The organism is Rhodovulum sp. ES.010 (assembly GCF_900142935.1).
In the GTDB taxonomy this organism is placed as follows: domain Bacteria; phylum Pseudomonadota; class Alphaproteobacteria; order Rhodobacterales; family Rhodobacteraceae; genus Rhodovulum.
In genome coordinates, this window is sequence record NZ_FSRS01000001.1 from 1,113,466 (window position 1) to 1,225,523 (window position 112,058).

The following is a 112,058-nucleotide window of genomic DNA, read 5'->3' on the forward strand; positions in this document are numbered from 1 at the left end:
ATCCGCGAGGTGACGGACCAGCCGGTGAAACTCGTGATTAACGAGAACGGCCAAGGCCACGCGATGCTCGGCAATAGTTACTGGACCGAACGTGGCGTGGACGTACTGGCCCATGTCGATGCTGCCGAGGAATTCGCGGACTACAACGCGCAGATTCTCGCCGGCATGCAGAATTATGCGAAGGAGAACGGCGAGGGCACCGAGCTGGTGGAACCCACGATCACCTTCGAGGACAAATACGTTATCGACATGGGCGAGATGCATGTCGAGGTTCTGCATCTCGGTCCCGCGCATTCGCCAGGCGACGTCCAGGTCTGGTTGCCCGAACAAAGCCTGATGATCGCCGGCGACCTCGCCTTCAACGGCCGCATGCCGCCGATCTTCGCCAAGACCTGCACGTCGTGCTGGATCGAGACCTGGGAGACTGTCTTTGCGCCGATGAATCCCACCTACATCATCCCCGGCCATGGCTACCCGACGAATCTTGCGCAGGTGGAGCATCACACGATGGATTACCTCAAGGATCTGCGCGAGAAGATCCGCGCGCATCTCGACGATGGCGGATCGCTCGACGACGCCTATTATGTGGACCAGTCCAACTGGGCGTTCCTCGATACCTATGACGAGCTCGCCACCAAGAACGCGGGCGTCGTCTTCACGGAAATGGAGTGGGAATGATGGCTGTCTCGACCCCGATCTGCGACTTCGGCTGGAAAGCCCCCGAGTTCTCGTTGCCCGGCACCGACGGCAAGACCTACGGCCTGTCCGAAATCCGCGGCCCCAAAGGCACGCTGATCATGTTCATCTGTAACCACTGCCCCTACGTGATCGCCGTGCGTGACCGGATCATCCGCGACGCCAAAGACCTGCAGGTCCTCGGGATCGGCGTCGCCGCGATCAGCTCGAACGACGCCGAGACGTATCCCGACGACAGCTTCGAGAACATGCAGAAAGTCGCGCGGGAACTGGACCTTCCCTTCCCCTATCTCTACGACGAGGACCAGTCGGTCGCGCGTGCCTATGACGCCGTCTGCACCCCTGATTTCTTCGGCTTCGACGCCGGGCTTGGGTTGCAGTATCGCGGCCGGCTGGACGCCTCGCGCAAGCAGGCGGGTCCGCCGGACCTGCGCCGCGACCTGTTCGAGGCGATGAAACAGGTGGCCGAGACCGGCCAGGGACCGAAGGAGCAGATCCCCTCGATGGGCTGCTCGATCAAATGGAAGGACGCCGCGTGAAGAAGGCCATCATCTTCGACCTCGACGGCACGCTGATCGACAGCGCGCCGGATATTCAAGCCGCCGTGAACAAGACGCTGGCCGAAACCGGCGACGGGGAGCTGGACTTGGCCACCATCCGCAGTTTCATCGGCAACGGCGTCACGGTGCTGATCGAGCGGGTGATCGAGGCGCGCGGGCTGGATGCGTCGCGCCACGCGGCGATGCTTGAGACCTTCCTGAAGTATTACGAGGCGGAGCCGGCGACGCTGACCACGCTGTATCCCGGGGTGGCGGATGCGCTGGAGCAGTTCCGCGACGAGGACTGGGTGATGGGCGTGTGCACCAACAAGCCCGAGGGGCCGAGCCGCGATATCCTGAAGGCGTTCGGCGTCGACCATTTCTTCGGCTCGATCGTCGGCGGCGACACGCTTGAAGTCAACAAGCCCGACCCGGCGATGGCGCTGGCGGTCAAGGACCGGCTGGGCGCCGATGTGGCGGTCTATGTGGGCGACAGCGAGATCGACGCGGAATGCGCCTGGAAGGCGGGGATGCGGTTCACGCTGTTCACCGAGGGCTATCACAAGGCTGACGACGTGGACGACATCCCGCAGGATGCGCGGTTCTCGGATTTCGACGTTCTGGTAGCGATCGTGGCGCGGCTGGCCGACGAGCTGCGATGACGCTGAAGGCGCTGATCTTCGACGTCGACGGCACGCTCGCGGAAACCGAGGAGGCGCATCGGCAGGCGTTCAACGAGAGTTTCGCAGCGCGGGGCCTCGACTGGCACTGGGACCGCGAGGACTATCGCCGCCTGCTGGCCACCACGGGGGGAAAGGAGCGGATGCGCGCCTTTCAGGCGGACTTGCCCGAGGGGGCGCGGCGGCTGACCGGGGACGAGATCGCCGCGCTGCACGCCGAAAAGACGGCGCGATACGGCGATATCCTAGCCTCGGGCGGGCTGGCGCTGCGCCCCGGGATCGCGGAACTGGTAGAACTGGCGCGCGAGGCGGAGCTTTGCCTTGCGGTGGCGACGACGACGAACCGGCCCAATGTCGAGGCGCTGACGCGGTGCTGCTGGGGCAAGCCGGCCGAGCAGGTGTTCGACGTGATCGCGGCGGGCGACGAGGTGGCGGCGAAGAAGCCCGCCCCCGATGTCTATCGCTTGGCGCTGGCCCGCCTTGCCCTGCCGCCGCGCAACTGCATCGCCTTTGAGGACAGCCACAACGGCCTGATGTCGGCGATGGGCGCGGGCTTGCCGGTGATCGTGACCCCGAGCGCGTATACCGAGGGCGAGGATTTCACCGGCGCCGCGTATCGCCTGGCCTCGCTGGAACGGGAGCACTGGCCGCTGAACTTGCAGGCCAAATTACTGAGCCACTGAGCCACGGGCCCAAAACGGCCGAAGAGTCCGCACTCAACGCCAGGACAACAGGCGTGCGCCCGTCCAGAGCCGGGTCCTCGAACGGCGGCGCCAGATCAGCGGCAGGTGGATCAGCGACGACAGCGGCGTTCGGCGGCAGGTCAGGGCCGCGCGCGGGGCGGTACACGTCAGCGCCGACACCCCGAAGAAATCCGAGAACGGCGTGCAGCCGCGCTCTTTCAGGTTCCATCGGACATCTGTCACGAGGCGGTCGGCCTCGATCAGGCTTTTGAAAAACCGGGGGTCTTTCGGGCCAGTCATGGACCGCTTCCTTTCGCGATTGGCCATTTCGCGCGCCGCGTAAGACTAACGCAAGGCGCATGCCCGCTCCAGTGGCCTGATCGGCGCAGGGCGCGCGTGGCCTCAGGCCGCCGGCATCCGCGTTTCGACGATTTCGGCGAACCAGGAACATCCGAAGGGGATCGCCTCATCCGAGAAATTGTACTCGGGGTGGTGCACCATGGCGGTGTCTCCGTTGCCGAGGAAGATGTAGGCGCCCGGGCGTTCGTTCAGCATGAAGCTGAAATCCTCGCCCCCCATCATGGGCGCCACGTCACGATTTACGCTTCCGGCCACCGCCTCGGCCACGGTCGCGGCGAACTCCGCCTCGGCGGGGCGGTTCTCGGTCACCGGGTAGCCGCGCCGATAGTCGATCTCGGCCCGCGCACCGAAGGCCCGGGCGGTATGCGCGACGATCTCTTTCAGCCGGGCCTCGGCTGTCTGGCGCACCTTCTCCTCCAGAGTCCGCACGGTGCCCCGCAGCAGCACCCGCGGCGGGATCACGTTCGACGCCTCGCTTTCGGTGCGGAAGGTGCAGACCGAGACGACGACCTGCCGCAGGGGATCGATCGTGCGCGAGGCGATGGATTGCAGGGCCACGACGATATGCGAAGCCACCAGCGTCGTGTCGATGCACTCGTGCGGTTTCGCGGCATGGCCGCCCTTGCCGATCACGTCGATGTCGAAATCGTCGGTCGCGGCCATGATCGGCCCGGTGCGGATCGCGAAGCTGCCCACCGGAAGCCCCGGCATGTTGTGCATCCCGTAGACTTCTTCGATGCCGAAGCGATCCATCAGCCCATCATCCACCATGGCCTTGCCCCCGGCCCCACCTTCTTCGGCGGGCTGGAAGATCACCACCGCGGTGCCGTCGAAATTCCGCGTCTCGGCCAGGTAGCGCGCCGCGCCCAAAAGCATCGCTGTATGCCCGTCATGGCCGCAGGCATGCATCTTGCCCTTGTGTTTCGACGCATAGGGCAGCCCGGTCGCCTCGAGGATCGGCAGCGCGTCCATGTCGGCACGCAAGCCAATGACGCGGCCGCGGCTGTCGGACTTGCCATTGATAACGCCCACCACGCCACAGCGGCCGATCCGCTCCACCACCTCGTCGCAGCCAAAGGCGCGCAGCTTGTCGGCCACCAGTGCCGAGGTGCGCGGCAGGTCATACATCAGCTCGGGGTGCTCATGGATGTCGCGGCGCAAGGCGGTGATCTCGTCCTGCATCTCTGCAAGGCGGTTCTTGACGGGCATCGGGCTTTCTCCTCGGAACGGCCGGGGCGGCGCAGAAACAACCGCACCGGGCGCGGCACAGGCGGGTGGACTAGAGGCCACAAGGTGAGCCTGGCGCCGCAGAAGGTCAAGCGGCGGCGCGCCCATGGCGCTGGATCCAAATAAGAACGCCCGTCTCGCGCCGTTGCATCAAAGGGCGCGGCCATCCTGCCGGCGGCTCCATGGCGGGCCGGTGTCTGCCACACCGCGCCCAGTGCGGAACCTTCTTCGGAACCGGACCGCGCGCCCAACACGCCCGCTCCTTGATCTCGCGCTGTGCGCGGCGCAGGTCACGTCAGCGCACGACAGGAGGACCCGCCCATGTTCGAGACTTTCGGTTTCCAGACCGTCACCGCCCCCGACCTTGCCCCGTGGCTTGGCCTGGTCCTCGGCCTCATGTTCGGCCTGCTTGCGGAGGCGACGGGCTTCTGCTTCCGCCGCGCCGTGATCGGCCCGGCCGAAACGCGCCGCCCCGCCCTCGGCATCTGGATGGCTACGCTCGCGGCTGCGGTCCTGGGCACGCAGGCCGTCGTCGCGGCGGAGCTGGTGTCCTTCGACGGGCACCGGCTGCTGTCCTCCGAACTGCCGCTTCTCGCGTTGCTGGTCGGCGGGTTGATGTTCGGGGCAGGCATGGTGCTGACTCGGGGCTGCGTGTCCCGGCTGACGGTGCTGACCGGCTCGGGCAACCTGCGCGCGGCGCTGGTGCTGATCGTCTTCGCCGTCGTCGCGCAGGCCACGCTGAAGGGCGCGCTGGCGCCACTGCGCACGACGCTCGCCGAGCCCACCCTGCCGGTCGGCGTGGCAAGCCTAGGCGCCCTGCCCGGCGGCCCCCTGCTCTGGGCGACGCTTGTCTCGGGCGCCGCCTTGGCGATGGCCGTCCGGTCTGGCGCGCCCCGCCGGCACCTGGTCCTGGCCCTGTTGCTCGGCCTTCTCGTGCCCGCCGCGTGGCTCGGCACGGGCGTCGTCCTCCGCGACGATTTCGACCCGATCCCGTTCGAGGCGCTCGCCTTCACCGCGCCCGCGGCCGATACGGTCTTCTGGGCGATGGCGGCCACAGCCCTGAAGCCGGGATTCGGCGTGGGCCTTATCGGCGGCGTTCTTCTCGGCGCCATGGCCGGCGCGCGCGCGAGCGGCCGGTTCCGGTGGCAGAGCTTCAAGAGCCCGGCCCAGACCGGCCGCTATCTGACCGGCGCGGCGCTGATGGGCGTGGGCGGCGTTCTGGCGGGCGGCTGCACGGTCGGCGCGGGGCTCTCGGGCGTGCCGACCCTGGGGCTCGCGGCCTTCATCGCGCTGGGTGCCATCGCCGCGGGCGCACGCGCCACCGAAGCGCTCCTCACTTCTCCAGTCCGCGCCGGACTTGCCGCACCATGAACCAGACGCCGACCACAACGAAGGGCGTCAGCAGCGCGGTGAGCATTCCCTTGGACATGGTCAACCGCTCGGCCACGGGGAAAGCCATGTAAGAGACGAGGCTGACCGCGTAGTAGCTGATCGCCACGACAGACAGCCCCTCGACCGTGCGTTGCAGCTGCAATTGCAGATCCGCCCGGCGGTTCATGCTTTCCAGCAACTTCTGGTTCTGGGCCGACCGTTCCACGTCTACCTGGGTGCGCAACAGGTTCGCCGCACGCACCGCTCGCCGAGTCATGCTGTCGAGCTGCGCCTCGGTGGACTTGATCGTGCGCATCGAGGGGTCGTAGCGCCGCATCATGAATTCGCGAAAGGTCTGGCGGTGGCCGTAGCGCTCTTCGCGCAGCACCTCGATGCGCTGGTGCACCAGCGCCTCGTAGGCCGCTGTCGCCGAGAAGCGGAAGGCGGTCTGCGCCAGCAGGCTTTCCAGTTCGGCCGAGACCGCGAGCAGGTTCTTCAGGGTATCTTCGGGCTGGCGGTGGCCGACCCTCATCTCGCCGACGAGTTCGGTCAGTTGCGGGTCCAGTTCGCTCAGCCGCTCCGAGAGCTGTCGCGCGCGCGGCAGGCCCAGCATCGACATCGCCTTGTAGGTCTCGATCTCGGTTAGCCGCTGCACGATCCGGCCCACCCGCCGCGCGCCCGTGCCCGGCCGGGCGAAGACGGCAAAGCGCATGTGCCCGCCCGGATCGATGCGGAAATCGGTGGCCATGATGCCCGCGTCATCGAGGATGGAAGCCGCCGTCAGGCTGTCGGGCACAAACCACTCCGACAGCCGCTGGTCGATGTCGTCGCGCCCCTCGCGCAACTGCTCCACCCGGATCAGCGCCGAGGTCAGCCGCGCGCCCGCTGCCTTTTCCAGCCAGTCCTCGGGGAACACCTCCCAGGCCGCCGGATCGAACGGGCGCTCGGCCACGCCGGGGGCGAAGATCGTGTAGGTCACGAATTCCGCGTGGCTTTCCCACTTGATCTTGTAGCGACCCATCGGCCCGAAGAAATGGGTGTCGCCCGGCTTGGGATGCTGGGCGCCGAACCGGTCGAGCAGATCCAGCAGATGGGTGCGGTCGGCATCTCGGTCGCGATTGAGCGCGTCACTGGGTGGCTTGATCGCGAGGAAGGCCGCGTGGCAGGGCACCTGCAACTCGGGGAACGGCCGCGCGTGCAGCTCGTTGGCGAGCATGTAGCGCAGCGGATGGTCTTGGATCGGGGCCATGGGTGCGGCTCTCGCATGACTAGGGGTCCACGCTCAACCTCTAGCGCATGCAGACGGTTTGTAAACGCGGCAGGGCGCGCGCCTTTTTCCACGCGCAAGCTGTGCTACCCTTCGGCAACCCGATCTCCGGAGGCCCAAGAAACATGTCCGCGCCCGCCCGACTGACCTTCACCGCCGTCCTCGCCGTGTCGCTTGCCGGACCGGGATCGGTCACCGGCCAAGGCACGGACGAGGCCGCGACCGTCACCCGCCACGGCATATCCGCCTTCGGCGAGTTGAAATACCCGTCCGATTTCAGGCATTTCGACTATGTGAACCCCGCGGCGCCGAAGGGCGGAACGATGAGCTTCCGCGGGACCGGCGCCTCGCGCACCTTCGACAGCCTCAACCCTTTCGTCCTGGCCGGAGAGCCAGCCCAGGGCCTTGAGCGGCTTTACGACACGCTGCTGGTCCGGGCGTATGACGAGGCGGATGCCGTCTATGGCCTTCTGGCCGAGACGGTGACCTATCCCGAGGACCGCTCCTGGGTGATCTACAGGCTGCACGACGACGCCCGCTTTGCCGATGGCGCACCCGTGACAGCCGAAGACGTCGTCTTTACGCTGGAGACCCTGAAGACCCAGGGCACACCGGCCTATCGGATCCGGCTTAAGGACGTGGCCGGGGCAAGCGCCCTGTCGCTTACCGAGGTGCGGGTCGACTTCGCCGAGGGTGCGGCGATGCGCGACCTGATTGCCGATGTGGGACAGGTGCCGATCCTGCCCGCGCATTATTACGACACCGTGGCTTTCGACCGATCGACGCTCGATCCGCCGCTTGGCTCGGGGCCCTACGTGGTCGACGAGGTCGATGCCGGGCGGTCGATCACCTATTGCCGGAACCCCGAGTACTGGGCGACGGACTTGCCCGCGAATGTCGGCAAGAACAATTTCGACTGCTACATCTACGAGTATTTCGCCGACAACACCTCCGCCTTCGAGGCATTCAAGGCCGGCACCTACCTGTTCCACGAGGAATTCACATCGGCGCTCTGGGCCACGAACTACGACTTCCCCGCCATCGACCGGGGCTGGATCAAGCGCGAGGTGATCGGCGACGACCGTCCCTCGGGGGCGCAGGGATTCTGGATGAACATGCGCCGCGCGCAATTCACCGACCCGCGGGTGCGCCAGGCGATCGCGATGATGTTCAATTTCAAATGGTCGAACCGGATGCTGTTCTACGGGCTCTACGAGCGTACCGACAGCTTCTGGGAGAACTCGGACATGCAGGCCGAGGGGCTGCCGGAGGGTGATGAGCTGGCGCTGCTCGAACAATTCCGCGACCGCTTGCCGGAGGCGGTCTTCACGGAACCCGCGGTCACGCCGCCGGTTCTGAGTGCCGCGCGCAATCTCGACCGCGAGATGCTGCGCGAGGCGGGGGGATTGCTCGACGCGGCGGGATACCGCGTCGATGACGCCGGGCGGCGCCGCGACGCGGATGGCGAGCCCCTGCGAGTGGAATTCGTCTCCGACAGCCCGGCCTTCGAGCGGATCGTGCTGCCCTATATCGAGAACCTCACCCGGCTGGGCATCGAGGCTGTCCATGTGCAGGTGGACCCCGCGCAGATGCAGCAGCGCCAGGAAGAATTCGACTACGACATAACCATTGCGCGCTTCGTGCTGCCGCTGAGTCCCTCGCTGGAACTGCGCACGCTGTTCGCGAGCGAAAGCGCCGATGCGCCGGGGGCCAATAACCTGTCGGGGCTGAAGGACCCGGTGGTCGACGCGCTGATCAAGCAAGTGATCGCCGCCCCCGACCGCGACACGCTGCGGACGCGGGTCAAGGCGCTCGATCGAGTGCTGCGGGCACAGCACATCTGGGTGCCGAATTGGTTCAAGGGATCGCACTGGCTCGCCTACTGGGACGTGTTCGGCAAGCCCGCGGAGAAGCCGCCCTACGACCGGGGCACGGATTACTGGTGGTGGGACCGGGGCAAGTACGAAGCCCTGCGCGCGGCCGGGGCGCTGCGCTAGCGGCGGCCTTGCACGGCCGCCGGACCCGGACATGACGGCCGGGCGGAACACCCCCATGCTCAAACGCGAACGCCCCGCCGCTTGGGCGGGGCGTCGCACTTGTCGAACCGGTCGGATCAGCGCAGGTGGCCGAGGAGCTTGTCGAGGCTTTCCCGTGCATCGCCGTAGAACATCCGCGTGTTGTCACGGAAGAACAACGGGTTCTCGATGCCGGAATAACCCGTGCCCTTGCCGCGTTTCATCACGAAGACCTGCTTGGCTTTCCAAACCTCGAGCACCGGCATCCCCGCGATGGGCGAGTTCGGATCTTCCTGCGCCGCGGGGTTCACGATGTCATTCGAGCCGATGACGATCACCACGTCGGTGTCGGGGAAATCGTCGTTGATCTCGTCCATCTCCAGCACGATGTCATAGGGCACCTTGGCCTCGGCCAGCAGCACGTTCATGTGCCCCGGCAGCCGGCCCGCCACCGGGTGAATGGCGAAGCGCACCGACTTGCCTTCCTTGCGCAGATGCTCAGTCAGCACCGACACCGCGTTCTGCGCCTGTGCCACCGCCATGCCATAGCCGGGCACGATGATAACGCTGTCGGCATCCTCCAGCGCGTTGGCCACGCCCTCGACATCGATGGCGATCATCTCGCCCTCGACATCCGCCGCGGGGCCGCCCGTGCCTCCGAAACCGCCCAGGATCACGCTGACGAAATGCCGGTTCATCGCGCGGCACATGATGTAGCTGAGGATCGCCCCCGAAGAGCCGACCAGCGCGCCGACCACGATCAGCAGGTCATTGCCGAGGCTGAAGCCGATCGCGGCGGCCGCCCAACCCGAATAGGAGTTCAGCATCGACACGACCACCGGCATGTCGGCGCCGCCGATCCCCATGATCAGGTGATAGCCGATGAACAGCGCAAACAGCGTCATCAGGAACAGCGCCAGAAAGCCGCCGCCCTGGAAGTACCACACGGCCAGCACCAGCGAGGCCAGCGCCGCCGCCGCGTTCAGGATGTGCCCGCCTGGCAGTTTCTTGGCAGCCGAATCCACGCGACCGGCCAGCTTGCCATAGGCGATGACCGAGCCGGTGAAGGTCACGGCCCCGATCCAGACGCCCAGCACCAGTTCGACGCGCAGGATGTTGATCTCGACCGGAGTCTTCTTGGCCACGATCGCCGCAAAGCCCTTCAGCGCTTCGCGCGCCGTGTCGTCCATCGCCAGCACCCGGTTCAATTCCAAGTCTGCGTTGAAGCCGACGAACACGGCGGCCAGCCCCACCAGCGAGTGCATGATCGCCACGAGTTCGGGCATCTGCGTCATCTGCACTCGCGTGGCGAGTTGGTAGCCGACCACCGCGCCACCCGCGATCAGGATCAGCGAGAGCGGCCAGAGCCACAGCCCCGGCCCGGTCAACGTCGCGACGACCGCGGTGGCCATGCCGACGATGCCGTACCAGATCGCGCGCTTGGCGCTTTCCTGGTTCGACAGCCCCCCCAGCGCGAGGATGAAGAGAACAGCCGCGACCACATAGGCCGCCGTGGTGAAACCGAAATCCATTGTCGCCACCCCCCTTTACGATTTCTGGAACATGGCGAGCATGCGCCGCGTCACGAGGAAGCCGCCGAAGATGTTGATCGCGGCCATGAACACCGCGAGCGCGGCAAGCACGATAACCAGCACGGACCCCGACCCGATCTGCATCAAGGCACCGAGAATGATGATCGACGAGATCGCATTGGTGATCGCCATCAGCGGCGTATGCAGGCTGTGGCTGACGTTCCAGATCACCTGGAAGCCGACGAAGACCGCCAGTACGAAGACGATGAAGTGCTGCATGAAGCTGGCCGGCGCCACAAGGCCAACCGCCAGAAGGGCCAGACCGCCCACGCCCAACAGCCCGACCTGGGTCAGCGTCTGCTTGCGGAACGCCGCCAGTTCCTGCGCGCGCTTCTCTTCTGGCGTCAGTTCCTTGGGCTTTTCTTTCTTGGGCGCGGATGCGATCGCCTTCACCTTCGGCGGTGGCGGCGGATAGGTGATTGCACCCTCGTGGGTCACCGTCGCACCGCGGATCACGTCGTCCTCCATGTCATGCACGACCTTGCCGTCCTTCTCGGGCGTCAGGTCGGTCATCATGTGACGGACGTTCGAGGCGTAAAGCGTCGAGCTTTGCGTCGCCATGCGGCTGGGGAAGTCGGTGTAGCCCACGACCGTCACGCCATTCTCCGTGACGATCTTCTCGTCGGGCTTGGTCAATTCGCAGTTGCCGCCCTTCTCGGCGGCAAGGTCGACGATGACCGACCCCGGCTTCATCGCCTGGACCATGTCCTCGGTCCAGAGCTTGGGCGCGGGCTGGCCGGGAATTAGCGCGGTGGTGATGACGATGTCGACGTCGGGCGCCAGTTCGCGGAACTTCTCCAACTGCTTTTCGCGGAATTCGGGGCTGGACGGCTTGGCATAGCCGCCCGTTTCCGACCCATCCTGGGTTTCCTCCTCGAAATCGAGATAGACGAACTCCGCGCCCATCGACTCGATCTGCTCGGCCACCTCGGGACGGACGTCGAACGCGTAGGTGATCGCACCGAGCGAGGTCGCGGTGCCGATGGCGGCAAGCCCGGCAACGCCTGCACCGACGACCAGCACCTTGGCGGGCGGGACCTTGCCGGCCGCGGTCACCTGGCCGGTGAAGAAACGGCCGAAATTGTTGCCCGCCTCGATCACCGCGCGGTAGCCGGCGATGTTCGCCATCGAGGACAGCGCGTCCATCTTCTGCGCACGGCTGATCCGCGGCACCATGTCCATCGCGATGACATTGGCGCCAGCAGCCTTGCATTTCTCCAGCATCGCCTCGTTCTGCGCCGGCCAGAAGAAGCTGATGAGCGTCTGGCCCTTGCGCAGATGTCCCACCTCAGCCTCCGAAGGCTCGCGCACCTTCACGACGATGTCCGCCGCCTGCCAGAGCGCAGCGGCGGAATGCACGATCTCGACACCGGCCTTCTCGTAGGCCCCGTCTTTGAAACCGGCTCTTTCGCCCGCGCCGGTCTCGATCAGGCAGTCATAGCCCAGCTTCTGCAACTGGAGCGCGCTGTCCGGGGTCATGGCCACGCGGGCCTCGCCCTCGAATATCTCCTTGGGTGCGCCGATCTTCACGTTGTCTGTCCCCTCTCTCAGGCGACGGGGCCCGATCGGGCCCCGCGTCAGGTCGCAGTCTCATACCACCGCGTAATTAAGTTTCACAAGCGACTCGCCAAGCTTTTGGATTCCAACGGCCTCGCGGCTCATATCCAGCGGCGGACCCGCGCGCAGTAGGCGTCGAACTCGGAGCCGAATCGCGCGCGGATCGCCGCCTCCTCCTTGCGGACGAAGCGCCGTTCGATCAGTTTCATGAAGACCGGCACGAGAACCAGGCTCGGAACGGCGTCCCAGATCAGGACCAGCCCCGTCAGGATCGCCGTATCGGCAAGGTAGATCGGGTTACGCGAAAATCGGTAAAGCCCCGTGGTGACAAGCTTATCCGGCGTCTCGCGCGGGATGAGCGAGGTGCGCTCCAGCAAGAAATGCACCGCCGCCCAGCCCGACACGGCAAGCCCCGCCGCGACCAGCCCGATGCCGACCGCGTCGCCCACCCGCCCGAGCAGCGTGAGCGGAAGAACCTGCGCCTGCCCCCAAGCCGCGACGGCGAAAAGCGCCAGCCAGATCGGCGGCAATTCGACATAGTGCAAAGGGCCCTTCACGCTGGTCTCCGGCGATTGCGACCGTCCTGCAACACGCTGGGCGATTTTGCATCTCCCAGGCCCGCTTGCGGATTTCTCTTTGCCGATTTACGCGCCCACCGCGCGGGCAGGCAAGCCCGAAGGCGGGTCTTGCATCGTCTTGCGTAACGGGCAAACCTCTCCCGACCGAGGAGAGCCGCACCGATGATCGACTTCACCGCCACCCGCGCGCTGTTTCATATCCCCAAGGGCGTGATCTATCTCGACGGGAATTCCCTGGGCCCCCTGCCGAAGGCCGCCGAGGCGCGCATCGCCAAAACGGTGCGCGACGAATGGGGCCAGATGCTGATCGGCGGGTGGAACGACGCGAGCTGGATGGCCCAACCAGCTCGTCTTGGCAACCGGCTCGGCTGCCTGATCGGGGCAGAACCGGGCTGCGTGACGGTGGGGGACACGCTGTCGCTCAAGGTCTACCAGGCGCTCGCCGCCGCGCTGGAGATGCGCCCCGACAGACGGGTCATTCTCAGCGATACCGGCAACTTCCCGACCGATCTTTACATGGCCGAAGGGCTGATCGATACGCTGGGCCGCGGTCATCAGCTGGTCACCGCTCCCCCCGAGGAGGTCGAAACGCATCTTGGCCCCGATGTCGCCGTGCTGATGCTGACCGAGGTGGATTACCGCACCGGGCGGCGCCACGACATGGCGCGCCTGACGCGCGCCGCGCATGAGGCGGGTGCGCTGACGCTTTGGGATCTGGCGCATTCGGCAGGCGCCCTGCCCGTGGACTTGGCCGGTGCGGGGGCCGATTTCGCGGCCGGCTGCACCTACAAGTATCTCAACGCCGGCCCAGGTGCACCCGCTTTCCTCTATGTCGCGCCCCGCCACGCCGCGACCGCCCGCCCCGCCCTCTCGGGGTGGCTCGGCCATGCGGCACCCTTCGCCTTCGAGCAAAGCTATCGTCCGGGCGAGGGCATCGCGCGGATGCGCGTGGGCACGCCGCCGGTGTTGCAGATGGCCGCGCTGGAGGCTGCACTCGACATCTGGGAGGGGGTCGACATGGCGGCCCTGCGCGCACGGTCCGTCGCCCTGTCCGAGCGCTTCATCGCCGAGGTGGAGGCGCGCTGCCCCGACCTGAACCTCGTGTCGCCCCGCGCCCCCAGCCTTCGCGGGAGCCAGGTGTCGTTCCGCTTTGCCGAGGGCTATGCCGCGATGCAGGCGCTGATCGCGCGCGGCGTGATCGGCGATTTCCGCGCGCCCGACATCATGCGCTTCGGCATCGCGCCGCTTTACATCGGCGAGGCCGAAATCGTGCGGGCCGCGGAAATCCTCGGCGAGGTGATGGAGAACCGGCTTTGGGACGCGCCCGCTTACCGCGTCCGCGCGGCGGTCACCTGACCCGGCCGCGTCCGCGCGGCGGTCACCTGACCCGGCCGCGTCTGCGCCGGGCGCGCCGGGGCGACGGCGCAGCCGCCTACCGGGTGCTTTACGATGCGGTGCATCAGGGAACGTCCGGCGCCTACGGCCCCGAAGAGCGCGCGGCGTGGGCGCCCTCGCCCGACCCCGTGCCGGGCTGGGAGCAGCGCCTGCTCGCCGCCACGACGATCTTGGCCGAGGCGCGCGGCCGGCTCTTCGGCTTCATGACGCTGGCCCCCGACGGTCATCTGGAATTTGCCTACGTCGCCCCCAGCCACATGGGCCGGGGTGTCGGGAGCGCCCTTCACGCCGCGGTACTGGATGCCGGCCGCGATGCCGGACTCGACATGCTGACAACCGAGGCGAGCCTCGTCGCCCGCCCGTTCTTAGCGCGGCGCGGCTGGTGTGAAACCGGACGGCAGAGCGTGATCCGGAACGGCGTGGCGCTGACCAATTTCCGAATGGAACGGACGGTCGGGGCAGGTCTCGCCAGTCAAGGACGCCCCGCCTCGGACTAGTCGATTTCCCCGATCTCGAGATTGTCCCTTTGACCGGCATGGGCCGCGAAGGCGCGGATCAGCGGCAAGGGGTCGATATCGGGGCGTGGTTGCAGCCAGGATCGGTCGGCAAGGATACCGTCGCTCGGCAGGTTCTCGTCGGAAATCTGGCCCATTTCCCAATCCGGGAAGAACCGCTCGTCGATCGTGCCCCGAGCCAGAATCATGAACCCCTTGTGCCGCCGGTCCCTTTGAATGCGGGCGACCATGCGCGTCAGGGGACCGCTCGGCCCTTCGAGGTATTGCAGGAAACAGCCCCGATCGACGTGCAGGAAGCCGGTCAATCCCTCCTTGGGATTGTTGCGCACACTCTGCGCGAGGATGTCGACCACCGTCTTCTCGTCGAGTGGCTTGCGGGCGGCACTGCGATACAAAACGAAATGAAGTTCCATGGGACTGCCTACTCTGGGTCCTCCGGGATTCTCCGGGAAGTCACACGTCGGGTGGGCGAGCGCGCCGACCATTTCATGCGATCGCCCGTTGCGGCCTCAACCACCCGCTGTTCAAGGATCGGCGACGGCCGTTCAGCGCCCCCCGTTGCCGGACGGGTGCGGCGACGGTGCTCGACGGAAAGAGGTCTCTTCTTGTGTCTTGCATCATTGACACCATGGCCTGGATCAAGAGGCGCTCCCGCCCGGCGTCGGCATTGTACGACGCGAGGAGAATCATTTCCGGTCGGAGAACCCTATCGTCTGAGGGGTTAACCGGGCCTTGCTGCCAGAGGCGGACCTTTTGTCAGGCCGTGCGCAAGACCGCCGCGCGCTCACCACCCGCCCACGCCGCGACGGCCCGGCCGAACGCCTCGAACAGCGGGCGCGAGACTGGGTCGCAGGCGGCCTTGTATTCGGGGTGCCATTGCACCGACAACGCGAAGCCAGGGGCGTCCTCGATGCGGATCGCCTCGGGCGTGCCGTCGGGAGCCAAGCCCTCGATGACCACCCTGTGGCCCGGCGTCTTGATCCCCTGCCCGTGCAGCGTGTTGGTCATCACCTCGGTCGCCCCGAGGATGCGGTGGAACACACCGCCCTCGGTCAGCGTCACCTTGTGGCGAAGTGCGAATTTCTCTTCAAGCGTGCCGTCGGGCAGCATCCGGTGGTTCAACCGTCCCGGCAGGTCGCGGATTTCGGGGTGCAGAGTGCCACCCATCGCCACGTTGACCTCCTGGAAGCCGCGGCAGATCGCGAAGAAGGGCTGACCGCGATCCACCAGCGCACGGATCAGCGGCAGCGCGATAGCGTCTCGCGCCCGGTCGAAGGCGCCGTGCGCCTCGGTCGCGGCCTCGCCGTATTCCTCGGGGTGGACGTTGGGCCGCCCGCCGGTGAACAGGAAGCCGTCGAAGCTGTCCAGCAGTTCCGGCACCGTCACGAAGCGAGGATCGGCGGGGATCAGCAGCGGCATCGCCCCCGCGACCTCGGCCACCGCCTCGGCATTCATCGTGCCCCCGGCATGGGCCGGGTACTGGTCATTGATCAGGTACTGGTTGCCGATGATGCCAACCCGGGGGCGCGTCATGAAGGTCCTCGTGACTGGAGTTCGCCTCACGATATAGGGCTTTTCGACGCGGGTGAAGGGGCGGTCCCATGCAGACGCCCCCTGCGACAGCGCACGGAGCAGAACCGCACGCTGTCCCAGTCCTTCGCCCATTTGCGGCGCCAGGCAAAGGGCCGGCCGCAGGAGGCGCAGGTCTTGGTCGGCAAATCTGCCTTGCGGCGCATTTTCGGCACAAACAACTCCCGTTCGGGTCAGGCCAACCGGCTGATCACCACCTTGACCTCGGGTCGCTTGCCGATCTCGTTCTCGGCGGTGCGGCGCGCGATGATGCGCAGGTCCTTTTCCAGGAGGTCGTCGTCGGTCAGCACCTTGTCGTCGGCCCGCGACAGGAACCGGTCCAGGGCCTGTTCCAGCAGCTCGGACAGCGCCGCCCCCCCCGGCACGGTCTCGGGCAGGCCCATGAGGTCTACCCAGGGCTCGCCCAGCGGTTCGTCGTCCTCGTCGAGCATCACCGACACCGTCAGGTGGCCGTTCAGCGCCATGCGGATGCGGTCGCGCACCACGCCGTCCAGCGCGCCGATCTGCGCCTTACCGTCGAGATACGTCCGCCCGGCCTCGACATGTTCGGCGACCTTCGGCGTCTTTCCCGTGAGATCCAGCATCGTGCCGTTCGGCGCCAACACCGCCGGCAGCCCGTTTTCCTCGGCCAGCTTGACATGCTCGCGCAAGTGCCGGTGCTCGCCATGCATCGGCACCACGACCTCCGGCTTCATCAACTGGTGGATCTGCGACAGGTCGGGCCGGTTGGCATGACCCGAAACGTGGTAGAGATCGGCGCTGTCATCGACCACGTCGACCCCCATTTCGGAAAACGCGTTGACGATGCGCAGCACGTCACGCTCGTTGCCCGGGATGGTCTTGGACGAGAACAGGAACAGATCGCCCTCCTTCAGGTCCAGCCCCATGTACTTGCCGCGCGATAGCTGCGCGGAGGCCGCGCGGCGTTCGCCCTGGCTGCCGGTGACGATCAGCATCAGGTTCTCGCGCGGGATGTCGGCGGCCTGTTCGGGGCTGATCGTGGTCGGGAAATCGGTCAGAACGCCCGATTCCACCCCGGCCTCGATCATCCGCCGCATCGCGCGGCCCATCAAGCAGACCGAGCGGCCCGCATCGCGGCCCGCCTCGGCCAGCGTCCGGACCCGCGCGATGTTCGAGGCGAAGGTGGTCGCCACGACCATGGCGGGCGCCCGTTCGACGAGTTGCCGGATCGCCGGACCCAGAGTCGCCTCGGACCGGCCCGGATGGGGCGAGAAGACATTGGTGGAATCGCAGGTCAGCACCTTGATGCCGGGCTTCGCCACCTCGGCCCAAAGCGCCCGGTCGAAGGGCTCGCCCACGAGCGGCGTAAGGTCCAACTTGAAGTCGCCGGTATGCACGATGCGGCCCGCCGGGCAATCGATCACCATCGACGAGCTTTCCGGGATCGAGTGCGACACCGGCAGGAAAGCCACCTCGAACGGGCCGGCCTCGACCCGGTAGGGCCAGCGGTCGACCACCGTCACCTGCTCGGGGTCCTGGCCGCGCTCCTCCATCTTGCGCGCGGCGTGATTGGCGGTGAAGGGCCGGGCATAGACCGGCGCTCCGAGCCGCCCCCAGGCGAGCCCAAGCGCGCCGACGTGGTCCTCGTGCGCATGGGTGATGAAGATCGCCTCCAGCCGGTCGCGGCGTTCCTCCAGCCAGGCGATGTCGGCATAGATCAGATCGACGCCGGGCGTGGTGTCCATGTCGGGGAAGGTCACGCCGATATCGACGAGGATCAGCCGCTCCTTCCCCGGCGCGCCATACCCGTAGACATAGGCATTCATCCCGATTTCCCCGGCGCCGCCGAGGGGAAGGTAGATCAGTCGTTCTTTGCCGCTCATGCTGCCCCGTTCGCTTTGTTGTAGGCGTGAATCACGGTCAGACCGTGCATGGTAAGGTCGTCCTCGACGGTGTCGAACAGCACGTCGCCCTGCGCGAAAAGCGGCGCGAGGCCCCCGGTACCGACGATCCGCATCGGCGCGTCGTATTCGCCGCGGATGCGGGTGCAGATCTCGCGCACCAGCCCGACATAGCCCCAGAACACGCCCGACTGCATGCAGGCCACCGTGTTGGTGCCGATCACCGCCTGGGGTTTGGTCACATCCACATGCGGAAGCGCCGCGGCAGACATGTGCAGCGCCTCCAGCGACAGGTTCACCCCCGGCGCGATCACGCCGCCGACATACGCCCCGTCATGGGCCACCACGTCGAAGGTGGTCGCGGTGCCGAAATCCACCACGATGAGGTCACCGCCGTGGCGGTTGTGGGCGCCGGCGGCGTTCACCAGGCGGTCGGGGCCGACATTGGTGCCGGCATCCACCCTGGGCGGCCGGGGCAACAGGCATTCGGGCTTGCCCACGACCAAGGGGCGCGCGCCGAAATAGCGGTCGGCAAAGACCCGCAGGTTGAAGACCACACGCGGCACGGTGGAGGAGATGATGACGTCGGTGATCTCCGCCTCGATCCGGTGATGCGCGATCAGCGTCGAGAACCAGGTGAAATACTGGTCGGCGGTGCGGGTGTGCTCGGTGGCGGTGCGGAGCGTGCAGAGAAACCGCGCACCATCCCAGATCGAGAAGACGGTGTTGGTGTTGCCGCAATCGATGCAAAGAAGCATGGTCGCCCCGTCAGAAGAAGACATCGGCCGCGGCAATGGCGCGCGGCCCATCCGAAGTCTCTAGGACAAGCTGACCGTCCTCGTCCACCGTGACGAAGGTGCCGGCGATCTGTTCATTGCTGGTGCGCGCGGTGATCGTGCGGCCCCGCCGCGCCGCACGCTCCAGCCAGGCGGCACGCAACGGGCCGAAGCCATGTGCGCGGAAGAACGCGCCCTGGTGGGCCAGGTGTTCGGCGAGGAAGGCGAGGAATTCCAACGGGTCGACGGGTTCGCCGGTGACCTCCGCCAGGGTCGCAGGCCGCGGCGCGCCGGGCTCCAGCGCGACATGCGTGGGCGCGGTGTTGAGGTTCACCCCGATCCCGATGGCCAGCCGCGCGACGGGCCCGCCGGCCCCGTCCGCTTCAAGCAGGATGCCGGCGAGCTTGCCCCCTTTCAGCAGCACATCGTTCGGCCATTTCAGCGTGACAGCGTCGCGATTTAGGACGTAGGCCGTAAGCGTCGCATACAGCGCGTAGGACGCCACGAAGGAATAGAGCGCCGCCTGCGCCGGCCCGCAGCCCGGGTCCATCACCAACGTCGCCGACAGGTTTCCCTCGGGCGCAGCCCACGTCCGGCCGCGGCGCCCCACGGCGGCGGTCTGGCGGCGCGCGGCGATCCAGGTCGGGCGCGCCAGCGGCCCGCGGCGGCGCGCCTCGGCCATTGTGCTGTCGGTCTCGTCGAGCAAGATCAGGTCGTGGCCGGCCGGCCAGTGCCAGCCGCCCTGCCCGGCCGCCGCCTCAATTGACAAGGGTTTCCGCCGCGCTCAGCGCCAGCCCCTCGACCCCAAAGAGGTTGACGACCCCCGCCACCATCGCGAAGGCCGAGATCATCAGCACGCCCCAAAGCACCGGCGGCATCCGGCTGTCGAGCCGCGGATCGCCTTCCTCGCCGAAATACATGTAGAAGACGATGCGCAGGTAGTAGAAAGCGCCCACCACCGAGGCGATGACACCCGCGACCGCCAGCCAGATCAGCCCGGCATCGACCGCGGCCCGGACCACGTAGAACTTGCCGAAGAAGCCTACCAGCGGCGGCACGCCGGCAAGGCTGAACAGCAGCACCAGCATCGCCAGCGCCTTCAGCGGTTCGGTGGCCGACAGCATGTTGAGGCTGCGGATATCGGTGACCGGTTGGCCGTCCTTCTGCATGCTGAGGATGAAGGCGAAGGTGCCGACGCTCATGGTCACGTAGATCGCCATGTAGATCAGCATCGCCTGCACGCCGAGCGCCGTTCCGGCTGCCAGCCCCATCAGCGCGTAGCCCATATGCGCGATCGAGGAATAGGCCATCAGCCGCTTGATGTTGCGCTGGCCGATGGCGGCCACCGCCCCCAGTGCCATCGACAGCAGCGACAGCACCGCCACGACCTGCCCCCAGTCGCCTGGCACCGCGCCGAACGCGTCGTGCAGGATTCGCGCGAACAGGCCCATCGCCGCCATTTTGGGCGCGGCCGAGAAGAAAGCCGTGACCGGCGTCGGCGCGCCCTCGTAGACATCGGGCGTCCACATGTGGAACGGCACCGCCGAGACCTTGAACGCCAGACCGGTGATCATGAAGACCAGCCCGATCAGAAGCCCGATCGGCATGTCCCCCTCGTTCAGCGTGGACAGGATTCCCGAGAACAGCGTGGTGCCCGCATAGCCGTAGGTCAGCGAGGCGCCATAGAGCAGGAGGCCCGAGGAGAGCGCGCCGAGTATGAAATACTTCAAGCCCGCTTCCGTCGACCGGAGGCTGTCACGCCGCAGCGACGCGACCACGTAGAGCGCGAGCGATTGCAGCTCGAGCCCCATGTAGAGCGTCATCAGGTCATGGGCCGAGACCATCAGCATCATGCCGATCACCGCCAGCGTGACGAGGATGGGGAATTCGAACAGCAGGGAGCGCGACCGCTGCATGTGCTCGACGCTCATCAGAAGCACGGCCCCGGCAGAGACAAGAATGATCACCTTGGCGAAGCGGGCAAAACCATCGTCCACGATGGCGCCGCCAAAGGCAGCGCGCGCCTCGCCTGCGGTTACCCCTGTCCAAGCGGCCAGCGCGAAGAACAGGCCTGCGGTTACCCAGACCAGCAAAGGGGCGGCGCGGTCCTTCACCGTGTAAACGCCGACGAGCAGCGCAAGCATCGCGTAGACCGCAAGGGCGAGTTCCGGCAGGACGACGGTCAGGTCGGTCGTGATCATCGCGTTCCCCTCAGTTCTGCGCGAGCCGCGTCGCGGCCTCGGCCTCGATCAGCGCGGTCTGGTAGTTCGACAGCAGCGCCTCGACCGAGGGCCCGATGATGTCGGTCACCAGCGCGGGATAGACACCCAGCAGCAGCGTCATCGCCACCAGCGGCGCGAAGATCGCGCGTTCCCGCAGGTTCATGTCCTTGATGGCGCGCAAGCTCTCCTTGATCAGGTCGCCGAACACCACCCGGCGGTAGAGCCACAGCGCATAGCCCGCCGACAGGATCACCCCGGTGCAGGCTACCGCAGCGACCCACGTGTTGACCTGGAACACGCCCGCCAGCGTCAAGAACTCGCCGACGAAGCCCGATGTGCCCGGCAGGCCGACATTCGCCAGCGTGAACAGCATGAACACGAAGGCATAGACCGGCATCCGGTTGACGAGGCCGCCATAGGCGTCGATCTCGCGGGTGTGCATCCGGTCGTAGATCACGCCGACACAGAGAAACAGCGCACCCGAGATAAAGCCATGGGAAATCATCTGGAAGATCGCGCCATCGACGCCCTGCTGGTTCGCGGCGAAGATGCCCATGGTCACGAACCCCATGTGCGCGACCGAGGAATAGGCGATCAGCTTCTTCATGTCGTTCTGGGCGAGCGCCACCAGCGAGGTGTAGACGATGGCAATGGCCGACAGCCAGAACACCAGCGGCGCCCAGATATCCGAGGCTACCGGGAACATCGGCAGGGAAAAGCGCAAAAAGCCGTAGCCGCCCATCTTCAGCAGGATCGCGGCCAGCACCACGGACCCGGCGGTGGGCGCTTGGACGTGCGCATCGGGCAGCCAGGTATGCACCGGCCACATCGGCATCTTGACCGCGAAACTCGCGAAGAAGGCCAGCCACAGGAAGGTCTGCATGCCACCGACGATGGTCTTGCCGCCGATCACGATATCGCCCGCGCTGAACTGATGCTTCAGGAGCGTCGGGATGTCGGTGGTGCCCGCGTCGACATACATCGCCACCATGGCCACCAGCATCAGCACCGAGCCTAGGAAGGTGTAGAGAAAGAACTTGAAAGTGGCGTAGATGCGTTCCTTGCCGCCCCAGATGCCGATGATGAGGAACATCGGGATCAGGCCGCCCTCGAAGAACAGGTAAAACAGCACGAGGTCGAGCGCGGTGAAAACGCCGATCATCAGCGTTTCCAAGAGCAGGAACGCGATCATGTATTCCTTGACGCGATGGGTTACGGTCCAGCACGCGCCGATGGTCAGCGGCATCAGGAAGGTCGTCAGCATCACGAACAGGATCGAGATGCCATCCACGCCCATCTTGTATTTCAGGCCCAGAAGCCAGTCGCGTTCCTCGACGAACTGGAAGCCGGGGTTCGACGGATCGAAGCCGAAGAGCACGAAGAGCGAGATCAGGAAGGTCGCGGTGGTGGCGATCAGCGCCAGCCACTTGGCGTTCTTCTGTGCCGCCTCGTCCTCGCCCCGCAGGAACAGCCCCAAGATCAGGGCCGCGATCAGCGGTGTGAAGGTGATGATGGAAAGGAGGTTGTCCATTTACCGCGCCCCCCCGGCCAGCATCATCCAGGTGATCAGGATCGCGATCCCGATCACCATGGCGAAGGCGTAGTGGTAGAGATACCCCGATTGCAGCCGCTGCGCGGCGCGGGTGAAGAACGGCACGATGCCCATCGAAACCCCGTTCACCGCACCGTCGATCACGCCACCGTCGCCCCCTTTCCAGAGCGCCCGGCCAATATTCTTGGCCGGGTTGACGAAGATCGCGTCATAGAGCTCGTCGAAATACCACTTGTTGAGCAGGAACAGGTACAGCGGCCGGAAGGTCCGCGCCGCCCGACCCGGAAGGTCCGGCGAGTTAATGTAGAACAGCCAGGCAAGCCCCAGTCCGAAGAGCATCGCCATGAAGGGCGAGACCTTGACCCAGGTGGGCGCGTGGTGCGCGTCGTCCATCACGTGGTTGTCGGGCGCCATGTAGAGCGCACCCTCGCCGGGCAGCGCGTAGGCCGCCTCTGCGGTGCCGTGGCCCGCCTCGGCGGCCTCGTGCACGGGGATGCCATAGAATCGGTTCACCTGATCGTGGTCGCCGAAGAAGCTGCCATACCAGACCATGCCCGCCAGCACCGCGCCCACGCTCAACGCGCCCAGCGGGATCAGCATAGTGCGCGGGCTTTCATGGGCATGGTCGTGGATGTGCTTGTCGCCGCGGGGCTCACCCCAGAAGGTCAGGAACACCAGCCGCCAGGAATAGAAGCTGGTCATGGCGGCCGCGGCCACCAGCGCCCAGAAGGCCACGGCGGGCCCGCCCGCCCAGGCGCTTTCGATGATGGCGTCCTTCGACAGGAACCCGGCAAACCCGACATAGGTCAGGGGAATGCCGACGCCCGTGATCGCCAGCGTGCCGATCAGCATGGCGTAGAAGGTGTAGGGAATCTTGTCCTTCAGCCCGCCATAGTTCCGCATGTCCTGCTCGTGATGCATGGCATGGATCACGCTGCCCGCGCCAAGGAACAGAAGCGCCTTGAAGAAGGCATGCGTCAGTAGATGGAACATCGCCGCCGAGTAGACTCCGACGCCGGCGGCCACGAACATGTAGCCGAGCTGCGAACAGGTCGAATAGGCGATGACGCGCTTGATGTCGTTCTGGACGAGCCCCACGGTGGCCGCGAAGAACGCCGTCGCCGCGCCGAGGACCACCACCATGGTCTTGGCGTCCGGCGCGAACTCCATGATCGGCGACATCCGGCAGATCAGGAACACCCCCGCCGTCACCATGGTTGCGGCGTGGATCAGCGCCGAGACCGGCGTCGGGCCCTCCATCGCGTCCGGCAGCCAGGTGTGCAGGAAAAGCTGCGCCGACTTGCCCATCGCCCCGATGAACAGCAGCACGCCGACCACGTTCGCCGCGTTCCAGGTGCCGTTGAGGAAGGTCAGCTCGGTCTCGCCGATCTCGGGCGCGGCGGCGAAGATGTCGTCGAAGCGCACGGAATCGACCAGGAAGAACAGCGCGAAGATGGCCAGCAGGAAGCCGAAATCGCCGACCCGGTTCACGATGAACGCCTTGATCGCGGCGGCATTGGCGGACGGCTTGCGGTAATAGAACCCGATCAGAAGGTAGGAGGCGACGCCGACGCCTTCCCAGCCGAAGAACAGCTGCACGATGTTGTCGGCGGTCACCAGCGCCAGCATCGTGAAGGTGAAGAACGACAGATACGCAAAGAAGCGCGGCTTGTAGACCTCGCCCTCGCGCCAGTTCTCGTCGTGGTCCATGTAGCCGAAGCTGTAGAGGTGGACGAAGGCCGAGACGGTAGTGACCACGATCAGCATGATCGCGGTCAGCCGGTCCACCCGGATCGCCCAGTCGGCCACCATCGTGCCGCTTTCGATCCAGCGGAAGATCTCAACCTGGCGCATCTCGCCGTCGAAGCCAAGGAACACCACCCAGGAGAACAGGCAGGACAGGAACACCAGCCCCGTGGTGGTCCACATCGCGGCCTTTTCCCCCAGCACCTTCCAGCCGAAGCCGCAAAGGATGGCCCCGATAAGGGGGGCGAAGAGGATGATCTTTTCCATGCTCGCTTACCCCTTCATCATGTTGATGTCGTCCACGGCGATGGACCCGCGGTTGCGGTAGAAGCAAACGAGGATGGCCAGCCCGATCGCGGCCTCGGCGGCGGCCACGGTCAGGACGAACATGGTGAAGACTTGCCCCACCAGGTCGCCCAGATGGGCCGAGAAAGCGACCAGATTGATGTTGACCGCCAAGAGCATCAGCTCGATCGACATCAGGATGACGATGACGTTCTTGCGGTTCACGAAGATCCCGAAGATGCCGATGACGAAGAGCGCCGCGGCCACCGTCAGGTAATGTTCCAGTCCGATCATTCCGTCCCTCCGGGCGTGTGTGCCCGCCTGTCGTTGCGCCCCGGGGTCACAGGCCCTGCCCCGGCTTCACGTCCTTCAGTTCCATCGCCTTGGCCGGGTCGCGATACATCTGCGCCAGGACGTTCTGGCGCTTGACGTTCGGCCGGTGGCGGAGCGTCAGCACGATCGCCCCGATCATCGCGACCAGCAGGATCAGCCCCGCGACCTGAAAGAGGTGGATATAGTCGTCGTAGATCAGATCGCCGAGCGCGGCGGTGTTGTGCCGGCCCTGCTCCTCGGGCAGCGGCGCGCGGCGCAATTCCACCACGCCGTCGGCGGTCTGCCAGGCCCCGAAGACCATCACCAGCTGTGCCAGGAACACCGCCCCGATCAGCCCCGCGATGGGCAGGTATTCCACCATGCGCGCCTTCAGTTCCGAGAAATCGACGTCGAGCATCATCACCACGAACAGGAACAGCACCGCGACTGCGCCCACGTAGACAATGACCAGCAGCATCGCCACGAACTCCGCGCCTAGGAGGACGAATAGGCCCGCCGAGGAGAGAAATGCCAGGATCAGCCACAGCACCGAATGCACCGGGTTGCGCGCCAGAACCACGAACAGCCCCGAGGCGACCGTGACCGTGGCGAAGCAGTAGAATGCGAAATCCGCGACGCTCATTCCTTGTCCTCCCCGGTTTCCTGTCGTTCGTCAAACACGGCCTGCGCGAGTTCCAGCGCGCGGCTCATCGCGGGGATGCCCCCCAGCATCGACATCTGGTAGATCACCTCGGCGATCTCGCGTTCCGAGGCGCCAGCTTCCAGCGCGTGGCGCACGGTCAGCTTGAACTGGGTGTCGGCCTGCGCCCCCAGCACCGTCAGCCCGGCGAGGACGACCAGCAGACGCGTCTTGGCATCCAGCCCCTCGGGGTTGAAGGTGTTGCCCCACATCATCTCCATGAAATCCTTGGGCATGGTGGGCATCAGCTTGTCGAACCCGTGCACCTGGAAGCTCTCCAGCGCGGGATTGAAGGCGCGGGCCATCTGGTGGCTCTGCTCCAGCATCTGCTGAAAGAGTTTCTCGTAACCACTCATCGGTAGGGCGCGTCCAGTTCCAGGTTGCGGGCGATCTCGGCCTCCCAGCGGTCGCCGTTCTCAAGCAGTTTCTGCTTGTCGTAGAACAGTTCCTCGCGGGTCTCGGTGGCGAACTCGAAATTCGGGCCCTCGACGATGGCATCCACGGGGCACGCCTCCTGGCAGAAGCCGCAATAGATGCATTTCGTCATGTCGATGTCATAGCGCGTCGTGCGGCGCGAACCGTCGTCGCGCGGCTCGGCGTCGATGGTGATCGCCTGCGCGGGGCAGATCGCCTCGCAGAGCTTGCAGGCAATGCAGCGCTCCTCGCCATTGGGATAACGCCGCAGCGCATGCTCGCCACGGAAGCGGGGGCTGAGCGGCCCCTTCTCGTGGGGGTAGTTCACCGTGGCCTTGGGTCGGAGAAAGTACTTCATCCCAAGCTTCAAGCCTTCGAGGAAGTCCATCAGCAGGAAGTACTTTCCCGCGCGTTTCCAGTCGATTGCGGTCATTACCCTTCCTCCGGGTCAAACGGAGCCGTACGTTCGATCGTCCAATGCCCAAGTGTCGGAACAACTTGTTCGGCATTTGGCGCATCAGGCTCTCGGCTCGAATTGATTACTTCAACCAGCTTACGCCGCGCATCGGACGCCGAACGGAACGATCCCTTCTTTTCTCCAGAGATCAGAAGCTCAAAGCAGTTCGAGCCGATCTGATCGATCACAACCTCCGACCCTAGAATTGTCTCGCGATATCGTGTGCACTGTTCCCGCATAGTTCAGCCTCCCACCGCCCAGCGCGCATAGGCGCCGCCGAACAGTTCAAATTTCGCAAGGAACGCCACGACAACCACCCAGATCAGCGACATCGGCAGGAACACCTTCCAGCCCAGCCGCATCAGCTGGTCATAGCGGTAACGCGGCACGATGGCCTTGACCATGGCGAAGAGGAAGAAGAACCCGGCCATCTTGAGCACCATCCACAGCGCCCCGTCCGGCAGGCCCGGAATGGGCGAGAGCCAGCCGCCGAAGAACAGCAGGGTCATCAGCGCGCACATCAGGAACATCGCGATGTATTCACCCGCCATGAACAGCAGGAAGGGCGTGGACGAGTATTCCACCTGGTAACCGGCCACGAGTTCCGATTCCGCTTCCGGAAGGTCGAAGGGCGGACGATTGGTCTCGGCCAGGGCCGATACGAAGAAGAGCACCACCATGGGCAGATGCGGCAGCCAGTACCACGAGAACAGCCCGAAGCTGCCGTCCTGCGCCGCGACGATGTCGCCGAAATTGAGGCTGCCCGTGGACAGGATCACCCCGATGATGATCAACCCGATCGATACCTCGTAGGAGATCATCTGCGCAGCAGATCGCAGGCTGCCGAGGAACGGGTATTTCGAATTGGACGCCCAACCGCCCATGATGACGCCGTAAACCTCGAGCGAGGAGATCGCGAAGACATAGAGGATCGCAACGTTAAGATCGGCCAGTACGAGCCTGTCGGAAAAGGGAATTGCGGCCCAGGCGAGCATCGCCATCACGAAAGAGATCAGCGGCGCCAGCAGAAACACCGGCCGGTCGGCGCCGGCCGGGATCACCACCTCTTTCACGACGTATTTCAGCGCGTCGGCCACGGTCTGCAGAAGCCCGAAGGCGCCCACCACGTTCGGGCCCTTGCGCATCTGCACCGCCGCCCAAATCTTGCGGTCACCGTAGACAAGGAACAGCAGCGAGATCATCACGAAGGCGATCACCATCAGCCCCTGCGCCATGATCGTCAGCGCGATCCCGAAGCCGCTATCCAGAAAATCCGCCATCTTGCCTCTCGTCCCTCAGACCGTCGGAATGTACTGCCCGGCGCAGTCGGCCAAGACCACCTCGGCATCGATCTGGCGCACGCCCGCGGGCAGCGCCGGTGACAACGTGTAGACCGCGTCGGCGACCCAGACACCGCCGCGCTCCGTCGTGATATTCGTGCGCACGCTGCGCAGGAAACCGAACCCCTGCCCCAGTGCAAAGGCCGCCGCCGCACAGCGGGCATAGGCTTCGACCGCCCCCGGCGCACCCGGATCGCTCATCCGCGCCGTCATGTTCACCAGATCGGTGTCGAGCACCACCGTCTCGACCCCCAGATACGCGGGCGCACGCGCCGTTGTGGGCTCGGCCGGCACACAGCCCGCCGTGCCGAGCCCGAGGCCCAGCGCGGCCAAGGCGATATGCGCGCGCGCCCCGGCCATGCGCCTATTCCGCGGCGAGCGGCGCGGCCGCCCGCGCCTTGGCATTCGCCGAAAGCTCGGCCATCAGTTGCGAGGCCCGCGCGATCGGATTCGTCAGGTAGAAATCCGCGATCGCGTAGCGGAATGCACCCTGCCCCAGGCGGCCCGGTGCAAGCGGCTGCCAGTCATTCGCGGGCACTTCGTCGATCAAGCCCAGATGCGGCACCGCCTTGACCAGCCGCTGGCGCAGTTGCGTTAGCGAGTCGTATGGCAGCGTCGCGTCGAATTGGGCGGACAGCGCGCGCAGGATCGCCCAGTTCTCCTTGGCCTCGCCCGGCGGGAACCCGGCACGCAGGGCCAGTTGCGGCCGACCTTCGGTGTTCACGAAGAGCCCCGGCTCCTCGGGATAGGCGGCACCCGGCAAGATCACGTCGGCGCGGTGCGCGCCGCGGTCGCCATGGCTGCCCTGATAGATCACGAAGGCGCCCGCGGGAATGTCGATCTCGTCGACGCCGAGATTATAGACCACATCCGCGCCGTCGAGCGCCGCCCCGATCCCGCCCTCGGCGACCGCACCGAGATCCATAGCGCCGACGCGGGCCGCGGCCGTGTGCAGCACCAGAAAGCCGCTCTCGGTCTCCTCGGCCAGCTTCATCGCCGCGGCCAGCACCGCCTCGCCATCCTCCCCGGTCAACGCCGCCGGGCCGACGAGCACCAGCGAGGGCACGTCGCGCATCTCCGCGTGCTCGCGCCCCAGCAGCCCCTCGAGCGCCGCGCGGTCGGAGCCGGCATGGACGACGTCATAGGTCAGGTCCAGTTCGGGGCCGATCGCCTCGACCCGTGCGCCCTGCATCCACGCCTTGCGGATCCGCGCGTTCAGCACAGGCGCCTCGGCGCGGGGGTTGCTGCCGATAAGCATGATGTGGCGCGCTTCGTCGATATCCTCGATCGCGGCGGTGCCGACATAGGCCGAGCGGTTGCCGGCGGGCAGCCGCGCACCGTCGGTGCGGCACTCCACCAGACCGCCCTGCCCCTCGACCAGTTCCTTCAGGGCGAAGGCCGGCTCCACGGCCACCAGATCGCCCACCAGCCCGGTCAGCTTCTTCGCCCCCTTGATCGCGCTAGCAGCGGCGGCCAGCGCCTCGGCCCAGCCGGCGGGCCTTAGCTTGCCGTTCTCGCGGATATAGGGCCGGTCGAGCCGCTGCCGGCGCAGACCGTCCCAGACGAAGCGGGTCTTGTCGGAAATCCACTCCTCGTTCACACCGTCATGGTTGCGCGGCAGGATGCGCATCACCTCGCGGCCCTTGGTGTCGATGCGGATGTTCGACCCCAGCGCGTCCATCACGTCGACGGTCTCGGTCTTGGTCAGTTCCCACGGCCGGGCGGTGAAGGCATAGGGTTTCGACGTCAGCGCGCCAACCGGGCAGAGGTCGATGATGTTGCCCTGCAACTCGCTGTCGAGGGTCCGGCCGAGATAGGAAGTGATCTCGGCATCCTCCCCGCGGCCGAGCTGGCCCAGTTCCGGCATCCCCGCCACCTCGGTGATGAAGCGCACGCAGCGGGTGCACGAGATGCAGCGCGTCATGCAGGTGCCCACCAGCGGGCCGAGATCCGGGTCCTCCACGGCGCGCTTGGGCTCGCGGTAGCGACTGAAGTCCACGCCGTAAGCCATTGCCTGGTCTTGCAGATCGCATTCCCCGCCCTGGTCGCAGATCGGGCAGTCGAGGGGATGGTTGATGAGCAGGAACTCCATCACCCCCTCGCGGGCCTTCTTGACCATCGGGCTTTTCGTCTTGACCACGGGGGGCTGGCCCTCGGGGCCGGGGCGCAGGTCCTTGACCTGCATCGCGCAGGAGGCCGCGGGCTTCGGCGGGCCACCGACGATCTCGACCAGGCACATCCGGCAGTTGCCCGCGATGGACAGCCGTTCATGGTAGCAGAAACGCGGAATCTCGACGCCGGCCTCCTCGCACGCCTGCAGCACCGTCATCGCGGGATCGACCTCGACCTCCCGGTCGTCGATGATGATCTTGCGTAGCTCGCTCATGGACATCTTCCCGTGACTGATGGCGCCCCGCGGGGCGCACGCTGGCCGCACCGGGGGCTCGGGCGCCTCCGCCAGTGGTTGAGAACCGCCGCGCCTGGCATCACTTCTCCCTCAGAAGAACGCCGACTTGGCTGTTGCGTTCGATCTCGCCCCTGCCAACGGGGCAGTAGCTGGCTCCCTGCCCGGGTGTCACGCCCTGCGCCGCCAGCCAGCGCCTCGCGGACTCTTCGACGCGCCGCTTCTCGGCCTTGTCGGTGACATAGGCCTCAATCTCGGCGTCGGAATAGCCGGCGGCATTGGCACGGCGCTTGAGCTCGCGCATGAAGCCGTAGGCGCGGAACAGGCGCGGCTCAATCATGCTGCAATTCTTGCGGATCATGTCGGCGATCGCGATCGCCGTCAGGCCGCGGTTGATTTCGGCATTGTCGCGCAGATGCGGCTTGGCCACCGCGGCATCGGCCGCGCCGGCGGTCAGCAGCGCGGCCAGGGCAGCGGTCAGGACGAGACGCATGGCACTGTGTCCCCCATCAGGCACCAAGGACGCAGACGCCCCCTCCGTGTCCGAGTTGGGAACGCCCGGCACCGCCCTGCAAGATGGGCACGGCCCGAAGCCGAGTATGCGGCCCGGCCCGATCACTCCGCCGCCACCGCGCTGGCGCGCCCAGTCTTGCGGGCCTTAATCCGGTCCTCGATCTCGTCGCGGAAATGCCGGATCAGGCCCTGGATCGGCCAGGCGGCCGCGTCGCCCAGCGCGCAGATCGTGTGCCCCTCGACCTGTTTGGTCACGTCGAAGAGCATGTCAATCTCCTCGATCTCGGCCTCGCCGGTGACCATCCGCTCCATCACTCGCATCATCCAGCCGGTGCCCTCGCGGCACGGGGTGCACTGACCGCAGCTTTCATGCTTGTAGAACTTCGCAAGCCGCCAGATCGCCTTGATGACATCGGTGGACTGGTCCATCACGATCACCGCGGCGGTGCCGAGGCCGGATTTCTGGTCACGCAGCCAGTCGAAATCCATGATCGCGTCGTCACAGGCATCCGCAGGGATCAGCGGCACCGAGGAACCACCCGGGATCACGGCCTTGAGATTATCCCAGCCGCCGCGCACGCCGCCGCAATGGGTGTCGAGCAGTTCCCGCAGCCCGATCGACATGCTTTCCTCGACGACGCAGGGGTGGTTCACATGGCCCGAGACCGCGAAGATCTTGGTTCCGGCATTGTTCGGCCGCCCGAAGCTGGCAAACCAGTCGCCGCCGCGGCGCAGGATCGTGGGCACCACGGCAATGGACTCCACGTTGTTCACCGTGGTCGGACAGCCGTAAAGCCCCGCCCCCGCCGGGAAGGGCGGCTTCATCCGCGGCATGCCCTTCTTGCCTTCGAGACTTTCCAGAAGCGCCGTTTCCTCGCCGCAGATGTAGGCCCCTGCGCCGTGGGTGAGGTAGAGGTCGAAATCCCAGCCCGACTTGGCGGCGTTCGCGCCCAGCAGCCCCGCGTCGTAGGCCTCGTCGATGGCGGCCTGCAGCGCCTCCCGCTCGCGGATATACTCGCCGCGGATGTAGATATAGGCCGCGTGCGCCTGCATTGCGAAACTCGCGATCAGGCAGCCCTCGATCAGCGTGTGCGGATCGTGGCGCATGATCTCGCGATCCTTGCAGGTGCCGGGCTCCGACTCGTCGGCATTCACCACAAGGTAGTGCGGCCTCCCGTCGCTTTCCTTCGGCATGAAGGACCATTTAAGACCGGTGGGGAATCCCGCCCCGCCGCGGCCCCTGAGACCGGATTTCTTCATCTCGTCGATGATCCCGTCCCGGCCCTTGGCGAGGATCGCCGCCGTGCCGTCCCAATGTCCCCGGGCGCGCGCGCCGGAGAGGCTACGGTCATGCATCCCGTAGAGATTCGTAAAGATGCGGTCCTGATCGGTCAGCATGGGTTATCCCTGTCGGTTCCGGCGCTCCGGCTGCGCATATCGAAGCGCTTGGCCTGCGCCCCGGCACAGGCTCCGGCGGTTCGCGCCGAAGCGACTGCACCTTGCGTGGCGGCCCTGTGAGCCGCCGCTGCGGGTCGGCGGGGCGAGACGCGCGCGGCCGATCATGCCTAGGGCCTCACAGCCCTTCGCGCCACTCTCGAACTTGCCCCCGCCACCCGTCTTCACGTTCACCTCAACAGACGTTTCCTATTCAACCTCGCCGCCCTTCGCGAGCGTATCGGCCTGGCCGACCCAGCCATCCCGGCTGACACGGCCCTTGAAGCCTTCCAGATGCTCATCCATCCAGGCGACCTCGTCGTCGCCCCACTCGGCGATCTGCGCGAAATGGTAGATTCCGAGTTCGTTCAACTGCCGTTCCAGCTTGGGGCCGACGCCCTTCAGCTTTTTCAGGTCGTCGGCGCCCGCGGCACGCGGCGCGGCCAGGGCCGCCGGGCGCTTGCCGACGTCTGCCGGGGCCGAAGCGGCTGGGGCGGGCTTCGGCGCGGCCGCGGGCTTGGGGGCCGGCGCCGGCTTCGCGCCCGATTTCGGCACCGTCGGCGCCGCTTTCACACCGCCGCCCGGCTTCGGCCGCTTGGGAATCTCGATCGCGTCATTCGCCACCTTGTAGGCCGCGCGCCGTTCCTGGATCGCGCGCATTTCAGCGCCCTTCTCGGCATGCTCCTCATCTGTCTGACAAAAGCTCGCGGTCAGGAACGCACCTGCCACAAGCCCGGTCCCCGCCCCACCGGCGAAGGACACCAGCGCCCAGAGGCCGAGCCAGTCGAGGAAGGCCATGGCGGTCAGGCCGATCACGGCGGCCAGCAGCCACCAGAAGATGGCGCATTTGAACTTTGCTTCACTGCGAGAAATGTTCATCTCTTCTCTCCGCTCCGACGGTTGTTCGTCCGGGCTCCTTTGTAACGCCTCAGTCGCCGTCTGTCTTGGCCTCTTCCGCCGCAGCACCGGCCCGCCGCCACGGGGTGATCAGGGGCACTTCGGTGCCATCGATTCGCTTGACCGTGTCGCCGATCCGGGTGGCGAGGTCCACCGATGCGTTCAGCTTCATGCTGCCCTCTGCCTCCTGCGTCAGACTGGTCAGCCCGCCGGCGGGTTCCGACGCGAACCGGCCCTGCTGCGGCCCCGGCGCAGGCACGCGGCCCGCCGCCAGTTCGTCGAGAATCCAGCCCAGTCGCTCGGCGGTCAGGTCCTCGTAGTAATCCTTGCCGATCTGCACCATCGGCGCGTTCGAGCACGCGCCCAGGCATTCGACCTCCTCCCAGCTGAACCGGCCGTCCGCCGACAGCGTGAACGGGGCGGCGGCAATCTTGTCCTTGCAGACGCCGATCAGGTCCTCGGCCCCGCAGATCAGGCACGACGTGGTCCCGCAGACCTGCACATGGGCCAGCGCGCCGAGCGGGGCCAACTGGAACATGAAGTAGAACGTCGCCACCTCGAGCGCGCGGATATGCGCCAAGCCTAGCATGTCGGCCACATACTCGATCGCGGGCCGCGTCAGCCAGCCCTCCTGCTCCTGGGCGCGCCACAGAAGCGGGATGATCGCGCTGGCCTGGCGCCCTTCGGGATACTTGGCGATCTGGGCCTCGGCCCATACCCGGTTTTCGGGCGTGAAGGCGAAGCTGTCGGGTTGCTCGTGGTGAAGACGGCGCAGCATCTTCGCTCCTACTGTGTCATGACGCAGAGAACGGGAATATTCGGGACGGACTTCTGGCCGGCCTCGCCCATGATTTCGGCGACCAGTACCTTCTGGCGCACATTCTGGTCCGTGGGCCTGTCCGCGATGAAGCAGAGGTAAAGCGCGTCGTCCTTGCGCAAGCCGTAGATCGCCTGGCCGGCACCCGATGTCGCGAAGGGCACGGCCCCCTCCACCACCAGCTCGGACGAATACCGATACGGGTTCGAGCCGACCTCGGCCGCAAATGTCGGAAGCGGCGAGACAGCAGCGGCAATGAGAAGCGCGCGGATCACCGGTCCACCTCCCCGAAAACGATGTCCAGCGTGCCGATGATCGCCGCCACGTCGGCCAGCTGGTGCCCGCGGCTGAGATGGTCGAACGCCTGGAGATGGAGGAAGCCCGGCGCGCGCAGCTTGGCGCGGTACGGGCGATTGGTGCCGTCCGCCACCAGGTAAACGCCGAACTCACCCTTCGGGGCCTCGACGGCGCAGTAGACGTCGCCTTCGGGCACGTGAAACCCCTCGGTGTAGAGCTTGAAATGATGGATCAGCGCTTCCATCGAGGTCTTCATGTGCCCACGCGTCGGCGGCGCGATCTTGCCGCGGTTCAACACCTCGCCCGGTTCCGCGCGCAGCTTCTCGCAGCACTGCCGGATGATGTGGGTCGACTGGCGCATCTCCTCCATGCGTACGAGGTAGCGGTCGTAGCAATCGCCATTCTTGCCAACGGGCACCTGGAAGTCGAACTCGTCGTAGCATTCGTAGGGTTGTGACCGGCGCAGGTCCCAGGCCATGCCCGAGCCGCGCACCATCACCCCGGAAAAGCCCCATTCGAGCGCCTCCTGCTCGCTGACCACGCCGATATCGGCGTTGCGCTGCTTGAAGATGCGGTTCTCCGTCAACAACCCGTCGATATCGTCCATGACCTCGGGGAACGCCTCGGCCCAGGCGTCGATATCGTCGACAAGCTGGGGCGGCAGGTCCTGGTGCACGCCGCCGGGCCGGAAATAGGCCGCGTGCAGCCGCGCCCCGCAAGCCCGCTCGTAGAACACCATCAGCTTCTCGCGTTCCTCGAAGCCCCAGAGCGGCGGGGTGAGCGCGCCCACGTCCATCGCCTGCGTGGTGACGTTCAAGAGGTGATTCAGCACCCGGCCGATTTCCGAATACAGCACGCGGATCAGCTGCGCCCGGCGCGGCACCTCGGTCTTCGTCAGCTTCTCGATAGCCAGGCACCAGGCGTGCTCCTGGTTCATCGGGGCGACGTAATCCAGCCGGTCGAAATAGGGCAGGTTCTGCAGGTAGGTCCGGCTTTCCATCAGCTTCTCGGTGCCGCGATGGAGCAGGCCGATATGCGGATCGGCGCGCTCGACGATCTCGCCGCCCAACTCAAGGACAAGGCGCAAAACGCCATGCGCAGCAGGGTGTTGCGGTCCGAAATTGATGTTGAAGTTGCGGATGCGCTGTTCGTCCGAACGCGCGTCGCTGAACGCGTTGTCCTTCATCTCACACCCCCACCCGTTGCGATTGCCACTCTGCCGGCAGACGCCCCAGCCGCTCGGCCACGAAGTCGTATTGCGGCGCGAGCCACGCCGCCGCCGCGGCCCGTTGCACGGCCGTCATCGACAGGTCCGGACCGGCATGCACCCGCACCTGCAACGCAGCCGCACGGGGACCGACCCCCAGAAAACCGCACAGCCGGTCGACCGCGCTCTGCGAGAACAGTTCTTCGTAGAAGCCAAGGAACAGGCGCGACGGATCGATCGCGTCCCAAAGCCGGGACAGCACGGCGCGGTAATCGCCCCGCGCGGCGATATGCGCTTCTCCCCCCTTGAGAACGCGCGCGAGAATACGCCGGGCACGCGGCCCCAAGGCCTCGCCGGGGGCGGCGCGGCGGTGCGCGATCATGCGCACATGGCTCCAAAGCCGCGCGACCGGGTCGCGCAGCAGGTAGACGAAGCGCACATCGGATGCCATGGCGGCCATCAGCCTCAGACGCGCCGCCGGCAACAGCGCATAGGCGGGCGTGATGTCGGCGACAAGGCGCCGTTCCCCGCGCCCCGCGCCGAGATAGTCCAGATAGGCGGCCTCGTCCCCCCGCGCCAGCGCCGCCGACCAGTCCGCCATGTCCTTGAGCCGCCGGGCACGCGCTTCGGCGCGCACGCGGTCCGCGGGAACTGGGCGGGCGGCCAACGCCGCACGCGCGCGGTCGATCTCGTCGCGGGCACGGTGCAGCCGCCCCGCCTCGAGCGCGTCGAAGTAATGCAACTCCTTGATGGCGCGCAGGTGGCACTCGGGATGCGCCTCTAGATAGCGGTAAAGCCAACTCGTGCCCGCCTTGGTGGCCCCGAGACCAAAGAGAAGGGTGGCTTGGGTCATCCCTGGCCCTTGGCCTCCTCTCCCTTGTCGTCGCCGGGAAGGATGTATTCGGCCCCTTCCCACGGACTCATAAAATCGAAGAGCCGGTATTCCTGCGTCAGCTTGACCGGCTCGTAGACGACCCGCTTCTGGGTCTCGGAATAGCGCACCTCGGTATACCCGGTGGTCGGGAAGTCCTTGCGCATCGGGTGCCCGCGAAAGCCGTAATCGGTGAGCAGGCGCCGCAGGTCCGGGTGGCCCGAGAAGATGATGCCGAACATGTCGAACACCTCGCGCTCGAACCAGTTGGCCGAGGGGTGGATCGACACGATCGACGGGATCATCTCATCCTCGCGGACCGCGCATTTCACCCGGATGCGCTGGTTCTGGTACATCGACAGGAAATGGTAGACCACGTCGAACCGCGCCTCGCGCTGGGGATAGTCGACGGCGGTGATGTCGACCAGCGTCGAGAAGCGGCAGGTGGCGTCGGCGCGCAGGAACTCTGCCAGACCGACGATCCGGCTGGGCGCGACCGTCACGTTCAACTCGTGCTGCGCCACCTCCCACGAGATCACGCAGTCCGGGCGGCGGGCCTGGATATGGGCCCCGAGTTCGTTAAGCGCCTCGTCCATGGCTTACCTCACGATCGTCCCGGTGCGCCGGATCTTCCGCTGAAGCTGCAGGATGCCGTAGAGCAGCGCCTCGGCGGTCGGCGGGCAGCCGGGCACGTAGATGTCCACGGGCACGATCCGGTCGCAGCCGCGCACCACGGAATAGCTGTAGTGGTAGTAGCCCCCGCCATTGGCGCAGGAGCCCATCGAGATCACGTAGCGCGGCTCGGGCATCTGGTCGTAGACCTTGCGCAGCGCCGGCGCCATCTTGTTGGTCAGGGTGCCGGCCACGATCATCAGATCGGACTGGCGCGGGCTTGCGCGCGGCGCGGTGCCGAAGCGTTCCAGGTCATAGCGCGGCATCGAGGTGTGCATCATCTCGACCGCGCAGCAGGCCAGTCCGAAGGTCATCCAGTGCAGCGACCCCGTGCGCGCCCAGTTGATGATGTCGGACGTCGAAGTCACCAGGAAGCCGCGGTCCTGCAACTCGGCGTTCAGCGCCTGGGTCGCGTGCTCGGAATCGGCGCCGGCGGTGGTAGGGTTGGTCGTCACTCCCATTCCAGCGCCCCCTTCTTCCATTCATAGGCGAAGCCGACGGTCAGGACAGCGAGGAACACCATCATCGACCAGAATCCCACCATCCCGATCGTGCCGAAGGACACCGCCCAGGGAAACAGGAAGGCGATCTCGAGGTCGAAGATAATGAACAGAATCGCCACGAGGTAGAACCGGATATCGAAGGTCATGCGCGCGTCGTCGAAGGCGTTGAACCCGCATTCATAGGCCGACAATTTTTCCGGGTCCGGGTTGCGCACCGCGATCACCACGGCCGACAGCATCAGGAGTAGGCCGAGGCCGATCGCCATGCCGAAGAAGATGGCGACAGGGAGGTAGTTGCTCAGAAGCTCATCCACCGGGTTCTCCCTTCCGTCGTTTCCCGCGCATTCTTGTATCTCGCGCGCGTGTTTTCTTCTACCGACGTTAGCCGGGCGGCCGGTGCCGGGTCAACACGACACCGGACCGGCGTGTCGCCCTTCTGTTATCGCGGCCAGACTGAAATGTATACGGTCGTGCGCATTGAAAAGGCGCCGGACTGTCGCAGTGATGCAAATGTTTGAAAAACAAGGCGGTCCTCTCGCGATGTTGATCGGCAAGTCGGGCGCAGGTTCGCGTCTTCAGCCCCCCGAAGCGGGAGCCCATCGCGGGGTGCGGCGCGCGAAGAAGGCCGCGATTCCCTCCTCCGCTTCATCGCTTTCCCAGGCCGCGACGAGCCGGCGGATGCTGTCCTCGATCACCCCCTCGTCGATCCGCGGCCCGAGGCTGCGGAGCTGCGCCTTGGCAAGGGCCACCGCGCCCGGCGCGCAGGCCATATAGGGCGCGACCTCGGCCTCGGTGGCGGCATCGAGTTCGGACTCGGGCACCGCGCGGCCCAGAAGGCCCATCGCCACCGCCTCGCCGGCATCGAAACGCCGGCCCGACAGGAACACCCGCCGCGCCGCCGGCTCGCCGATGCGGGCTACCAAGTAAGGGCCGATGGTTGCCGGGAGCAGCCCCAGCCGGGTCTCGGTCAGGGCGAAACGCGCGGTGTTTACGCCGACCGCCACGTCGCAGACCGAGATCAGCCCCACCCCGCCGCCGAAGGCCTGGCCTTGGATACGCCCGATCAGCGGCTTCGGCAGCGTGTTGAGCGCCTGCAGCATCATGGCAAGCCGCCCCGCGCCCGTGGCACGGGCCTCGGCATCGGCGTCCATCTGGGCCTTCATCCAGGCCAGATCGCCCCCCGCGCAGAAACTGGCGCCGTTGCCGGTCAGCACGACGGCGCGCACCTCCGGGTCGGCGCCCAGGCGGTCCGCGACCTTGTGAAGCCCCGCGATCAGGTCCTCGGACAGCGCATTGTGCTTGTCCACACGGTTCAGCGTGACCCGCGCCACGCCGCGCTCGTCGATCCGCACTCCCAGTTCTTCACGCATCGCTGTCGCTCCTGTCTTCCGTCCGCATCCCCCGCGCCGTATCGGCGGCCTGCGCGATCACGCCGCGATCCAGCCCGGTGTCGTAGCCCAGCGCCGCCAGCCAAGCGGCCACGGCCTCGGTCGCAACGTTCCCGGTCGCGTTCCTGGCATAGGGACAACCGCCGAGCCCGCCGACCGCGGCGTCGAACACCCGCAGGCCGAACTCCAGAGAAGCCTCGATGTTGTCGAGCGCCCGGCCGGCGGTATCGTGGTAATGCCCCGCCAGCCGCCCCGCCGGTACGACGTCCAGCACCGTGCGCAACATCGCCGAGACCGTCTCCGGCGTGCCCTGCCCGATCGTGTCGCCGAGGCTGATCTCGTAGCAGCCCAGCGCCAGCAGCGCCTCGGCCACCTCGGCCACCTTTTCGGGCGGCGTCGGCCCGTCATAGGGGCAATCGGTCACGCAGGAGATGTAGCCGCGCACGGGGATTCCGTCCGTCCGCGCGGCCTCGGCCACGGGGGCGAAGCGGTCGAGGCTCTCGGCGATGGTGGCGTTGATGTTGGCGCGGCTGAAACCTTCCGACGCCGCACCGAAAATCGCCACCTCGTCGGCCCCCGCGGCGCGGGCGCGGTCATAGCCCTTCATGTTGGGGGTCAGCGCGGCATAGCGCACACCCGATGCGCGTGTGATGCCCGCCAGCACCTCGGCAGCGTCGGCCATCTGCGGCACCCATTTCGGGGAGACGAAGCTTACCACCTCGATCCGGCTGAACCCCGCCCGCGACAGCGTGTCGATCAGCGCGATCTTGTCGGCGGTAGGGATCGGGCGTTTCTCGTTCTGCAACCCGTCGCGGGGGCCGACCTCGAAGATCTCGACCCGCTCAGGCATCGGGCGGCCCGTAGAAATCGCGGGTGTAGATCTCGGGCGTGCCGTCCTCTTCCATCGCTTTCTGGAACGCGGGGCGCGCGGCGAGCCTTTCGTAATAGGCCTCCACCCCGGGCAGCAGGTCCGCCGGCACGAAGCGGCGCGCGATCATCACGCCGTAGCCCGCGTTGGTATCCACCGCCGAGAAGCCCGAGGGCAGCAGCCAGTCGCGCCCTTCGAGCGCGCGGTCGACAACTTCCAGCGCCTTTTCCAGCCGCTTTGCTTCCAGCCGCATCACGGTCGGGCTGCGCATCCAGTCCTCGCGCAGGGCGATATGCTGCTGGGTCAGCGCAGCAAGATGCTGGCCAATGGTTTCGGCGAAATGCAGCCATTCCAGCCAGTCGGCGCGTTCGTCCTCGCTCGGAAACCGGCCAAGGCCGCAGTCAGGGCGGGTTTCGACCAGGTATTCGGTGATCGCGCCCGACTCGAACAGAACGCGCCCGTCGATTTCCAGCGCGGGCACCCGGCCCGCGGGCGACAGCGCCAGGTAATCGGGATGGCGCAGCGAGCGGTCGAAAAAGCCATAGCGCCGGATGTCGAACTCCAGCCCCATCTCGTGCAGCAGCCAGAGCGTGCGGAAAGAGCGCGCCTGCGGGCAGTGGTGCAGCCGGATCATGGGATGTCCTCCTCGTCCAACCGGATCAGCGCCGCACCTGCCTCGACCTGGGCGCCGGCTGTCGCCATCACCTCGGCCACCGTGCCATCGCGGGGCGCGGTCAGCGTGTGTTCCATCTTCATCGCCTCCAGAATGGCGAGGGGCTGGCCCGCTGTCACGGCCTCGCCCGCGCCGACCATGACGGATTTCACGAGGCCCGGCATCGGCGCCTCGATCAGGCCGGAATGGGCGGCTACCGCGGCGGCGCGGTCCAGCGGGTCGAGCGGCGTGAAGGAAAAGGTGCCCGCCGCCCCCGCAAAGACATGGATCGCGCCACCCGCGCAGGTGACCTGGCCGGGCGAGGTGCCCGCGATGCGCCAGCCGCCCGCGTCGCGATGGGCCTCGAGGGTTTCGCCGCCGATTTCGACCGTGGCGCGGCCCGGGCCGTGGACCAGCACCGCGCCGAAGATTTCCTCGCCCGCATGAGCCAGCGTCAACGTGCGGCGCAAGGGCGCCCAGAGTGTGAAGCCCGCAAGCGGTCCCTCGGGCAGCGCGGCGGCCTCCAGGAGCGCCGCGGCCTGGACCGCGCGCGAGGGGCCGGTTGCGGCGGTCAGGGCGTCGATGTCACGCTCGATCAGCCCGGTATCGACCTCGCCACGCGCGAAGCCGGGGTGGCGGGCCAGCGCGCCGAGGAAGGCGAGGTTGGTGGTGGTGCCCGCGACCCGGGTATCCTCCAGCGCGCGGGCCAGCCGGTTCAGCGCCACCGCGCGGGTGGGTCCATCGGCGATGATCTTGGCGATCATCGGGTCGTAGAAGGGGCTGATCGTGTCGCTGGTGCGCACGCCCGTATCGGCGCGGATGCCGGTCGGGAAGGACAGGTGGGCGAGCGTGCCGGTCGCGGGCAGGAATCCCGCGGGCACGTCCTCGGCGTAAAGCCGCGCCTCGAAGGCGTGGCCGGTGAGCGGGATCTGGTCCTGGGTCAGCGGCAGCCCTTCGCCCGCCGCCACGCGCAACTGCCATTCGACCAGGTCGAGCCCGGTGACGGCCTCGGTCACGGGGTGTTCGACCTGGAGGCGCGTGTTCATCTCCATGAACCAGAAACGGTCGGGGTGAAGGCCCTCGGACCCGTCGACGATGAATTCAACCGTGCCCGCACCCCTGTAGCCGATGGCCCTGGCCGCGCGCACCGCTGCATCCCCCATGGCCGCGCGCATCGCGGCGGTCATGCCCGGCGCGGGGGCCTCTTCGATGACCTTCTGGTGGCGGCGTTGGAGCGAACAGTCGCGTTCAAAGAGGTGGACGGCGTCAGTGCCGTCGCCGAAGACCTGCAGCTCGATATGGCGTGGCTGCTGGATGTATTTCTCGATCAGGACGGCGTCGTTGCCGAAGGCGTTCTTCGCCTCGGACCGGGCGGCGGCGAGGGCGGCGGGGAAATCGGCCGCGCTGGCGACCTTGCGCATCCCCTTGCCGCCGCCGCCCGCGACGGCCTTAATTAGCACGGGATAGCCGATGGCCTCGGCCGCGCCCGAGAGGTGATCGTCATCCTGGTTTTCGCCGTGATAACCCGGCACGACGGGCACGCCGGCCTGTTCCATCAGCGCCTTGGCGGCGTCCTTGAGGCCCATGGCGCGGATCGCGGCCGCTGAGGGCCCGATGAAGGTGAGGCCTGCCTGGTCCACGGCATCCACGAAATCGGGGTTTTCCGACAGGAAGCCGTAGCCCGGGTGGATCGCCTGTGCGCCCGTGGCCTTCGCCGCCGCGATGATGCGGTCACCCCTGAGATAGCTTTCGGCGGGAGGGGCCCCGCCGATCGGCACCGCCTCGTCGGCCAGCGCGACGTGGCGCACCTGTTCGTCCGCGTCGGAATGGACCGCGACTGTGGCGATGCCCATCCGTTGCGCGGTGTCGATGATCCGGCAGGCGATCTCGCCGCGGTTGGCTATGAGGATCTTGCGGAACATCTTCACCTCTGGCCGGGGAAACGCGGGGGCCAGCCCCCGCACCCCCGGAGTATTTGGACCAAGAAGAAGGGCATAGCGTTCACATCCTGAACACGCCGAAGCGGGTTTCGGGGATCGGTGCGTTGAGCGCAGCGGAGAGCGACAGCGCGAGGGTTTCGCGGGACTTGCGGGGGTCGACGATGCCGTCGTCCCAAAGCCGGGCGGAGGCGTAGAGCGGGTGGCTTTGCGCCTCGAACATCTCGATGGTGGGGCGCTTGAACTCGGCCTCCTCCTCGGAGGACCACATGTCGCCAGACCGTTCGATGGCGTCCCGTTTCACGGTGGCGAGCACGCCCGCGGCCTGTTCGCCGCCCATCACGCTGATCCGGCTGTTGGGCCAGGACCACATGAAGCGCGGCTGGTAGGCGCGTCCGGCCATGCCGTAATTGCCGGCCCCGAAGCTGCCGCCGACGATCATCGTGATCTTGGGCACCGAGGTGGTGGCCACGGCGGTGACCATCTTGGCACCGTGGCGCGCGATGCCTTCGTTTTCGTATTTGCGGCCGACCATGAAGCCGGTGATGTTCTGCAGGAACACCAGCGGCGTGCAGCGTTGCGAGCAGAGTTCCACGAAATGCGCGCCCTTCTGGGCGGCCTCGGAGAACAGCACGCCGTTATTGGCGACGATCCCCACCGGGCAACCCAACACGTGGGCGAAGCCGGTGACGAGGGTTTCGCCGAAGCGCGGCTTGAACTCGTCGAAGCGGGAGCCGTCGACCAGCCGCGCGATCACCTCGCGGATGTCGTAGGGGGTGCGCAGGTCGGCGGGCACCACGCCCAGGACCTCCTCGGGGTCATAGGCCGGGTCCTCGGGGGTTTCCCAGCGCAGGGTCGCGGGCTTGTCGCGGTTGAGATGGGAGACCGAGCGGCGGGCGAGCGCCAGCGCGTGGGCGTCGTCCTCGGCGAGATAGTCGGCCACGCCCGACAGGCGGGTATGGACGTCGCCGCCACCGAGATCCTCCGCGGTGACGACCTCGCCGGTGGCAGCCTTCACCAGCGGGGGACCCGCGAGGAAGATCGTGCCCTGCTCGCGCACGATGATAGTGACGTCGGACATCGCCGGGACGTAGGCACCGCCCGCGGTGCACGACCCCATGACCACGGCGATCTGGGAGATGCCCTTCGCGCTCATCCTTGCCTGGTTGTAGAAGATCCGGCCGAAGTGGTCGCGGTCGGGGAAGACCTCGTCCTGGTTGGGCAGGTTGGCGCCACCGGAGTCTACCAGGTAGATGCAGGGCAGATGGCACTCGTCCGCGATTTCCTGCGCGCGAAGGTGTTTTTTGACCGTCATCGGGTAGTAGGTGCCGCCCTTTACCGTGGCATCGTTGCAGACCACCATAACCTCTTGGCCGTGCACTTGGCCCACGCCTGCGATCACCCCTGCACACGGCGCGGCGCCGTGGTAGATCCCGTACGCCGCGGTTGCGCCGATTTCGAGGAAGGGAGAGCCGGGGTCGAGCAGGTTCGCCACCCGTTCGCGGGGCAGCATCTTGCCGCGGGAGAGGTGGCGGTCGCGGGCCTTCTCGCCGCCGCCGGCGGCGGCCAGCGCGGCGGCCTCGTGGACCACGCGCAGTGCATCGAGATGCGCGGCGCGGTTCGCGCGGAACGCCTCGGAGCCCGGAACGGCGGCGGAGGTCAGTTTCATCGCCGATCCCCCGCGCAGGCGGACGTCATCGCGCAAGCCGTTCCCATTGTCCCGCTCCTCCCTGTGCGCCCGCGCGGCGCGGCCCCCTCCCCCGGGGCCGCACCGCGACCAGCCTACTTGGTCTCCATGTAGGTGACCGCGCTTTCGAGGAAGAGCGCCTGTTCACCCATGCGTTTCATCGTACAGTTCGCCGCCGCCGTCATCGTGTAGGGGGTGCCGCGGCGCATCATCGCCTCGACCGCGCAGCGGATCTCGCGCCACTCGGCCCATTTCTGCTGCTGGATGGCGAGGTCCTCGGTCAGGGTGAAGGGGATGTCTTTCGATTTCGCGGTCTTCGCGAAGTCGTCGTCGGCCTCGGCGGCCAATTCCAGCATCCGGTCATAGGCCGCATCCATCCGGCCCTTCCAGTATTCCGATTCCTTGCCCATGCAGGCGGCGATGTCGGAATTCATCGGGTTCTTCATCCGCTGGAAGCAGGCCCGCGCGGATTCACCGATGCAGGTGTCGTCGGCGCCCGGCAGGCGCTGTTTCTCCATGCAGTCGAGCGTGGCATCGGGAAAGAACTTGACCTCCTGCGCAAGCGCGGGAGCCGTTGCCAGGCAGGCGGCGAGGATCAGGGGGAGTCGCATGGGATCACCTCATAAAGTTGACTTTATAAGTCACATTTAACCCATCGCCTTCATGAGTTCACGCCCAACCAACATGCGTCGTATCTCGGAGGTGCCGGCCCCGATCTCCATCAGTTTGGCATCGCGGAACAGGCGCGCCACCGGCGCGTCGGCCAAAAATCCAGCCCCGCCCATGGCTTGCACGGCCTGGTGCGCCTGTTTCATTGCCTCTTCCGATGCATAAAGCACGCACGCCGCGGCGTCCTGCCGCGTCACAGCGCCGCGATCACAAGAGCGTGCGACGGCATAGACATAGGCCCGCGCGCTGTTCATCGCGGTGTACATGTCGGCGATCTTTCCCTGCATCAGCTGGAAACTCCCGATGCTCTCGCCGAACTGCTTGCGGTCGCGCATGTAGGGCATGATCTCGTCCAGACAGGCCGCCATGATACCGGTGCCGATGCCCGCCAGGACCACGCGTTCGTAATCAAGGCCGGACATCAGCACCCGAACGCCCTTGCCCTCCTCTCCAAGGACGTTCTCGAAGGGGACCTCCACGTCGTCGAAGATCAACTCTCCGGTATTGGACCCACGCATCCCGAGCTTGTCGAAATGGGGCGACGTCGAGAACCCCTTCATGGTCTTCTCGATGAGGAAGGCGGTGATGCCTTTTGCGCCCGCCTCGGGGTCGGTCTTGGCATAGACCACAAGCGTATCGGCATCGGGGCCGTTGGTGATCCAGTATTTCGTGCCGTTGAGCGTGTAGTAACCGTTCTTCTTCTCGGCGCGCAGCTTCATCGACACCACGTCCGAGCCCGCCCCGGCCTCTGACATCGCCAGCGCGCCGACATGGGTGCCGCTCAGCAGTTTCGGCAGGTATTTCCGCTTCTGCGCGTCGGTGCCGTTCAGCTTGATCTGGTTGACGCATAGGTTGGAATGGGCGCCGTAGCTCAGCGACACGCTGGCCGAGGCCCGCGCGATCTCCTCGACCGCGATGGTATGCGCGAGGTAGGACATCCCCGCGCCCCCGTATTCCTCCGGCACGGTAATGCCCAGAAGGCCCAACTCGCCCATCTCGCGCCAAAGCTCGGCGGGAAAATCGTTGGTCTTGTCGATCTGAGCGGCCATCGGCTTCACCCGCTCCTGCGCCCAGCGATGCACCATCTCGCGCAGCGCCGCAGTCTCGTCGTCGAGGTCGAATTCCATCGTGGCGGTGAACATCGGGGCGCGCCTCCTCCCGGCACTTATTGAACGCTCGTTCATTAATTAGCATCTACGGGGCTGCGGCGTCAATCGCGGTGGAACCGCGCGGGGGCCGTCCCTAGGCTCGAGCCAGACCCAGAGGAGCCGCCATGAGACCCGCCCTGACCGCCACCCTGTTCTGCTGCCTGCCGCTGGCCGCCCCAGCCGAGGAGGTGGGCCGCATCGGCGTGGACTGGACCGGCAACGACATCATCATCGAGGCGGTCCACGACCCCAAGGTGAAGGGCGTGACCTGCCACCTCACCTATTTCGACCGGTCTTTTCTCGACCGGCTGAGCCAGGGCAACTGGTTCGAGGATCCCTCGAACGCATCGATCGCCTGCCGCCAGACCGGCGAAATCGAGATCGGCGAGATCGACCGCAGCCCCGAGGGCGAGGAGGTGTTCCGCGAGCGCCAGTCGATCGTGTTCAAGTCGATCCGCATCAAGCGCATCTATGACGAGGCCAACCGGACGCTGGTCTACCTCGCCCATGCCCGCGAACTGACCCAGGGCTCGGCCAAGATGGCGATCTCGACGGTACCGCTTTACGGCTCCGGCACGGCCTGACGCGTTCGGCCCGCGCCGCTCAGCGCGGCGCCGCGTAGATCGCGATTTCGCGCAGGTCGGTCAGCACCACGCCCAGGGCGCGCAACGCAGGCAACGACACGAGCGTGCCCGCCCCCGCGTCAGCGTCGCGGGGCCGCAGTTCAACCAGCACGCTGAAGCCGGTCGCAGGGTCCACGAGCCGGCCCTGCCGCGTGCTCGGCACCAGCGGGGTCACCGCCCAGAAGCCCGGATCGGCCGGGTCGCCCAAGCTCGCCACGCTGCGGCCGAGGAGGTCCTCCGGGCCGCGCGGCGCGACCGTTGCCGCCGCGCGCTGCTGCGGCGAGGTCGTGTCGAACTCCTCCACCGTACGCGCCTCAGCCGGCGGAGCCATCGCGCTCATCGGTTCCCCGGGCCGGGAGGCCGGCGCGGCCGGTTCGCGGTCCAGTCCTGTGAGCGTCCCGCAGCCCGACAGCGCCAGAACGATCAAACTCAGGATTCCGCGTCGCATGCGCCTCTCTCCCCATGATTGCGCGCCAAGCCTAGTCGGTTCGGGCCCGTCCCGAAAGGCGCTTGCCGAGGGTACCCCCCGCCCCTACCTTTGCTCCATGGGAGGACCACCGCTTATAGATCCGTTTGCACGCGCGATCACTTACTTGCGCGTCTCGGTCACCGACCGCTGCGATTTCCGCTGCGTCTATTGCATGGCAGAGAACATGACCTTCCTGCCGAAGAAGGAACTTCTGACGCTGGAGGAACTGGACCGGATGTGCTCGGCCTTCGTCGAACTCGGCGTGCGCAAGCTACGTATCACCGGGGGAGAGCCCTTGGTGCGGCGGGGCATCATGACCTTCTTCCGCGCGATGGGCCGGCATCTCGACTCGGGCGCGCTGGACGAACTGACGCTGACAACCAACGGCTCGCAACTGGAACGCTTCGCCGCGGATTTGTATGCCGCGGGCGTGCGCCGGGTGAACATCAGCCTCGACACGCTGGACGCCGAAAAATTCGCCCGCGTCACCCGATGGGGGCGGCTCGAGCAGGTGATGCGCGGCATCGACGCAGCGCAGGCCGCCGGGCTGAGGGTCAAGATCAACACCGTGGCGCTGAAGGGCTTCAACGAAGAAGAGTTGTTCGACCTCGTCGACTGGTGCGCGTCGCGCGACATGGACCTGACCTTCATCGAGGTGATGCCGATGGGCGATCTCGGCAACGAGGATCGCGTGGGGCAGTACTGGTCGGTCAAGGACGTCCGCACGCGGCTGGAGGAGCGCTTCACGACCTTCGACCTCGCCGAGCGCTCAGGCGGCCCGGCGCGCTATGTGCGGCTTGAGGAGACCGGCCAGAAGATCGGCTTCATCACGCCGCTGTCGCATAACTTCTGCGAAAGCTGCAACCGCGTGCGCCTGACCTGCACCGGCGAGCTTTACATGTGCCTCGGACAGGAGGACCTGGCCGACCTCCGTGCGCCCCTCCGCGCCTCGCCGGACGACGACGCGCGACTAATCGCCGCCATCCGCGCCGCGATTGGGCGAAAGCCCAAGGGCCACGATTTCGACTATTCCCGGCAGAGGGCAGACGGGCAGGTCTCACGACACATGAGCCATACGGGGGGGTAACCCTCCGACCTTCGCCCGGTTGTCAGGCCTGACGCACGGCTTTCGCTAGAGCGTGTCGCCGGCTTTCGGATTCAGGATTCCCAGATTGGCCGTGATGTGATTCCGTCTCTTTGAGGCAGATATGGGGGTCATAGATGGGCAAACCACATCCGATAGAGCTACGCGAGCGTGTCGTCGCGTTTGTGGACGAAGGTCATGGGCATCGCGAAGCGGCACGGCACTTCCGGGTATCGCCGAAGTTCGTGAACGAGCTGATCAAACTGCGTCGCGAGACCGGATCACTCAAGCCCCGGCCCCAAGGCAATGGCGGCGGGCACGGCAAGCTTGCGGGCGTGACCGGCTGGATCGAAGCCCGCGTCGCCGCCAAGGGCGAGATCACGCTCGATGAATTGGCCGTTGAGCTGGCCGAAACCCATGGCATCGAGGTCCATCGCGGCACGATCTGGCGGGTGCTGCGCGGGCTTGGTCTGACGCACGAAAAAAGACCTGCAGGCGCTTGAGCAGAAGCGCAAGGATGTCGCCGATCTGCGGCGCATCTGGATCGCGAAACGCCAGCCCTTCATGGCCAACCATCTGGACCGGCTGGCCTTTGTGGACGAGACCTCGGTCAAAACCAACATGGCCAAGACGACCGGCTGGGCCCCGTTCGGGCAGCGCCTCGTCGATCACGCGCCGTTCGGACATTGGCGCACCCAGACCTTCGTCGCGGCCCTGCGCCACGACCGGCTCGACGCACCATGGATCATCGACGGGGCGATGAACGCCGAGATGTTCGCCCTCTACATCGAAACCCAGCTGGGGCCGACGCTGCGCAAAGGCGACGTTGTCATTCTCGACAACCTGTCGAGCCATAAGGCCCCGGCCGCAGCGGCGTCCCTGCGTGCGATTGGCACCTGGTTCCTGTTCTTGCCGCCTTACAGCCCGGACCTGAACCCCATCGAAATGGCGTTCTCAAAGCTGAAGTCGCTCATAAGGAAGGCAGCCGCGCGAACCTACGATCAACTTTGGGCGGCCGTCGGCCATGTCTGCGACCTCGTCTCAGACCAAGAATGCTACAACTACTTCAAGGCGGCCGGCTATGAGGCCGATTAAATGCGACGCGCTCTAGTCCCATGCGCAGCCCCCTTCTCCCAGGGTTCCGGGGCAGTTGACCGTGAACACCTCGCAGGGACCCACGGGCACCTCCTTGCAATCCATGCTGCAGGATCCCGGGTTCAACGGATCGGTGCAGACCAGTTTGCAGCAGTAGCGATCCTCGTCGGGCGACGGCAGAAACGCCAGCGGGAGTTCGTCCCTCATGAGCACCGTGGCCTGGGCCACGCTGTTGGTCGGGCAGTTGCCCTGCGACTCGCACGCGTCGCGGCTGACGAGTTGCGAACACCAACGCCGCCCCTGGTCCTGTGCACCGCTGCCGCCCGCGCAATTCTCGCGCCCGGTGCAGACCCGCCAGTAGTTCTTGCGCCCCTTCCACCAGCGCCCGCATCCCGCCTTGAAGACCACGGCCGCGAGGTCTGCCGAGATGTCGGGAAGAACGTTCGGTGCGACCGAAATCACTCCGGCGTCTTTGAAAAAGACGGGCACCTCCAGCACCGTCTCGCCGGTCATCACGTCCTTCAGCATGTAGGCGCCGCGCCGTTGCGACTGCACGACGATCACGCCCTGCAGGAAGCCGACGCGCCCGTCTTCGGCCACGTCAAGCACGAGTGGATCGGCCGGAAGTATGCTGCCCGGCGCAAAGGCATCGTCCGCGGGCTGGGCGGACAGTTGCAGAGAGGAAACCAGGACCAAAACAAAAACTGCCGCAACCCACTGGAAAATTGAAAGAAAGGCAGCGCGATTCACGACCGCCGCGCGGCCCATGGCGAATTCATTCATGACAACCTCGATAAGTAAGAAATCCAATCTCAATGGAATTAGATTACACTATTCCTGCAAAAAAGTCGACGCCCCGGCAGCGCGCACTGCGCGCTGCCGCCGTCCGGGCGCCGCTTTCGCGGGTGCCATCGTGGCGGCCCGCAAGACGGGGCTCCGCGGAAAACCACCCAGACGCCATGGTCGGTCGGTTAGCCCAGAACGACCCTGACCGCCTTCGCCGTCGCGGCGACCACCTGGTCGGCCTCCTCCGTCGTCAGGCAAAGCGGCGGGGCGTAGCCGATGATGTCGCCCTGCGGCATGGCCCGCGCGATGACGCCCTGTTTCGCCATCTCGGCCACCACGGCGCCCGCGACCTTGCCCGCGGGGTCGTAGAAGCTCCTCGAGCCCTTGTCCTCGACGAACTCGACGGCGCAAAGCATCCCCTCGCCACGCACCTCACCCACATTCGGGTGCTCGATCAGCGCGGCCTGCATCGCCGAGACGAAATGGTTGCCCACCTTCGCCGCGTTCTCGACAAGCCCCAGTTCGTCCACCAGCTTGAGGTTGGCGATGCCCGCCGCCGCCCCGATCGGGTGCGCCGAATAGGTCCAGCCATGGCCGAACGGGCCGAACTCGTCCGTCCCCTCGGCCAGCACCTTCCACATCTTCTCCGACACGATCGAGCCCGAGAGCGGCGCATAGGCCGAGGTCAGGCCCTTGGCCACGGTCATCAGGTCGGGTTTCAGCCCGTAATGCTCCGAGCCCCACATCGAGCCGAGCCGGCCGAAGCCCGTCACCACCTCGTCGGCGATCAGCAGGATGTCGTGACGCTCCAGGATCGGCGTGATCGCCTCCCAGTAGCCCGCGGGCGGCGGCACGATGCCGCCCGTCCCCATCACCGGCTCGCCGATGAAGGCGGCGATGGTCTCGGGGCCTTCCTGCTCGATCAGCGCCTCCAGCTCGGCCGCGCAATGGGCCACGAAGTCCGCCTCGGTCATGTCGAGGTCCGGGCGGCGGAAGAAATAGGCGGGCTCGGTATGCAGGATCCGGTCGAGCGGCAGGTCGAAATGCTTGTGGAAGAGGTGAAGCCCGGTCAGCGAGCCCGTCACCAGCCCCGAGCCGTGATAGCCGCGCCAGCGCGAGATGATCTTCTTCTTCTCGGGCCGGCCGAGGACGTTGTTGTAGTACCAGACGAGCTTCACATTGGTCTCGTTCGCGTCGGACCCGCCCAGCCCGAAATACACCTTCGACATGTGCTCGGGCGCGCGGTCGATCACCATCTTGGCCAGCCGGATCCCCGCCTCGTGGCCCTGCCCGACATAGGAGTGGTAATAGGCCAGCGCATGCGCCTGCTCGGCGATCGCCTCGGCGATCTCGGTGCGCCCGTAGCCCACGTTCACGCAGTAGAGCCCGGCGAAGGCATCCAGCAGCCGGTTGCCGTCGCGGTCCTCGATGAAGGCGCCCTCGCCGCCCGTCACGATGCGCTGGGGCGCCTCGCCGCGCTCGAACTGCGCCAGGTGGGTCGAGGGGTGGAACAGGGCCTCGCGGTCCCATTCTTCCAGCATGTCGTTTTTCAGCATCGCATCCGTCCTTTCACGGGTGGGCCGCCCCACCCTTCTTCTGGCTCAAAATATCCCCGCCGGAGGTCCTGGCGCCGCACGGCGCCGGCCCCCGTCACGCCCAGTCGCGGCAGACATACTTCACTTCGGTGAAGGCCTCCATCCCCAGCCGTGCGCCCTCGCGTCCCAGGCCGGACTGCTTGTAGCCGCCGAACGGGATCGGCGCGCCGGTCACCTTGGTGCGGTTCACGGCCACCATGCCGAACTGCAGCGCGCGCGCCACGCGGTAGATGCGCCGGGGCGCGCGGGTATGCAGATAGGCCACGAGGCCATACTCGGTGGCGTTGGCGCGGCGGATCACCTCTTCCTCGGTCTCGAACGGGGTGATCGCGGCCACGGGGCCGAAGGTTTCTTCCTGCATGATCTTCGCGCCATCGGGCACGTCGGCCAGCACGGTGGGGCGGTAGAACAGCGCCCCCGCGTCATGCCGTGTGCCGCCGGTCAGCAGCCGCGCCTCGAGGTCCAGCGCGTCTGCCACATGCTCTTCCTGCTTGGCGACGGCGCCCGCGTTGATCAGCGGGCCGATATCGGGGTCGTCCATGCCGCAGCCCACCGTCAGCTCCGCCGTCGCGTCGGCGAACCGCGCGCAGAACGCCTCGTAGATCGGCTTTTCCACGTAGAACCGGTTGGCGCCGAGGCAGTCCTGCCCGGAGGTGGCGAACTTGGCCTTGATGCCCTCGGCCACCGCCTCGTCGAGATCGGCATCGGCAAACACGATGAACGGCGCGTGGCCGCCAAGTTCAAGGACCAGCCGCTTCACCGTCTGCGCCGATTCCCGGTAAAGCAGCCGCCCGACCTCGGTCGAGCCGGTGAAGGACAGCGCGCGCACGCGCGGTTCCTCGGTCCAGGGCGGCACCACGGTCGAAGCCCGGCCCGTGACCACGTTGACCACCCCCGCGGGCAGCCCCGCGCGTTCGGCCAGTTCGGCCAGCGCCAGCGCCGAGAACGGCGTCTCGTGCGAGGGGTGGGCGACCACGGTGCAGCCGGCGGCCAGCGCCGCGCCGGCCTTGCGCGTCAGCATCGCCGAGGGGAAGTTCCACGGCGTGATGCAGGCCACGACGCCGACCGGTTCGCGCCACAATTCCATCTCGGCGTCGGGCAAGTGGCTGGTGACGCCCTCGATATTCGGCCGCTTGGCTTCCTCGGCATAGAATTCCAGGAAAGACGCGGCGTAGTCGATCTCGCCCAGCGCCTCGGACAGAGGCTTGCCCTCTTCCAGCACCATCAGGCGGGCGAGGTCCTCGCGGTTCTCTTCCATCAGCCGGAACCACTTGCGCAGAAGGGCCGAGCGTTCCTGCGGCAAAAGCCCCGACCAGACCGGGAAGGCCGACTGCGCGGCGTCGACCGCCGCGGCGCTATCGGCGGCGGTCAGGGCCGCAACCTCGCCCAGCCACGCGCCGCTGGCGGGGTCGGTGACGGCAAGGGTTTCGCCCTCGCTGCCGCCCGTCCACTTGCCGTCGACATAGGAAAAGCTGCGCACGAGGCGCGGGTCCGACAGGCCGGCAAGCGGCGAATTCGGCTGGCTCTGGGGCAGGCTCATGGGCGTTTCCTCCTACTTCCGGCACGTTGCCCGGCGCAGCGACGGCAGATGCGCGGCGCGCCGCAGACTCGGCGCAGATTATGCCGCAGGGCCGACGCCCCGCACGGGCCGACCCGGCTCCGGGATTGCGTTGCTCAGACGATACGCCCTGCAAGCCAGAGAGAGGAACCAAAGCGAGCGGCTGGGGCAGAAGGATCGTCTGGAAAACCGCGCCCTGGCAGTCAATCCCTCTGCAAGCCGGCCAAGATCTCCAGCGGCGGCAGCCCCGGGCCCTTCACCGCCTTGGTCACGATGTAGGTGTAGTACCGTGACAGGCCGATACGGTCTTCCAGCATCCGGTCGACCAGGCGTTGGTAGCTGTCTATGTCGCGGGTGACGACCTGCATCAGGTAGTCGAACCCGCCGCCCAGCGCCCAGCAGGCCGTCACTTCCGGGTAGCCGTCCAGCGCGCCTTCGAAGCGGGTGAAATCCTCGACCATGTGGCCGACCAGTTCGACCGCGACGAACACGGTCACGTGCGGCCCAAGCGCCTTGAGCGCGATGTCGGCGCGGTAGCCGGCGATCAGCCCGGCCTGTTCCAGCCGCTTCAGCCGTTCCCAGGCCGGGGTGGGTGTCAGGTTGATCCGGCGCGCAAGCTCCGCCTTGGTGATGCGGCCATCCAGAGACAGGATGCGCAGGATTTCCAGGTCGCGATCGTCGAGCCGGATCATGCGCTCAGGTCTCGATCCGGGTGCCGGCACCGGCGGCCTGAACGGCGCGCAGCGCATGGGTGGCGATGGCGGTGTCTTGCGCGCCGGTGCCGGTCAAGTCGCAGATCGTGACCTGGCCCTCATCCGTGCGGCCCGGCGTCAGCCCGGTCACCACCTGCCCCAGTTCGGGCGGCAGGCCCCTTGTCCAAAGCCCCGCCCGCTCGGCCGCGCGCAACTCACCCAACCGCGCGCATTGCGCGGCGCTGTCGGCGACGTAGAGATCGGCCTCGGCCAGCACGCGGGCCTCGATCTCGTTCTTGCCCGACTGGTCCGACCCCATCGCGGTGACATGCAGGCCGGGATGCAGCCAGGCGGCCTTGAACACCGGCGCCTTCGCCGGCGTCGTGGTCACGACAAGCTGGCTTTCGGCCACGAGGTCCGCGGGGTCGTCCATCGCCAGCGCCTCCACCCCAAGCGCGCGGCCGAGTTCGACCGCGCAGGTCTCCGCCTTGTCCCGATCGCGGCCCCAGACCAGCACCCGCTCGAAAGGCCGCACGAGGTGCGCGGCCCGCATCTGCAACCGCGCCTGCACGCCGGTGCCGATCACGCCCGCGGTGGCAACCTCGGAGGGCGCGAGGTGCCTTGCCGCGACCGCACCGGCCGCCGCGGTGCGGATATCGGTCAGGTAGCCGTTGTCGAGGAACAGCGCCTCGACCAGCCCGGTCTTCGCGGAAAACAGGATCATCAGCCCGTTGAGGCTGGGCAGCCCCAGCCGCGGGTTGTCGAAAAAGCCGGGGCTGACCTTGATCGCGAAGCCGTCGAAACCCGGGATATAGGCGGCCTTCACGTCCACCTCGCCATGCGCCTCGGCGAGGTCCATCGACATCACCGGCGGCATGACGACACTGCCCTCGGCCAGCGCGGCAAAAGCGCATTCCACCACGTCGACGGCGGAAAGGTCGAGCGGCACGGCGTTCCGCAGCTCGGCCTCGGTGACGATCAGCACCTCATGCGCCATAGGGCCTCCCCTTCACGGTATAGTCGCCCAGCGCCACGTCCTGCCCGGTGACCATCCGGGTGAACAGCGCCATGTCCAGATTACGCCCGGTCAGGATGGTGGCGACCGGCCCCGGCCCGACACGAACCTTGCCCGCCTGCAGCGCTGCGATGCCGACCACGCAGGCGCCCTCGGCGATAAGGCGGTCCTCATAATAGAGCGTCTGGAGCGCGCGGTAGATTTCCTCTTCGCTCACCAGAACGACCTCGTCCAGCAGGTCGCGGCAGAGCGCGAAGGACAGCCGGTTCTCCAGCCCGATCCCGCCGCCGAGCGAGTCGGCCAGGCTCTCCACTTCCTCCACCTCGACCGGGCGGCCGGCGGCAAGCGAGGCGTGCATCGCCGCGCCCCGGTCCATGCTGATGCCGATCACGCGGATGTCCGGGTTGATCGCCTTGGCCGCCAGCGCCACGCCACCCGCGAGCCCGCCGCCCGAAAGCGGCACCAGCAGCGTTTCGATGTCGGGACGCACGGCCAGCATCTCCAGCCCGATGGTGCCCTGCCCCGCGATCACCAGCGGGTCGTCGAAGGGGGAGAGCTCGGCCAGCCCCTCCGCGGCGGCGAGCCGCGCGGCCTCGGCCTGCGCCGCGTCCTGGCTGCGCCCGACGATCCGCACCTCCGCGCCCAGCCCGCGGATGCCGTCCACCTTGGCGCGCGGCACGAGCTCCGACATGCAGATGACCGCCCTGAGCCCGCGCGCCCGCGCCGCGAAGGCCACGCCCCGGCCGTGATTGCCGGTGGAACAGCAGGTCACGCCCGCCACATCGCCCAGCCCCGCCACGGCATTCAGCGCGCCGCGCAGCTTGAACGCCCCGATGGGCTGGGCGATCTCCAGCTTCAAGAGCATCTCGGCCCCGGCCAGCTCCGACAGGAAGGGCGACGGCACCAAGGGCGTGCCATCGGCCACGCCCGCGATGCGCCGCGCGGCGGCCAGGATGTCGGCCAGGCACAGAGCCATCGCCATCTCCTTGTCGCTCTTGTGCAATTCCGTGTCGCCCCCGGACAGCCCCTTGACGCCGCCGCTCGCCATAGGGTTCCATGGCGCACCGCGGCGGATGTCCCGTCAGCGCCCCCCAAAGCACCATGCGGGTCCGCCCGAAGTCAAGCGCGCGCCCTCGCGCGGAAGCAGGAGCCATGTTCGACATGAACCAGGAAATCGTCCAGTTCGGCTATGCCGCCGAAGGCCGCGCCCCGTTCTCGCTGGCCGAGTACGAGCGTCGGCTGGGCCTGGTCCGCCGCGCGATGGAGGCGAAGGGGATCGACCTGCTGTTCGTCGAGGACCCGTCGAACATGGCGTGGCTGACCGGCTATGACGGCTGGTCGTTCTACGTCCACCAGGGGGTTCTGGTGTTCCACGACGCGGACCCGATGTGGTGGGGTCGCCAACAGGATGCCAACGGCGCGGTCCGCACCGTGTGGATGGCCGGCGTCCACATCACCCATTACGCCGACAATTTCGTGCAGTCGGTCGACCGCCACCCGATGCAGCAACTGGCCTCGATCATCCGCGATCTCGGCTACGGGGCCAAGCGGATCGGAGTCGAGATGGACAACTACTATTTCTCGGCGAAGGCCTACGTGACGTTGAAGGAGTCGCTGCCCGAGGCCGACCTGGTCGACGCCACCGCTCTGGTGAACTGGCAGCGCGCGGTGAAATCGGGGGAGGAACTCGACTTCATGCGCCGTGCCGCGAAGATCTCGGAAAAGATCATCGACGGCGTGGTGGAGCGGATCGAGCCGGGCCTGCCCAAGAACGAACTCGTGGCCGACATCTACCGCGACGCGCTGACCGGGCTCGACGGCGACTGGGGCGACTACCCGGCGATCGTGCCGCTCCTGCCCTCGGGCAAGGACGCCGCCGCCTCGCACCTGACCTGGGACGGGCGCAGCTTTGCCGAAGGCGAGGCGACCTTCTTCGAGATCTCGGGCTGTTACCGGCGGTATCACGCGCCGTTCTGCCGGACGGTGTTCCTGGGCGAGCCGCCAGATTACATGCGCGCCGCCGAGGCCGCGCTTCTGGAGGGCATCGAGGCCGGGCTCTGGGCGGCCAAGGCGGGCAACCGGGCCTGCGACATCGCCAATGCGCTGGCCGCGCCCCTGGAACGCGCCGGCATCGACCGGGGCGCGCGCTGCGGCTACCCGGTCGGTCTGTCCTACCCGCCCGACTGGGGCGAGCGCACGATCTCGTTGCGGCCCGAGGATCAAACCGTGCTGGAGCCCGGCATGACCTTCCATTTCATGCCGGGTCTGTGGATGGAAAACTGGGGGCTGGAGATCACCGAATCGATCCTGATCGGCGAGAACGGCCCGGCCGAAACCTTGTGCAACCGGCCCCGCAAGCTCTACGTGAAGCCGTGATGCCGCGATTGCAGGAAACCCGCGAGATTCTCGCCGATCTGGTGGCCTTTCCCACCGTGTCGTCGGACTCGAATCTCGAGATGATCGTCCATATCGCTGCGATGCTGGGCGAGCTTGGCGCGCACGTGGAGCTGTTCCACGACGAAAGCGGCCACAAGGCCAACCTGTTCGCGACGCTCGGCCCGCGCGAGGCCGGCGGGGGACTCGTGCTCTCGGGGCATACCGACGTGGTGCCGGTGACCGACCAGACATGGACGAACGACCCGTTCACCCTGCGCGAGGCCGACGGCCGTCTCTACGGCCGGGGCACCTGCGACATGAAGGGGTTCATCGCCGCGACGCTTGCAATGGCGCCCGCCTATGCCGCGCTCGACCTCAAGCGCCCGCTGCACTTCGCCTTCACCCATGACGAGGAGGTGGGCTGCCTCGGCGGGCAGGCGCTGGTGAGGGAACTCGCCGCGCGCGGGCTGCGCCCCGAGATCGCGATCATCGGCGAGCCCACGGAGATGCGCATCGTCGAAGCGCACAAGGGCTGCTGCGAATACACCGTCGCGTTCCACGGGCTGGAGGGCCACGGCTCGAACCCTGACGCCGGCGTCAACGCGGCCGAAGCCGCGGTGCGCTATGTCTCGCGCCTGCTGGACCTGGCCGAGGCGCTGAAGGCGCGCGCACCGCATAACAACCCGTTCGAACCGCCCTGGACGACGATCAACCTCGGCCGGATTTCAGGCGGTCATGCGCATAACGTGATTCCCGGCAAGGCCGAGGTGGAATGGGAAATGCGCCCCGTCCAGCAATCCGACCAGGACTTCGTCAACGACGAGATGGCCCGCCACGTCGCCGACACGCTGCTGCCCGCGATGCGCGCGGTCGACCCGCGCGCCGACATCGTGACCCACGTGATCGGCGAGGTCGCGGGGCTGGAGCCGATGGACGACAGCGCCGCGCGCCGGCTCCTGGCGGAACTGACCGGCGAGGCGCGCGCCGAAACGGTGGCCTTCTCGACCGAGGCGGGCCTGTTCCAGTCGCTCGGCTGCGCCGCGGCGGTCTGCGGGCCGGGCTCCATCGCGCAGGCGCACAAGCCCGACGAATACGTCACCCTCGATCAGCTTGGGCAATGCCTCGACATGCTCGACGGGCTCGGGACGGTCCTCACCCGCGCCCGCTGAGAGACACCGGAGCGGCGAACGCGCCCGCGCAAGGCCGCGCGCCGGCTGCGTTCCATCGAATTTGAGACATCGCGGCGCCCTCGTGGAGTCAGAGTTTATCGCGGCTTAATCCCTGCCGGGCTATTCCCCATTCAGGCAAAGGTGACGAGAGCCGCGATGGGCATCGAACAACCGGTATGGGTGAGAAGTCTTGAAATCGACCGCTTTCTCGAAGCGGCGGACCAGATGCTGCGCGTCGCCCTTCAGCCGATCGTCGACGCCCATTCCGGCGAGGTGCTCGCCCACGAATCGTTCGTCCGGGGATTTGACGACATCGGTTTTCCGCATCCCGCGGCGCTCTTTGACCACGCCGCCTCGATGCGGCGCCTGTTCGAACTGGAAACCTGCCTGATCACCAAGGCGATGACGGCGAAGGCCGCGATGCCGCAACGCGCCAGTCCACTGCTCTTCATCAATCTCGACGGCCGGAACCTCGCCCGCGCGCGCGAGTTGCGCGCCTTCATCGAGGTCCAGTGCGACTTGCTCGACCTGAAGGCCCGCGACATCTGCATCGAACTGTCGGAAACCCACCGCCGGTTCGACCCGGACGCCTTCGCAGAGGCGGTCGATCACCTGCGCGGCGCGGGGTTCATGATCGCGATCGACGATTTCGGCACTGGCGTTTCCGGCCTTCAGATGCTCCACCAGGCGCGGCCCGACTTCCTCAAGATCGAACGCTTCTTCATCGAATCCCTGGCCCGCGACGCCACCCGGCGTCTGCTCGTCTCTTCCATCGTGGACCTCGCCCACACCCTCGGCAGCCGCGTGATCGCGGAGGGCGTCGAGACGATCGAGGAACTGGTGAGCTGCCGCAAGGCGCATTGCGACCTCGTCCAAGGCTTCCTGATCACCCGCCCCTCGGTCGATGTCACCGCGCTCGAGCCGAGCTACTCGGAGGTCCTGGCGCGGGCACCGGTCCCGCCGGCGAACGGCGACGAGATCGCGATCGAGACCCTGCTCGAGGAAGTCGCAGTCCTGTCCGACGACACGACCCTAGCCGACCTGTTCGAGGTGACCGCCGAGAATCCCGACCAGAGCGTCTTTCCGATGATCGACACGTGCGGCCTGCCGCGCGGCGCCGTGCGCGAGCGTGACATCAAGCCGCTCATCTATTCGCTATACGGGCGCGAGCTTGCCAGAAACCGGGCGATCCGCCTGGGCGTGCAGGACTACGTCCAGCCGATCGCGACGCTGGAAAGCACGACGCCGCTGGGGCCCAGGCTGGAACTGATCGCCGACCGGGCAGGCGACGGCGTGATCGTCACGCGCTCGCTGCAGTACCAGGGCTACCTCTCGGCAACCTCGCTGTTGAAGCTCGCCAACGAAATCCGCGTGCGGCAGGCGGCCGCGCAGAATCCGCTGACCCGGTTGCCGGGCAACAACGCGGTCCAGGAGTTCCTGGACCGGTGCATCGAAAGCCCGGAACAGTGCCGGGTCGCCGCCTATCTCGACATCGACAACTTCAAGCCGTTCAATGACAAGTACGGCTTCGAGATCGGCGACCGGGCGATCCTCATGATGGCCTCGATCCTGAAATCGCTGGAGCGGGACCACTCGGTCTTCGTCGGACATATCGGCGGGGACGATTTCTTTCTCGGCTGCGAGGGACCGGCCTGCGACGCGACCGCGGACCTGCTCGCCCGCATCGGCGAACGGTTCCGCCACGTCGCCGAAAGCCTCTACAACGCGGACGACCGCGAGGCCGGCTATATCGTGGGCCGGGCGCGCGACGGACGGATCCGGCGGTTTCCGCTGCTGGCCTCGACCATCGCCGCCGTGCGTCTTCCCGAAGGCTATCGCCCGGCCTCGACGCTCGAGATGACCCAGCGCATGACCGCGCTCAAGGCCGAGGCCCGGCGCACCGGGCAAAGCTACCTGTCCGCGGAACTTGGGCCCGTCCGGGAGCACTGAGACAGACCGCCGCCTCAGATCCAGCGCTTCTTGCGGCGGTAGGACTTGCGGTTGCGAAAACTCTCGCGCCCCTCCGACGACATGCCGAGATAGAATTCCCGCACATCCTTGTTCTCGGCGAGCGCGGCGGCGGGCCCGTCCAGCATGATCCGCCCGCTTTCGAGGATGTAGCCGTAATTGGCGTATTTCAGCGCCACGCTTGTGTTCTGTTCGGCGAGCAGGATGCTCACACCCTCCTTCTCGTTCAGGTCACGAACGATCTCGAAGATCTCCGAAACGATCTGCGGTGCGAGCCCCATCGAGGGCTCGTCGAGCAGCAGCATCCGGGGCTTGGCCATCATCGCGCGGCCGATCGCCGTCATCTGCTGTTCGCCGCCCGAGGTGTAGCCGGCCTGGCTCGTCCGGCGCTCCTTGAGGCGGGGGAAATAGTGGTAGACGCGGTCCAGTTCCTCGCGCATCTGGGCCTTGGTGAGCTTGCGGGTATAGGCGCCGGCCACCAGGTTCTCCTCCACCGTCAAGTGGCCGAAGCACATCCGCCCTTCCATCACCTGCACCATCCCCATGCCCACGAGGTCGCCGGGCGTAAGCTGGGCGGTGCGCGCGCCGCGAAAATGGATCGAGCCCTTCGAGACCCGGCCGCGCTCGGCCGCGATCATGGTGGAAATGCACTTGAGCGTCGTGCTCTTGCCTGCGCCGTTGCCGCCCAGCAGCGCCACGATGCTGCCTTCGGGCACGTCCAGCGATACGCCGCGCAGCACGAGGATCACGTTATCGTAGATCGCCTCGATGTTGCGCACCGAAAGGATCGGCTGGGCCGCAGGCTGCGCGGCGGGCGACATCTCGACAGGTCTGTCGGCGGTCATGGTCATCCGGGCATCCCTTGCTCTGCCGGGGAAACGCCGCGGGGCGGTCGGCCCGCCCCGCGGTCGCCGTCACCTGGCCCCTAGTCGCAATCGCGCACGGGCAGGTTGTTTTCGCTCGCGAACTTTTCGGCCGACGCCTCGACAAGACCGCGTATGAAGCTCGGGTCGGGCGCCTCGACCCATTCGTCGGAGATGATCTGGAACCGCTCGCCATCCCATTGCATGATCTTGAACCGGCCCGAGCCGTCATGCTTTTCGCAGGACAGCTTGAACGGTGCGAACATGCCGGACATGCCGAGCTCTTCGAGCTTCGCCTCGGTGATGTCGAGCGCCTCGTAGCCCTCGCGGAACTCCGCCCCGGTAACGGCCTGGCCTTCCTTGCCGTGAAGCTCCTGCGCGTTCTTCAGCGCCTCGATCCACATCGCGGCGGCCGCGACACCCCGGTTCCAGTAGACCGTGCCGATGCGCTCGGGGTTGGCGAGGTTTCCTTCGCCGCCACCGTAGACCACCTCCTCGATCTGCTGGACGAGCGGGAAATCCGTGCCGGGCACCACGTTGGCCACGACATAGGTGCCGACCGCGGCATCGCCGGCTGGCACCATGTCCTCCTCGGCGCCGCCGAATGTGACATACATCATCCGGTCGCGCGGAAAGCCCACGCGCGCCGCCTCGGTCATGCCGGTCGCGTTCATGCCCGAGCCCGCGCCCCAGAACGTCACCCAGTCGGGGCGCTCGCGCCGGATTTGCAGCCATTGCGACTTCTGCTCCAGGCCGGGGGGCGGGATCGAGATTTCAACGAGGTCCACGCCCCAGTCCTCGGCGATCTGGCGCATGGCGGGCAAGGGTTCGCGGCCATAGGCGCTGTCGATATGCAGGTGCACGATCTTCTTGCCCTCCATGTTCTCGACGCCGCCCTCGACCTGGGCCATGAAGTTCATCTTGACCGCGATCTGCGACCAGTAATGTCCGGCGGCGTTGAACACCCACGGCCAGACCCGGCCGTCTGCGGCATCCGTCCGGCCATAGCCGAACTGGGCCAGCACCACCTCGTCATCGGCCATCCGGTTGATGACGGCATAGGCGCCGGGCGTGCCGAGCGTGTCGAACACCACCATCTTCTGCCCGTTCGGGCCGGTCAGCAGCCGCTGGTAGCATTCCACGGTCCGGGCCGCGTTGTATTCGGTCTCGCATTCCTCCCAGGTCAGCGTCACGCCGTTCACGCCGCCCGTCATGTTGACGTACTGCATGTAGTCGATGATGCCGCCGTAATAGCCGGTACCCATGGCGGAATAGGGGCCGACGCGGCTGGACGGCACCGCCATGTATTGCTCTTCGGCCAGCGCGACGCCCGGCGCGATCGGAGCGGTCGCCAGCGCGGCTGTCACAAGGGCCGCAGACGCCGCCCTCCGTATCAATCGTCTCATCGTTTCCTGTTCCTCCCTTTGTTGTCGCCCGACCCTCGGTCGAGCTCTTGAGTCCCGCAGCGCGGCGCCGTCCGCCCGGTCGTGAGCATCGGGTGGCCCGCTAGAACTTGAAGGGCCATCGGCGCAGGCGCTCCTGAAGGTTCTGCCAGAGCTTCGCGAGGCCCAACGGCTCGTAGATCATGAACAGGATGATCAGCACCCCGAAGATCACCTGTTCCAGCGCTGAGGTGATGGTGGCGTCCACCGCCTTGCCGAACAGCCCGTGGAAGAAGACGTTCAGGAACACCGGCAACAGCAGGATGAACCCCGCCCCGTAGAACGACCCGATGATCGTGCCCAGCCCGCCGATCAGCACCATGAACAGGATGCGGAACGAGAGGTTGATGTCGAAGGCCGCCGGTTCCACCGATTTCAGGTAGGTGAAGGCGAAGAGCGCGCCGCCCACCCCGCAATAGAAGGACGAGATCGCGAAGGCCTGCAGCTTGGTGCGCAGGAGCGACAGCCCCATCACCTCGGCCGCCACGTCCATGTCGCGCACCGCCTGCCAGTTCCGGCCGACGCTGCCGCGCGCCACGTTCATCGCGGCCCACGTGAGGACCACTGTGATGGTCAGCACCACCAGATACATCTCGGCCGGGCTGGTGAAGGACTTGCCGAAGATCACGATGTCCTTCGCGGTGATGATCCCGGAACTGTCGTAATCCTTGAACCAGCCGAACTTGTCGATCACCCAGACGATGAAGAACTGCGAGGCCAGCGTGGCCACGGCAAGGTAGAGCCCCCGCACCCTGAGGGACGGCAGGCCGAACACGATGCCGATGGCCGCCGCGATCGCGCCCGACAGGAACACCGCCACCGGGAACGGCATCCAGTCCAGCCGGTGCATGAAGTTCCAGCAGGCGAACGCGCCCGCCGCCATGAACCCCGCCGCCCCCAGCGACAACTGCCCGGCATAGCCCATCAGGATGTTCTGGCCCGTCGCCACCAGCGACAGGCAGAGCCAGGGGATCAGGATCGCGCTGAGCCAGTAATCCGACGCGGTGAACGGGATCACCGCGAAGGCGCAAAGCAGCACGATACCGAGGAGAAGGCGGTCCTCCTTGAGCGGCAGGAGCCGCATGTCCTGCCCGTAAGTGCTGCGGTAGGTGCCGGCCTGTCGGTAATACATGCGGAATCCCTCGCTCGCGTGGCGTCAGACGCGCCGGATGATGCGTTCGCCGAACAGGCCCTCGGGCCGGACCATCAGGAAGAGGACGGCCAGCATGTAGGGCGCCCAGCCCTCGATGCCGCCGCCGAAATAGGGGCCGATATAGACCTCGCCCAGCTTCTCGGACGCGCCCACGATCAGGCCCGCGATGATCACGCCCGGCACCGAGGTGAAGCCGCCGATGATCAGCACCGGCAGCGCCTTGAGGGCCAGGCCCACAAGGGCGAACTGCACACCCGCCCGCGCCCCCCACAGCATGCCCGCGACCAGCGCGACGATCCCGGCGGCGGCCCAAACGAAGACCCAAACCTGGCTCAGCGGAATGCCGATCGACATCGCCGCGCCATGCCCGTCGGCCACCGCGCGCAGGCCCAGCCCCACCTTGGTGCGCGAGAACGCAATGGCCAGCACCACCACCATCACCGCCGCCACGAGGCCAGCCACGAGGTCGAGCGCGCTGACGAAAATGCCGGTGGCGTCCGCGATCCACATGATCGGCACGTCTGGAATGCCGAGGTCGAGGCGGCGCACCTCGACCCCCCAGACCAGTTGCGCCAGCCCCTCCAGCACGAAGGCGAGGCCGATGGTGGCCATCAGCAGTGTGTCCTCGTGCTGGTTGACCAGCGGGCGCAGCACGAAGCGTTCGGTCGCAATGCCGACGAGGATCATCAGCCCCACCGTCACCGCCAGCGCCAGGAAGAAGGGCAGCCCCAGTTCCATGAAGCCCACGAAGGACAGCACGGCGAAAAACACCATCGCGCCCTGGGCGAAATTGAACACCGAGGACGCCTTGTAGATCAGCACGAAGCCGAGCGCGACGAGCGAATACATCACCCCCGCCAGCAGCCCGCCGATCAGCACCTCGAGGAAGAACAGGATTTCCGGGTTCATGCCAGCCTCCTCAATGCGCCACGCCCAGATAGGCGTCGATCACGTCCTGGTTATTGCGGACCTCCTTGGGCGGGCCGTCGCCGATCTTCTTGCCGTAATCGAGCACCACCACCCGGTCGGAAATGTCCATCACCACGCCCATGTCGTGCTCGATCAGCACCATGGTCGTGCCGTAATGGTCGTTCACGTCGAGGATGAAGCGGCACATGTCCTGCTTTTCCTCGACGTTCATCCCCGCCATCGGCTCGTCCAGCAGCAGGATCTGCGGCTCGGCGGCCAGCGCGCGGCCCAACTCCACCCGCTTCTGCAACCCGTAGGGCAGGCGCGAGACCTGGGTCTTGCGGATCTGCTGGATTTCCAGGAACTCGATGATCTCCTCGGCCTTCTCGCGGCTTTCCAGTTCCTCGCGCCGAGCGCGTGGCAGTTGTAGCGCGACCTCGAGGAAACTGGCATGGTTGAAGAGCTTTCGCCCCGCCATGATGTTCTCCAGAACCGTCATCCGCTTGAATAGCGCGATGTTCTGGAAGGTCCGCGCGATGCCCATCCGAGCTGCTTTGCCCGGCGTCATGTTCGCGCGCCTCTCGCCGCGGAACCGGATCGTGCCCTCCTGCGGCGTGTAGAGCCCGCCGATCACGTTCAGCATGGACGACTTGCCCGCGCCGTTCGGCCCGATGATCGCCCGCACCTCGTGCTCGCATATGTCGAACGAGATGTTGGTCAGCGCCTTCACGCCGCCGAAGCGGAGCGAGATCGAGTCGAGCTCCAGGATCGGGCCGCCGATCGGAAAGGCACGCTCGACGCCGGGAATGTGGCCTTGCGTGACGACGTTCATGCGGCCCTCCTGCTGCCCGGCATCCCGACCACGGCGGCCTCGCGGATCTTCAGCGCGACGGGTCCGTGATGGCCCTCCTCAGTGGCATCGGTTTCCAGCATGACCTCGCTCTGTCCGGCATAGAGCCCCTCGATCAGCGCCGCGAAGCGCGCGGTCACCGCGTGCCGCCGCACCTTGCCCGTCGGGGTGAGGAAGCCGTTCTCAGTGCCGAGTTCCTCGGGCACCAGGACGAAGCGGCGGATTTGCAGCGCCGCCTGTGCCGGGTCGCGGGCCAGATCGGCGTTCACCTCGGCGATCCAGTCGGCGATCAGCCCGTAGACCGCGTCCTGCGAGGCCAGGTCGACATGGCCCATATAGGCGATGGCCTTGTCGTCGGCCCAACGACCCACGGCCAGCGTGTCGATATCGATCAAGGCGCAGAGGTTGTCGCGCCCGTCGCCGACCACGACCCCCTCGCGGATATGGGGCGAGACGCGGATGCGGCTTTCCAGCGGGCGCGGCGCGAAGGCCGTGCCGTCGCGCAGCCGGCCCATCGCGTCGCACCGGTCGAGCACGGTGAGCCGCCCGTCCGGCCCCAGGCTGCCTGCATCGCCGGTGCGCAGCCAGCCGTCCGCCGCAAAGGCCGCGGCCGTCGCGGCGGGGTCGTCGAGATAGCCCGCCATCAACCCGTCGGACCGCACGAGGATTTCGCCGTCCTCGGCGATCCTCACATCGACATCCTCCAGCGGCTTGCCGACCGACCCCGGCTGGGACTCGCCCGCGCGTTGCAGCGCAACGAAGAACGCCGTCTCGGTGGCCCCGTAAAGCTGGCGCAGGTCGATCCCGAGGGTCTGGAAGAAGCCCTGCATCGACGGGTCGAGCACATCGCCCGTCGAACAGGCTGACTTGAGCCGGCTCATCCCCAGGATGTCGCGCAGCGGCGCGTAGATCAGCGCACCATAGGCAGCCATGCCGAAGCGGTTGACGGCGCCCGGCACCTTGCCCTGCATCCGCTGCCGCCCGACCCGCTGGGCCAGCCCCAGCGCGCGCCGGTAGAGCAACAGGTTCAGCCCGCCCGTCTCTTCCATCCGCGTGGAGATGCGCGAGAAGATCGCGTCCAGCATCCGCGGCGTCGTCAGCAGCGAACTGGGCGCGATCTCGCGCATGTCGTCGATCAGCGTCTCCAGCGACTCGGGGCAGCATATGCAGACCCCCGCGACGACGGCGTTCATGTAGCTGAACATGGTCTGGCAGAGCCAGCCGGGGGGGAAGAAGGCGAGCGTCCGGTCGCCCGCGCCAAGCCCCTGGGCGGCGCAGGCCGCCCGCGTCCGCGCGATCAGGGCGGCATGGGTGAACACCACGCCCTTGGGTGCCCCGGACGCGCCCGAGGTGAAGAAGACGAAGGCCTCTTCGCTGCCCGCGCCCTCTGCAACCGCCCGGTCATAGGCGTCGGGGCGCGCCTCGGCCAGCCGCGCGCCCTCCTCCATCAGGTGACCGTGATCGGCCAGGCCTTCGTGCACGTAGTGCCGCATGCCGCGGTCGTCGTCATAGACGACAAGCCGCACGGCCGGGCATTCCCCGAGGATTTCCAGAACCTTGTCGACCTGCTCCTGATCCTCGGCAAAGACAGTGGTGACCTTGGCCGCGCGCAACTGCCACGCCACGTCCTCGGCGCTGGAATCAGGGTAAAGCGGCACCGCGACGCCGCCCAGCGCATGAGTCGCGGCGATCGCGGCGAACAGGCGCGGGCGGTTCTCGCCGATCACGGCGACGCGGTCGCCGCGGGCCACGCCGCGCTCGGCCAGCGCCAGCGACAGGTGCGCGGCCTCGCCCGAAAGCGCGCCGAAACTCACGCTGCCCCAGATGCCGCGGCGCTTTTCCCGGATCGCGGGCACCTCTGGGGCGCTTTCGCCCCGCTGGCGCAGGAGTTGGGCGAATGTCCCGGGCGCCGCCGGCTCACGCTGCATGGGGTGTCCCCGCGCCTACCGCGCCCGACCGAACCGGGTGCACGTCACCCCGGCCCGCGCCGCATGGCGACGTCACTCTCCCGGCCCCGCACACGCGCAAACGCGTGCGGGCCACGTTGCAGGCAGAATGTTCCACCATCCCCACCGGCTTCCTCCCTGTGCTCGCCATCCTTTCCGCTTGCAGTCGCGCCCCGGAAATGCGGGGGGCGCGCAAGCTGGGGTGGACGCCCCTTTCTGGGCGGCGCACCGGATCTCAACGTCCGGTTTAGCGCCTTTCAATGGATAGCCTACGCAATAGTCCTGTCAAGACTGGCCTTCACGCACAACTTTATTGCGCACGAAAGGACCGAGAGAGGGGGCGGTCAAGCGCCGCGCGGCGCCCGGCCGGGGCGCGGCCCGCGCCACAGACGACGCGGACCCGGCCATCGCGCCACCGTCTCAGCGCCCCTCGCCGCCGACTGCCTCGAAGCCGGAGACGACGTCGAGAAGTTCCCGTGTGATGGTTTCCTGGCGTTTGCGGCGATACAGGGCGTTCAGGTCGTCCTTGCGCTCGTCGATCTTGCGCTCGGCGCGCTGCATCGCCGCCAGCCGGGTCGCGTGTTCGCTGGCCAGCGCCTCGGCCAACGCCCGGTAGAGCACCACGAAAAGCCGCTGCCGCACGAGCCAGGACAGCAGCCGGTCGTGGTCCATGCGGAAAAAAGGCCGCCCGCGCCCCGGCCAGCCGGCGCCGAGAAGATCGCGCAGGTCGGTGTCGGGGATCGGCAGCAAGCTGCGCGCAGTCGGCACCGCGCTGGCCGTGCCCGCGCGGCGATTGTGCAAGAGTTCCACGCAACCTATGCCCCGTGCGCGGGTCCAGCGGTCGACCTCGACGATCACCGATTGCACTAGGGACGCTAGGCCCGCGACCGCCCCCGGCAGGAAGAAGACGCGGTCCGGCGGGCGGCCCGCCGCCGCGAGGCGGGCGGCGGCCCGTGCCCCGATCACCCCCAGCACGGCCGTGTCCTCTCCCAGCCGCTCGGCCGCCGCGCGCACGACGATCCCGTTATAGCGCCCGCATAGCCCGCGGTCGGACCCGATCACGATCAGCGCCGCCCGCCCCGTGCCGGCGCCGACGGTGCTGGGCAACGGCAAGCCGCGCGCCGCGCGGTCCTGCAACAGTGCGGTCAGCCCCAGTTCCACGGTGCGCTCGTAGCCCGACAGCGCCGCCTCGGCCTGTTCGTATTGCCGGATGCTGACCGCCGAGAGCGATTTCATCGTACGCACGATGGAACGGATCTCGCCCGTCGTCTCGAGCAAGTCGGAGAGGCTCTCAAGCGTCTCCATCGCCGCGCCCCTCCAGAGCCGCGCGCATGGTCGCGATCAACGCCCCGCGCGCCTCTTGCGCGAGCGGCTCGCCCGCCGCGATCGCCGCGCAGAGCGCGGGCAGCTCGGCGCGCACGGCACGGCACAGCGTTTCCTCGGCCGCCGCGACCTCCTCGGCCGCCAGCGCGTCGAGCACCCCCTCGGTCGCGGCCAGCAGCACCGCAACCTGCTCGGGCACCGGAAGATGCGCGTGTTCCTTCTGCTTCAGCATGTCCCGCACCCGCCGGCCGCGGGTCAGCTTGCGCCGCGTCTCCTCGTCCAGCTGCGTCCCGAACCGGGCGAAGCTCTCAAGCTCCTCGAACTGCGCATACATGAGCCGCAGGCTGCCGGCGACGGCGCGAAAGGCCGGCAGCTGCGCCTTGCCGCCCACCCGGCTTACCGAACTGCCCACGTCGACGGCCGGCAGTTGTCCCTTCTCGAAGAGCGCGGGCGAAAGATAGATCTGCCCGTCGGTGATGGAGATCAGGTTCGTCGGAATATAGGCTGAGATGTTCTGGGCCTGGGTCTCGACCACCGGCAAGGCGGTCAGCGAGCCTCCGCCATGCTTGTCGCGCAGATGCGTGGCGCGTTCCAGCAGCCGGGAATGGATGTAGAAGATGTCGCCGGGATAGGCCTCGCGGCCCGGCGGGCGGCGCAGCAGCAGCGAAAGCTCCCGGTAGGCGCGGGCATGCCGGGTTATATCGTCGTAAACGATCAGCACGTCGCGCCCCTTTGCCATGAAATGTTCGGCCATGCTGGTCGCGGCGTAAGGCGCGACGAATTGCAGCCCCGGCGCGTCGTCGCCCCCCGCCACCACGACGATGGTGCGCCCGAGCGCGCCCGCCTTGCGCAGGGTTTCCACCACCCGCACGACAGCCGAGGCACGCTGGCCGATGGCACAATAGACCGACAGCACGCCGGTGTCCTTCTGGTTTAGGATCGCGTCGACCGCGATGGCGGTCTTGCCGGTCTGGCGGTCACCCAGGATCAGCTCGCGCTGGCCGCGGGCGATTGGCACCGCCGCGTCCACCGCCTTGATCCCGGTCTGGAGCGGCACCTCCACCGGCGCGCGCTGCATGATCGTGGGCGCCGGCCGCTCGACCGGGCTGCGTTCGGCGGCATCGATGCGGCCCAGGTCGTCGACCGGGCGGCCGAGCGCATCGACCACGCGGCCGAGCAGCGCCTCGCCCACGGGCACGTCCACCACCCGGCCGGAGCGGCGCAGCCGGTCGCCCGGGCGCAACCGCGCGGTGTCGCCCAAGACGATGACGCCGATCCGGCCGGGGCGCAGGCTGGACGCGATCCCGACGACGCCATGGGGAAAGTGCAGCACCTCGTCGGCATGGAGATCGGTGAAGCCCGCCACCTCGGCCACGCCATTGCCGACGGACAGGATGCGCGCGGTTTCGGCCACCTCGATCTCGGGCGCGATGCGGCCCAGCGCCTCGCCGAGCGGGGCGAAGATGTCCTCGCCGAGATCGCCCAACGCGCTCATGCCGATTTCCGCGCCGCGTCCTCCGCCGGGGCGCGGGGACGGCCGCTTGCATCGAGGATCTCGCCGAACTCTGTCTCAAGGCGTTTCAGGTAACGCGCGGCGGACCATTCAACGCTGTGCTCGCCCAAGATCATGCGCACGCCGAGAACAAGGTGCGCGTCCTGCCGATACTCGATCTCCAGATCGCGCGACAGCGTCTCGTGGAGGGTGCGGGTGATGCGGCCCTTGGCCGCCGCCTCCAGCGCCGGACCGGATTCGACCCGGGCGGGTCCATCGGCGCGCCGCGCGGTCGCGACAAGGGTTTCGCGGGTTTCCGCGTCGAGGTTTCCCAGACGCTCGATGAAGCGGGTGGCCATCTGGTCGGATATGTCCGTCCCCACGAAATCCGCGATAACCCGTTCGGTGATCTCCACGACCTGCCGGCCAGCCTGGCGCTGAAGCGCGCGCAGGATGTCGTCCCGCTCCTCGTCGAGATGCTGCAGCCAGGTCTCGCGCTTTCGCGCCATCTCGTCGCGCAGATCGTCCTCCAGCCGGGCGCGCAGCGCCTCGGCCTGGGCGCGCGCCTCGTCCAGCATGTCCGCCTTGCAATCCGCCAGCGCCGCGCGCTCGTCCTTCAGGCGCGCGGCCTCCTGCTCGGCGTTGCGCCGCGCGGCCGCGGCGTCCGACAGCCGCGCGACGATCCGGTCCTCGCGGCGCCGCATCGCCCGGATGATCGGCCGGTAGAGGAACCGTTGCAGCAGCCAGACCAGGAGCAGGAAGTTGGCGATCTGCGCCGCGACGGTGAGCCAGTCGATCTGCAAGGTCTCAGCCTCCTCCGGCCTGGGTCACGAGATCGGTGAAGGGGTTGGCGAAGATCAGGATCATCGCCACGACGAAGCAATAGATCGCGGTGGACTCGATCATCGCGAGGCTGACGAACAGGGTGCGGGTGATCGTGTTGGCGGCGTCGGGCTGCTGGGCGAGCGCCTGCAAAGCCTGCGCCGCCGCCCGCCCCTCGGCGAGGGCCGGGCCGATCGAGCCGATCGCGATGGTCAGCCCGGCGGTCGCGATCGAAAACACGGCGATCCAGGTTGCGGGGTCCATGGTCACTCTCCTTGATCGTGGTCCGGGTCCCGGTGCGATCGGCTGGCCGAGGCGATGTAGACCATGGCCAGCACCGCGAAGATATAGGCCTGGATCAGCCCGGTCAGCAGGCCGAGAAGCTGCATCAGCACGGGGAAGAAGAACGGTGCCACGCTGATCAGGATGCCGACGATCACCGTGCCGCTCATCACGTTGCCGTAAAGCCGCACGGCCAGGGCGACGGTCCGCGACAGCTCGCCGATGACGTTGAAGGGCAGCATCAGGGGCGTGGGGCGGATATAGGTTTTCAGGTAGTTCCCGACGCCGCGATGGGCGATCGAGAAGAGCGGCACCGCCACCAGCACGCAGATCGCAAGCGCCGCGGTGGTAGACAGCGAGCCCGTCGGCGGCTGGTAGCCCGGCACGACCGTCAGCAGATTGGCGGTGGCGATGAACAGGAACAGCGTGCCGATGAAGGGCAGGTAGCGGTCGGGGTCACGCACGCCGACCTCGTCGATCTGGTCGTGGATCGCGGTGACGACGACCTCTAGCAGGGCCTGCCAGCGCGACACCGTCTCGTCTTCGTCCAGGCGCGCCGTGACCGCCCAGGAGCCAAGCACGAGAATCGCCATCACGCCCCAGGTGAAGACCACGGTCGCGGTCAGCTGCAGGCCGCGCCATTCGTAGAGGACCCAGGCATCGGGGCTTATCTCCATGGCGCGTCCCTCCCGGCGCTGGCCCGGCGGGTCACCGCGATCCGGACGACCACGAATCCCAGGAGTCCCGCCACCAATGCGCCCGCCCCCGCCCCGAGGACGAGCGCCAGCGCAAGCGCCCCGGCGATGACCGCCGCGCGCAGACCGCCGAGCGCGACGAAAACCGGCAGCGCGCCCCCCTCCGACAGAGCCCGCACCGACAGCCAGAGCAGCCCCAGGTGGATCGCCGCCACGGCGGCGCCCGCGACGGCGGCAGCGGCCAGCTCAATCATCGCGCCGCCCCTCCCGCTGCACCCAGTACCAGGCGTTCAGGCAGCCCAGCGCCACGCCCGCCATCAGAAGAACCAGCGTCCACGAGGTGTCGCCCGGCCAGCGCCGGTCGATCCAGACGCCGAGCGCGATCCCGGCCAGCAGCGGCACCGCCACCGCCCAGCCGACCATGCCGAACATGCCGAGCCCGTACCAAGCGCTATCCGGCGGCTGCTTTCGCGCCTGTTCCATCCGGCGCACCTTGCGCGCGATGGTTTGGGCGGCGTCGGTCTCGTCCCTGCTCATCGCCCCGCCGCCTCCAGGTCGCGGAACCGCCGGATCATGCTGGCCTCCAGCCGGGCCAGCGCCGCGCGCGCTTCGCGTTCGCTCTGGTCCTCGTTGCGGAACTCGGCCTCGACCTGCCGACGCAGGCGGGCAAGGTCGTCGCCCTCGATGGCGGCGCGGACGGCGACCCGGACATGGTCGCCGCATTTCACCAGCGTGCCGGAATTGACCGCGACGAACCGCTCCGGCCCGTCCTCCGGGGCGTAGACCAGCACGCCCGGCACAAGCTCGGTGACGAAATCGCCGTGGCCGGGCAGCATGCCGAAATGGCCATCCGGGGCCTCGGCCAGGATGCGGCGCACCGGCCGGTCAAGGCAGACGCGCGCGGGCGTGAGGATTTCAAGCCGCATCCCGCCCCTCCCCGCCGATCTCGTCCACCGAGCCGATCATGTAGAACGCGCCTTCGTCACGATCGGCGAGTTCGCCCGCCAGGATGCGCTCGCAGCTTGTCAGCGTCTCTTCCAACGGCACCAGCCGCCCCGCCTGCCCGGTCATCGCCTCAGTCGAGTAGAAGGGCTGTGTCAGGAACCGTTCCAGCTGGCGGGCCTGCCGCACCGTCGCCCGGTCCGTCTCGGACAGTTCCTCCAGCCCCAGCATGGCGATGATGTCCTTGAGGTCCTCATACTCCGACAGGGTGTTGCGCACGCCCTGCGCCACCCGGTAATGCCGGTCGCTGACCGCCCCCGGCGTCAGCAGCTTGGAGAAGGATTGCAGGGGGTCTATCGCGGGATAGAGCCCCTCGGACGCCTTCTTGCGCGACAGCACGATCGAGGCGGAGAGATGCGAAAACGTGTGGGTCGCCGCCGGATCGGTGAAGTCGTCCGCAGGCACGTAGACCGCCTGGATCGAGGTCATCGCGCCCCGGTCGGTCGAGCAGATGCGCTCCTCCAGATCGGCCAACTCGGTCCCGAGCGTCGGCTGATAGCCCACCCGGCTGGGGATGCGGCCCAGGAGCCCCGACACCTCCGATCCCGCCTGGACGAAGCGGAAGATGTTGTCGATCAGCACCAGAACGTCGCGGCACCGGTCGTCGCGGAAATACTCCGCCATGGTCAGCGCCGCGTGGCCCACCCGGAAACGCACGCCGGGGCTTTCGTTCATCTGGCCGAACACCATCACCGTGTTCTCCAGCACGCCCGCCTCGTGCATCTCGCGGTACAGCTCCTCGGCCTCGCGGCAACGCTCGCCGATGCCGCAAAACAGGCTCACGCCGTGGTATGCGGCGACCATGTTGTGGATCATCTCAGTGATCAGAACGGTCTTGCCGACGCCCGCACCGCCGAACAGACCGGCCTTGCCGCCGCGCTCGATGGGGCTGAGCAGGTCGACGGCCTTGATCCCGGTCTCGAACAGCGAACTGTCCGCCCTGCGGTGCGACAGCGGCACGGGCGCGCGCAGGATCGGCCGGCGGGGAAGCGCCTGGAGCGCCGGCCCGCCGTCGACGGGGGCCCCGAACACGTTGAACATCCGCCCCAGCAGGGCGTCCCCCACCGGCACGCAGATCGGCTGCCCGGTGTCGCAGACGGCCAGCCCCAGCCGCAGCCCCGCCCCGGGCCCAAGGACGAGCCCGCGAGCCGTGTCCGCCGCTGGCAGGGACGCCACCTCGAGGGCGATGGGCCGGTCGCCAAGGGTCAGCACACAGGACCCGAGCGCGGGCAGCCCGTCTTCCTCGAACTGCATGTCCGCGACGCCGCCTTCGATGGCGGTGATGTGACCGATCGCGGCGTCTTTCGTCATCTCGCGCCCATCCGGCGTTTGTCGCGACAGCCCGGCACGCCGGGCACGTCGCCACCCTGGAGCCCGTTCGCGCCCAGCACCGACGCCGAGACTCTAGCTCAGGTCGGCGCCTGCGCATAGGGCGAACGCCCGATCCTGCCGGGGGCGCCCGTGGGCGCGGGCGGCGGCCGCGCCTCCCGCCTTCACGGACGCCGCAGCATCTTCGAAAGGTCGGCCCAGCCCCGCGTGTTCACCACATGGTCGGCGGTGAGCCATCCGCGCCGTGCCTTATCGACGCCGTAGCGCATGTGGGCCAGGCCGCCGGTGCAATGGGCGTCGGTCGAGATCGCGATGCCGACCCCGCGCTCGGCGGCCATCCGGCAATGGATATCGCTGAGATCGAGCCGCGTCGGGTTCGCGTTGAGCTCCAGCACGCAGCCCGCGTCGTGCGCGGCGTCCATGATCCGTTCCATACTGACCGAAGCCGGTTGGCGCCGGCCGATCAGCCGGCCGGTGGGGTGGCCGATAATGCCGACTCTGGGATTGTCGATCGCCCGCAGGAACCGCGCGGTCTGGGCCTCTGCGTCGAGGTCGAGCCCCGCATGCAACGAAGCGACGACAAGGTCGAGCTTGTCGAGCTGCGCGTCGATCTCATCGATCTGCGCCTCGAGCGCGCTGGCAGAGAGCCCTCCCGCCTGGGTCTGCTTTTCGAGTGATCGGTGATCGCGAGGTAGTCGTAGCCGCGCGCCCGCGCCGCTTCGGCCATCTCGCGTAGCGTGTTCTTGCCGTCCGAGCCGGTCGTGTGCGCATGCAGATCGCCCCGCATGGCGTCGAGGGTCACGAGATCGGGAAGGTCGCCCGCCTCCGCCGCCTCGATCTCGCCGCGATTCTCACGCAAAACCGGGTCGATCCGTGGCAGGCCGATCGCCGCGTAGACCTCTTCCTCGGTCGCGCCGGCGACGCGGGTTTCACCGTCGAACAACCCGTATTCGTTGAGCTTCAGCCCGCGCGCCTGCGCCCGGCGCCCGGCGCCGTCCGGCGATGTTGTGCGCCTTGGAGCCGGTGAAATAGTGCATCGCCGCGCCCCAACTCTCTTTCGCGACGACGCGCAGGTCCACCTGCATCCCCGACCGCAGCCGCACCGTCGAGCGCGTCTTGCCGTGCGAGGCGACCTCCTCGATCTCGTCGTAGTGGACGAACCGATCTATGACCGCGCCCCCCGCATCCCCGGCAGCGAGGATATCGAGGTCGCCGACCGTCTCCTGGCAGCGGCGATAGCCGCCCGCGATCTCGGCCGTCTCGACACCGTCGATTTCGCGGATCCAGGCGATCAGCGGCTCGGCGAATTCCTCGGCCACGTCGCGCCGGGTGCGCCGTTCCTCGAGATCGCCGGCCTCCAGCGCCGCCCGGATCTTCGCCTCGGTCTTCGCGCCGAAGCCCGCGATCTCCGCGATTCGCTCCTCCTTCACGGCCCGCTCCAGGTCGTCGATGGAGGCGAGGTCCAGCGCCTCGAACAGCGCCCGCGCCCGTTTGGGGCCGATGCCGGGGATGCGGGTCGCTTGGACCACGGCCTCGGGCATGGTGTCGGACAGCTCGTCCAGCAAGGACAGGTGGCCGGTGCGCGCGATCTGGGCGATCTTTCCCGCGAGGTCCTCTCCGATATCGGGCAGGGCCGAGAGGTCCTCGCCTGCCTCCACCATGTCGGCCACGCGCCGGCTCTGGTCGCGAACGGTGGTTGCCGCGTTGCGGTAGGCCCGCACGCGAAACCGGTTGGCCCCGCGAATCTCCAGAAAGTCCGCGACGTGATCGAAGATCGCCGCGACTTCGCTGTTATGCACGGGCATCGGCGCCACCTCCCCCTATCCCACGATCCGCCGGACGGTCGCCGCGTCAAGCCGCATGGTCGCGCGCCTCGCCGAGCGTCCTGCCGGGCCGCCTCCTGACAAACGCGGGACGGCCGCCACCGTTTCGGTCGCGGCCGCTTTTCGGTCGGGCTGGATCGTCGCCGGGCGAGCGGCTCAGAAGTCCTGCCACCCCCCGCCGCCGGCGGCGGCGCTGCGCGGCTCGGCGCCACGCGGCGCGCTTCCGGCGGCCGGCTTGCCCGGCGCCGCCGTCGGGACGGCGCGCATTGCGCCGACCCCCGCGGCCCCGGCTCCGTCGCGCAGGCGGAACTGGGCGACGCGCTCCTGCAGATGCGTGGCCTCGCTCTTGAGGGTCATCGCGGCCGCGGTGGTTTCCTCGACCATCGCGGCGTTCTGCTGGGTGACCTGGTCGAGATGAGACATCCCGGTATTGATCTCACCGATACCAACCGACTGCTCTTGGGCGCCCGTCGCGATGCCGCCGACAAGATCGGCGATCGAGGCGACGCGGGACACGATATCGCCCAGCGCCTCGCCGGCGCGGTTGACCAGCGTCACGCCGGACTCGACATGGTCGGAACTCGCCGAGATCAGCTCCTTGATCTCGTGCGCCGCTTCCGACGACCGCTGCGCCAGCGCGCGCACCTCGGAGGCGACCACGGCGAAGCCGCGGCCCGCCTCGCCCGCCCGCGCCGCCTCGACGCCGGCGTTGAGCGCCAGGAGGTTGGTCTGGAACGCGATGTCGTCGATCACGCCGATGATCTGGCTGATCTCGTCGGAGGAGCGCTTGATCTCGCCCATCGCATCGACGGCGTCGGAGACGACGCGGCCCGAGGCCTCGGCATCGCCGCGGGCATCCTGGACGACCTGGTCGACCTCGCCCGCGCTATCGGCCGCGGAGCGCACCGAACTGGTCAGCTCGTCCAGCGCGGCGGCGGTTTCCTCCAGCGTCGCGGCCTGGGTCTCGGTCCGGTGCGAGAGATCGTCCGAGGCGGAACTGATCTCGTCGGCGCGGGCCGTGATCTCGATCGCGTTCTCGACCACCGAACCGACCAAGTCGTTCAGCGCGCCGAGGGTGGCGTTGAAGTCGTGGCGCAACTCCTCGTACTCGTCTGGGAAGGCCGTATCGAGGCTTGCGGTCAGATCGCCCGTGGCAAGGCCGCGCAGCGCCTCGGCCAGGCTTTCCACGACCTCGCGTTGCGCCTGGGCATGCGCGTGGCGCTCGGCCTCGATCCTCTCGTGCTCCTGCTGCATCTCCTCGCGCTCGATCAGCTTGTCGCGGAAGATCGCCAGCGCGCGCGCCTGCCGGCCAAGTTCGCCGCCGCGGAAGCGGATGTCGCTGACAAGGGACAGGTCGTATTCCCCGCGCGAGAGCTTTTCGGTGGTGCGCGTCAGGCGCGCCAGCGGCCCCAGCACCATCAGCCAGGTCAGGACAGGCGCGATCGCGACGATGCCCAGCGCGCCCATCGCGACCAGGTTCATGCGCGTCTCCGCCCGCTCGGCCTGCACCAAAAGCCCGTCGCCCGCGGTTACCGCCGAGGCCATCATCTGCTCGGAATGCATCGACGCGGCCTCCGCGATCCGGCGCAGCCAGACCAGCGCGACCTTGGAGGTCGCGAGCGCGGCACTCTCGGCGTCGAGCATCGCCGCCCGCGTCGCCACGACGCCGGTCTCGGGGTCGGCCACCGCGACGATCCGGTCGATCATCGCCACCACGTCGTCGCTGACGAAGGCACCGTCGCGCAGGGCGACAAGCTCGGCAACCGCGGCGTCGAGCCGGGCCTGCGCGGCATCCGCCGCGTCGAAATCGTCGGCCGTGGCGCCGAGATAGGTTTCGGCCATCAGCGTCTCGACGGCGATCTGGATCGCGTCGGCATCGCGAAGCTGCTGGATCTCGTTCTCCATCAGCCGCACGATCGCCTCTTCGTTGAAGCTCGCCGCATAGTCCGCGCTTTCGTGCAGGAGCGCGATCCGTTCATCGATCACCTCCGACAGCACGGTGCGGGCAGTCTCGTGCAGCGCCATGATCTCGCCCGGACGCACGCGCCCCCCGTCGAGCGTCGCGGCGAAGGTGGCTTCGGCCTCGCGCAGCATCGGCATGTGGTCGGTCATGGCATCGCCCGCCTCAAGCCGGTCGAGTTCGTCGCGCAGGGTCTCCAGCGCCCCGGCCGCGAGCGTGTCCAGCGAAACCGCCAGCAAGGCGTCCGAGGTCGCGCCGCGTGCGAGCGTGAGACCGGTCAGCAGGTTGAGACCGCCCCGCACCCGCAGGATCAGCGAGACGGAGGCGACGTCCTCGTCGACCAGCCAGTCCAGGCTTTGCGACAGCACCTCGACGGTCTGGTCGACGGCGAGCCCCATGTCATAGACCGCGTCGTCCGAAAGCTGTGCGAGCGCGGCATTGGCCTCGGCGGCCAGCGCGGTGTATTCGGCAATCGCGTCCTGCAGCGCCGCGCCCTTTTGGAAGCTGGCCTCCATCGCGCCGGCCATGTCGGCGAAGGATTGTTCGAGATCGGCCAGAAGCGCATTGATGTCGGCGGACTGATCGGCCGGCAGCGCGGCCATCGCATCCACGAGGTAGGATTTCTGGACCTCGAAGGCGTCGCTGGCGTAGCGCACGCCCGCCGCATCCTCGGCCACCAGCATGTCGAACATCGCGTCCTTCATGTCGCCGGTGTAGGCCATCACCGTCTGGCTGTTGCGAATGCCCGGGATCTCTTCCCTCAGCAGGGCGTTGAGCGGCGGCGAGAGGGATTGGAACAGGCCGAGCCCGATCAGGACGGCACAAGCGATCATGCCGGCCATCGACGCGAGACTGAGCGCGATCTTCAGCGCAATACTGCCAAACAGGAAATTGACGACGTGACGCATGGTGCCCTCCGGATTGGGCGTCGCGGAATGGGAAACCGGCAGGCATTCTGGCCGCCCGGTTCGGTGTGTTCCGGGCGCGTGTCCGGGGCCGTCTTGGCCCCCTGGCAACACACCCGTTCGGTTCATCCCGGCCGATGGGCCGGGCTTCACGATGCGGAAGGCGGAACTCCGAGACCGGCGAAGGTTGCTCGTCCGCACCGCGTGTATGCCGACGAGTATGGCCGGAATGATTAACGGCCCCTTGCGCCGAGCCGGATTCGGGTGCGGACTTCGATTAAAAAAGCAGCGAAATTCCCGGTGGAAAAAGCCGTGGCACGGACGAACGCGCCGGGGCTTGCCGCCCAAAGGCCCGCATCTGCGGGGGCATCGGGGCCGGCTGCGCCTTGGCCCGCCCCGCCGGTGTCAGGCGCGACGGCGGTTCGCGACCGCGGCGAGGACCGCCCAGAGCATGCAGATCGGCAAGGTCAGCACCACGCCGAGACCCAGTGTCGGAAGCGCCACGAGAAGGGTCGCGGCAACCATCACGATCGCCCCGATGCGCGTGGAATATGCCATTCCGAACGGGCCCATAAGGAGTGTCGCGAGAAAGGCGACGGCGACATCCTGACCGGGGGCGTCGAAGCCCTTGGCCAGGTCCGCCTGGGGGGAGAGTCCGGTTGCTGTCATGATCGTTCCTTTCCGGTTAGGGGCGGCCCCGAACCGCCGGGCCCGCCGAACCCGTCCAGCGTCCTCTCCGAATGGGGTGGAATTCCGCCGCCGGGGCGTGGGCGGCGGATCCTTTTCAGACAATTGGATGTACTTTCCGGCGCAGCACTGCCCTGCGCAGAGGGGATCCCGGCCTCACGGCAATCTCTTGATAATTATTCTATATGTAACCGCCCTTGCGGCCGAATCAGGTCTCCGAGGGCCGGCGGGCCCGCCCCTCGCCCGCCTTGGGCCCGGCAAGTCGCAGAAGGCAGGCCCGCAGCACCGCGCACGGCCCGCGACACCTTTGTCTTGTGCGTGTGCGCCAGCCGCCCGAGCTGCGTCGCCGTCATCGGCCCATCGCGCCCGAGGTTGAACAGCACGCGCCATTCCGTTCGGCGCATCCCGTACGCGGCGCGGTAGATGTCCTGAAAATCCCGCGCTCGCGGCCTCGGCCGCGCGGTTAGTTGATAGGGCAGGAACGCGGCCAGGTCGAACTCCGTTTCAGGCGGCATCATCTTCCCGGTATTTGGCGTTGATAGTTACAAACGTAACATTTACCCAATCCCCCAGACAGGGAGGACATGGTGGACGACCGCGCGCGCATCTCCGGGCTGGTGCAGGCCCACACGCCCGTCGGGACGCATCCGGGCTACATGCCGGGCTTCGGCAACGATTTCGAGACCGAGGCGCTGCCGGGCGCTCTGCCCCAGGGGATGAACAGCCCGCAGAAATGCGCCTACGGGCTTTATGGCGAACAGCTTTCGGGTACCGCCTTCACCGCGCCGAGCCACCAGAACGAACGCACCTGGTGCTATCGCATCCGGCCCTCGGTCAAGCATTCGGGCCGGTTCCGGAAGATCGAGATGCCCTACTGGAAGTCGGCGCCGCATGTCCTGCCCGACGTGGTCAGCCTGGGCCAGTACCGCTGGGACCCGGTGCCGCATTTCGATGCGCCGCTGAGCTTCGTGAGCGGCATGCGCACGATGACCACGGCGGGCGACGTGACCACTCAGACCGGGATGGCCGCGCATGTCTACCTGGTCACCGCGTCGATGGAGGACGAATATTTCTACTCCGCCGACAGCGAGCTTCTGGTCGTGCCGCAGGAGGGGCGGCTGCGCTTCTGCACCGAGCTGGGGGTGATCGACCTGGAGCCCAAGGAGATCGCGCTGATCCCGCGCGGGCTGGTCTACCGGGTGGAATTGGACGAAGGCCCCGCCCGCGGCTTCGTCTGCGAGAATTACGGGCAGAAGTTCGAGCTGCCGGGCCGCGGGCCCATCGGCGCCAACTGCATGGCGAACCGGCGCGATTTCAAGACGCCGGTCGCCGCCTTCGAGGACCGCGAGGTGCCAAGCCGGATGATCGTGAAATGGGGCGGGCAGTTCCACGCATGCGAGATCCCTCATTCGCCCCTCGACGTGGTCGCCTGGCACGGCAATTACGCGCCCTGCAAATACGATCTGCGCAATTACTGCCCGATCGGTGCGATCCTGTTCGACCATCCCGACCCGTCGATCTTCACCGTGCTGACCGCGCCCTCGGGCGTGCCGGGAACCACGAATATCGACTTCGTGCTGTTCCGCGAGCGCTGGATGGTGATGGAGGACACGTTCCGCCCGCCATGGTACCACAAGAACGTCATGTCCGAGCTGATGGGCAACATCTACGGCCGGTACGACGCGAAGCCGCAGGGTTTCGTGCCGGGCGGCATGAGCCTGCACAACTGCATGCTGCCGCACGGGCCGGACCGCGAGGCGTTCGAGAAGGCGACGAATGCGGAGCTGGCGCCACAGAAGCTCGACAACACCATGTCCTTCATGTTCGAGACCCGTTTTCCGCAGCAGCTGACGGAATTCGCGGCGCGCGAGGCGCCCCTGCAGGACGACTATATCGACTGCTGGAAGGACCTCGAAAAGAAGTTCGACGGCACGCCGGAGGGCAAGTGACGGGGCCCTTTCGGTGAAACTCGCCACGCTGAACGACGGCACGCCGGACGGGCGGCTGGTGGCGGTCTCGGACGACCTGACCACCCAGCGCGCCTGCACCGACCATACGTTCCAGGCCGCGCTCGACCATGACCGGCTGGTGCCGGCCTACGAAGAGCGGCCGTTCGACGCCCGGCTCTGCGCCGCCCCCCTGCCGCGTGCCTACCAGTTCCTCGACGGCTCGGCCTATGTGAACCACGTCGCGCTTGTCCGGCGGGCGCGCGGGGCCGAAATGCCCGGGCGGTTCTGGACCGACCCGCTGATGTACCAGGGCGCGTCCGACGGGTTCCTGGGCCCCACCGACGACATCGTGGGCGACCCCGCCTGGGGCATGGATTTCGAGGCGGAGGTGGCGGTGATCACCGGATATGTGCCCCGCGGCGCGAGCCCCGACCAGGCGGCCGGGGCGATCCGCTACGTTATGCTGCTGAACGACATCTCGCTGCGCGCCCTGATCCCGGAAGAACTATCAAAGGGGTTCGGCTTCGTGCAGTCGAAACCGCACTCGGCCTGCGCCCCCGTCGCGGTCAAGGTCGCGACCTGCCCCGGCTGGCGCGACGGCCGGCTGCACGGAACGCTTTGCGTCGATCTGAACGGCGCGCCCTTCGGCCGGGTCGAGGCCGGCGAGGACATGACCTTCGACTTCCCGACGCTGATCGCGCATGCCGCGAGGACCCGGTCCCTCGGTCCGGGCACCGTTGTCGGCTCGGGCACAGTTTCGAACCGGGGTGCCGACGGGGGCCCCGGTGCGCCGGTGGCCGAGGGCGGCCGGGGCTATGCCTGCCTCGCCGAACAGCGCATGGTGGAGACGATCCGTGAGGGCGCGGCGCGCACGCCGTTCCTGCAGCCCGGCGACCGGGTGCGCATCTGGATGGACGACGCGGACGGTCGGCCGATCTTCGGCGCGATCGACCAGGAAGTGAGGGGAACATGAGCAAGGCATTCGCGTCCGCGGGCGATCTCGCGGAAAAGACGGTGAGCTTCACCGAGGTGGGCGACGGGCTCTGGGCCTTCACCGCCGAGGGCGACCCGAATACCGGCGTCATCATCGGCGAGGACAGCGTGATGGTGGTCGATGCCCAGGCCACGCCCCGGCTGGCGGGCAAGGTGGTGGACGAGATCCGCCGCGTGACCGACAAGCCGATCAGCCATGTGGTTCTCACGCATTACCATGCGGTGCGGGTGCTGGGCGCCTCGGCCTATGGCGCGCGCGACATCGTGATGAGCGCGGCGGCCCGCGCCATGGTGGTCGAGCGCGGGCAGGAAGACTGGGACAGCGAATTCGCGCGCTTCCCGCGGCTCTTCGAGGGGCATGAGAGCATCCCGGGCCTGACCTGGCCAACGCTGACCTTCTCCGACCGGATGACCATCTACCTCGGGCGCCGGCGTGTGGACCTGGCCTTCCTCGGCCGCGCCCATACCGCGGGCGACATCGTCGCCTTCGTGCCCGACGCCAACGTGATGTTCACCGGCGACATCGTGGAATACCATTCGGCCTGCTATTGCGGCGACGCCCACCTGACCGAGTGGCCCGCGACGCTGGAGGCGATCCGCGCCTACGACCTCGACGCGATCGCGCCGGGCCGCGGCGATGCCCTGGTCGGCCGTGCGATGGTCGAGAAGGCGCTGGACAACACCGCCGATTTCGTCGCCTCGACCTACCGCTCGGTCGCCCGCGTCGCCCAGGGCGGCGGCACGCTGAAAGACGCGATGGCGGCCTGTCGCGCCACCTGCGACCCGAAATTCGGCGACTACGCAATCTACGAGCACTGCCTGCCTTTCAACGTCGCCCGCGCCTATGACGAGGCGCTGTGGATCGACACGCCGCGGATCTGGACCGCGGAGCGCGACCGCGAGATGTGGGATGCGCTGCAGGGCTAGGCCGTCGCCCGGCCACCGGGCTGGGCGAGCGCCGACAGCTCGGCGGGGGAGAGGCGGAGCGTCTCGCCATAGGCGAAGCGGCTTTTCCACGTCTCGTCCCGGCCCAGCAGGTGCAGGGTGGCGCGCATGATCCCGGCATGGGTAACGGCCAGCCAGTCGCTGGCCGCACCCTGCTCGGCGAGGAAACCCGCCACGCGCGCGGTGAACTGGCCCACGCTTTCGCCGCCATGCGACCGGGCCTGCCAGAAATCCGCGGCCCAGGCGTCGAGTTCGCTGCGCGGCACCGCGTCCCAGGGCAGCCCCTCCCACGCGCCGAAATCGATCTCGATCAGGCGGGGCTCGATCTCGACCGTCAGGCCCCGTGCCCGGCCGATTTCCTCGGCCAGGGACCGGCAGCGCCGAAGCGGGCTGGTCAGGAGCCGCGTCACCAGCGGCAGACGCGTGATGATTTCCGCCGCCTCGGCCGCGAAATCGGGGCCGGGCGCGAGGTCGAGCCGGCCATAGCAGGTGCCCGGCGCGACGTCCGGCGCGGTGTGGCGCAGGAGGATCAGACCCATGCCAGAACGGCCAGCAAGACCGCCGTCTCGCTCAGTTGCTGGACCGCACCCAGCGCGTCGCCGGTGTGCCCTGCAAGGCGCCGCACAAGCATCGTCCCCATCCAGGCGGTCACCGCCGCCGTGGCGATCGCCGCGCTCACCGCGGCCCCGGCCCCCGCCGTCGCCGCGACCGCCAGGAGGGCGAGCACCACGGTCCCGGCGGCGATGAGCGCCGGCCCGCGCCCGGCGCCGGGCGACGCGAAGCCCGCCTTGCCCTCTTCGCGCGCGTAGGGCAGCCGCAGCATCAGGATGAGCGAGGCGACCCGGCTGAGCCCGTGCGCGGCCACAAGCGCCCACGCGCCGACGGCCACGCCCATATGCGCAAGCGCGGCAACCTTGAGGGCCATCACCAGACCCAGCGCCAATGTCCCGTAGCTGCCGATCCGGCTGTCGCGCATGATCTCGAGCGCGCGCTCGCGGGTGTCGGCACCGCCCAGGCCGTCGGCGAGATCGGCCAGCCCGTCCTCGTGCAGCGCACCGGTCAGCCGCACGCCAAGCGCCACCGCCAGCAGCGCGGCCACCACCGGCGGAAAGACCGCGGAGCCAAGCGCCAGCACCGCCCCCAGAACCGCGCCGAGCGCCAGGCCCACCAGCGGGAAGTAGCGCACCGCGCGGGACATCCGCTCGGGGGTGAAGATGTCCGCCGCGGGCACCGGCACGCGCGTCAGGAACTGCACCGCGAGAAGGGCCAGCCGCGTTTCCTCGGCCAACCCTGCGACGAGGCCGTGTCGCGGCCGCCGGTCGGATCGATCGCTTGCGTCCATGATGTCTCCGCTTTTGACTCGGCGCTGATACGCCGGCGGCGCAGGTCCATCAAGACCGCGCGCATCGCGGCGGCGCGGCTAGAACGACATCCGGCGGGCGCGGGCGCCTCCCCTGCGGCGCGGGCGCGGCAGGGACAGATCGAGCGCCACCGACGGCCTTGCCTCGGCCTCTGCCAGCAACGCGCGGAAGGCCGCAACCGACGGCCCCGACTCGCCCAACGCCGCCGTCCGCGCCGCCGCCGCGCGCACGGCGGCGGGGAAATCGCAGTGCCCCGGAAGGCTCGCAAGCCATTGCAGAAACGCCAGCCGCGCGCGTTCACGCGCTCGCTCGCCGCCCGGTGCGGGCATCTGCAATTGCAAGAGAACCAGTTCCAGCATCATCGGTGCGCCGGGGCCGCCCGGCGCCAGGGGTTCGGCTTCGTTCTGGGCCCGAGGCCCTTTGGAGTCGTCCATGGCTGACCTCCTGTCCGGGACACCCCGCCCGGGTCGGTTACACAAACGATGGCAGGTCTCCTGACTTGCGGGTCATCGCTCGCCCGATCCTTCCCGGACCGATCAGGTCCAGTGGCCGTTCCGGGGTCGCTCACCGCCTACAGTTGCGGGGACAGTCGCGGACTTGCCCTTTTCCAAGCGCACCGCATTCCCTTTTCATCCGCGGCACAGCGCTGTCCCGCGAAAACCATCATCAAATGGCTAGCCGCCGGGTCGGCGATCTGTCAATCCGGCGCAGCCGCCGACCGGCGCGAATTTGAGCGCGCCTCATAAACATCGTGACAAAGATGAATTGGACTTCACGTTGCGCAAGCGGTATCCGCATCTCCATGTCCGACAATTCCGTTCGCCCCGCCCCGCTGCCGCTTTCCCCGGTATTCGACGCGATCCGTGCCACCGCGCGCGAGCGCATTCTCATCCTGGACGGCGCGATGGGCACGCAGATCCAGTTGCTCGGGCTGTCCGAGGAGGAATACGCAGGCTGTGCCTGCCACCCGCCCAAGGGCAAGCCGCAGAAGGGGAACAACGACCTTCTGAACCTGACCCGGCCCGACACGGTCGAGGATATCCATTACCGCTACGCCATGGCGGGCGCCGATATCGTCGAAACGAACACGTTTTCATCCACCACGATCGCCCAGGCCGATTACGGGCTGGAGGACAAGGTGTTCGACCTGAACGAGGCGGGCGCGCGCCTTGCGCGCAAGGCGATGGGCCGCGCCGAGGCCGAGGACGGGCGGCGCCGTTTCGTCGCGGGCGCCCTGGGGCCGACGAACCGCACCGCCTCGATCAGCCCCGACGTAAACGATCCGGGGTTCCGGGCCGTCACGTTCGACCAGTTGAAGGACGCCTACGCCGAGCAGGCGCGCGGCCTGATCGCGGGCGGCTCCGACCTGATCCTGATCGAGACGATCTTCGACACGCTGAACGCCAAGGCCGCGATCTTCGCCTGCGAGGAAGTGTTCGCCGAACACGGAACCCGCCTGCCGGTGATGGTCTCGGGCACGATCACCGACCTGTCCGGCCGCACGCTCTCGGGCCAGACGCCGACGGCGTTCTGGCACTCGGTCCGGCACGGCAAGCCGCTGACGGTGGGGCTCAACTGCGCGCTCGGCGCGGACGCCATGCGCCCGCACCTGGCCGAGTTGTCCGGCGTCGCCGACACGCTGATATGCGCCTACCCGAACGCCGGGCTGCCCAACGAGATGGGCGAATACGACCAGAGCCCCGAGGAAATGGCGGCGCTGGTCGCCGGCTTCGCCGAAGAGGGGCTGGTGAACGTGGTCGGCGGCTGCTGCGGGTCGACCTATGACCATATCGCGGCGATCGCCGAGGCCGTGAAGGGACACGCGCCGCGGGCGATCCCCGAGATCGCCCCGCGGATGCGCCTGTCGGGGCTGGAACCCTTCACCCTGACCGACGAGATCCCGTTCGTGAACGTGGGCGAGCGGACGAACGTCACCGGCTCGGCCCGGTTCCGCAAGCTGGTCAAGGAGCGCGACTACGCCACCGCGCTGGAGGTCGCGCGCGACCAGGTGGAGAACGGCGCCCAGATCATCGACGTGAACATGGACGAGGGGCTGATCGATTCGGCGCAAGCGATGGTCGATTTCCTGAACCTCGTCGCCGCCGAACCCGATATCGCGCGGGTGCCGGTGATGATCGACAGTTCCAAATGGGAGGTGATCGAGGCGGGCCTCAAATGCGTGCAGGGCAAACCGGTCGTGAACTCGATCTCGCTGAAGGAGGGCGAGGAGGCGTTCCTGGAACAGGCGCGGCTCTGCCGGGCCTATGGCGCGGCGGTCGTAGTGATGGCCTTCGACGAGGACGGCCAGGCCGACACCGCCGACCGCAAGGTCGAGATCTGCGCCCGCGCCTACAAGTTGCTCACCGAAGAGACGGATTTCCCGCCCGAGGACATCATCTTCGACCCCAACATCTTCGCGGTGGCCACCGGCATCGCCGAGCACGACAATTACGGCGTCGACTTCATCCAGGCCACGCGCCGCATCCGGCAAGACTGCCCCCATGTGCATGTCTCGGGCGGCGTATCGAACCTCTCGTTCAGCTTCCGCGGCAACGAACCCGTGCGCGAGGCGATGCACGCGGTCTTCCTCTTCCACGCCATCAAGGCGGGCATGGACATGGGCATCGTCAATGCCGGGCAGCTCGCCGTCTACGATTCCCTGGACGCCAAGTTGCGCGAGGCCTGCGAGGACGTGGTGCTGAACCGCCGCAGCGACGCGACCGAGCGGCTGCTCGACCTGGCCGAGGGCTATCGCGGCCAAGGCGGGGGCAAGACCCGCGAAAAGGACCTGAGCTGGCGCGAATGGCCGGTGGGAAAGCGGCTGGAACACGCGCTGGTCAACGGGATCACCGAATATATCGAGGAAGACACCGAAGAAGCGCGGCAGGCCGCGGAGCGCCCCCTGCACGTGATCGAGGGCCCGCTGATGGCGGGGATGAACGTCGTGGGCGACCTGTTCGGCGCGGGCAAGATGTTCCTGCCGCAGGTGGTGAAATCGGCCCGCGTGATGAAACAGGCGGTCGCCGTGCTGCTGCCCTACATGGAGGTCGAGAAGGACGGCAAGCAGGAGGCCGCCGGCAAGGTGCTGATGGCCACCGTCAAGGGCGACGTGCACGATATCGGCAAGAACATCGTCGGCGTCGTGCTGGCCTGCAACAACTACGAGATCATCGACCTCGGCGTGATGGTGCCCGCCGAAAAGATCCTGGCCACCGCGCGCGAGGAGAATGTCGACGTGATCGGCCTTTCGGGCCTCATCACGCCCTCTCTGGACGAGATGGTGCATGTCGCCGCCGAGATGGAGCGCGAGGGCTTCGACATTCCGCTGCTGATCGGCGGGGCCACGACCAGCCGGGTACACACGGCCGTCAAGATTTCGCCCTCGTACACGCGCAACCAGGCAATTCACGTGACCGACGCCAGCCGCGCGGTGGGCGTGGTCTCGTCGCTGCTGAGCGAGGGTCAGCGCGCGGGCTATGTCGAGGGCATCCGCGCGGAATACCGCGACATCGCCGAGAAACACGCCCGGGGGAACGCCGCGAAGGCGCGCCTGCCGCTTGCGCGGGCACGGGCCAACGCCCTGGCGCTTGACTGGTCGGGCTACACGGCGCCGGAGCCGGGGTTCCTGGGCACGCGCACGCTCGACGACTGGGATCTGGCCGAACTGGCCCGCTATATCGACTGGACGCCGTTCTTCCATGCCTGGGAGCTGCGCGGCACCTTCCCCAAGCTGCTCGACGATTCCGCGAAGGGCGAGGCCGCGCGCGCCCTCTATGACGACGCGCAGAAGATGCTGGTGCGCATCCTCGACGAGGGCTGGTTCCGCCCGCGCGCGGTGCTGGGTTTCTGGCGCGCGAACGCGGTCGGCGACGACATCCGGCTCTATCGCGACGCCGCGCGCACGCGCCCGGTTGCCACGCTCCACACTCTGCGCCAGCAGACCACCAAGCGCGAGGGCGTGCCGAACATCGCGCTGGCCGATTTCGTCGCCCCCGAGGGCACCGTTGGCGACTACGTGGGGGGATTTGCCGTCACCGCGGGTGCCGAGGAACACGAGATCGCCAAGCGGTTCGAGGACGCCCACGACGATTACGGCGCGATCATGGTGAAGGCGCTGGCCGACCGCTTTGCGGAGGCGCTGGCCGAGCGGCTGCACGAGATGGTGCGCAAGGAGTTCTGGTGCTATGCGCCCGACGAGGATTACACCCCCGAACAGTTGATCGCGGAACCCTATCCGGGCATCCGCCCCGCGCCCGGCTACCCCGCGCAGCCCGACCACACCGAAAAGCGCACCCTGTTCGATCTGCTCGATGCCGAGGCCGCGACCGGCATCGGGCTGACCGAAAGCATGGCGATGTGGCCCTCCGCATCGGTTTCGGGTCTCTACCTCGCCCATCCCGACGCCCGGTATTTCGGCGTCGGCAAGGTCGAGGCCGACCAAGTCGCCGATTATGCCGAGCGCAAGGGGATGGAGATCGCCGAAGCCGAACGCTGGCTGGCGCCCGTGCTGAACTACACGCCCGACGGCAACGCGCCGGGCATCGCCGCGCAATAACGGTCAGCCGGACCGGTAGGGCCGGAAGGGCGAATCCGCCGCCTGCACGCCGAGGGGTGCGCCACTCAGCGCAGCCGTGCAGCCGCCAGGATTCGACCCGGCCCCGCGCGCTGGATGATCGCGACGATGGGCTCCTCGTCCTTGGTCTTGAGCGTCATGACCAAGGGCTTTGCGCCATCCCAGCGCGCCACCGCGTTCCACACCTCCACGATATTGGAGTAGTGCAGCGTCTTGCCCGCGTTCTCGCCGTGCTTGATCTCGACCTCCTCGGAAGGCTCGTAGCGCACGATCTGCAGCACCACGTCCTCCTCGAAGGTCTGCTCCGAGCGCGCCCGCACCGTCACCGTGTCGCCGTCGCGCTCCAGCGTCAGCGTCACCGGGCTCGACAGCCCGCGATGGGCCTCGATCAACTGGGCAAGGTCCATCGGCCGGTAGCCGACCACGTGGTCCTGCCCGCCGACGACCATCTGCGGCGTGTAGATCGACCGCGAGCCGGCGGCGCGCGCATAGGCTTTCTGCCGGCGGGTATGGGCGGGGTCGGCGAAGATATCCTTCCAGCCGATGTAATCCCAGTAATCCACATGGAGCGCGAGCGGGATGACATCCTCGCGCTTCGACAGCTCGGCGATGAGCGCATCGGCCGGCGGACAGGACGAGCACCCCTGCGAGGTGAAGAGCTCCACCACGACCGGGCTGCCATCGGCCCGCGCGTCGCCCGCAAGGGCCAGCCAGGCCGCGATCAGCGCCGTGATGAATGCTCGCATCTTCTGACCCCCGTGTTTCCCGTGTCCCGCACGTTCCTACAGAAGCCCCTGGTGACCTGCCAATCAAGGATTCGGGAGGCGGACGTGCGCATTGGCCGCCCGGCGCCGCCCCCTCATGTGCACCGTGGTATACAATTTTCGTTGCAGCCCCTTGAACGCATGCGGGGCTTCAGGCAAGAGCTTGGGCGAGACACGCGCTTCACCCGAATGGAGACCGACCTTTCATGCCGATCACCGTTGGACAGGACACCGCCCGGACCCGCAAGACGCTGAACGCCGGCGGGGCAAGCTATGCCTATTATTCGATCCCGGCGGCCGAGGCCGCGGGCCTGGGCGATTTCTCCCGCCTGCCGGCCGCGCTGAAGGTCGTTCTGGAAAACCTGCTGCGCTTCGAGGACGGCAAGACGGTCACCGTCGACGACATCAAGGCGTTTTCGGACTGGGCGGCCAATGGCGGCAGGGCCGCGCGCGAGATCGCCTATCGCCCGGCGCGCGTGCTTATGCAGGATTTCACCGGCGTGCCCGCGGTCGTGGACCTGGCCGCGATGCGCGACGGGATCGTGGCGCTGGGGGGGGACGCGCAGAAGATCAACCCGCTGAACCCGGTCGACCTGGTGATCGACCATTCGGTGATGATCGACGAGTTCGGCAACCCGCGCGCGTTCCAGATGAACGTGGACCGGGAATACGAGCGCAACATCGAACGCTATACCTTCCTGAAATGGGGTCAGAAGGCGTTCGCCAATTTCCGCGTGGTGCCGCCGGGCACCGGCATCTGCCACCAGGTGAACCTGGAATATCTCGCCCAGGCCGTTTGGTCTGATACCGACCAGAATGGCGAGGATGTCGCCTACCCCGATACGCTGGTGGGCACCGACAGCCACACCACCATGGTCAACGGGCTCGGCGTTCTGGGCTGGGGCGTCGGCGGCATCGAGGCCGAGGCGGCGATGTTGGGCCAGCCGATTTCCATGCTGATCCCGGAAGTCGTGGGCTTCAAGCTGACCGGGCAGATGGTCGAAGGCACCACCGCCACCGACCTCGTCCTGCGCGTTGTACAGATGCTGCGCGAAAAGGGCGTCGTCGGCAAGTTCGTCGAATTTTACGGGCCGGGGCTCGACCACCTGCCGCTGGCCGACCGGGCGACGATCGGCAACATGGCGCCCGAATACGGCGCGACATGCGGCTTCTTCCCGGTCGATGACGAGACCCTGCGCTACCTGGAACAGACCGGCCGCGACAAGGGCCGTGTGGCGCTGGTCGAAGCCTACGCCAAGGAGAACGGGATGTGGCGGGGCCCCGACTACGACCCGGTCTACACCGACACGCTGGAACTCGACATGGGCACCGTGGTGCCGGCGATCTCGGGCCCCAAGCGGCCGCAGGACCACACCCCGCTCGACCGCGCGTCGGACTCGTTCTTAAACGTCGTGGCCGAATACCGCGGCGAGGATGAAAGCCAGGCGGCGCATGCCATGGAGTCGGAAGGCCCCACCCCCGATGCGCTCGTCGATCCGCGCAAGAGCGCGAAGGTGGAGGGGCAGGATTACGAGCTGCGCGACGGCTCGGTCGTGATCGCGTCGATCACCTCCTGCACCAACACCTCGAACCCCTACGTGATGATCGGCGCGGGGCTGGTGGCGAGGAAGGCCCGCGAACTGGGCCTGAACCGCAAGCCCTGGGTCAAGACCTCGCTCGCGCCGGGCAGCCAAGTCGTGAGCGAATACCTGGAGGCGGCCGGGCTGCAGGACGACCTCGACGCGATCGGCTTCAACCTTGTGGGCTATGGCTGCACCACCTGCATCGGGAATTCCGGTCCGCTGGCCGAAGAAATCTCGAAGACGATCCACGACAACGATCTGATCGCGACCAGCGTGCTGTCCGGGAACCGGAACTTCGAGGGCCGGATTTCCCCGGATGTGCGCGCCAACTACCTTGCCTCGCCGCCGCTGGTGGTGGTCTACGCCATAGCGGGCGACATGAATATCGACCTCACCCGCGACCCGATCGGTACGGACAAGGACGGCAACGACGTCTTCATGAAGGACATCTGGCCGACTCAGAAGGAGATCACCGAGCTGGTCGAGAAGACGGTGACGCGCGCGGCCTTCCAGTCGAAATACGCCGATGTCTTCAAGGGCGACGATAAGTGGCAGGCGGTCGAGACCACCGACAGCGAAACCTATGACTGGCCCACAAGCTCGACCTACGTCCAGAACCCGCCCTACTTCCGGGGCATGGACCCCAAGCCGGGCGAGATCGCCGACCTCGAGAACGCCCGCCCGCTGGCGATCCTGGGCGACATGGTGACGACCGACCATATCAGCCCCGCCGGCTCGTTCCGCGAGACCACGCCCGCCGGCCGCTACCTCGTGGAGCGCCAGGTGCCGGTGCGCGAGTTCAACTCCTACGGCTCGCGGCGCGGCAACCACGAAGTGATGATGCGCGGCACCTTCGCCAATATCCGCATCCGCAACGAGATGGTTCCGGGCACCGAGGGCGGCTACACCAAGGGCCCCGACGGCAACGAGACCACGATCTTCGAGGCCGCGATGGCGTGGCAGGAAAAGGGCGTGCCCCTCGTCGTGATCGGCGGCGAGCAGTACGGCGCCGGGTCGTCGCGCGACTGGGCGGCGAAGGGCACCGCGCTTCTGGGCGTCAAGGCGGTGATCGCCGAGAGCTTCGAACGTATCCACCGCTCGAACCTGGTGGGCATGGGGGTGATTCCCTTCGAGTTCACCGGCGGCGATACCCGCAAGACGCTGGAACTGACCGGGGAAGAGACTTTCTCAATCGGCGGGCTCGCGGGCGATCTCAAGCCGCAGGCCGAGGTGCCCTGCACCATCACCTATGGCGACGGGTCCGAGAAGACGGTCACGCTGAAATGCAGGATCGATACGGCCATCGAGAAGGAATATGTCGAACACGGCGGCGTGCTGCATTACGTGCTGCGCAACCTCGCCCGCGCGGCCTGACCCTCGCCTGGCCCCACACCGACGCCCCGGTCGCCGCGACCGGGGCGTTCCGTTTCCTGCAACGGTGTGTTTCTGCCCAAAAGCCCAGGCGGGCCTGTTGCCTCGGGCGCACGCGCGCTAGCTTGCGGACATGACGCAGAAGTTTTTCAGAAAAAGCATCCTTTCGATGCCGCTCTTCGAGGCACTCGCCTTCGTCACGCTCATCCTTCTCCTGCGGGGAGCGGGCTGATCACGGCCCGCGCCGATGCGCGGACGGTGTCGCGCAGGCGACCCGAAATCCCGACGCCTCCGCCTGCACCGGAACATGCGATCTTCACCCGTTCAGGACGGCGTGCTCAGTCCGCCGCCGCCTTCTCCATCGCCGGGCGCAGGGTCGTTTCCACTACTTGCTCGGTGAGCGGTCCGGGATGGCGCAGGACGACGCGCCCCTCCCCGTCCACGACGAAGGTTTCCGGCACCCCGTAGACCCCCCACTCGATGGCCGCGCGGCCTTCGCGATCGGCGGCGATGGCGGCATAGGGGTTGCCGAGGTCGTCGAGAAACCGCAGCGCGTTCCGCGGCTTGTCCTTGTAGTTAACGCCGTAGATCGTAACGCCGTCTTCGGCGAGCGTCTCGAGAACCGGATGCTCGTCCCGGCACGGGCCGCACCAGCTCGCCCAGAAGTTCACCAGCGTCACGCCGCCCGCGCGCAGCGCCGCATCGCCGAATACCGAGCCCTCCAGCGGTTCCAACTCCAGCGCCGGCGCAGGCTTTCCGATGAGCGTGGAGGGCAGCCTGTCGCGGTCGGAAGACCCCTGCATGCCGAAGAAGAACAATGCCGCCAGGCCGATGAAGATCAGCGGCGGCAGGAGCATCAGCGGCGAGACACCCTTTTTCTCAGACATCCTTGTGCCTCCTTGCCTCGGCCTCGTCCAACTGCCGGCGGACCCGGCTCCCGCGCCACAACGACAGCGCCACCAGCCCGAGGATCAGCGCGATGGTCGCGCCATACGAGGCCAGAACCGCGAAGGCGTGCTTGCCGAGGTCGGGCATCATGCCATCCGCTCCCGCGCGATCAGCGCCCGGATCCGGCGCGCCCGAATCTCGGTCCGGGTGCGGAACAGCACCAGCGCCAGGAACAGAAGGATGAAGCCCGCAATCGCGATGAGCAGCGGGATGTAATACACGTTCGCTACGTTGGTCTCGCGGTCGAGCGAGAGCGAGGCGCCCTGGTGGAGCCCCTGGTTCCAGAAATTGACAGCATAGCGCGACAGCACGGCGAAGACCGAGCCCACGATGCAAAGCACCGATGTCAGGTCGGCGGCCGCGTCGGGGTTCTCGATCGCCTCCCAGAGCGCGATGTAGCCCAGGTAGAACAGGAACAGGATCAGGAACGAGGTCAGCCGCGGGTCCCAGACCCAATAGGTGCCCCAAGTCGGTTCACCCCAGATCGCGCCGGTGACGAGCGCGATCAGCGTCATTGTCACGCCCACCGGCGCCGCGGCGCGCGCGGCCAGCGCCGAGACGTGGTGGCGCCGGACCAGCCAGATCAGCGAAGCCACCAGCATCATCACCCACGCGTTGATGGCCATCATCGCCGAAGGCACATGGACGTAGAGGATCTTGACCGAGGCTTCGAAATTCGCGGCGTTGGGCGTCAGGAAGAAGCCCCAGCCCAGCCCGACCACAAGGCAGACCGCCGTCAGCGCCCAGAGCGCAGGCAGCACCATGTCGGTGGTGCGGATGAATTTCTGCGGATTGGCGTATTCCCAGAGCGACATGAGCGTTTCCTAGTCGGCTTTTTGCCCGGCCTCAACTGAATAGCATGTGAGCGCCTAGCGCAGATTGATGCGGATCGCCGCGGCCGCGGCGAAGGGCAGCAGAGCCAGCGTCGCCAGCGTGATGCCCCCGAGCATCAGCAGCGGCGTGGCATTCGCAAGCCCCGCCGCCCCGCGCGAAACCGCCTCTGCCCCGAAGATCAGAGTGGGCACGTAGAGCGGCAGGACGAGCAGCGAGAGCAGCAGCCCCCCGCGCTTGAGCCCCACGGTCAGCGCCGCCCCGAACGCGCCGATCACCGACAGCGCCGGGGTGCCCAGCGCCAGCGACAGGGTCAGCCAGCCATAGGCCGCGCCCGGAAGGCTGAGGAGAAGCCCCAGCGCCGGCGCGGCAAGCGTCAGCGGCAGGCCCGTGGTCATCCAATGCGCGGCCGCCTTCATCGCGACGGCGCCTTCCAGCGGGATCGGCGCGGTGGCCAGCAGGTCGAGCGAGCCGTCCTCGAAATCGAGTGCGAAGATGCGGTCCAGGGAGAGCAGACAGGACAGCAGCGCGCCGACCCAGAGGATGCCGGGCGCGATCGCCGACAGGGTCTCGGCCTCTGGGCCGACGCCGAAGGGGACCAGCACGACGACGATCAGGAAGAAGGCCAGCCCCAGCCCGAAGCCGCCGCCGGCCCGGATCGCCAGCGTCAGGTCGCGGGCCAGCAGCGCGATCATGCGAATGCCTCGTCGAAACCGGCCATCTCGCGCGGGCGCGCCTTGAAGGGCGTCAGATCAAGGGTGCTTGCCGCGATGCCGAGATCGATATGGGTGGCGATGAGTGCCGTGCCGCCGCCGGCCAGGTGGCCCGCGACGGCCTGCCCGAAAAGCGCCACCGAGGCGATGTCGAGCGAAACGGTGGGCTCGTCGAGCACCCAGATCGGCCGGCCGGTGACCAGCAGGCGGGCCAGCCCGAGGCGGCGTTTCTGCCCGGCCGAAAGATTCTGCGCCTGGCGGTGGGCGAGATCGGTCAGGTTGAACGCCTCGAGCGCGGGCGCGATCGCGCTCTGGCCGAAGACGCGCGCCCAGAAGCGGAGGTTCTCGGCGACCGTCAGCGTAGCCTTCAGCCCGTCCGCATGGGCGGCGTAGGCCATCGCCTCGGGCGGCACGGAGACCGCGCCCTGCAACGGCGGCTGCAGGCCGGCAAGCGTGCGCAGGAGCGTGGTCTTCCCTATGCCGTTGGGGCCGCGCAACAACAGCGCTTCGCCGGCGCCGAGGGCGAACTCCACCCCCTCGAGGACCGGCACGCCACCGCGGGCGCAGGCGAGGTCTTTCACCACGAGTTCCATGGCCGTCCCATAGCCCAAAGGGGCCGCAGCGGAAAGCGCGAAAGGGGGCGCTCCCGCCGCCGGGCCAGCGCGGAGCCTGGGCTCCGCGGGACCGGCGTTGGGCGTGGGGGCGCTGCCCCCGCCGCGCGTCCCGGGCGGCGCCCCCGGAGTATTGCGTCCAAGAATAAGACCCCCGTGCGCACCGGGCCCTGGCGCGCGCTCAGCGCGGCGGCACCCCGGTGACGGGCAGCAACGCGGCGGCGACGCGGCGGCCTTCGGAGAGCAGCACGTTATAGCCCCGGGCGGCCGACGGGCTCGACATGATCTCGACGCCGAGGCCGGCCTCTTCGAGCCGGGCCTGCAACCCGCCCGGAAGCGGCGTCAGCGTGTCGCCGGTGCCCACCAGCAAAACGTCGATCCGCCCGACGAGCGCCAGCAGCGGGGTGTCGTCCGCCGGGCCCGCCCATGCCAGCGCCCGGCCCTCGGCCACCAGCACGGCGCCCTCGTGAAGGGTGCCGCCCAAGCGGAAATAGCCCGGCCCATAGCTGTCCACGGGCACTCCGTCAGCGATGGGCACTTCCGTCAGTCGCATGGCGTCAGGCTAGCGGTCGGCGGGCACGGCTGCAACCGCCAGCGGCAAGGCTCCACACCGTCCGCGCGACCGGGACACGGCCCTCTCAGGCGTCGACCTTGGCGAACTGCGTGCCGGCACCGCCATCCTGGTCCTTGGACCAGTCGCGTTTCACGCCGAGCATCAGGAGGATGTTGGAAGCCACGAAGACCGAGGAATAGGTGCCGACCACCACGCCCCAGATCATGGCGAAGACGAAGCCGCGGATGACGTCGCCACCGAGGACGAAGAGCGCGATGAGCGCCAGCAGCGTGGTGAAGGAGGTCATGACGGTGCGCGACAACGTCTCGTTGATCGAGACGTTGAGAAGCTCTTTCAGCTCCATCTTCTTGTATTTTCGCAAGTTCTCGCGCACCCGGTCGAACACGACTACGGTGTCGTTAAGCGAATAGCCGACGATGGTCAGCAACGCGGCGATGATCGCGAGGTCGAACCTGATCTGCAACAGCGCGAAGACGCCGATCGTCAGCGTCACGTCATGGACAAGCGCCGCCACCGCGCCGAGCGAGAACTGCCATTCGAAGCGCAGCCAGATATAGACGAGCACCGCCCCGATCGCGAGGGCGACCGCCAAGATCGCCGTCTGCACCAGCTCGCCCGACACCTTCGGCCCGACGCTTTCCACCGAGGGAAACGTGATGTCGGGGTCGACGCCCTGCAGCGCTGCCTCGACCGCGTTGATCGTCTCGGGCGTGATGCTCTCCTCGCCTTCCTGGGCCTGGATACGCACCTGAGCGACGTTCCTGTCGGGGCCGAAGCCCGGGTCGAACACCTCGGAAATCGCCACGTCGCCGAGGTCGAGTTGCGCGAGCGCGTCGCGATAGGCGCCGACGTCGACCGGCTGCGCGCTCTCTGTGCGGATCGTGGTCCCGCCGCGGAAGTCGATGCCGTAGTTCAGGCCCATCAGGAAGAAAAGCAGCACCGAGGCCGCCATCGCCACCATCGAGGCACCGAAGGTGACCCTGGAGAACCGGAAGAAGTTCCAGCTGGTCTCGGTCGGGACGAGTTTCAGGCGCATTTGGTATCTTTCACACGGTGATGGCCTTGGGCCGGCGGCGTTCCATCCACATCACGATCATAAGCCGCGTGATGTAGATCGCGGTGAAGACGGAGGTCAGGATGCCCAGCCCCAGCGTGACCGCGAACCCCTTGACCGGGCCGGAACCCATCGTGAACAGGATCGTCGCGGTGATGAAGGTGGTGATGTTGGCGTCGAGGATTGCCGACAGCGCACGTTCATAGCCGAGTTCGATGGCGCGGGCCGGACCGCGGGCGGATTTCAGTTCCTCGCGGATGCGCTCGAACACCAGCACGTTGGCGTCGACCGCCATGCCGATGGTCAGCACGATGCCCGCGATGCCCGGCAGGGTCAGCGTCGCCCCGATCAGCGACAACAGCCCGAAGATCAGCCCCACGTTTATGATCAGCGCGATATTGGCGAACAGACCGAAGAGCCCGTAACTAGCCGCCATGAAGACCAGCACGCCGACAAAGGCGACGATGCAGGCGATCTTGCCGGCCTGGATGCTGTCGGCCCCGAGTTCGGGACCGATGGTGCGTTCCTCTAGGAACACCAGTTCCGCCGGCAACGCGCCCGCCCGCAGGAGTACGGCAAGCTGGGTCGATTCCTCCACCGTGAAATTGCCGGTGATCTGACCCGACCCGCCCGGAATCGCCTCGCGGATCACTGGGGCGGAAATCACCTCCTCGTCGAGCACGATGGCGAAGGGCGATCCCACGTTCTCGGCGGTGTACTGCCCGAACTTGCGCGCGCCGGCCGGGTTGAACCGGAAGGTGACCGACGGCCGCCCGTTCTGGTCGAAGGCGGGCTGGGCGTCGGTCAGTTCGTCGCCGCTCACGACGGGCGATTTCTCGAGGATGTAGTAGACCCCTTCCGCCTCTATGTCAGGGTGGATCACGTTGCCCGGTCCGGGCGCCTCGTTCGGGTTCTCGGTGCGCGAGACGACCGGGTTGAAGGTCAGCCGCGCGGTGGTGCCGATCAGTTCCTTCAACTCCTCGGCCGAGCCGATGCCGGGCACCTGGATCAGGATCCGGTCCACGCCCTGTCGCTGGATCGTGGGTTCGCGGGTGCCGACCTCGTCGACCCGGCGGCGCACGATTTCCAGCGATTGCTGGATCGTACGGTTATCGGTGGCGAGCTTTTCGGCGTCGGACAGCTGGACGATCAACATGTCGCCCGCGCCGCGCACCTCGATGTCGGAACTGCCCACCCCGGTCAGCGTCACGGTCGGGCGGGCGACCTCGCGCACCGCCTGGATCGCCGCGGCCATGCCCTCGGGGCGGGAAATGCGCACGTGCAACTCGTCGGGCGGGCCGTCCTGGCGCCGGATCGGCCCGACCTCGTTGCGCACCTCGCGCAAGCTGTCGCGCACGTCGGGCCAGAGCGCGTCCAGGCGGTCGGCATAGACGTCCTCGACCTGCACCTCGGCCAGCAGATGCGCGCCGCCGCGCAGATCGAGGCCGAGGTTCACCAGCCCCGAGGGCAGCCAGCCTGGCCAGGCCGCGCGCTGGGCCTCCAGTTGCGGGGTCGCACCCTGGATCTCGATCGCCTTGACCGCGTCGTTGTGTCCCTCGACCCTGCTGTAGAAGGTATTGGGCATCGCCAGCACCAGCCCGGCCAGGACCAGCGCCCAGATCGTGAGCCGTTTCCAGAGCGCGAATTGCAGCATGCGTGCCTCAGGCCTTCTCGGCCGGCTCGGTCTTGTTCAGGACCTGCGCCACAGTCTGGCGCACCACGCGCACCCGCACGCCCTCGGCGATCTCGACCTCGATCTCGCCGTCATCCTTGACCTTGGACACCTTGCCGATCAGCCCGCCCTGGGTCACGACCTGGTCGCCGCGCCGCAGCGCCTCGACCATCTGCTTGTGTTCCTTCATCTTCTTCTGCTGGGGCCGGATCAACAGGAAATACATGATCAGGAAGATCAGGATCAGCGGAAGGAAGGACGCGAAGGCGCCACCGGCGCCGCCTCCACCGGCCGCTTGCGCAAAGGCAGGCGTAACAAACATCGTGAGAATCCCCGTATTGGCGGGCGGAGAGACCGCCCGGTTCCTTGGTCGCGGCGCACCCTATTCGGTGGCCCCTGCCTTGGCAAGGCGAAGGCAACCCGCTTTGAATGTGGTCGCACGCGATGCATATCAAGGGGCATGCGACGCGTCCTCCGCCTTGCCGCCCTGCTGGCCGCCCTTGCGGCATCGCCCGGCGCCGCCAATGCCGCCGACCCCTTGCCGCTGAGCGATGCCGATCACGGCCCCTGGCGCGCGATCGGGCGGATCAACGTCGCCGGCTTCGACTCGGGCGGCATGTGCACCGGCACGCTGATCGCGCCTGACCGCGTTCTGACCGCGGCGCACTGCCTGTTCGCGGTGAAGGGCATCGCCCGCGCCGCGCCGGGGCAGGTGCATTTCCTCGCGGGCTGGCTCAAGGGCCGGTATGCCGCCCATCGCACCGTCTCGGAAATCCAAATCCACCCCGACTTCGACGAAAGGAAGGGTATCAATTTCAGCACATTGGCCACCGATCTTGCGGTGCTTCACCTGGCCCGGCCGATTCCTCCCGACGAGGTGCCCCCCCTGCCCGCCGACCTCGCCGCCCCCGACGGGGGCGCACTGTCGCTGATCGGCTATCGCCGCGACCGGGCGAACGCGCTGAGCCGTCATGACGACTGCCGCGTGCTGAACCGTTGGCCGGGCATCCTGGGGCTGGACTGCCCGGTGGTCTTCGGCACTTCGGGCGCGCCGGTGCTGGCGCGCACGGCAGGGGGCTGGCGGGTGATCGCAGTGGTCTCGGCCGGCAGCACCGGGCCGGGGCGCATCCGCACCGTCGCCGCGCGGCCCGACGCGACCTTCCTGACACCCGACTAGGCCCTCCGCCGATTCCCGGTTCAAAACCCCGTGCGGCTGGGGCATAGGGAGGGCGAGACGCGCCAGAGTCCTGTCGAGGAGGCCCCAAATGCACGATATCCGCGCCATCCGCGAGAACCCGGACGCCTTCGACGCCGCGCTGGCCCGGCGGGGCGTGGCGCCAGCCTCGGCCGAGATTCTTGCCATCGATGCCGCCCGCCGGACCAAGATTCAGGCCGCGGAAGAGGCCCAGGCCGCGCGGAACGCGGCGTCCAAGGAGGTCGGCCAGGCCAAGGCGGCGGGCGACGAGGCCGCGTTCGAGCGGTTGCGCGCGCTGGTCGCCAAGAAGAAGGACGAGATCGCCCGGCTGGAAGACGAGGCGAAGGCCGAGGACGCGAAGCTCGACGACCTGCTGATGCGCCTGCCCAACCTGCCGCTGGACGATGTGCCCGACGGCGCCGACGAAGGCGACAACGTCGAACTCCGCCGCTGGGGCACCCCGCGCGGGTTCGACTTCAAGCCCCGGGAGCATTTCGACATCGCGGGCGTCCAGCCGGGCATGGCGTTCGAGACCGCGGCCAAGCTGTCGGGCGCGCGCTTCGTGGTGCTGACGGGGGCCGTCGCCCGAATCCATCGGGCGCTTGCCCAATTCATGCTGGACACCCACACGACCGAAAACGGACTGACCGAGGTGAACGCGCCGGTGCTGGTGCGCGAGGAGATGATGGTGGGCACGGGCCAGTTGCCGAAGTTCGGCGAGGACAGCTACCAGACGCGCGAGGGCTGGTGGCTGATCCCGACCTCGGAGGTGACGCTGACCAACACCGTTTCTGGTGACATCCTGAACGCCCCCGACCTGCCCCGCCGGATGACCGCCCATTCGCTCTGCTTCCGGTCGGAGGCCGGCAGCGCGGGCAAGGACACCCGCGGCATGCTGCGCCAGCACCAGTTCGAGAAGGTCGAGATGGTGTCGATCACCCACCCCGAGAAGGGCCGCGAGGAACACGAGCGGATGACGCGCTGTGCCGAAGGCATCCTGGAACGACTGGGCCTGCCCTACCGGACCGTCATGCTTTGCACCGGCGACATGGGCTTCGGCGCACGCATCACCCATGACATCGAGGTCTGGCTGCCGGGGCAGGACACCTACCGGGAGATCTCCAGCGTTTCGCTCTGCGGCGACTTCCAGGCGCGGCGGATGAACGCCCGCTTCCGGCCCGAGGGCGGCGGCAAGCCCGACTACGTGCACACGCTGAACGGCTCGGGCGTGGCGGTGGGACGCTGCCTGATCGCGGTGCTGGAGAACGGACAAAAGGAGGACGGCTCGGTGACGCTGCCGGAGACGCTCGCCCCGTGGCTCGGCGGCAAGACCACGCTAACGCCGGCCGGAGAGCTTTCGTGATGGACCCGGTCAAGGCCATCTTCGTGTTCGTCGCCACGGTCTTCTTCGTGCTGTCGCCGCTGGTGTCGGGCGGCTTCACCGGGTTCGATCCGGGCCAGTTCCCGGTGCCGCAGGACGACCCGCCGGTGCAGCCCGCGGGCTATGCCTTCGGCATCTGGGGACTGATCTACCTGTGGCTGCTGATCTCGGCCGGCGTGGGGCTGTTCCTGCGGGCCAAGGACGAGGCTTGGGAGCCGGCGCGCCTGCCTCTGATCCTCTCGCTCGCGCCGGGGGCGGCCTGGATCGGGGTGGCGCAACTCTCGCCGGTCTGGGCCTCGGTGTTGCTGTGGTGGATGCTGGCCATGGCGCTGATCGCGCTCGCACGCACGCCCTATATCGACCGCTGGACCTTCCAGGCGCCGGTGGCGGTCTATGCCGGGTGGCTGACGGCGGCGAGCTGGGTCTCGGTCGGGCTGCTGGGCGCGGGATTTGGCGTCCTGTTCGGGCCGGTGGTCTGGGCGCTGATCGCGCTGGCCGGCGCGCTGGTGACGGGGGCGGCGGTGCTGCTCGCGCTGGACCGCGCGCCCGAATACGGGGGCGCACTGATCTGGGCTCTGATCGGCGTCGTGGTCGCCAATGCCACGACAGCGCCGATCGTGGCCTTCGCCGCGATTGCCGGCGCGGTGCTGATCGGCCTGCTGTCGGTGCGGGCGGCGACCTGAATCGCCCAGACGCAAAGCCCCCGGACAGGTGCCGGGGGCTCGCCTGACAGAAGGCGCGCAGACGCGCCCGGACCTCATTCGGCGGGAATAATGCCCGCTCCAGTGGCGGCGATTGCGGCGGCGAGAAGGGTCGGAACGAACGTCTTCATCTTGGTCTTGCTCACTCCCGGGGCGGCCCGGCAAGGTGCGCCGCGTCGAAGGCTCACATGCCTCCGGTCGGGCATTTGATCGCGCCGCGCGGGCCGCGCAAGGGTCCGGCGCAACCGCCGGTCTCCGACCGCGGGTGCCATCGACGGAAAAGCGCCAAAGGCCCGAAACACGGGACGAAATCCGGGGCACCTAGCCGTCGAGCGGTTTCTTCCCCAGGTGCTTGCGCAGCCGCGAGGGCGTCTTTTTCTTGCGGCCCTTGAACGGGTTCTGGTGGCCCTGCCCGCGGAAGGTCAGCCGGATCGGCGTGCCGGGCATGTCGAAATCCTCGCGCAGCCCGTTGATGAGGTAGCGGCGATAGCTTTCGGGCAGCTTTTCCGGGTTGGAGCACATCACCACGAAGCCCGGCGGCCGCGTCTTGGCCTGGGTCATGTAACGCAACCGGATGCGGCGGCCGCCCGGTGCGGGGGGCGGGTGCACCTCCACCATGCCGGCGAGCCAGCGATTGAGCTTGGCCGTGGACACCCGCCGGTTCCACACGCCATAGGCCGACATCACCGCATCGTGCAGCCGGTCGAGCCCGCGCCCGGTCAGCGCCGAGACGGTGACCAGCGGCGCCCCGCGAAGCTGCGGCAGGACATGAGCGAACTGCTCTTTCAACGCGCGCAACCGCCCTTGCCGGTCCGTTTCGAGGTCCCACTTGTTGACGGCGACGACGACGGCGCGCCCTTCGCGCTCGGCCAGATCGGCGATCTTGAGGTCCTGCACCTCGAACGGCGCCTGGCCGTCCAGCAGCACAACCACGACCTCGGCGAATTTCACCGCGCGCAGCGCATCGCCCACCGAAAGTTTCTCGACCTTGTCCTGCACACGCGCCTTCTTGCGCATGCCCGCCGTGTCGAAGATGCGCACCGGCGTGCCCTGCCAGTCGAGCGCAACCGAGATCGCATCGCGGGTGATGCCAGCCTCGGGCCCCGTAAGCAGCCTGTCCTCGCCGAGAATCGCGTTGACCAGCGTCGACTTGCCCGCGTTCGGCCGGCCGACGACCGCGATCTGCAGCGGGCGCGCCGCGGTCGGTACGCGGGGGCCCTCCTCGGCGTCGTCCTCGTCGACCTCGACATCGGTTTCCGGTGCGGCCTCCTCGATCTCGCGGGCCTCGGCCTCTTCGATCAGCGGCGCGAGCGCGGTGTAGAGATCGCTCATCCCCTCGCCGTGCTCCGCCGAGAGGCGCACGGGCTCACCCAGGCCCAGGGCATAGGACTCCAGCACCCCGGCCTCCGCGGCGGTGCCCTCGGACTTGTTGGCGCCCAGGATCACGCGGGCGGATTTGCGGCGCAGGATGTCGGTGAAGACCTCGTCGGCGGGCAGCACGCCCGCCCGCGCGTCGATCAGGAACAGGCAGGCATTGGCCATGCCCACCGCACGCTCGGTCAGCGCGCGCATCCGGCCCTGCAGGCTCTCGTCGGTGACCTCCTCCAGCCCCGCCGTGTCGATCACCGTGAAGCGCAGGTCGCCCAGCCGCGCCTCGCCCTCGCGCAAATCGCGCGTCACGCCGGGCTGGTCGTCGACCAGCGCCACGCGCTTGCCGACGAGACGGTTGAACAGCGTGGACTTGCCCACGTTGGGCCGGCCCACGATGGCGAGGGTGAAGCTCATCTCACGGCACTCCGGACGGATGGAGCCGCCCGCCTACACCAATCGCGGTTCAGCGGAAAGCGTGGAGTTGGCCCGGCGTTGACACGACGTAGAGCGTGCCCCCCGCAACCGCCGGCCGCGTCGCCGCACCGCCGGGCAGTTCCACGGCGCCCGTCTCGGCGCCGCTTTCGGGGCTGAAGGCGCGCAGAAGCCCGTCATCGGAGGCGACCCAGAGGCGCCCGCCGGCCAGCACCGGCCCGTAATGGGCATGGACCGCCTTCCAGCGCTTGGAACGCTCGCGCTTGAAATAGGGCAACTCGCGCGTCCAGATCACCGCACCCGTCTCCGCGTCGAGCCGCACAAGCTCGGCCTGATCGGAGACCATGAAGACCGCCCCCCCCACCGGCAGAAGCGCACCATAGGCCCCCTCCTCCGCGGTCCAGAGCCGCTCGCCGGAATTGGCGTCGAGCGCCACGGCGCGGCCGGACTGGTTGCCGGAATAGACCACGTCGCCCGCGATCACGGGGTCGGCGATGATGTCGCTCACGGTCGCGTAGACGAAGCCGCGCCGTTCGCCCGCGACCGAAGCCTGCCAGACGCGCACGCCCGACTGGCGCAGCGTCGCCACCAGTTCGGCGGAGCCGAACGGGAAGATCGCCAGCCGGTCGGAGATCGCCGGCGCCGCTGCGCCGAGCAGGCCCGAGGGCGTGGGCGTGCCGGGAAGTTGCCATTGCAAACGGCCATTGTCGGCCTTGACGGCCCAGGCGCGATTGTCGCGGCTGACGACATAGACCAGCCCGTCGCGATAGGCCGGCGCGCCGGTCACCGGCGCGTCGGTGCGCTGGGTCCAGAGCTCGGCGCCGGTCGCCGGGTCGAGCGCCACCAGCGTACCGAACCCCGTTGTGGCGAACAGCCGGCCCCCACCGACGGCCAGCCCCCCGCCCGACGCGTCGGCGCTGCGCTCCGAGGGCAGGGTCAGGTCGGCGGTCCACAGCGTCTGCCCGCCCGTCGACACGGCCGTGACGCGGCTTTGCGAGTCGAGCGTGAAGACCGCGCCGCCGGCCACGACGGGCATAGCGGTGATCCGGTGCCGACGGGTATTCCCCTGGCCGATATCGACGCTCCATACCCGGGTGGGATGCGTGGAAAACGCCGCGTGTTCAGGCAGATGGGTCGCACTTCCGCCGGGCTGTGCATAGTCGGCGCGCACCACAGCGGGGGGCAGGCGGATCGCGCGGGCGGTGGACTCGGACCCGGCAGCGGGCGCCGCCTCGGGGCCGACGCCCAGCGCCTCGCGCACGCCGAGACGCTCACCGGGCAGGATCAACTCCCTGTCGCCGCACCCGGCGAGCAGTGTCACCGCCGCGAGCGTTCCGACTACCAGACCGACTTTCAACGCACGAGTCCTCTTGCCTTGCCTCTGAGGGGCGGGTCAGCCGCCCGCCGGCGCGCCCCCGAGGGCCACAATCAACTGACTGGCCCGCTGACGCAAGCCCGCCGACGCGCCCGCCCCGTCGACGATCATGCGCAGATGCCCCAGCGCGGTCTCCGCGTTCCCGGCGTCGATCTCGGCGAGCGCCATCTGTTCCAGTGCAGGCGCCCGGTAGGGGCGCCCCGGCTCGGCCAGCGGCGCGAGCGTCTGGAGCCGCGCCTGCGGGTCGGCCTCGCGCCCCTGGAGCATGACCATCTTGAGCGCCGCCAACTGGGTGTAGTGCAGCGGCAGCGCAGCATCGTTCGCAACCGCCCGAAGGGCTTCAACCGACTCGTCGCGGCGCACGCCTTCGCCGGTCTCGCCGGCGGCGAGCAGCGTGACCAGCGCATCCGCCTCGCCCTCGACGGGCAGCGCCGACAGGGTGTCCGCCCGTTCGGCCGCGGTCGGTGCCTCCAGCGCGGCGAGGATCGCATCGCCCAGCGCCCGCGCCTCGGCCTGCGCCCGCGCCTCGCGCCATTCCCGCCAGGTCGCGCCGCCGACGATCAGCAGCACGGCCAGCACCGCGATCCAGCCGTAACGCTTCATCCAGCCGAACAGCCGGTCGCGGCGCACTTCCTCGGTGACTTCCTCGATGAAACTGTCGGGGTTGCTCATGCTGTCTCGCTTGGGGATCGGGGCGCGGCTGGAGCCCCTCTTAGCGCAGCGCGCGCCGCATTGCCAAGCCCCGGAGGACCTTGGGAGGACCGGCTTGCCAGAGACCGGGCAAACCCCTATTTTGGACCAGTTGGTTCAGCCAATTGCATCACAAGGTCCCACATCACCGCCCGGGCGCCCTGTTCCGCGGGACCGAAGGCACGGCGCCGGGCGGCAGTCGACGGGAGGGGCGACGCCCGAATGCGCTGGATTTCGATTCTCACCGCGCTGCTGGTGATGCTTTCGCTCTACCTGTTGCTCATGGAACGCGAGCGTGTCATGGCGTTCGCGGGGGCCGAGCCTGCGCCGCCCCCCACGGAAGCCGTTCAGCACGCGACCGAACGCCGGGTGTCGGTCGTCGTCGAGAAGAGCACCGCCCGCAGCATGCAGGGCGCGGTCATGGTGCGCGGAGAGACCCAGGCCGCGCGCGAGGTCGAGGTGCGGGCCGAGACGACAGGCCGGGTGATCTCCGAGCCGCTGCGAAAGGGCGCGCGGGTGGAAGCGGGCGAGACGCTGTGCGAACTCGACCCCGGCACCCGCCCCGCGACGCTTGCCCAGGCCCGCGCCGCGCTGGCCGAGGCGCGGGCGCGCGTGCCCGAGGCGCGCGCCGCCGTCACCCAGGCCGAGGCGCAGCTGAACGAGGCCAAGATCAACGACCGTGCCGCGCGGCGGCTCTCGGAAGGCGGATTCGCCTCGGAAACGCGCGTGGCCGGCACCGCCGCCGCCGTGTCGACCGCCGAAGCGGGCTTGGCCTCGGCCACGGCCGGGCTGGAAGCCGCCCAAACGGCCCTTCGCACCGCCGAGACCAATGTCGCCGCCGCCGAGACCGAGATCGAACGCCTGACGATCACCGCCCCCTTCGCCGGCGTGCTCGATGACGATGCGGCCGAGCTTGGCACCCTGCTCCAGCCCGGCGCATCCTGTGCAACGGTCCTCCAGCTCGACCCGATCCATCTTGTCGGCTTCGTCCCCGAGACCGAGCTCGCCCGGATTTCCGAGGGCGCGATAGCGGGCGGACGGCTGGCATCGGGGCAAGAGGTGATGGGCCAGGTCAGCTTCGTCGCGCGCCGCGCCGACCCGCAGACCCGCACCTTCCGGGTCGAGGTCGGGATCGAGAACGGCGCCGGCAACATTCGCGCGGGCCAGAGCGCCGAGTTCGGCATCGCGACCCCCGAGCGGAAAGCCCATCTCGTCTCGCAATCGGCTCTGACGCTGAACGACGCGGGCCAGATCGGCGTGCGGCTGGCCTCCGAGGACGGCACGGCCCGATTCGCCGCCATCGAGGTGCTGCGCGACACGCTGGACGGGCTCTGGGTGGCGGGCCTGCCGGGCGAGGCCGAGATCATCGTCGTCGGGCAGGAATTCGTCACCGACGGCGTGCCTCTCGACGTGACCTATCGTGAGGCGCGCCGATGACCGGGATCATCGACTGGGCCGCGCGCCGTGCGCGCATGGTCGTGGCCTTCGTGATCCTGTCGATCATCGCGGGCGCACTGGCCTATGTCGAACTCCCCAAGGAGGGCGAGCCCGACATCGAGATCCCGGCGCTGTTCATTTCGGTCCCCTTCCCCGGCATCTCGGCCGAGGACGCGGAAAAGCTGCTGATCAAACCGATGGAAACCGAGCTTGCCGATCTCGACGGGCTCGACTCGATGACGGCGACCGCGCGCGAAGGCTTCGCCGCCATCGCGCTGGAATTCGAATTCGGCTGGGACAAGACCAAAATCATCGCCGACGTGCGCGACCGGATGAACACCGCCGAGGCGAATTTCCCCAGCGGGGCCGAGAAATACACGATCACCGAGATCAACTTCTCGGAATTCCCGATCATCATCGTCAACCTGTCGGGGCCGCTGCCCGAACGCACGCTGCTGCGCGTGGCGCAGGACCTGCAGGACAGGCTGGAATCGCTCGACCCGGTGCTGGACGTCGCGCTTGCGGGCCAGCGCGACGAGATGGTCGAAGTGATCATCGACCCGCTGCGGCTGGAATCCTACAACGTCACCGCGGGCGAGTTGATCGACGTGGTGGTGAACAACAACCGGCTGATCGCCGCGGGCGAGGTCGACGCGCCGGGCGGCACCTTCTCGGTCAAGATCCCTTCCTCCTTCGACGATGTGCAGGACGTCTATGCTCTGCCGGTCAAGGTGAACGGCGACCGGGTGGTGACGCTGGGCGACCTGACAGACATCCGCCTGACCTTCGAGGACCGCACCTCGACCGCGCGGTTCAACGGTGAGCCGACGCTGGCCCTGCAGATCGTCAAGCGCAAGGGCTTCAACATCATCGACACCGCGGCGCTGATCCGCGACGAGGTCGAAGCCGCGCGCGCCGACTGGCCCGAGGACCTGCGCGAGGCGGTGATCGTCGGCACCTCGAACGACCAGTCGCACACCGTCGACTCGATGGTGCGCCAGCTCGAGGGGTCGGTCCTGACCGCCATCGCGCTGGTGATGATTGTGGTGCTGGCCTTCCTGGGCACCCGCTCGGCGCTGCTGGTGGGCTTTGCGATCCCGACCTCGTTCCTGCTGTGCTTCGTGCTGCTGGGCGTGATGGATGTGGCGGTGTCGAACATCGTGATGTTCGGGCTGATCCTCGCCGTGGGCATGCTGGTCGACGGCGCCATCGTGGTGGTGGAATACGCCGATCGGCGCATCTCCGAAGGCGTGGGCCCGATGCACGCCTTCGCCGAGGCGGCCAAGCGGATGTTCTGGCCCATCGTAAGTTCCACGGCCACGACGCTCTGCGCCTTCCTGCCGATGCTGTTCTGGCCGGGCGTCGCGGGCGAGTTCATGGGGATGCTGCCCGTCACCCTGATCTTCGTGCTCTCGGCCAGCCTGATGGTCGCGCTGGTCTACCTGCCGGTCGTGGGCGGGGTGTCGGGCCGGTTTTCGCGCATCCTGTGGCGGATGACCGCGCGCGTGCGGCCCTGGCCGCTGGCCGCGCGCGCCGGGCTGATGGTCGCGGCGCTGGTGCTGGTGTTCGTCGCGGCGATGCGGACGCTCAACCCCGACTGGCCGGCACCCTCGGCGGGGGCCGCTGGCATCGCCGACGTTCTGCCTGGCGCGCTTCTGTTCATCGCCGGTCTCTTGCTCTCCTCCATCGCGATCAACGCGCTGAAGCATCCGCAGAAAAAACCCGTGAAAGCCGGCTACCGGCGCACGCCCGTGGGCCATGTCATCAAGTTCATCGCGGGCAACCCGGTGATGCCCGTGGTGGCCGTGGTCACGGTGCTGGCTTTCGTCGTGCACGTCTTCCTTTACTTCACCGGCGCCGCGCTGGGCGGCTACAAGCCGTTCGAGAGCCACAGCAACGGCGTGGAGTTCTTCGTCGAAAGCGAACCCGAACAGGCGCTGGTCTACGTCCGGGCGCGCGGCAACCTGTCGCTCGACGAGAAGGACGCACTGCTGCGCCAGGCCGAGGGTATCGTGCTGGCCGAACCCGGCGTGCGCAACGTGTTCGCCTTCGCCGGCGAGGGTGGGCTGAACTCGAACACCGGCGGCGCCAACCCCCCGCTCGACACGATCGGCCAGGTGCAGGTCGAGCTGATCCCCTGGGACGACCGCGCCGACCGGCCGGAGCTCGACGGGAATCTCGTGCTGGAGCGCATCCAGGAAAAGCTGGCCCGCCTCCCCGGCATCCAGACCGAGATCCTGAACCTGTCGATGGGGCCGGCCTCGCCCAAGCCCGTGCACCTGCGCCTGCGCGGCGAGGATTGGGACTCGCTGACCGCCGCCGCCGAGGCGGCTATCGTGCGCTTCGAAGACACCGAGGGGTTGCGCGACATCGAGGACACCCTGCCGCTGCCGGGCATCGACTGGCAGATCGACGTCGACACCGAAACCGCCGGCCGGTTTGGCGCATCGGCCTCGACCGTGGGGGCGATGGTGCAGCTGGTCACCCGCGGCATCCTGCTCGACACGATGCGCGTGCCCTCCTCGGACGAGGAGATCGAAATTCGCGCGCGCCTGCCCGAGCAGGACCGGGTGTTGTCCACGCTCGACACGCTGAAGGTCCGCACCTCCGAGGGGCTGGTGCCGCTGTCGAACTTCATCACCCGCACGCCGGTCGAGAAGGTGGGCCGGATCAATCGCATCGACGGCGAGCGCTATTTCGAGGTCAAGGCCGCGGTCGCGCCGGGGCTGACCAATGCCGAAGGCACGCCGATCAATGCCAACGAGCGCATCGCACATCTGACCGAGTGGCTGGAGACCGATCCGTTACCCCAGGGTGTCGACTGGGAATGGACCGGCGACCAAGAGGACCAGCAGGAATCCTCGGCCTTCCTCAGCCAGGCCTTCGGGGCGGCGCTGGGGCTGATGTTCATCATCCTGCTGGCGCAGTTCAACAGCGTCTACAACGCGGTTCTGGTGCTTCTGGCGGTGGTGCTGTCCACGACCGGTGTGCTGATCGGCATGATGGTGATGAACCAGCCCTTCTCGATCATCATGACCGGCACCGGCATCGTCGCGCTGGCCGGGATCGTGGTGAACAACAACATCGTGCTGATCGACACCTACCAGGAATACGCGAAATACATGCCCCGGATCGAGGCGATCGTGCGCACGGTCGAGATGCGGCTGCGCCCGGTGCTGCTGACCACCGTGACCACGATGGCGGGGCTGTCGTCGATGATGCTGGGGGTCAGCTTCGACTTCGTGAACGGCGGCTATACCGTCGACAGCCCCACCGCGCTGTGGTGGAAGCAACTCGCGACGGCGGTGGTCTTCGGGCTGGGCATCGCGACGATGCTGACGCTCGTCTTCACGCCCTCGCTGCTGGCGATCCGCGAATGGTTCTGGGCCGGCGTCTATGGCTCGGCGCGGCGGTTCCGCGCAGCGGTGGGCGGCCCCGACAGCGCGGCCGCGCGCGAACTGGCGCTGAACCATGCCGCCCGCGGGATCGGCTCGCCGCAACTGCTGTGGTCCGACCTGCCCCCCGACGGCCCCGAACCGGACACCACGCCCGGGGATGCGCCCGAAAGCGCCGAGCGCACCAGCCCCCTGCGCGCGGCGGAGTGAACGGCCCGGGCTGACCGTTCCCCAACGCGGCCGGCTGGCTGCTGGGCCAAGGTCTGTCAATTCAGCCTTTCGTCTTGCAGCATTTCGTCGAGTTGCCCCCTAGACTGGCGGAACTGTCCGGGAGGAGAAGGACGTGAACAGGACAGGGCCGAGCCCCGCGGCAGGCGCGGCGGCGCCGTTCCCGAAGCGGCGCGCCATGCACCCCTTCGCCACGCTCAAGGCGCGGCTCGGCCTTGGCGCGGGGCTGATCGGCTGCGTGGCAATCCTTGCGGGCGCGCTGATGCTCTTCGGCATGGGCCAGGTCTCCGACCGGCTCGACTC

109 protein-coding genes, 1 pseudogene and 1 riboswitch (2 of these 111 only partly in view) are annotated in these 112,058 nt (G+C 67.7%); of the genes and pseudogenes, 26 read left to right on the plus strand and 84 right to left on the minus strand.

The window, feature by feature from the left end; translation table 11 throughout:
* The 4 genes in view from BUR28_RS05585 to BUR28_RS05600 are tightly spaced (each overlapping or abutting the next) and all read left to right on the plus strand, a layout consistent with a single transcriptional unit that may run on beyond the window.
* Positions 1-678 carry the 3' portion of an MBL fold metallo-hydrolase gene (locus BUR28_RS05585; RefSeq protein WP_074219224.1) on the plus strand. 267 nt of this gene lie to the left of the window's left edge, so 678 of the gene's 945 nt are visible here — the last part of the coding sequence; the start codon falls outside the window, past its left edge; its stop codon occupies positions 676-678.
* The gene (locus BUR28_RS05590; protein WP_074221523.1) at positions 678-1,235 is read left to right on the plus strand and encodes a thioredoxin family protein; all 558 of its coding nucleotides are present in this window, start codon (positions 678-680) and stop codon (positions 1,233-1,235) included. The genes BUR28_RS05585 and BUR28_RS05590 overlap by 1 nt, the downstream gene beginning before the upstream one ends.
* Positions 1,232-1,897 (plus strand): phosphoglycolate phosphatase, encoded by a 666-nt coding sequence (gph, locus tag BUR28_RS05595; RefSeq protein ID WP_254813692.1) that lies wholly within the window; start codon positions 1,232-1,234, stop codon positions 1,895-1,897. Before BUR28_RS05590 ends, gph begins: the two co-directional genes overlap by 4 nt.
* A complete protein-coding gene (locus BUR28_RS05600; RefSeq protein WP_074219226.1) occupies positions 1,894-2,598 on the plus strand; it encodes an HAD family hydrolase in 705 nt (234 codons plus the stop codon). The genes gph and BUR28_RS05600 overlap by 4 nt, the downstream gene beginning before the upstream one ends.
* A gap of 33 nt (positions 2,599-2,631) precedes the next feature.
* On the opposite strand, the gene BUR28_RS05605 is transcribed toward BUR28_RS05600, so the two are convergent.
* A complete protein-coding gene (locus tag BUR28_RS05605; RefSeq protein ID WP_074219227.1) occupies positions 2,632-2,898 on the minus strand; it encodes a hypothetical protein in 267 nt (88 codons plus the stop codon).
* Between the two features lie 102 nt (positions 2,899-3,000).
* Entirely contained in the window at positions 3,001-4,167 is a 1,167-nt protein-coding gene (locus BUR28_RS05610; RefSeq protein ID WP_074219228.1) for a M20 aminoacylase family protein, read from the minus strand.
* Between the two features lie 339 nt (positions 4,168-4,506).
* Here BUR28_RS05610 and BUR28_RS05615 point away from each other — a divergent pair, with 339 nt between their 5' ends.
* Positions 4,507-5,556 carry a YeeE/YedE family protein gene (locus BUR28_RS05615; protein ID WP_074219229.1) on the plus strand — a complete coding sequence of 350 codons (1,050 nt, stop codon included), beginning with the start codon at positions 4,507-4,509 and terminating at the stop codon, positions 5,554-5,556.
* On the opposite strand, the gene BUR28_RS05620 is transcribed toward BUR28_RS05615, so the two are convergent.
* Entirely contained in the window at positions 5,519-6,805 is a 1,287-nt protein-coding gene (locus BUR28_RS05620; protein ID WP_074219230.1) for a DUF3422 family protein, read from the minus strand. The genes BUR28_RS05615 and BUR28_RS05620 overlap by 38 nt on opposite strands.
* Positions 6,806-6,948: 143 nt before the next feature.
* On the opposite strand from BUR28_RS05620, the gene BUR28_RS05625 reads away from it, so the two are divergent.
* Complete coding sequence (locus BUR28_RS05625) at positions 6,949-8,820, plus strand: extracellular solute-binding protein (protein ID WP_074219231.1); 1,872 nt, start codon at positions 6,949-6,951, stop codon at positions 8,818-8,820.
* 116 nt (positions 8,821-8,936) lie between these two features.
* Here BUR28_RS05625 and BUR28_RS05630 read toward each other — a convergent pair whose 3' ends face one another.
* The 3 genes from BUR28_RS05630 to BUR28_RS05640 form a co-directional block, all read right to left on the minus strand.
* Complete coding sequence (locus BUR28_RS05630) at positions 8,937-10,370, minus strand: NAD(P)(+) transhydrogenase (Re/Si-specific) subunit beta (protein ID WP_074219232.1); 1,434 nt, start codon at positions 10,368-10,370, stop codon at positions 8,937-8,939.
* A 15-nt stretch (positions 10,371-10,385) separates the two neighbouring features.
* On the minus strand, positions 10,386-11,960 hold the full coding sequence (locus BUR28_RS05635; RefSeq protein ID WP_074219233.1) for a Re/Si-specific NAD(P)(+) transhydrogenase subunit alpha: 1,575 nt from the start codon (positions 11,958-11,960) through the stop codon (positions 10,386-10,388).
* A gap of 128 nt (positions 11,961-12,088) precedes the next feature.
* Positions 12,089-12,544, minus strand: a complete 456-nt coding sequence (locus BUR28_RS05640) for a methyltransferase family protein (protein WP_175566906.1) — start codon at positions 12,542-12,544, stop codon at positions 12,089-12,091.
* Positions 12,545-12,727: 183 nt separating this feature from the next.
* Between BUR28_RS05640 and kynU the strand changes: the two genes are divergently transcribed.
* The gene (gene kynU / locus BUR28_RS05645) at positions 12,728-13,921 is read left to right on the plus strand and encodes a kynureninase (RefSeq protein ID WP_074219234.1); all 1,194 of its coding nucleotides are present in this window, start codon (positions 12,728-12,730) and stop codon (positions 13,919-13,921) included.
* 98 nt (positions 13,922-14,019) lie between these two features.
* Positions 14,020-14,457, plus strand: coding sequence for a GNAT family N-acetyltransferase (locus BUR28_RS05650; protein ID WP_175566907.1), 438 nt, complete (start codon positions 14,020-14,022; stop codon positions 14,455-14,457).
* Here the strand turns inward: BUR28_RS05650 and BUR28_RS05655 are convergent.
* The 34 genes and pseudogenes from BUR28_RS05655 to BUR28_RS05820 all read right to left on the minus strand — a co-directional run bounded on the left by BUR28_RS05655 (position 14,454) and on the right by BUR28_RS05820 (position 45,689).
* Positions 14,454-14,888: a BLUF domain-containing protein gene (locus BUR28_RS05655; protein ID WP_074219235.1), complete on the minus strand. Its 435-nt coding sequence runs from the start codon at positions 14,886-14,888 to the stop codon at positions 14,454-14,456. The genes BUR28_RS05650 and BUR28_RS05655 overlap by 4 nt on opposite strands.
* 343 nt (positions 14,889-15,231) lie before the next feature.
* Positions 15,232-16,008: a gamma-glutamyl-gamma-aminobutyrate hydrolase family protein gene (locus tag BUR28_RS05665; protein WP_074219237.1), complete on the minus strand. Its 777-nt coding sequence runs from the start codon at positions 16,006-16,008 to the stop codon at positions 15,232-15,234.
* 26 nt (positions 16,009-16,034) lie between these two features.
* Entirely contained in the window at positions 16,035-16,211 is a 177-nt protein-coding gene (locus BUR28_RS05670; protein WP_083626469.1) for a DUF2256 domain-containing protein, read from the minus strand.
* 27 nt (positions 16,212-16,238) lie between these two features.
* Positions 16,239-17,909: a ribonuclease J gene (locus BUR28_RS05675; RefSeq protein WP_074219239.1), complete on the minus strand. Its 1,671-nt coding sequence runs from the start codon at positions 17,907-17,909 to the stop codon at positions 16,239-16,241.
* A complete protein-coding gene (locus BUR28_RS05680; protein WP_074219240.1) occupies positions 17,906-18,685 on the minus strand; it encodes a type III pantothenate kinase in 780 nt (259 codons plus the stop codon). Before BUR28_RS05680 ends, BUR28_RS05675 begins: the two co-directional genes overlap by 4 nt.
* 10 nt (positions 18,686-18,695) lie before the next feature.
* Positions 18,696-19,472: a biotin--[acetyl-CoA-carboxylase] ligase gene (locus BUR28_RS05685; protein ID WP_083626470.1), complete on the minus strand. Its 777-nt coding sequence runs from the start codon at positions 19,470-19,472 to the stop codon at positions 18,696-18,698.
* Complete coding sequence (gene nuoN, locus BUR28_RS05690; protein WP_074219241.1) at positions 19,462-20,904, minus strand: NADH-quinone oxidoreductase subunit NuoN; 1,443 nt, start codon at positions 20,902-20,904, stop codon at positions 19,462-19,464. Before nuoN ends, BUR28_RS05685 begins: the two co-directional genes overlap by 11 nt.
* Positions 20,905-20,914: 10 nt before the next feature.
* Positions 20,915-22,456 (minus strand): NADH-quinone oxidoreductase subunit M, encoded by a 1,542-nt coding sequence (locus tag BUR28_RS05695; protein ID WP_074219242.1) that lies wholly within the window; start codon positions 22,454-22,456, stop codon positions 20,915-20,917.
* Positions 22,457-24,490, minus strand: coding sequence for an NADH-quinone oxidoreductase subunit L (gene nuoL, locus BUR28_RS05700; protein WP_074219243.1), 2,034 nt, complete (start codon positions 24,488-24,490; stop codon positions 22,457-22,459).
* A gap of 6 nt (positions 24,491-24,496) precedes the next feature.
* Positions 24,497-24,802 carry an NADH-quinone oxidoreductase subunit NuoK gene (gene nuoK / locus BUR28_RS05705; RefSeq protein WP_074219244.1) on the minus strand — a complete coding sequence of 102 codons (306 nt, stop codon included), beginning with the start codon at positions 24,800-24,802 and terminating at the stop codon, positions 24,497-24,499.
* A 46-nt stretch (positions 24,803-24,848) separates the two neighbouring features.
* The gene (locus BUR28_RS05710) at positions 24,849-25,463 is read right to left on the minus strand and encodes an NADH-quinone oxidoreductase subunit J (RefSeq protein ID WP_074219245.1); all 615 of its coding nucleotides are present in this window, start codon (positions 25,461-25,463) and stop codon (positions 24,849-24,851) included.
* Positions 25,460-25,876, minus strand: coding sequence for a carboxymuconolactone decarboxylase family protein (locus tag BUR28_RS05715; protein WP_074219246.1), 417 nt, complete (start codon positions 25,874-25,876; stop codon positions 25,460-25,462). Before BUR28_RS05715 ends, BUR28_RS05710 begins: the two co-directional genes overlap by 4 nt.
* Entirely contained in the window at positions 25,873-26,367 is a 495-nt protein-coding gene (gene nuoI, locus BUR28_RS05720) for an NADH-quinone oxidoreductase subunit NuoI (protein WP_074219247.1), read from the minus strand. Before nuoI ends, BUR28_RS05715 begins: the two co-directional genes overlap by 4 nt.
* A complete protein-coding gene (locus tag BUR28_RS19295) occupies positions 26,367-26,579 on the minus strand; it encodes a hypothetical protein (RefSeq protein WP_139307496.1) in 213 nt (70 codons plus the stop codon). Before BUR28_RS19295 ends, nuoI begins: the two co-directional genes overlap by 1 nt.
* A 54-nt stretch (positions 26,580-26,633) precedes the next feature.
* Complete coding sequence (nuoH, locus tag BUR28_RS05725) at positions 26,634-27,671, minus strand: NADH-quinone oxidoreductase subunit NuoH (protein WP_074219248.1); 1,038 nt, start codon at positions 27,669-27,671, stop codon at positions 26,634-26,636.
* A 15-nt stretch (positions 27,672-27,686) separates the two neighbouring features.
* Positions 27,687-28,091, minus strand: a complete 405-nt coding sequence (locus tag BUR28_RS05730) for a hypothetical protein (RefSeq protein ID WP_074219249.1) — start codon at positions 28,089-28,091, stop codon at positions 27,687-27,689.
* Between the two features lie 4 nt (positions 28,092-28,095).
* A complete protein-coding gene (nuoG, locus tag BUR28_RS05735; RefSeq protein ID WP_074219250.1) occupies positions 28,096-30,117 on the minus strand; it encodes an NADH-quinone oxidoreductase subunit NuoG in 2,022 nt (673 codons plus the stop codon).
* A gap of 100 nt (positions 30,118-30,217) precedes the next feature.
* Positions 30,218-30,628 (minus strand): DUF5333 domain-containing protein, encoded by a 411-nt coding sequence (locus BUR28_RS05740; protein ID WP_074219251.1) that lies wholly within the window; start codon positions 30,626-30,628, stop codon positions 30,218-30,220.
* Between the two features lie 122 nt (positions 30,629-30,750).
* Entirely contained in the window at positions 30,751-32,046 is a 1,296-nt protein-coding gene (nuoF, locus tag BUR28_RS05745) for an NADH-quinone oxidoreductase subunit NuoF (protein ID WP_074219252.1), read from the minus strand.
* 246 nt (positions 32,047-32,292) lie between these two features.
* Complete coding sequence (locus BUR28_RS19940; RefSeq protein ID WP_175566908.1) at positions 32,293-33,048, minus strand: NADH:ubiquinone oxidoreductase; 756 nt, start codon at positions 33,046-33,048, stop codon at positions 32,293-32,295.
* Positions 33,044-33,757: pseudogene (gene nuoE, locus BUR28_RS05755) on the minus strand (NADH-quinone oxidoreductase subunit NuoE); the annotation flags it as partial. The pseudogene nuoE and the gene BUR28_RS19940, both read right to left, overlap by 5 nt.
* Positions 33,758-33,765: 8 nt before the next feature.
* Entirely contained in the window at positions 33,766-34,071 is a 306-nt protein-coding gene (locus tag BUR28_RS05760) for a hypothetical protein (protein ID WP_074219254.1), read from the minus strand.
* Complete coding sequence (locus tag BUR28_RS05765; protein WP_074219255.1) at positions 34,068-35,279, minus strand: NADH-quinone oxidoreductase subunit D; 1,212 nt, start codon at positions 35,277-35,279, stop codon at positions 34,068-34,070. The genes BUR28_RS05760 and BUR28_RS05765 overlap by 4 nt, the downstream gene beginning before the upstream one ends.
* Before the next feature lies 1 nt (position 35,280).
* Positions 35,281-36,153: a sulfotransferase gene (locus tag BUR28_RS05770; protein ID WP_074219256.1), complete on the minus strand. Its 873-nt coding sequence runs from the start codon at positions 36,151-36,153 to the stop codon at positions 35,281-35,283.
* Positions 36,150-36,767: an NADH-quinone oxidoreductase subunit C gene (locus BUR28_RS05775; RefSeq protein ID WP_074219257.1), complete on the minus strand. Its 618-nt coding sequence runs from the start codon at positions 36,765-36,767 to the stop codon at positions 36,150-36,152. The genes BUR28_RS05770 and BUR28_RS05775 overlap by 4 nt, the downstream gene beginning before the upstream one ends.
* A 3-nt stretch (positions 36,768-36,770) precedes the next feature.
* A complete protein-coding gene (locus tag BUR28_RS05780; protein ID WP_074219258.1) occupies positions 36,771-37,304 on the minus strand; it encodes a NuoB/complex I 20 kDa subunit family protein in 534 nt (177 codons plus the stop codon).
* A complete protein-coding gene (locus BUR28_RS05785) occupies positions 37,295-37,612 on the minus strand; it encodes an NADH-quinone oxidoreductase subunit A (RefSeq protein WP_371441610.1) in 318 nt (105 codons plus the stop codon). The genes BUR28_RS05780 and BUR28_RS05785 overlap by 10 nt, the downstream gene beginning before the upstream one ends.
* 309 nt (positions 37,613-37,921) lie before the next feature.
* Positions 37,922-38,716 (minus strand): crotonase/enoyl-CoA hydratase family protein, encoded by a 795-nt coding sequence (locus tag BUR28_RS05790; protein WP_074219260.1) that lies wholly within the window; start codon positions 38,714-38,716, stop codon positions 37,922-37,924.
* The gene (locus BUR28_RS05795; protein ID WP_074219261.1) at positions 38,709-39,584 is read right to left on the minus strand and encodes a hydroxymethylglutaryl-CoA lyase; all 876 of its coding nucleotides are present in this window, start codon (positions 39,582-39,584) and stop codon (positions 38,709-38,711) included. The genes BUR28_RS05790 and BUR28_RS05795 overlap by 8 nt, the downstream gene beginning before the upstream one ends.
* A complete protein-coding gene (locus BUR28_RS05800; protein WP_074219262.1) occupies positions 39,577-40,236 on the minus strand; it encodes a glutathione S-transferase family protein in 660 nt (219 codons plus the stop codon). The genes BUR28_RS05795 and BUR28_RS05800 overlap by 8 nt, the downstream gene beginning before the upstream one ends.
* Positions 40,233-42,176: an acetyl-CoA carboxylase biotin carboxylase subunit gene (locus BUR28_RS05805; protein WP_074219263.1), complete on the minus strand. Its 1,944-nt coding sequence runs from the start codon at positions 42,174-42,176 to the stop codon at positions 40,233-40,235. The genes BUR28_RS05800 and BUR28_RS05805 overlap by 4 nt, the downstream gene beginning before the upstream one ends.
* A 79-nt stretch (positions 42,177-42,255) precedes the next feature.
* Entirely contained in the window at positions 42,256-43,860 is a 1,605-nt protein-coding gene (locus BUR28_RS05810; protein WP_074219264.1) for a carboxyl transferase domain-containing protein, read from the minus strand.
* Positions 43,861-43,973: 113 nt separating this feature from the next.
* On the minus strand, positions 43,974-44,489 hold the full coding sequence (locus tag BUR28_RS05815) for a lysozyme inhibitor LprI family protein (RefSeq protein ID WP_074219265.1): 516 nt from the start codon (positions 44,487-44,489) through the stop codon (positions 43,974-43,976).
* Positions 44,490-44,525: 36 nt separating this feature from the next.
* Positions 44,526-45,689, minus strand: coding sequence for an isovaleryl-CoA dehydrogenase (locus BUR28_RS05820; protein WP_074219266.1), 1,164 nt, complete (start codon positions 45,687-45,689; stop codon positions 44,526-44,528).
* Between the two features lie 131 nt (positions 45,690-45,820).
* Between BUR28_RS05820 and BUR28_RS05825 the strand changes: the two genes are divergently transcribed.
* A complete protein-coding gene (locus BUR28_RS05825; protein WP_074219267.1) occupies positions 45,821-46,279 on the plus strand; it encodes a CreA family protein in 459 nt (152 codons plus the stop codon).
* A 19-nt stretch (positions 46,280-46,298) separates the two neighbouring features.
* Here BUR28_RS05825 and BUR28_RS05830 read toward each other — a convergent pair whose 3' ends face one another.
* Complete coding sequence (locus BUR28_RS05830; protein WP_074219268.1) at positions 46,299-46,766, minus strand: hypothetical protein; 468 nt, start codon at positions 46,764-46,766, stop codon at positions 46,299-46,301.
* A 97-nt stretch (positions 46,767-46,863) separates the two neighbouring features.
* Here BUR28_RS05830 and moaA point away from each other — a divergent pair, with 97 nt between their 5' ends.
* The 3 genes from moaA to BUR28_RS20345 all read left to right on the plus strand — a co-directional run bounded on the left by moaA (position 46,864) and on the right by BUR28_RS20345 (position 48,966).
* Entirely contained in the window at positions 46,864-47,874 is a 1,011-nt protein-coding gene (gene moaA, locus BUR28_RS05835; protein WP_074219269.1) for a GTP 3',8-cyclase MoaA, read from the plus strand.
* Positions 47,875-48,008: 134 nt separating this feature from the next.
* A complete protein-coding gene (locus tag BUR28_RS20340) occupies positions 48,009-48,374 on the plus strand; it encodes a helix-turn-helix domain-containing protein (protein ID WP_074218878.1) in 366 nt (121 codons plus the stop codon).
* Positions 48,375-48,414: 40 nt separating this feature from the next.
* Positions 48,415-48,966: an IS630 family transposase gene (locus BUR28_RS20345; protein ID WP_254813792.1), complete on the plus strand. Its 552-nt coding sequence runs from the start codon at positions 48,415-48,417 to the stop codon at positions 48,964-48,966.
* Between the two features lie 12 nt (positions 48,967-48,978).
* Here the strand turns inward: BUR28_RS20345 and BUR28_RS05850 are convergent, their stop codons facing one another.
* From BUR28_RS05850 to eutB, 6 genes are all read right to left on the minus strand, one after another.
* On the minus strand, positions 48,979-49,749 hold the full coding sequence (locus tag BUR28_RS05850; protein WP_139307499.1) for a hypothetical protein: 771 nt from the start codon (positions 49,747-49,749) through the stop codon (positions 48,979-48,981).
* A 188-nt stretch (positions 49,750-49,937) separates the two neighbouring features.
* Positions 49,938-51,308 carry an aspartate aminotransferase family protein gene (locus BUR28_RS05855; protein ID WP_074219271.1) on the minus strand — a complete coding sequence of 457 codons (1,371 nt, stop codon included), beginning with the start codon at positions 51,306-51,308 and terminating at the stop codon, positions 49,938-49,940.
* A 94-nt stretch (positions 51,309-51,402) separates the two neighbouring features.
* On the minus strand, positions 51,403-52,887 hold the full coding sequence (locus BUR28_RS05860; protein WP_074219272.1) for an NAD-dependent succinate-semialdehyde dehydrogenase: 1,485 nt from the start codon (positions 52,885-52,887) through the stop codon (positions 51,403-51,405).
* 221 nt (positions 52,888-53,108) lie between these two features.
* Entirely contained in the window at positions 53,109-53,594 is a 486-nt protein-coding gene (locus tag BUR28_RS05865) for an Lrp/AsnC family transcriptional regulator (protein WP_074221528.1), read from the minus strand.
* 7 nt (positions 53,595-53,601) lie between these two features.
* The gene (locus tag BUR28_RS05870) at positions 53,602-54,594 is read right to left on the minus strand and encodes a cyclodeaminase (RefSeq protein WP_074219273.1); all 993 of its coding nucleotides are present in this window, start codon (positions 54,592-54,594) and stop codon (positions 53,602-53,604) included.
* A complete protein-coding gene (gene eutB / locus BUR28_RS05875; protein WP_217693538.1) occupies positions 54,584-55,594 on the minus strand; it encodes a hydroxyectoine utilization dehydratase EutB in 1,011 nt (336 codons plus the stop codon). The genes BUR28_RS05870 and eutB overlap by 11 nt, the downstream gene beginning before the upstream one ends.
* A 170-nt stretch (positions 55,595-55,764) precedes the next feature.
* Here eutB and BUR28_RS05880 point away from each other — a divergent pair, with 170 nt between their 5' ends.
* From BUR28_RS05880 to BUR28_RS05890, 3 genes are all read left to right on the plus strand, one after another.
* Positions 55,765-56,988 (plus strand): M24 family metallopeptidase, encoded by a 1,224-nt coding sequence (locus BUR28_RS05880; protein WP_254813693.1) that lies wholly within the window; start codon positions 55,765-55,767, stop codon positions 56,986-56,988.
* Positions 56,988-58,157 (plus strand): acetylornithine deacetylase, encoded by a 1,170-nt coding sequence (gene argE / locus BUR28_RS05885; RefSeq protein ID WP_074219274.1) that lies wholly within the window; start codon positions 56,988-56,990, stop codon positions 58,155-58,157. The genes BUR28_RS05880 and argE overlap by 1 nt, the downstream gene beginning before the upstream one ends.
* A 156-nt stretch (positions 58,158-58,313) precedes the next feature.
* Positions 58,314-60,107 (plus strand): bifunctional diguanylate cyclase/phosphodiesterase, encoded by a 1,794-nt coding sequence (locus tag BUR28_RS05890; protein ID WP_074219275.1) that lies wholly within the window; start codon positions 58,314-58,316, stop codon positions 60,105-60,107.
* A gap of 14 nt (positions 60,108-60,121) precedes the next feature.
* On the opposite strand, the gene BUR28_RS05895 is transcribed toward BUR28_RS05890, so the two are convergent.
* From BUR28_RS05895 to BUR28_RS20565, 21 genes are all read right to left on the minus strand, one after another.
* Positions 60,122-60,946, minus strand: coding sequence for an ABC transporter ATP-binding protein (locus BUR28_RS05895; RefSeq protein WP_074221530.1), 825 nt, complete (start codon positions 60,944-60,946; stop codon positions 60,122-60,124).
* 104 nt (positions 60,947-61,050) lie between these two features.
* Entirely contained in the window at positions 61,051-62,355 is a 1,305-nt protein-coding gene (locus BUR28_RS05900; protein WP_217693507.1) for an ABC transporter substrate-binding protein, read from the minus strand.
* Between the two features lie 139 nt (positions 62,356-62,494).
* A complete protein-coding gene (locus BUR28_RS05905) occupies positions 62,495-63,562 on the minus strand; it encodes a branched-chain amino acid ABC transporter permease (protein WP_074219277.1) in 1,068 nt (355 codons plus the stop codon).
* A 24-nt stretch (positions 63,563-63,586) separates the two neighbouring features.
* Entirely contained in the window at positions 63,587-64,492 is a 906-nt protein-coding gene (locus BUR28_RS05910) for a branched-chain amino acid ABC transporter permease (protein WP_074219278.1), read from the minus strand.
* Positions 64,493-64,502: 10 nt separating this feature from the next.
* Positions 64,503-65,324: an ABC transporter ATP-binding protein gene (locus BUR28_RS05915; protein ID WP_083626475.1), complete on the minus strand. Its 822-nt coding sequence runs from the start codon at positions 65,322-65,324 to the stop codon at positions 64,503-64,505.
* Positions 65,321-67,270, minus strand: a complete 1,950-nt coding sequence (locus BUR28_RS05920; protein ID WP_074219279.1) for an AMP-dependent synthetase/ligase — start codon at positions 67,268-67,270, stop codon at positions 65,321-65,323. The genes BUR28_RS05915 and BUR28_RS05920 overlap by 4 nt, the downstream gene beginning before the upstream one ends.
* Before the next feature lie 438 nt (positions 67,271-67,708).
* Positions 67,709-68,593, minus strand: coding sequence for a F0F1 ATP synthase subunit gamma (locus BUR28_RS05925; protein ID WP_074219280.1), 885 nt, complete (start codon positions 68,591-68,593; stop codon positions 67,709-67,711).
* Entirely contained in the window at positions 68,580-70,106 is a 1,527-nt protein-coding gene (locus BUR28_RS05930; RefSeq protein WP_074219281.1) for an alternate F1F0 ATPase, F1 subunit alpha, read from the minus strand. The genes BUR28_RS05925 and BUR28_RS05930 overlap by 14 nt, the downstream gene beginning before the upstream one ends.
* Positions 70,103-70,906, minus strand: a complete 804-nt coding sequence (locus BUR28_RS05935; protein WP_074219282.1) for a F0F1 ATP synthase subunit B family protein — start codon at positions 70,904-70,906, stop codon at positions 70,103-70,105. Before BUR28_RS05935 ends, BUR28_RS05930 begins: the two co-directional genes overlap by 4 nt.
* Before the next feature lie 4 nt (positions 70,907-70,910).
* Complete coding sequence (locus tag BUR28_RS05940; RefSeq protein WP_074219283.1) at positions 70,911-71,189, minus strand: F0F1 ATP synthase subunit C; 279 nt, start codon at positions 71,187-71,189, stop codon at positions 70,911-70,913.
* Between the two features lie 2 nt (positions 71,190-71,191).
* Positions 71,192-71,884, minus strand: a complete 693-nt coding sequence (locus BUR28_RS05945) for a F0F1 ATP synthase subunit A (RefSeq protein ID WP_074219284.1) — start codon at positions 71,882-71,884, stop codon at positions 71,192-71,194.
* Complete coding sequence (locus BUR28_RS05950; protein ID WP_074219285.1) at positions 71,875-72,156, minus strand: N-ATPase subunit AtpR; 282 nt, start codon at positions 72,154-72,156, stop codon at positions 71,875-71,877. Before BUR28_RS05950 ends, BUR28_RS05945 begins: the two co-directional genes overlap by 10 nt.
* Positions 72,149-72,439: an AtpZ/AtpI family protein gene (locus BUR28_RS05955; RefSeq protein WP_074219286.1), complete on the minus strand. Its 291-nt coding sequence runs from the start codon at positions 72,437-72,439 to the stop codon at positions 72,149-72,151. Before BUR28_RS05955 ends, BUR28_RS05950 begins: the two co-directional genes overlap by 8 nt.
* On the minus strand, positions 72,436-72,828 hold the full coding sequence (locus BUR28_RS05960) for a F0F1 ATP synthase subunit epsilon (RefSeq protein ID WP_074219287.1): 393 nt from the start codon (positions 72,826-72,828) through the stop codon (positions 72,436-72,438). The genes BUR28_RS05955 and BUR28_RS05960 overlap by 4 nt, the downstream gene beginning before the upstream one ends.
* The gene (gene atpD, locus BUR28_RS05965) at positions 72,818-74,215 is read right to left on the minus strand and encodes a F0F1 ATP synthase subunit beta (RefSeq protein WP_074219288.1); all 1,398 of its coding nucleotides are present in this window, start codon (positions 74,213-74,215) and stop codon (positions 72,818-72,820) included. The genes BUR28_RS05960 and atpD overlap by 11 nt, the downstream gene beginning before the upstream one ends.
* Before the next feature lie 182 nt (positions 74,216-74,397).
* Positions 74,398-74,655: a PHP domain-containing protein gene (locus tag BUR28_RS20350; protein WP_217693508.1), complete on the minus strand. Its 258-nt coding sequence runs from the start codon at positions 74,653-74,655 to the stop codon at positions 74,398-74,400.
* Between the two features lie 41 nt (positions 74,656-74,696).
* A complete protein-coding gene (locus BUR28_RS20355) occupies positions 74,697-75,176 on the minus strand; it encodes a PHP domain-containing protein (RefSeq protein ID WP_217693509.1) in 480 nt (159 codons plus the stop codon).
* Positions 75,163-76,038, minus strand: a complete 876-nt coding sequence (locus BUR28_RS20360; RefSeq protein ID WP_217693510.1) for a type-X family DNA polymerase — start codon at positions 76,036-76,038, stop codon at positions 75,163-75,165. Before BUR28_RS20360 ends, BUR28_RS20355 begins: the two co-directional genes overlap by 14 nt.
* A 174-nt stretch (positions 76,039-76,212) precedes the next feature.
* On the minus strand, positions 76,213-78,924 hold the full coding sequence (locus BUR28_RS05975) for a methyl-accepting chemotaxis protein (RefSeq protein ID WP_074219289.1): 2,712 nt from the start codon (positions 78,922-78,924) through the stop codon (positions 76,213-76,215).
* 402 nt (positions 78,925-79,326) lie between these two features.
* Entirely contained in the window at positions 79,327-79,590 is a 264-nt protein-coding gene (locus BUR28_RS05980; protein ID WP_074219290.1) for a hypothetical protein, read from the minus strand.
* 194 nt (positions 79,591-79,784) lie between these two features.
* A complete protein-coding gene (locus BUR28_RS20565; protein ID WP_083626476.1) occupies positions 79,785-80,126 on the minus strand; it encodes a MarR family transcriptional regulator in 342 nt (113 codons plus the stop codon).
* 66 nt (positions 80,127-80,192) lie between these two features.
* Between BUR28_RS20565 and hmgA the strand changes: the two genes are divergently transcribed.
* From hmgA to BUR28_RS06000, 3 genes are read left to right on the plus strand one after another with little or no spacing between them, the layout of a single operon-like run.
* Positions 80,193-81,557 carry a homogentisate 1,2-dioxygenase gene (gene hmgA / locus BUR28_RS05990; RefSeq protein ID WP_139307500.1) on the plus strand — a complete coding sequence of 455 codons (1,365 nt, stop codon included), beginning with the start codon at positions 80,193-80,195 and terminating at the stop codon, positions 81,555-81,557.
* A gap of 13 nt (positions 81,558-81,570) precedes the next feature.
* Complete coding sequence (locus BUR28_RS05995) at positions 81,571-82,530, plus strand: fumarylacetoacetate hydrolase family protein (RefSeq protein ID WP_074219292.1); 960 nt, start codon at positions 81,571-81,573, stop codon at positions 82,528-82,530.
* Positions 82,527-83,477: an MBL fold metallo-hydrolase gene (locus BUR28_RS06000; RefSeq protein WP_074219293.1), complete on the plus strand. Its 951-nt coding sequence runs from the start codon at positions 82,527-82,529 to the stop codon at positions 83,475-83,477. The genes BUR28_RS05995 and BUR28_RS06000 overlap by 4 nt, the downstream gene beginning before the upstream one ends.
* Here BUR28_RS06000 and cobC read toward each other — a convergent pair.
* The 3 genes from cobC to BUR28_RS06015 form a co-directional block, all read right to left on the minus strand.
* Positions 83,474-84,034, minus strand: coding sequence for an alpha-ribazole phosphatase family protein (gene cobC / locus BUR28_RS06005; RefSeq protein ID WP_074219294.1), 561 nt, complete (start codon positions 84,032-84,034; stop codon positions 83,474-83,476). The genes BUR28_RS06000 and cobC overlap by 4 nt on opposite strands.
* Entirely contained in the window at positions 84,025-84,837 is an 813-nt protein-coding gene (cobS, locus tag BUR28_RS06010) for an adenosylcobinamide-GDP ribazoletransferase (protein WP_074219295.1), read from the minus strand. The genes cobC and cobS overlap by 10 nt, the downstream gene beginning before the upstream one ends.
* 78 nt (positions 84,838-84,915) lie before the next feature.
* A complete protein-coding gene (locus tag BUR28_RS06015; protein ID WP_074219296.1) occupies positions 84,916-85,290 on the minus strand; it encodes a hypothetical protein in 375 nt (124 codons plus the stop codon).
* 32 nt (positions 85,291-85,322) lie between these two features.
* Positions 85,323-85,536: riboswitch (cobalamin riboswitch) on the minus strand.
* A 122-nt stretch (positions 85,537-85,658) separates the two neighbouring features.
* Between BUR28_RS06015 and metH the strand changes: the two genes are divergently transcribed.
* Entirely contained in the window at positions 85,659-89,411 is a 3,753-nt protein-coding gene (metH, locus tag BUR28_RS06020) for a methionine synthase (protein WP_074219297.1), read from the plus strand.
* 65 nt (positions 89,412-89,476) lie between these two features.
* On the opposite strand, the gene BUR28_RS06025 is transcribed toward metH, so the two are convergent.
* Positions 89,477-90,175: a DUF1223 domain-containing protein gene (locus BUR28_RS06025; RefSeq protein WP_074219298.1), complete on the minus strand. Its 699-nt coding sequence runs from the start codon at positions 90,173-90,175 to the stop codon at positions 89,477-89,479.
* A gap of 224 nt (positions 90,176-90,399) precedes the next feature.
* On the opposite strand from BUR28_RS06025, the gene acnA reads away from it, so the two are divergent.
* Complete coding sequence (gene acnA, locus BUR28_RS06030; protein ID WP_074219299.1) at positions 90,400-93,150, plus strand: aconitate hydratase AcnA; 2,751 nt, start codon at positions 90,400-90,402, stop codon at positions 93,148-93,150.
* A 335-nt stretch (positions 93,151-93,485) separates the two neighbouring features.
* Here acnA and BUR28_RS06035 read toward each other — a convergent pair whose 3' ends face one another.
* The 9 genes from BUR28_RS06035 to yajC all read right to left on the minus strand — a co-directional run bounded on the left by BUR28_RS06035 (position 93,486) and on the right by yajC (position 99,872).
* Positions 93,486-94,004 (minus strand): DsbE family thiol:disulfide interchange protein, encoded by a 519-nt coding sequence (locus BUR28_RS06035; protein ID WP_074221533.1) that lies wholly within the window; start codon positions 94,002-94,004, stop codon positions 93,486-93,488.
* A 22-nt stretch (positions 94,005-94,026) separates the two neighbouring features.
* Positions 94,027-94,185 carry a heme exporter protein CcmD gene (gene ccmD, locus BUR28_RS06040; RefSeq protein ID WP_074219300.1) on the minus strand — a complete coding sequence of 53 codons (159 nt, stop codon included), beginning with the start codon at positions 94,183-94,185 and terminating at the stop codon, positions 94,027-94,029.
* Complete coding sequence (locus BUR28_RS06045; RefSeq protein WP_074219301.1) at positions 94,182-94,910, minus strand: heme ABC transporter permease; 729 nt, start codon at positions 94,908-94,910, stop codon at positions 94,182-94,184. The genes ccmD and BUR28_RS06045 overlap by 4 nt, the downstream gene beginning before the upstream one ends.
* Before the next feature lie 54 nt (positions 94,911-94,964).
* Positions 94,965-95,621: a heme exporter protein CcmB gene (ccmB, locus tag BUR28_RS06050; RefSeq protein ID WP_074219302.1), complete on the minus strand. Its 657-nt coding sequence runs from the start codon at positions 95,619-95,621 to the stop codon at positions 94,965-94,967.
* Positions 95,618-96,232 carry a heme ABC exporter ATP-binding protein CcmA gene (gene ccmA / locus BUR28_RS06055; RefSeq protein ID WP_074219303.1) on the minus strand — a complete coding sequence of 205 codons (615 nt, stop codon included), beginning with the start codon at positions 96,230-96,232 and terminating at the stop codon, positions 95,618-95,620. Before ccmA ends, ccmB begins: the two co-directional genes overlap by 4 nt.
* A 199-nt stretch (positions 96,233-96,431) precedes the next feature.
* Positions 96,432-96,803 (minus strand): Mth938-like domain-containing protein, encoded by a 372-nt coding sequence (locus tag BUR28_RS06060; RefSeq protein ID WP_074219304.1) that lies wholly within the window; start codon positions 96,801-96,803, stop codon positions 96,432-96,434.
* Positions 96,804-96,888: 85 nt separating this feature from the next.
* On the minus strand, positions 96,889-97,860 hold the full coding sequence (gene secF, locus BUR28_RS06065) for a protein translocase subunit SecF (protein ID WP_074219305.1): 972 nt from the start codon (positions 97,858-97,860) through the stop codon (positions 96,889-96,891).
* A 10-nt stretch (positions 97,861-97,870) separates the two neighbouring features.
* Positions 97,871-99,532 carry a protein translocase subunit SecD gene (secD, locus tag BUR28_RS06070; RefSeq protein ID WP_074219306.1) on the minus strand — a complete coding sequence of 554 codons (1,662 nt, stop codon included), beginning with the start codon at positions 99,530-99,532 and terminating at the stop codon, positions 97,871-97,873.
* A 7-nt stretch (positions 99,533-99,539) separates the two neighbouring features.
* The gene (gene yajC, locus BUR28_RS06075) at positions 99,540-99,872 is read right to left on the minus strand and encodes a preprotein translocase subunit YajC (protein ID WP_074219307.1); all 333 of its coding nucleotides are present in this window, start codon (positions 99,870-99,872) and stop codon (positions 99,540-99,542) included.
* Positions 99,873-100,010: 138 nt separating this feature from the next.
* On the opposite strand from yajC, the gene BUR28_RS06080 reads away from it, so the two are divergent.
* The 3 genes from BUR28_RS06080 (at position 100,011) to BUR28_RS06090 (ending at position 102,809) form a co-directional block, all read left to right on the plus strand.
* Positions 100,011-100,727, plus strand: coding sequence for a trypsin-like serine peptidase (locus BUR28_RS06080; protein ID WP_074219308.1), 717 nt, complete (start codon positions 100,011-100,013; stop codon positions 100,725-100,727).
* An 88-nt stretch (positions 100,728-100,815) separates the two neighbouring features.
* Positions 100,816-102,108, plus strand: a complete 1,293-nt coding sequence (gene serS, locus BUR28_RS06085) for a serine--tRNA ligase (RefSeq protein ID WP_074219309.1) — start codon at positions 100,816-100,818, stop codon at positions 102,106-102,108.
* A complete protein-coding gene (locus BUR28_RS06090; protein ID WP_074219310.1) occupies positions 102,108-102,809 on the plus strand; it encodes a hypothetical protein in 702 nt (233 codons plus the stop codon). Before serS ends, BUR28_RS06090 begins: the two co-directional genes overlap by 1 nt.
* A gap of 339 nt (positions 102,810-103,148) precedes the next feature.
* On the opposite strand, the gene der is transcribed toward BUR28_RS06090, so the two are convergent.
* Genes der through BUR28_RS06105 form a run of 3 tightly spaced genes read right to left on the minus strand, consistent with a single transcriptional unit; the run spans position 103,149 to position 106,677 of the window.
* Positions 103,149-104,612: a ribosome biogenesis GTPase Der gene (gene der / locus BUR28_RS06095; RefSeq protein ID WP_074219311.1), complete on the minus strand. Its 1,464-nt coding sequence runs from the start codon at positions 104,610-104,612 to the stop codon at positions 103,149-103,151.
* Between the two features lie 49 nt (positions 104,613-104,661).
* Positions 104,662-105,987 (minus strand): PQQ-like beta-propeller repeat protein, encoded by a 1,326-nt coding sequence (locus BUR28_RS06100; protein WP_074219312.1) that lies wholly within the window; start codon positions 105,985-105,987, stop codon positions 104,662-104,664.
* 36 nt (positions 105,988-106,023) lie between these two features.
* Positions 106,024-106,677 (minus strand): hypothetical protein, encoded by a 654-nt coding sequence (locus BUR28_RS06105; RefSeq protein ID WP_074219313.1) that lies wholly within the window; start codon positions 106,675-106,677, stop codon positions 106,024-106,026.
* Positions 106,678-106,917: 240 nt separating this feature from the next.
* Between BUR28_RS06105 and BUR28_RS06110 the strand changes: the two genes are divergently transcribed.
* From BUR28_RS06110 to BUR28_RS06120, 3 genes are all read left to right on the plus strand, one after another.
* Entirely contained in the window at positions 106,918-108,132 is a 1,215-nt protein-coding gene (locus BUR28_RS06110; RefSeq protein WP_074219314.1) for an efflux RND transporter periplasmic adaptor subunit, read from the plus strand.
* A complete protein-coding gene (locus tag BUR28_RS06115; RefSeq protein WP_074219315.1) occupies positions 108,129-111,737 on the plus strand; it encodes an efflux RND transporter permease subunit in 3,609 nt (1,202 codons plus the stop codon). The genes BUR28_RS06110 and BUR28_RS06115 overlap by 4 nt, the downstream gene beginning before the upstream one ends.
* Positions 111,738-111,870: 133 nt before the next feature.
* Positions 111,871-112,058: the 5' end (the start) of a sensor histidine kinase gene (locus BUR28_RS06120; RefSeq protein WP_254813694.1), read on the plus strand. 1,456 nt of this gene lie beyond the right edge of the window; the window shows 188 of its 1,644 coding nt (coding positions 1-188); it begins with the start codon at positions 111,871-111,873; the stop codon falls past the right edge of the window.

What these genes read in the sequence shown, in the direction of transcription:
- BUR28_RS05590 (WP_074221523.1), top strand. Translation starts at nt 678, where the DNA reads ATGGCTGTCTCGACCCCGATCTGCGACTTCGGCTGGAAAGCCCCCGAG.
- BUR28_RS05600 (WP_074219226.1), top strand. Translation starts at nt 1,894, where the DNA reads ATGACGCTGAAGGCGCTGATCTTCGACGTCGACGGCACGCTCGCGGAA.
- BUR28_RS05605 (WP_074219227.1), bottom strand. Translation starts at nt 2,898, where the DNA reads ATGACTGGCCCGAAAGACCCCCGGTTTTTCAAAAGCCTGATCGAGGCC.
- BUR28_RS05610 (WP_074219228.1), bottom strand. Translation starts at nt 4,167, where the DNA reads ATGCCCGTCAAGAACCGCCTTGCAGAGATGCAGGACGAGATCACCGCC.
- BUR28_RS05615 (WP_074219229.1), top strand. Translation starts at nt 4,507, where the DNA reads ATGTTCGAGACTTTCGGTTTCCAGACCGTCACCGCCCCCGACCTTGCC.
- BUR28_RS05620 (WP_074219230.1), bottom strand. Translation starts at nt 6,805, where the DNA reads ATGGCCCCGATCCAAGACCATCCGCTGCGCTACATGCTCGCCAACGAG.
- BUR28_RS05625 (WP_074219231.1), top strand. Translation starts at nt 6,949, where the DNA reads ATGTCCGCGCCCGCCCGACTGACCTTCACCGCCGTCCTCGCCGTGTCG.
- BUR28_RS05630 (WP_074219232.1), bottom strand. Translation starts at nt 10,370, where the DNA reads ATGGATTTCGGTTTCACCACGGCGGCCTATGTGGTCGCGGCTGTTCTC.
- kynU (WP_074219234.1), top strand. Translation starts at nt 12,728, where the DNA reads ATGATCGACTTCACCGCCACCCGCGCGCTGTTTCATATCCCCAAGGGC.
- BUR28_RS05655 (WP_074219235.1), bottom strand. Translation starts at nt 14,888, where the DNA reads ATGGAACTTCATTTCGTTTTGTATCGCAGTGCCGCCCGCAAGCCACTC.
- BUR28_RS05665 (WP_074219237.1), bottom strand. Translation starts at nt 16,008, where the DNA reads ATGACGCGCCCCCGGGTTGGCATCATCGGCAACCAGTACCTGATCAAT.
- BUR28_RS05670 (WP_083626469.1), bottom strand. Translation starts at nt 16,211, where the DNA reads ATGCGCCGCAAGGCAGATTTGCCGACCAAGACCTGCGCCTCCTGCGGC.
- BUR28_RS05675 (WP_074219239.1), bottom strand. Translation starts at nt 17,909, where the DNA reads ATGAGCGGCAAAGAACGACTGATCTACCTTCCCCTCGGCGGCGCCGGG.
- BUR28_RS05680 (WP_074219240.1), bottom strand. Translation starts at nt 18,685, where the DNA reads ATGCTTCTTTGCATCGATTGCGGCAACACCAACACCGTCTTCTCGATC.
- nuoN (WP_074219241.1), bottom strand. Translation starts at nt 20,904, where the DNA reads ATGATCACGACCGACCTGACCGTCGTCCTGCCGGAACTCGCCCTTGCG.
- BUR28_RS05695 (WP_074219242.1), bottom strand. Translation starts at nt 22,456, where the DNA reads ATGGACAACCTCCTTTCCATCATCACCTTCACACCGCTGATCGCGGCC.
- nuoL (WP_074219243.1), bottom strand. Translation starts at nt 24,490, where the DNA reads ATGGAAAAGATCATCCTCTTCGCCCCCCTTATCGGGGCCATCCTTTGC.
- nuoK (WP_074219244.1), bottom strand. Translation starts at nt 24,802, where the DNA reads ATGATCGGACTGGAACATTACCTGACGGTGGCCGCGGCGCTCTTCGTC.
- BUR28_RS05710 (WP_074219245.1), bottom strand. Translation starts at nt 25,463, where the DNA reads ATGAGCGTCGCGGATTTCGCATTCTACTGCTTCGCCACGGTCACGGTC.
- BUR28_RS05715 (WP_074219246.1), bottom strand. Translation starts at nt 25,876, where the DNA reads ATGAGTGGTTACGAGAAACTCTTTCAGCAGATGCTGGAGCAGAGCCAC.
- nuoI (WP_074219247.1), bottom strand. Translation starts at nt 26,367, where the DNA reads ATGACCGCAATCGACTGGAAACGCGCGGGAAAGTACTTCCTGCTGATG.
- nuoH (WP_074219248.1), bottom strand. Translation starts at nt 27,671, where the DNA reads ATGGCGGATTTTCTGGATAGCGGCTTCGGGATCGCGCTGACGATCATG.
- BUR28_RS05730 (WP_074219249.1), bottom strand. Translation starts at nt 28,091, where the DNA reads ATGGCCGGGGCGCGCGCGCATATCGCCTTGGCCGCGCTGGGCCTCGGG.
- nuoG (WP_074219250.1), bottom strand. Translation starts at nt 30,117, where the DNA reads ATGAGCGAGCTACGCAAGATCATCATCGACGACCGGGAGGTCGAGGTC.
- BUR28_RS05740 (WP_074219251.1), bottom strand. Translation starts at nt 30,628, where the DNA reads ATGCGTCTCGTCCTGACCGCTGCCCTGGCCGCGCTGCTGACCGCCGGC.
- nuoF (WP_074219252.1), bottom strand. Translation starts at nt 32,046, where the DNA reads ATGCTGACCGATCAGGACCGCATCTTTACGAATCTCTACGGGATGCAT.
- BUR28_RS05765 (WP_074219255.1), bottom strand. Translation starts at nt 35,279, where the DNA reads ATGAAGGACAACGCGTTCAGCGACGCGCGTTCGGACGAACAGCGCATC.
- BUR28_RS05770 (WP_074219256.1), bottom strand. Translation starts at nt 36,153, where the DNA reads ATGACCCAAGCCACCCTTCTCTTTGGTCTCGGGGCCACCAAGGCGGGC.
- BUR28_RS05775 (WP_074219257.1), bottom strand. Translation starts at nt 36,767, where the DNA reads ATGGACGAGGCGCTTAACGAACTCGGGGCCCATATCCAGGCCCGCCGC.
- BUR28_RS05780 (WP_074219258.1), bottom strand. Translation starts at nt 37,304, where the DNA reads ATGGGAGTGACGACCAACCCTACCACCGCCGGCGCCGATTCCGAGCAC.
- BUR28_RS05785 (WP_371441610.1), bottom strand. Translation starts at nt 37,612, where the DNA reads ATGGCGATCGGCCTCGGCCTACTCCTGATGCTGTCGGCCGTGGTGATC.
- BUR28_RS05790 (WP_074219260.1), bottom strand. Translation starts at nt 38,716, where the DNA reads ATGCGTGAAGAACTGGGAGTGCGGATCGACGAGCGCGGCGTGGCGCGG.
- BUR28_RS05795 (WP_074219261.1), bottom strand. Translation starts at nt 39,584, where the DNA reads ATGCCTGAGCGGGTCGAGATCTTCGAGGTCGGCCCCCGCGACGGGTTG.
- BUR28_RS05800 (WP_074219262.1), bottom strand. Translation starts at nt 40,236, where the DNA reads ATGATCCGGCTGCACCACTGCCCGCAGGCGCGCTCTTTCCGCACGCTC.
- BUR28_RS05805 (WP_074219263.1), bottom strand. Translation starts at nt 42,176, where the DNA reads ATGTTCCGCAAGATCCTCATAGCCAACCGCGGCGAGATCGCCTGCCGG.
- BUR28_RS05810 (WP_074219264.1), bottom strand. Translation starts at nt 43,860, where the DNA reads ATGAAACTGACCTCCGCCGCCGTTCCGGGCTCCGAGGCGTTCCGCGCG.
- BUR28_RS05815 (WP_074219265.1), bottom strand. Translation starts at nt 44,489, where the DNA reads ATGCGACTCCCCCTGATCCTCGCCGCCTGCCTGGCAACGGCTCCCGCG.
- BUR28_RS05820 (WP_074219266.1), bottom strand. Translation starts at nt 45,689, where the DNA reads ATGTTCACCGCCACGATGGAATTCGACCTCGACGACGAGACTGCGGCG.
- BUR28_RS05825 (WP_074219267.1), top strand. Translation starts at nt 45,821, where the DNA reads ATGAGACCCGCCCTGACCGCCACCCTGTTCTGCTGCCTGCCGCTGGCC.
- BUR28_RS05830 (WP_074219268.1), bottom strand. Translation starts at nt 46,766, where the DNA reads ATGCGACGCGGAATCCTGAGTTTGATCGTTCTGGCGCTGTCGGGCTGC.
- moaA (WP_074219269.1), top strand. Translation starts at nt 46,864, where the DNA reads ATGGGAGGACCACCGCTTATAGATCCGTTTGCACGCGCGATCACTTAC.
- BUR28_RS20340 (WP_074218878.1), top strand. Translation starts at nt 48,009, where the DNA reads ATGGGCAAACCACATCCGATAGAGCTACGCGAGCGTGTCGTCGCGTTT.
- BUR28_RS05850 (WP_139307499.1), bottom strand. Translation starts at nt 49,749, where the DNA reads ATGAATGAATTCGCCATGGGCCGCGCGGCGGTCGTGAATCGCGCTGCC.
- BUR28_RS05855 (WP_074219271.1), bottom strand. Translation starts at nt 51,308, where the DNA reads ATGCTGAAAAACGACATGCTGGAAGAATGGGACCGCGAGGCCCTGTTC.
- BUR28_RS05860 (WP_074219272.1), bottom strand. Translation starts at nt 52,887, where the DNA reads ATGAGCCTGCCCCAGAGCCAGCCGAATTCGCCGCTTGCCGGCCTGTCG.
- BUR28_RS05870 (WP_074219273.1), bottom strand. Translation starts at nt 54,594, where the DNA reads ATGGCGCATGAGGTGCTGATCGTCACCGAGGCCGAGCTGCGGAACGCC.
- eutB (WP_217693538.1), bottom strand. Translation starts at nt 55,594, where the DNA reads ATGGCGATGGCTCTGTGCCTGGCCGACATCCTGGCCGCCGCGCGGCGC.
- BUR28_RS05880 (WP_254813693.1), top strand. Translation starts at nt 55,765, where the DNA reads ATGTTCGACATGAACCAGGAAATCGTCCAGTTCGGCTATGCCGCCGAA.
- argE (WP_074219274.1), top strand. Translation starts at nt 56,988, where the DNA reads ATGCCGCGATTGCAGGAAACCCGCGAGATTCTCGCCGATCTGGTGGCC.
- BUR28_RS05890 (WP_074219275.1), top strand. Translation starts at nt 58,314, where the DNA reads ATGGGCATCGAACAACCGGTATGGGTGAGAAGTCTTGAAATCGACCGC.
- BUR28_RS05895 (WP_074221530.1), bottom strand. Translation starts at nt 60,946, where the DNA reads ATGTCGCCCGCCGCGCAGCCTGCGGCCCAGCCGATCCTTTCGGTGCGC.
- BUR28_RS05905 (WP_074219277.1), bottom strand. Translation starts at nt 63,562, where the DNA reads ATGTATTACCGACAGGCCGGCACCTACCGCAGCACTTACGGGCAGGAC.
- BUR28_RS05910 (WP_074219278.1), bottom strand. Translation starts at nt 64,492, where the DNA reads ATGAACCCGGAAATCCTGTTCTTCCTCGAGGTGCTGATCGGCGGGCTG.
- BUR28_RS05915 (WP_083626475.1), bottom strand. Translation starts at nt 65,324, where the DNA reads ATGAACGTCGTCACGCAAGGCCACATTCCCGGCGTCGAGCGTGCCTTT.
- BUR28_RS05920 (WP_074219279.1), bottom strand. Translation starts at nt 67,270, where the DNA reads ATGCAGCGTGAGCCGGCGGCGCCCGGGACATTCGCCCAACTCCTGCGC.
- BUR28_RS05925 (WP_074219280.1), bottom strand. Translation starts at nt 68,593, where the DNA reads ATGGAGACGCTTGAGAGCCTCTCCGACTTGCTCGAGACGACGGGCGAG.
- BUR28_RS05930 (WP_074219281.1), bottom strand. Translation starts at nt 70,106, where the DNA reads ATGAGCGCGTTGGGCGATCTCGGCGAGGACATCTTCGCCCCGCTCGGC.
- BUR28_RS05940 (WP_074219283.1), bottom strand. Translation starts at nt 71,189, where the DNA reads ATGGACCCCGCAACCTGGATCGCCGTGTTTTCGATCGCGACCGCCGGG.
- BUR28_RS05945 (WP_074219284.1), bottom strand. Translation starts at nt 71,884, where the DNA reads ATGGAGATAAGCCCCGATGCCTGGGTCCTCTACGAATGGCGCGGCCTG.
- BUR28_RS05950 (WP_074219285.1), bottom strand. Translation starts at nt 72,156, where the DNA reads ATGATTGAGCTGGCCGCTGCCGCCGTCGCGGGCGCCGCCGTGGCGGCG.
- BUR28_RS05955 (WP_074219286.1), bottom strand. Translation starts at nt 72,439, where the DNA reads ATGAGCAGGGACGAGACCGACGCCGCCCAAACCATCGCGCGCAAGGTG.
- BUR28_RS05960 (WP_074219287.1), bottom strand. Translation starts at nt 72,828, where the DNA reads ATGCGGCTTGAAATCCTCACGCCCGCGCGCGTCTGCCTTGACCGGCCG.
- atpD (WP_074219288.1), bottom strand. Translation starts at nt 74,215, where the DNA reads ATGACGAAAGACGCCGCGATCGGTCACATCACCGCCATCGAAGGCGGC.
- BUR28_RS20350 (WP_217693508.1), bottom strand. Translation starts at nt 74,655, where the DNA reads ATGGACGCCGCGCACGACGCGGGCTGCGTGCTGGAGCTCAACGCGAAC.
- BUR28_RS20360 (WP_217693510.1), bottom strand. Translation starts at nt 76,038, where the DNA reads ATGCCCGTGCATAACAGCGAAGTCGCGGCGATCTTCGATCACGTCGCG.
- BUR28_RS05975 (WP_074219289.1), bottom strand. Translation starts at nt 78,924, where the DNA reads ATGCGTCACGTCGTCAATTTCCTGTTTGGCAGTATTGCGCTGAAGATC.
- BUR28_RS05980 (WP_074219290.1), bottom strand. Translation starts at nt 79,590, where the DNA reads ATGACAGCAACCGGACTCTCCCCCCAGGCGGACCTGGCCAAGGGCTTC.
- BUR28_RS20565 (WP_083626476.1), bottom strand. Translation starts at nt 80,126, where the DNA reads ATGATGCCGCCTGAAACGGAGTTCGACCTGGCCGCGTTCCTGCCCTAT.
- hmgA (WP_139307500.1), top strand. Translation starts at nt 80,193, where the DNA reads ATGGTGGACGACCGCGCGCGCATCTCCGGGCTGGTGCAGGCCCACACG.
- BUR28_RS06000 (WP_074219293.1), top strand. Translation starts at nt 82,527, where the DNA reads ATGAGCAAGGCATTCGCGTCCGCGGGCGATCTCGCGGAAAAGACGGTG.
- cobC (WP_074219294.1), bottom strand. Translation starts at nt 84,034, where the DNA reads ATGGGTCTGATCCTCCTGCGCCACACCGCGCCGGACGTCGCGCCGGGC.
- cobS (WP_074219295.1), bottom strand. Translation starts at nt 84,837, where the DNA reads ATGGACGCAAGCGATCGATCCGACCGGCGGCCGCGACACGGCCTCGTC.
- BUR28_RS06015 (WP_074219296.1), bottom strand. Translation starts at nt 85,290, where the DNA reads ATGGACGACTCCAAAGGGCCTCGGGCCCAGAACGAAGCCGAACCCCTG.
- metH (WP_074219297.1), top strand. Translation starts at nt 85,659, where the DNA reads ATGTCCGACAATTCCGTTCGCCCCGCCCCGCTGCCGCTTTCCCCGGTA.
- BUR28_RS06025 (WP_074219298.1), bottom strand. Translation starts at nt 90,175, where the DNA reads ATGCGAGCATTCATCACGGCGCTGATCGCGGCCTGGCTGGCCCTTGCG.
- acnA (WP_074219299.1), top strand. Translation starts at nt 90,400, where the DNA reads ATGCCGATCACCGTTGGACAGGACACCGCCCGGACCCGCAAGACGCTG.
- BUR28_RS06035 (WP_074221533.1), bottom strand. Translation starts at nt 94,004, where the DNA reads ATGCTCCTGCCGCCGCTGATCTTCATCGGCCTGGCGGCATTGTTCTTC.
- ccmD (WP_074219300.1), bottom strand. Translation starts at nt 94,185, where the DNA reads ATGATGCCCGACCTCGGCAAGCACGCCTTCGCGGTTCTGGCCTCGTAT.
- BUR28_RS06045 (WP_074219301.1), bottom strand. Translation starts at nt 94,910, where the DNA reads ATGTCGCTCTGGGAATACGCCAATCCGCAGAAATTCATCCGCACCACC.
- ccmB (WP_074219302.1), bottom strand. Translation starts at nt 95,621, where the DNA reads ATGATCGCGCTGCTGGCCCGCGACCTGACGCTGGCGATCCGGGCCGGC.
- ccmA (WP_074219303.1), bottom strand. Translation starts at nt 96,232, where the DNA reads ATGGAACTCGTGGTGAAAGACCTCGCCTGCGCCCGCGGTGGCGTGCCG.
- BUR28_RS06060 (WP_074219304.1), bottom strand. Translation starts at nt 96,803, where the DNA reads ATGCGACTGACGGAAGTGCCCATCGCTGACGGAGTGCCCGTGGACAGC.
- secF (WP_074219305.1), bottom strand. Translation starts at nt 97,860, where the DNA reads ATGCGCCTGAAACTCGTCCCGACCGAGACCAGCTGGAACTTCTTCCGG.
- secD (WP_074219306.1), bottom strand. Translation starts at nt 99,532, where the DNA reads ATGCTGCAATTCGCGCTCTGGAAACGGCTCACGATCTGGGCGCTGGTC.
- yajC (WP_074219307.1), bottom strand. Translation starts at nt 99,872, where the DNA reads ATGTTTGTTACGCCTGCCTTTGCGCAAGCGGCCGGTGGAGGCGGCGCC.
- BUR28_RS06080 (WP_074219308.1), top strand. Translation starts at nt 100,011, where the DNA reads ATGCGACGCGTCCTCCGCCTTGCCGCCCTGCTGGCCGCCCTTGCGGCA.
- serS (WP_074219309.1), top strand. Translation starts at nt 100,816, where the DNA reads ATGCACGATATCCGCGCCATCCGCGAGAACCCGGACGCCTTCGACGCC.
- BUR28_RS06090 (WP_074219310.1), top strand. Translation starts at nt 102,108, where the DNA reads ATGGACCCGGTCAAGGCCATCTTCGTGTTCGTCGCCACGGTCTTCTTC.
- der (WP_074219311.1), bottom strand. Translation starts at nt 104,612, where the DNA reads ATGAGCTTCACCCTCGCCATCGTGGGCCGGCCCAACGTGGGCAAGTCC.
- BUR28_RS06105 (WP_074219313.1), bottom strand. Translation starts at nt 106,677, where the DNA reads ATGAGCAACCCCGACAGTTTCATCGAGGAAGTCACCGAGGAAGTGCGC.
- BUR28_RS06110 (WP_074219314.1), top strand. Translation starts at nt 106,918, where the DNA reads ATGCGCTGGATTTCGATTCTCACCGCGCTGCTGGTGATGCTTTCGCTC.
- BUR28_RS06115 (WP_074219315.1), top strand. Translation starts at nt 108,129, where the DNA reads ATGACCGGGATCATCGACTGGGCCGCGCGCCGTGCGCGCATGGTCGTG.